The organism is Burkholderia pulmonis, from assembly GCF_984667975.1.
Map to the genome: position 1 here is coordinate 1,702,467 of NZ_OZ480187.1, position 113,174 is coordinate 1,815,640.

Here is a 113,174-nt window from a genome sequence, read left to right on the forward strand (position 1 = left end):
CATCACGCGCATTCTAAACGGGTTTGGCCGCGGTCGCGCGGAACACCGGCCCTCGGCACGGGCATTGCGCCGAGGGTGACACGACCGTGACAGTCACACGTCCGTGCGATGCGCGAGCCGGGCGACGTGTTCCGCGTAAGCGGGAAACGCGGCGGCCAGCGCGGCGGCATCGGCGAGCTCGAATTCCGCGAACTCGAACCCCGGCGCAACCGTGCAGCCGACGAGCGAGACGTGCTCCGGCGACGCGCAGCGCGCGCCGAACCAGCTGCCGGCCGGCACGACCGCCTGGAACACGGTGCCCGGATGCGTGAGCGGGTTGCCGAGCCGGTGGATCGTCAGCCCGTCGCGCGCGTCGAGCACCCACACTTCGATCGGGTCGCCCGCATAGAAATGCCAGACCTCGTCGGAACGGATCCGGTGCCACGACGAATAGGCACCGTCGCACAGCAGGTAGTAGATCGCGGTCGACGCGGCACGGGGCGCACCGTCGGCCGGACGCACGACCGAGTCGGTCGCACGGTAGGTTTCGCGGAAATAGCCGCCTTCGGGATGCGGCTGCAGGTCGAACTGGCGAATCAGGTCGGTGGCGGAAATCGGCATGGCGGATGACGTCGGTAAGGTAGGAAACCGGCATCCGGCGACCGGCCGGGTTCATCACCCATGCGACCGGTTCCAGCCGGATGCCCCTGCGTCGATCGCCGCGGCCATGCGCGCGGCGAACAAGCGAACACCGGTCGATGCTGCCAGAACTGCGTGTCGGGATGCAACCGTGTGCGTGCAATCGCGACCATGCAGGTACGTTCGGGGCACCCTTTTCCAGCTGGCTGCGACTGCAGCGACAGGCGTGCTTGCGCGCGATGCGCCGATCAGCGCATCGCGCGTGTGATCCGGCAGACTTCCGGCGGATGCAGCGCGGCGCCCGCGGATGCGGTTGCGCCGCATCGCGGGCGCTACGCCGCCGCCGTCGCGCCCGGTTCGCCGTGCCGCACCAGCAGCACCGGCCGGTCGGCCGCACGCAGCAGCGATTCCGCGACACTGCCGAGCAACAGCCTGCGCAGGCCGTGCCGACCGCTCGTGCCCATCACGATCAGGTCGGCGTCGGCTTCGGCCGCCGTGCGCATCAGTACCGTCGCGATGTCCTCGCCGTATGCGTCGAGCGCGCGCACGGTGCCCTGCACGTGCTGCTGCGCGAGTACCGCTTTCGCGTCGTCGAGCACCGGCGTCGCGGCATCGGTCGCGGCCGCATCGCCGTCGCGCTCGGCCGCGAAACCCGCGTCGACATCGACGAGTTGCGGCCGATGCTCGACGACATACGCGCAGGTCACTTCACCGCCGGACGCCGCCGCGATCCGGATCGCCTCGTTCAGCGCGAGACGCGCGCTCGGGCTACCGTCGAGCCCGACGAAAATCCGCTTGTACATGGTCCGTCCCTCCGACCGGGCACGCGTCGCGCACTGCGCAACGGCGGCCCGTCACCGCGAGCCGGCCCGGTGCCGGCTCGCCTGCCGAACAGTCTGCCCCACGTGCCGACGCGCCCGTTGACGCGCGTCAAGCGCGGCCCGCGCGCCCGTTGCTACGCGCCGTTTGCCGCAATTTCAGCTGACCCCATTACAAAAAACGTGTAAAACGCGCACAATTTCATCTTGAAAATAGTCGTTGCACGCAGCCGGTGCGAGTTTTCCCCGGTTTTGCCGTGCTGCCCGAGTGCCCCGGGCAGCCCGAACTACAGAATGGCCATCGAATGACCGCCAGTGGAACCCCGACGCGTGACGCCCGAGGGCCCACGCACCTTCAGACCATGTTACGCCAGCCGCTCGCGGCCGGCGTCGTTGCGCTGTGCGCCGGCGCGGTGCTGTCGCTCGGCGTCGCGCTGCTGGTGCGCGAGCAGTGGCAAGCCGCCGTTCATACGCGTTTCGAACGCCGCACGACGCACGTGACCGCGATGCTGCGCCACGAGTTGCAGACCGGCGTCGCCGTGCTCGAAGGCGCGCGCGGCGCGTTCGGTCTCGTCCCGGACATGACGCCCGAGCAATGGCGCCGCTATGCCGAAACGCTCGATCTCGACAGCGCCCGCTCGCCGGTCCGGCAGATCGGCTATGCCCCGCTGACGCCCGCCGCACGCAGCGCCCTCGCCGGCGCCAGACCGCTGCCGCCCGGCCCGCTCGCGGCCGCGACGCTCAGTGCCCCCGCGTCGAATTCGCCGGTCGTGCGCTTCGGCGCGTCCGATGCCGCGCCGCTCGCGCGCGCGCTGCAGACCGGCGACATCGCGCTCGGCGTGCACCCGGCCGACGACGATACGTCCCGCGACGCCCGCACGCTGACGCTGTTCCTGCCCGCGACGTCCTCGCCGCTGGCAGCCGCCCGACCGTCTGGCCCGCGCGACGCCCGCGCCGATGGCCTGCTGTTCGCGGCGCTGAGTCCGCGGCGGCTGGTCGAGCGCGCGCTCGACGCGGAACGCGGGATCGACCTGTGGATGACCGCCGGCGGCGATCCGCGCGCGATTGCCAGCGTCGAGACGACGACCGACGAAGCCTCTGCGTCGCCCGACCTGATGCGACGCACCGACGAGCTGAATTTCGGCGGCACCGTGCTGACGCTCGCCTATTCCGCCGACGGCCGGCCGGGCTCGACCGGCGCGCAGCGCGCGGCCGGCACGGTGCTCACGGCCGGGCTGATCGCGTCGTTCGCGTTCGCGGCCCTCGTCCATGCCCTGCTGCGCGGCCGCGCCGGCGCCGCGGTCGATGCCGGCGCCAGCAGCCGCGGCATCCTCAACGAGGCGCGGATGATGGGCATCATCCGTTCGTCGATGGAAGCGATCATCACGATCGACGAGAAGCAGACGGTCGTGATCTTCAATCCGATGGCCGAGCAGGTGTTCGGCGTATCCGCGATGGAAGCGATCGGCGCGCCGCTGTCGCGCTTCATCCCCGAGCGGTTCCGCGCCGCGCACGCGAAGCACGTCGACCAGTTCGGCGTGACGGGCGTGTCCGAGCGGCAGATGGGCCGCCAGCGCGTGCTGTTCGGGCTGCGCGCGAACGGCGAGGAGTTTCCGATCGAGGCATCGATCTCGCAGATCCGCGACGCGTCGGGCAAGCTCTATACGGTGATGCTGCGCGACATCACGGAGCGGCTGCGTGCCGAGAACGCGCTGAAGCAGTCGCGCGAGGAGCTGCGCGAACTGTCGGCGAACCTGCAGAACGTGCGCGAAGAGGAAAAGACGCGCATCGCACGCGAATTGCACGACGATCTCGGGCAGCAGCTCACCGCACTGAAGATGGACCTGTCGGTCGTCGAGCAGCAATTGCGCACGCCCGGCCGCACGCAGCCCGACGCAGGCGTGCAGTCGCACCTGCAGGGCATGCGGCGGCTGATCGACGCGACGGTCGCATCGGTGCGGCGCATCGCGGCCGACCTGCGGCCGGTGATGCTCGACGATCTCGGCCTCGTGCCCGCGATCGAATGGCTCGCGAACGATTTCACGAACCGCTACGGAATCGATGTCGAACGCCACATCGAAACCAACGGCCTGTCGTTCACCAGTGCGGGGGCGACCACGCTGTTCCGCATCGTCCAGGAAGCGCTGACGAACGTCGCGCGCCATGCGGATGCGACGCGCGTGGCGCTGCGGCTCGACATCGAGGAAGGTTTTTGCGTGCTGCGCGTCGCGGACAACGGCCGCGGCGCGGCGCCCGGCGGTCCGGCCCACGAGGACAAATCGTTCGGCCTGATCGGCATTCGCGAACGCGCACACATGCTGGGCGGCAACGTGACCATCGATACCGCGCTCGCGCGCGGCTTTTCGATTACCGTCTCGTTTCCGCTCAGCACCGTTCAACAGGAAACGCTCATCACATGATCAAGGTGCTCATCGCCGACGACCATACGCTCGTACGCGACGGTCTGCGGCACATCCTCCAGAACGCCACCGGATTCGAGGTGGCCGGCGAAGCCTGCGACGGCCCGTCGACGATCGCGCTCGTGCGCTCGACGCCCGCCCAGGTGCTCGTGCTCGACCTGTCGATGCCGGGCCGCAACGGCGTCGAACTGATCAAGCAGATCAAGGACGAAAAGCCGGCGCTGCGCGTGCTCGTGCTGACGATGCACGCGGAACAGCAATACGCGGTGCGTGCGTTCCGCGCAGGCGCGTCCGGCTATCTGACGAAGGAAAGCGCGAGCGCCGAGCTGGTCGGCGCGGTCACGAAGGTCGCATCGGGCGGCGTCTACGTGAGCCTCGCGATGGCCGAACAGTTCGCGCAGAGCCTGAACGAGCCGGCCGAAACGCTGCCGCACCAGCGGCTGTCCGACCGCGAATTCGACGTGTTCCGGCGGATCGCCGCCGGCCAGACGCTGACCGAGATCGCGAATGCGCTGTGCGTGAGCGCGAAGACGGTCAGCACCTACAAGACACGGATCCTGGAAAAGATGCAGATGCCGCACGAAGCGGCACTCGTGCGCTACGCGATGCGGCACAAGCTGCTCGACGAAACGGACGACGTCTAGCCGGCGTATCGCGGGCCCGGCCGGGCCCGCGCACGCTCTTTACTTCGCGGGCACCGGGCACGCGAGGTCGCCTTCCTCACACGAAAGATAGCCCTTCAGCGTTTCGGTGCGCGCTTTCGTCAGATCGTCGAGACAGGTCGATACGACCATCGGGTACGCACTGCCGCCCTCGGCATTCGCGCTCGAGAAATTGCATTCGGCATCGCGGTACGCAATCCACGCACGCTGCGCATTCACGAGCTTGTCGGCGAGCGGCCGCGCCTCGTGCAGGCGCGCGGTGACGGCCTGGTAGGTCCGGTTCAACTCCCCGTCGGATTTCTTGTACGCACGATCGGCGCAGGCCGTCATCGTCGCCTGATCCGTCGCGTCCGCACAATTCGCCTGCGCATGGGCGAGGTTCGCCGCGAGCGCCAGCAAGCACAGCAGACCGGTCGAGACACGCATGGATGCTCCTTGTTGTTCGTTGAAGTATGGAACCCGGTGCCGGGCCGGCAGCGCTGCCGCGCCTCGGTGCGCGGCAGCACCGTCCGCGATGCTAGCGCACGCGCGAACGGTTGTCAGCCAGCGCCTTGCATATCGGTTCCGCACGCCTAAACTGGAAAATCGATACGCCGTTTCAGGCCGCGCTATCGCACCCATCCCGTCTTCGCTTCCATCGCATTCCTCAGCGCATTTCGCGTTCGCGACGTCGAACGGGCGTGACGTTTCGTCAGCCGGTTTCCTCCGCCCAGCACAACGCGCAAGCGCCGTCGCTCACCTGGAGGAAATCATGAGCTATCACCTGGAAGGCCGTCTGCTCGAGGTCTGCAACTGTCGCGTACTGTGCCCGTGCTGGATCGGCGAGGATCCGGATTTCGGCGTCTGCGACACCATCGTCGCGTGGCATGTCGACAAGGGCACCATCGACGGCGTCGACGTCGGCGGCAACACGATCGCCGCGGTGTGCCGCGTGCCGGGCAACATCCTGCAAGGCAACTGGACGGCCGCGATCTATGTCAGCGACTCCGCCTCCGAGGCGCAGGAACAGGCGCTCCTGAAAGTCTATACAGGCCAGGCCGGCGGCCCGATCGCCGAGCTCGCGAAACTGATCGGCAAGGTCGTGTCGGTCGAACGCGCGCCCATCACGTTCGATGTCGTCGGCGCCCGCGGCACGCTGTCGATCGGCACCGACTACCACGCGGAACTCGAACCGTATCTCGGCCCGAGCGGCGCGCAGACCACACTGACCGACACCGTGTTCTCGACGGTGCCCGGCGCCCCCGTATTCGTCGGCAAGGCGCCCGTCTACCGGTCGAAGAACGCGGCGATCGGCATCGACGTCGATCTGAAGAATCACAACGCGCTGCAGAGCACGTTCCTGTTCGACGCATGAATCGCGATCGCACGTAAACGATCATGGCCGCGCGGCTGCACCGGCGCCTGTTTCCGGTCGTGCTCGCGAGTCTCGTCGGGTTCGCGTGGGTCACGCTGTGGGCGTGGACGCGCAGCCCGTACGGGCGTTACCTCGCGCATGGCGACGACACGTCGTCCGTGCCGTTCGGCACGCTGTGCCGCGCGCTGCCGGGCGGTGCGCTGTGGCTGCCGGCCGCGTTCGACGCGGCGGCCTGGACGCTGATGATCCTCGCGATGATGCTGCCGACGACGCTGTCGCTGTTCGACGCGTTCGCGCGCGTCGTGTCGGGTCGCCCCGACCGCGGGTGGCTGCTCGCACTCGTCGGCCTCGGCTACGTGGCCGCATGGAGCGGCTTCGGCCTCGTCGCCCACGGCCTGCACACGCTGCTGCTGACGGGCGTCGCGCGCGTGCCGGCGCTGGCGTGGCGCGGCTGGCTGATCGGCGCGGCCGTATTCGCACTCGCCGGCGCGTTTCAGTTCAGCGGGTTGAAGGCGCGCTGTCTCGACCGGTGCCGCACGCCGCTCGGTTTCGTGATCGGCCGATGGCGCGGCCGCACGCCGTTGCGGCACGCGTTTGCGCTGGGTGCGAGTCACGGGCTCTTCTGCGTCGGGTGCTGCTGGGCGCTGATGCTGCTGATGTTCGTCGTCGGCGCCGGCAGCCTCGGCTGGATGCTGGCGCTTGCCGCGCTGATGGCCATCGAGAAGAACGCCGTGTGGGGGCGGCAACTCACCGCGCCGCTCGGCGTCGCGCTGTTCGGTGCGGCGGTGCTGATCGTCGCCGGCCACGTGTGAGGCCCCCGATGCGCCCGCCCGCCTTCGCATTCGCGTTGCATATGCGGCCCGGCGTACGCGTCGTCGCGCTGACGTCGGTCGCGATGCTCGCCTTCGCGTCGAATTCGCTGCTGTGCCGGCTCGCGCTGCAGGCCGGACGCATCGACGCGGCCAGTTTCGGCAGCGTGCGCCTCGTGTCGGGCGCGCTGATGCTCGCGATCGTCGCGCGCGCGGGTGCACGGCGGCCCGCTCCGCCTGCGGACTGGCCTGCGGCGACGATGCTGTTCGCGTATGTCGCGTGCTTCTCGTTCGCGTACCTGACCGTCAGCGCCGCCACCGGCGCGTTGATCCTGTTCGGCGCGGTGCAACTGACGATGTTCGCGGCAGGATGGCGTGCCGGCGAACGGTTCGCTCCCCTGGGCTGGGCCGGATTTGGCGCGGCGCTGGCCGGGCTGCTGTATCTCGTCTCGCCGGGGCTGGCCGCGCCGACTCCGAGCGGCGCCGCGCTGATGACGGTCGCCGGTATTGCGTGGGGCATCTATTCGATACGCGGCCGTCGGACAACCGATCCTGTCGCGGCGACTGCCGGCAATTTCACGCGGGCCGCGCCGCTGGCGCTCGCATTGAGCGTCGTGCTCGCCGCCCGCATTCACCTGACGCCGGCCGGCGTCTTGCTCGCCGTGCTGTCCGGCGCACTGACTTCCGGGATCGGCTACGTGATCTGGTACGCCGCCTTGCGGTACCTGACCGCGATGCGCGCCGCGGCGGTCCAGCTGTCGGTGCCGCCGATCGCCGCGTTCGGCGCCGTGCTGTTATTGTCGGAACAGCCGACCTGGCGGCTCGCGCTCGCGTCGGCCGCGATCCTCGGCGGCGTCGCCGCCGTGCTCGCGAGCCGGGCCCGCCGGGCGGGCGTCACGCCGCCGTGACGCGAATCGGCCGCCGTACTGCGGCCGCCCTGTCCGCGATGCCAGCGCGCGCGGCGGATTGTCAGCCGGCGCATCGTTCATGCGCGCCGCAGGATGTCCGCGACCGATTCGGCCGACGGCAATTCGTAGGTCCGCCAGATCAGCATGCCGCGCCGGTCGATCACCTGGACCTGGGTACTGTGATTGTCCAGTCCCGTGAGCCCCCCGCCGAACAGCGCCTGCAATGCGTCGACATCCCGCAACTCCGGTGCGGCCGCGATCCAGCCCGGCCGCGCGTGGAAGCGCGCGAGCCACGCACGCATCCGCGCGGGCGTGTCCTCGAGCGGGCTGATGCTGAGCGACAGCAGTTGCACGTCGCCCTGCCTGCTCGAACCGAGCAACCCTTGCACGCGCTGGAACACGGCGCCCTGGATCGGACAGGTCGACGAGCAGCCGGTGAAGAACAGCTGCAATGCAGTCACCCGGCCGTTCAGCAAAGCGTGCAAGCGGGTCGTGCGGCCGTCTGCGGTGCGCACCGGCACGTCCGGCACCGGTACCGACGGCGTGACACGCCCGCCGTGATAGCCGACGATCGGCACGGCGCACGCCGAGCCGGGCCGCAGCGCCGCCAGTGCGAGCGTCGCGGCCAGCCACGTGCGCCGTTGCCGGGCGCGCTCGTCGAGTGTGCTCACGTCACGCCTCCATTCAGATATCGCCACAACGCGGTGCAGTCGCGCTCGTTGAGCGTGTAGCGCGGCATCGCGACGTTGATGAGGACATAGGCCGGATCGAGCCCGGTGCGCAGCAGCGCGCAGAAGGCGTCGCGATCGTAGCGCGTCGGCGGGCCGCCCCGCCGGCCGCGCAGCGCGGTCAGCCCGTCGGGCGTGAGACGCGGCGCAAGCGAGTTAGGCACGGCCGGCCCTGCACCCGCCGCATGACAGTTCGCGCAGCGCACCACCTGCGGCGGCAGGCCGTCCGGATGCGTCGACAGCCGCCCTTGCAGCGGCGCCGCGCCGCCGAAAAGCGCGCGGCCGCGTGTGACATCGTCCGCCGCGGCAGCGCGCCCGCCGGACATGGCCGTGACGATGCCGGCGGCCGCCAGGCAAGCCGCGATGCGCCACCCGAATCGCGACGGGGGCGTCACGAGATCTGCAGCGACGTCGATACGCTCGGCACGCCGTTCGCATCGAGTGCGAACAGCATGTAATAGCCGGGCAGCACGACGCCGGCGTCCGACGGGATCGCGAGCCGGTACGACGTTCCGGTCACTGCCGCAATCGACAGCGGAATGCGGCGCTGATCGTTGTTCGTCGTATGCGTCACCGACGACAGGCGCATCAGCACGAACGACGCGACCGGGCCGCGCGTCGCGACATCGATCGACGCGCCGCGAGTCGCCGCCGCAGGCGCGCTCGCGATCGCGGGCCGCGCGGCCGGCGAGCCGTCCGCATTGAGCAGGTAGGGCGGCGTGAGGATTTCGGCGTTCAGGTGATTGGTCGCGCAGCCGCTGCCGCACTGCCCTCCGCCGCCTGCGAACACACGGCCGTCCGGCAGCAGAATCGCGGTGCTGTGATAGGTGCGCGGCGTCTGCATCGGCTTCAGCAGGTTGAAGCGCCGGGTCTTCGGGCTCCAGATCTCCGGCACCATGATCGCCGTGGTGTCGGTGAAGGGCATCGGCAAGCTCTGCCCGCCGATCATCACGATGCTGCCGTCGGGCAGGATCACGCTGTTCGCGAACGCGCGCTGGTAGGTCATCCCGTTCAGCCGTTGCACCGCCACCGGCTGGTTCGGCCCGCGCGTGATGTCGATCTCGTAGACTGCGTTCGACGCATAAGTCGACGCGCTGCCGTTCTGCTGGTACGACTTCGCGCCGCCAGCCTTCAGGATCTTGCCGATGTCGTACAACGACGCGGTGCCGTTGATGCTGTACGGGTCGGTCCCGCGCGTGCCGGCGGACTGGATTGCGCCGCTGCCGGTGGTCGAGATCCAGTTCATCTGCGCACTCGGGCCGGCGTGGAACACGCTGCCGTTGCCCTGCGCAAACAGCCACAGGTGGTTGTCGCCCCGGTAGATGCCCTGCGGATCCGGGCCAACGATGCTGGTTTCCGGTACGCCGGGCAACACCGTCCAGCTGCCGCCGTTCCAGATCTCCGCGCTCTTGCCGCCCTGGCCACCGCTCCACGAGCCGCCGAGCGTCAGCACCGAGCCATTCGACAGCAGCGTGTCGCCCTGATAGCCGCGCGGAATGTTCATCGTCGCCGACGCACTCCACGTGTTGCTGTTCCAGTCGTACAGCGTCGTCTTCGGGCTGCTGTCGCCGCCGTTGACGAGCAACCTGCCGTCGGACAGCATCGCGGTGCCCGGGCAGAACATGTCCGAGCCTGCGGATGTCTCCAGGAACTGCGTCGCCCGGTTCGTCGCCGGATCGAACAGCGCGGTCTGCGTCTGCGTAGCCTTGTTGCCGACGTCATTCTGGAAGCTGAACGTCTGGTCCGCCGACCACATCACGAGCTTGCCGTTCGGCACGTTCGCAATCCCGATCGGATTGACCGGCAACGGAATGACGGCGCTCCACGCGGACGGCAGCGTGACCGGGAAACTTTGCGGCAAGCCAAGCGTGAACTGGTCGTTCAGCGCACCGGCACCCTGACACGGGTACTGGATCAGCGCGGCGCCGTCCGACAGCGCACCGCCGCTCACGTTAAGGCACATACCGCTCGCCACCGACATGAGCCGGTAGTACGAGCCCGACGCGGCTACGATGGTCCACTGGTCGTTCGTCTGGGCGTCGCCCTGGCACGGATACTGGATCACCGGCGTCCCGCTCCCGCCGACGCCGCCCGCCACGTTCAGGCATTGCCCGGTGCGCTGGGACACGACGTGGTAGCCGCTGCCGGCCGGCAGCAACGACCACCCCGCATTGCTCTGGGTCGAGCACGCGCCTTGCACGATCGCCGCGCCCGCCCCGGTCGAGTTGCCGCTGGCCGTCAGGCAACGGCCGCTGCCCGCGGACACGATGTTGGAGAATGCGGCGACGGGTAGATACAGGTTGAACTGATCGTTCAGCGCGCTGGCGCCCTGGCACGGATACTGGATCAACTGCGCGCCCGATGCGCGCGAGCCGCCATTGACGTTCACGCACATGCCGCTCGAGACCGACACGATCCGGTAGCTGGCTCCGACGGCCGTGATGGTCCATTGGTCGTTGGTCAGGCTGTCGCCCTGACACGGATACTGGATAAGCGGCGTGCCGCTCGTGCGCGAGTCGCCCGGCACGTTCAGGCACAGGCCGCTGCCTTGCAACACGATGTGATAGTTCGCGCCAACCGGCACGAACGACCATGTGGTGTTGCCTTGTCCCGCACACGAGACCTGCACGACACCCGCGCCGGATGCGCCCGAGTTGCCCGCGATCGCGACGCACTGCCCGCTGTCTGCCGACACGAGGTCCGAATAGGCGGCCGTGACTGCCGCTGCGGCGCTCGATGGCAACCATGCCGCGAAAAACGACACGCATACCCACAAGAACGCCTGTTTCCAGGCAAGCCCAGACACTCGCATGATCCCCCCGTCGCTCGGTATTAATTTCCGGCCGTATTAAAACGTCGAAACCCGGGATCGGGATGTGCGTTGGGCCACTCAATGAAGGCGACGCAAAAAAGCCCGCACGCGACAGCGTGCGGGCTTTTTCGATACGGCCTCCGGCTACGACGCCGAAGGCGGCGATGCAGCGATCTGCTTAGTGGCCGAAGTACACCGACGAACGATCGGCTGCAGCCGGCACGACCACGCGCTGGCCCGATTGCGACGTCGCGACCGGGTTCGAGCCGTAGCCCGTTGCGTCGGCTTGCGCGCCGGTGTTCTGCGCGGCGGCGATCTTGGCCTGGGCGGCCTGGATGTTTTCCGGATAGTTCATCCAGTCGTTCGGGTTGTAACCGGCCTTTTCGAGCTGGACCAGTTCGGCGCGCACTTGCGCGCGCGTCAGCGGCTGCTGGTTCGATTGAGCGAACGAGACGACCGGTGCGGCCACCAGAGCGGCCAGTGCAACTGCCTTGATCAGCGATTTCATGATGCGTTACCTCCAGGATTGTTTTGTCAGGCGCTTCGGACTCGTGGTCGTTGCGCATGAGTAGAAGTCTAGGAGTCTCGGCTATCAGGGTAAATACTTAAATCGCAAATTCACTGTTGACGGAAACCGTACAATCCCGCGGGAATAAGTCAATTCATCAGATGATTGCCGGTGTTTTCGCACCGAATACGGAGATACGTTTTAACCGGCACGTGTCCGCCGCCCGTCAGCGCAGAGAATCGGTATCCGCCAGCGCCATCAGCCTGTCGAACAGCAGTGCCTTGAGGCGAACCCGGTCATCGGCGGCGATTGCGCCGAATGCCATGTGATGCAGCGTCAGCCCAGGCAGCGCCGGGTCGGCATGGACGGCCCGCACCGTACCGTCGAGCGCCAGCTGCTCGATGGCGCCGCCCGTCTCGTACGGCAGCAGCACGCGCAACGGCTCGCCGGTTGCCGCGATCGGCCGGTCGACTGCAATCGACAGCCCGCTCAGGCTGATGTCGTGCACCATCCCGATGCCTTGCGCCCCTTCCGCTCCGCCGCTGCAGCAGGCCCCAACCCGCACCGGCACGCGCGGCTCCGCGCGCGTGCGCAACCGGTCGACGAAGCCGGGCGGCGACAGGATCATGAACGGCGCGGCGCCCGATGCCTGCACCGCCTCGACCGTCGCGCCGAAACGGAACACCGCGGCGCGGCCGATCGCCACCGCTTCGACGTCGTCGCCGCGCGCGAATTCGAGCACGGCCGCCGGCTGCGGTTCGACGAACAGCGCACCCGACGCAGCGACGCCGATCAGCCGGCAGCGCTGCAATGCGCGGGTCGTGCCGACCCGGCGGCGGAAGCCGATCGCGGCGCCCGCCGACAGGCCCATGCGCGTGGCCGGTGCCGTCGCGCCAGGCTCGCGCGGATCGCCATCGGTCTCTTCGCGCCGGCGTACCGGGTGGAAATGGTCGAACAGGAAAGCATGCTGCGCGGCATCGCGCAGTGTCGTGCCGGCCGGCAGCAACGCGGCGCCGTCGGCATCGTAGAGATCGAAGCCGAGCGGAACGCCGGCGGAAAGGTCGTCGCGCACGAGCGCGACGTAGTCGGAGGGAAACCGCATCGGAAAGGCGCGGAGCGACCGCGCGAGCTGTCGTGACATCTTGATTACGGCAGCATCGCGCGGAACCTGAACGGCTTCTTACTGTGAAGCGCCTGTCGTGTCGGGTGCGGCCGGCGCCGGCGGCTGTGCCGGTGCGGCCGGAGGGGCAGTGCCGCCGATGCCGGCGCTGCTTCCGCCCGCGGTACTGGCCCCCATCGGCGGCGGCGCAGGCTGCAATTGCGGTTGCGGTTGCGGTAGCTGTTGCGATGCGCCAGCCGACAAGGCCGCGGCCGATGCGGCCACTTCGGACGCCGGCACCCATTCCTCGACGATGCCGCCGGAAGCCGCGTCGGGCGCCGATGCGGCGGAAGCCGCCGACGCCGCGCCCGCGTCAGCCTCGGCCGGCCGCTCGATACGCTGCGTCCTCACCGGCGCGGGCGCCTTCTTCTGCTCGGGCGGGAACCACGCGTCGTACAGGTCGGTCACGCGCTCGCGCAGCGACGCGAACCAGCCGGGTGACAGCTCGGTATCGAATTTCGCCTTCGTGTCGACGATCCGGGCGCGCTGCGCGCGCTGGAAGAAATCGCCGACGATCGGCAGCGCACTGTGTGCGCCTTGCCCCCAGTAATCGCTGCGCAGCGTCACGCGGCCGTCGTCGAAGCCGACCCACGCGCCGGCGACGAGGCCCGGCTGCATCAGGATGAACCAGCCGTCCGCGTTGTCCTGCGTCGTGCCCGTCTTGCCGGCCACGTCGCCGCGGATCCCGAAGCGCGTGCGGATGCTGCCGCCCGTGCCGCGCGTCACGACATCGCGCATCACGCTCAGCAGCGTCTTGTCGGTTTCCGCGTCGAGCGCACGCTCGGGCGGTGCCGGTGCGTACTCGGCGAGCACCTCGCCCTGCCGGTTCTCGATGCGCGTGACCATCTGCGGCTCGACGTACAGCCCGCCGTTCGCGATCGTCGCGTACGACGCGACCATCTCCTTCAGCGTGACGGGGCTCGTGCCGAGCGCGAGCGACGGCACGCGTTCGAGCGGGCTTTCGCGCACGCCCATGTCGCGCGCGAGCCGTGCGACGGCGGCCGGGCCGACCTTCTCCATCACCTGCGCGGTGATCCGGTTGCGCGACAGCGCGACGGCGTCGCGCAGCGTCATCGGCTTGCCGGTCGGCGGCACGTCGTCGTTCGGCCGCCAGATCTCGCCGCCCTTCAACGGGATCTCGACCGGCTGGTCGATGAACGTGTCGTCCGGTTTCATCCCGTTCGCGAACGCGACGCCATAGACGAACGGCTTGAACGTCGAGCCCGGCTGGCGCCGCGCCTGCGCGACGTGGTCGAACGGCTCGTTGGTGAAGTCGCGGCTGCCGACCCACGCGCGGATCTGCCCGTTGCGCGGATCGATCGCGAGGAAACCGGCCTGCACGTCGGTCTTCGTCTTGCACAGCGCGCGCATGAAGCCGCGGTCGGCCGCGAGCTGCTTCATCGCGACCGCGTCGTCCTTGCCGGCGTCCTGTGCGGCCTTGTACTCGGGCGATTCGCGCATGAAGGTGCGGAACACCTCGTTGTCGGTGCCGCAGCCGTCACGCCCGCTCCACGCGTTGTTCGCGATGCCCTGCAGCTGATTGCCCTGCAGCGTGAGCGCCTGCGTCGCCATCTGCTGCAGCCGCGAGTCGATCGTCGTGCGTACGATCAGCCCGTCCGAGTAGATGTTGTAGTCGTTGCGGTCGGCCCACGCGATCAGCCATTTGCGCAACTGCTGCGCGAAATGCGGCGCCGGCCCCGGCGGCTCCTTCTGGCGCTCGAAATCGACGCGCAGCGGCCGGCGCTGCAACTGCGCGAACTGTGCGGGCGACAGCTTGCCGTACTTCACCATCTGGCCGAGCACCGTGTTGCGCCGCTGCAGCGCGCGCTCGGGGTTCAGCACCGGGTTGTAGTAGCTGTTGCCCTTCAGCATCCCGACGAGCGTCGCGCTGTCGAGCACGTCGAGCTCGTCGGCCGACTTGTCGAAATAGGTGCGCGCGGCCATCTCGACGCCGTACGCGTTGTACAGGAACGGCACCGTGTTCAGGTAGGTCTCGAGGATCTGGTCCTTGCTGTAGACCGCCTCGATCTTCAGCGCGGTGATCGCCTCCTTCACCTTGCGCGTGAGCGTCGGCGCGCGGCCGATCTCGTCCGGATACAGGTTGCGCGCGAGCTGTTGCGTGATCGTCGAGCCGCCCTGGCGGCTGCCCGAGAACGTATGGAGCGCGGCCGACGCCGTGCGCTTCCAGTCGAGGCCGTGGTGCTCGTAGAAGCGGTGATCCTCGGTCGCGATCAGTGCGTCGACCATGTGCGGCGAGATCTGCTTGAGCGGCACCCATTCGCGGTTCGACGGCTTGAATTCGGCCAGCAGCTTGCCGTCGGCGGACAGCACCTGCGCGGGCTGGTCGACGCGCGCCTTGCGGATATCGCCGATGCCCGGCGTGAACGGGATCAGCACGACCACGTACAGCGCGAACAGCGCCGGCACGGCGGCAGCCGTGAGCAGCACGCCGCGACGCGTCGGGTGACGGACATGGTGCCACGCGGTGGCGGCGAGAGGCTTGACCCGCGCGACGGCGGCAGCCGCGACGGGCTGGGCGCGCGCGACCCATCTGGCACAGAAGGCACGCACTGACGACACGTTTCGGCGATTCACGCGGGTGGAGCTCGGCTGAAAAGGGTGCATCGTACCAAACTCGCGCGGCCCGCCGGCCAGCGGCGGCGTTGCGCCGGCACCATCCGCGCGGGTTCGCGACGACGCGCACGCAAAAAAGGCGCGTGTCCCTCAACGGGAACGACGCGCCAAACCTGGTACTGCAACCGGGAAGCCGCCCGAGGGCGGCCGCTCGGCGCTGCGACTCAGCGCACGAGGAATCCGTAAGTGAGCGGATCGCGCTCGTCGACGATCCAGTTCGCGAACCCGCAGATATGCGCGCTGCCCTCCACTTCCGGGATCACGGCCGGCATGTCGCCGACCGTCGTTTCGCGCAGCACGCGCCCCTTGAAGACCGTACCGACGATCGATTCGTTGACGAGCGTGTCGCCGGCCGCGAGCAGCCCGCGCTGGTAGAGCTGCGCGACACGGCCGCCGGTGCCGGAGCCCGTCGGCGAGCGGTCGACCTCGCGATCCGCGAACACGCAGCAGTTCGCCTGCGTCGAGCCGGGATAGCGCGGCGCATTCGCGATGATCGTGCCGTAGATATGGTTGATTTCCGGAATCTCCGGATGCACGACCGGATATTTCGCGTTCGCGGCGGCCTTCACTTCCGCGCCGAAACGAATCAGTTTCTCGACGGCCGATTCGCGCACCGGCAGGTCGAACGGCGCACCGTCGACATAGAAATAGAACGCGCCGCCATACGCGATGTCGCCGGTCACGGTGCCGAACGACGGCGTGTCGACCGACACGTCGCGCCGCCAGATGAACGACGGCACGTTGACGACGCGCACGGACCCCGCATGCTCGCCGTCCCATTTGACGAACGCCTCGATGAAGCCGCACGGCGCGTCGATGCCGACCCGCGTTTCCGGCACCGTGCGCTGTACCCAGCCGAGCTCGACCGCCGCGGTCGACAGTGCGATCACGCCGTGCCCGCAATGGTCGCTGTAGCCTTCGTTGTGCACGAAGATCACGCCGAAATCGGCGTTCGGCGAGACCGGCTCGGTCAAATAGCCGCCGTACATGTCGGCGTGGCCGCGCGGTTCGAACATCAGCGCTTTGCGGATCTCGTCGGCGTTCTCCTTGAGCCACGCGCGGCGCTGGACGATCGTGTCGCCGGGCAGGCGCGGCAGCCCGCTCGTGACGATGCGGAACGCTTCGCCGCCCGTATGGACTTCGACGGTGGAAAGGGATCGGGAAATTTTCATGACGACTCGGATGCGTTGAAACGAAGGACGGCGGGCCGGCCGCCGTCCGGTGACAGGCGTGCGGCACTTACTTCGCGTACGGCTCCGGCAGGCCGTTGCGGATCACGTAGACGGTGGTCGGCGCACCCTTCAGGTCGCCGTTCGCGTCGAACGAATAGGTGCCCGCGACGCCCGCATAGTTCGACTTCGCGAGCTGCGCGATCAGCTTCGCCTTGTCGGTGGTCGTGCCGGCCTTGACCATCGCGTCGGCGAGCAGCTTCATGCCGTCGTAGTAGTTGACGCCGTACACCTGCGTATCGGTGTGATAGGTGTCGTGGTACTTCTTCAGGAATTCGCGGCCGGCCGCCGTCTTCTCGAGCGCGACACCGCCCTGCGCGCAGTAGACGATCGACGCCGCGTCGCCCGCGACCTTGCCCATGTCGGCCGAGCAGATGCCGTCGCCGCCGAGCAGCTTCGCGCGCAGCCCGCGCTGCTTCATCTGCTTGGCCATCGGCGCGCCCTGCGCCGCATAGCCGCCGAGGAAGATCACGTCGGGGTTGCTGGCCTTGATCTTGGTGAGAATGCCGAGGAAATCGGTGGCCGACGAGTTCGTGTATTCCTGGTCGACGATCTTGATCCCGTTCGCCTTCGCGACGTTCATGAACTGCTCGGCGACGCCCTGCCCGTACGCGGTGCGATCGTCGATCACGGCCGCGGTTTTCGCGTTCAGCGTCTTCGCGGCGAATGTGGCCATCGTGCCGCCGAGCTGCTCGTCGCTCGCGCCGATCCGGAAGATGTTCTTGAAGCCCTGCTTGGTCAGCGCCGGATTCGACGCGACCGGCAGCATCGGCACGCCGGCAGTCGAGTACACGCGCGACGCGGGAATCGCGACCCCCGAGTTGTACGGCCCGAGCACCGCGACGACGCCCTTGTCGACGAGGTTCTGCGCGACCTGCACGCCCGCCTTCGGGTCGGCCTGGTCGTCTTCGGAAACCAGTTTGAACGTGACGGTCTTGCCGGCGACCTTGATGCCGGCCTTGTTGAGCTCGTCGACCGCGAGCCGCGCACCGTTTTCATTGTCCTTGCCGTTCGCGGCCTGCGGGCCCGTCAGCGGCGCCGAATGGCCGATCATCACGACTTCCTGCGCGTGCGCGGAAGTCAGCGCGCCGGCGGCAACGGCCACCGAGAGCGCGGTAACGAGGTGTCGCATGATGTCTCCTGATTGGTTTTGAGTGAAACCAATGTAGGACACGCGTGGTCACGCCGCAAGCGATTTCAAAATAAATTTCGGCATTTTGGTCATATTTAAGACCAAAACCAATTTTCGTGGATTCGTCCTACTTCGGCGCGATGTCGCGCCGCACGCGGAGAATGTGCTGTTCGACGTAGAACGCGGCCGCATCGGCATCGCCCGACACGATCGCCTCGTAGATCAGCCGGTGTTCGGACACGTAGAGCCGGATCCGGCCCGCATCGTAGATGCCGTCGTCCTTCAGGCGCTTCCACAGCGGCTGGTCCATCGTCTTCGCGACTTCGTCCGCGATCTTCACGATCAGCGCGTCGCCGGTCATCAGCGCGAGCTGCCGGTGGAACAGCCGGTCGCTCTCGTTCCAGAGCGCGCGCTGGTGCGGATCGTCGACGTCGGTGATGGTTTCCATCTGCGCGAGGTAGCGCTCGGCGCCCGGATCGGCGCGGCCATGGGCGGCCGCGAGGCGCGCGATCGCGGGCTCGAGGATCAGCCGTACGTCGAGCGTGGACGTCGGGCTGAAGTCGGCCTCGGACACCGCGTGCATGTCGCCGCGCTGCGCGAGCACGTCGAGCGGCAACGCGACGACGTAGGTGCCGGAGTTGCGCTTCGTGAACACGAGCCCTTCGTTCTGCAGCGCGCCGAGCGCCTCGCGCACGGCCGGCCGGCCGACCTGGAACAGCGCGGCCAGCTCGCGCTCGGACGGCAGCCGCGACTCGGCCGCGTAGCGCCCCGCGCGGATCTCGTCGCGGATCTTTTCCGCCACCTGCTCGTAGATCTGCAGCGGCCGGAAACCGCCTTCGAGTGATTCGGGACGCGCGGACATCATCGATTGGCTCCTGCCCGTTCGCGGGCGTGGATCTGGAATGGGTTCGCACTATACCGGAGCGGCGCCGACCACGCGCCACAGCGGCCTTTCTGGACAGATATTAGAACCAAAACCGGCGATGCGCTTTATTTTCTGGGTTGCAGGTGCGCCAGAAAGTGGTATAGATTCGATCCACACTGCCCTGTGTCACGGTATCCGGCAGCCCTGTGGCGGGCGCGGCATGCGTCCGCCGTCCACGCTCACCGACGCATGCGACGTACACGATGACCGCCTTTTCCCCGATTCCCGTTTTCGATGCGGCCGATACGGCCGCGCTGCTCGACTACCCGGCGCTGCTCGCCACGCTCAGGCAAGCTGTCGCCGAATACGCGGCGGGCGAAATCGTCAGCCCCGAACGCATGGTCGTTCCGCTGCAGGGCGGCGGCGTGATGCTGTCGATGCCGTCGAGCGCGCGCGACCTGGCGAGCCACAAGCTCGTGAACGTATGCCCCGCCAACGGCGCACGCGGGCTGCCGACGATCCTCGGCCAGGTGACCGCGTACGACGCGACCACGGGCGAGATGCGCTTCGCGCTCGACGGCCCGACGGTCACCGGCCGCCGCACGGCCGCCATCACCGCGCTGGGCATCCAGGCGCTGCATGGCGCCGCCCCGCGCGACATCCTGCTGATCGGCACCGGCAAGCAGGCGGCCAATCACGCGGAAGCGCTCGCGGCGATCTTTCCGGAAGCACGCCTCCATGTGCGCGGCACGAACGCCGACAGCGCGGCCGCGTTCTGCGCCGCACACCGCGCGCAGGCCCCGCGGCTCGCGCCGCTCGACGGCGATACGATTCCCGACGCGATCGACGTGGTCGTCACACTGACGACGAGCCGCACGCCCGTCTACCGCGAAGCCGCGCGCGAAGGCCGGCTCGTGGTCGGCGTCGGCGCGTTCACCGCGGATGCGGCCGAGATCGATGCGGGCACGGTGCGGGGCAGCCGGCTCGTCGTCGACGATCCGGCGGGCGCACGCCACGAAGCCGGCGACCTGATCGTCGCGCAGGTCGACTGGCAGCAGGTCGCATCGCTCGCCGGCGTGCTGGACGGTACCTTCGCGCGTGGCGGCCCGCTGCTGTTCAAGAGCGTCGGCTGCGCCGCGTGGGATCTGGCCGCGTGCCGCACCGCACGCGATGCGCTGGACGCGCGCAAGGCCAGCTGACCCGGCGCCGAAGCCCGCCAGCCGCTCGCGCGGTGTCGCATCGAGTGCGCTCCGGCGGTTTCCCGTACGCGTTGTAGGAAACGCCCTACAACGCGTCGAAGCGGCCTACACGAACTTCCAATTCGGCCGATTTCATTTTCGGCGGCGCAACACGATACTGCCGGCATGAATGCCAGCCTGTCACCCGCCGCGCTCAGGGTGTTCCTCGTCGATCACGCCGTTGCCGTCCGGCAGCGGATCGCGCTGCTCGTCGGCGCGATCCGCGGCGTCGTCGTCGTGGGCGAAGCGGAGGACGGCCAGGACGCGTGGACGCACATCCGCAGCAGCCATGCGGATGTGGTGATCGTCGACCTGCGACTCGCGGACGGCAGCGGTCTCGACCTGATCGGGATGCTGTCGAAGGCCACGCCGCGGGTCGTCACGATCGTGCTGACGAACCACTCGGCGCCGGCATTCAGAGAGGCATGCGCAGCGGCCGGAGCCGACTACTTCTTCGACAAGACCGTCGAATTCGACGCCGCATGCCGTTTGATCGAATCCCTGGTGCACGCTCGCGTGCCCCGCCCCTGACGAGCCGGAGCGACTCATGTCCACCGCCACCGCCTTCGCCGCCGACGTATCCGTCGTACCCCGGCCAACGATTCCGCTGCGCACGGTCGCGCGCGCCGACGCCGCCAAACATCCGGCCGCCCGCTGCTCGGTCTGCGCGATGCGCTCGATGTGCCTGCCGCCGCACCTGACGGCCGCCGAGTACGGCCGCCTCGACGCGATCATCTGCACGACGCGGCAGGTTCGCCAGGGCGACGCGCTGTTCCGCACCGACGATGCGTTCCAGAGCATCTACGCGGTGCGCGCAGGCTCGTTCAAGACGGTGATGATGCATCGCGACGGCCGCGAGCACGTGACGGGCTTCCAGATCGCCGGCGAAACGCTCGGGATGGACGGCATCGGCGGCGGCCAGCACTGCTGCGACGCGATCGCGCTGGAAGACAGCGTCGTGTGCATCATCCCGTTCGGCGCGCTCGAAGCGGCATGCCGCGAGATGAAGCCGATGCAGCACTTCCTCTACCAGATGCTGAGCAGCGAGATCGTCCGCGAATCGAGCCAGATGCTGCTGCTCGGCACGATGTCGGCCGAACAGCGCGTCGCGCATTTCCTGCTGAACCTGTCGTCGCGGTTCGAGGCGCGCGGCTATTCGGCAACCGAATTCAACCTGCGGATGACGCGCGAGGAAATCGGCTGTTATCTCGGCATGAAGCTCGAAACCGTCAGCCGGATGTTCTCGCGGTTCCATCGCGACGCGCTGGTCGAAACGCGCGGCAAGCGCGTGCGCATCATCGACGCACAAGCGCTCGCGCGGGTCTGACGCGCGACGCAGGATCGCCCGCGCGGGGTCATTGCACTGCGTCGCCCGTCGCTGCGTCGCGCAGCACTGTCGTCGCGCCGGCTGCCCGCCACGCGATCAGCGCCTGTTCGGCCTGCGCGAATGCGCGGCGCAACGCGTCGTCGACGTCGTTGCCCACGCACGGCGGCAGCGGCCTGAGCGCCGCGTCGTGCATCGCCAGGTCGAGCTGCACGTGATACTGGCGCGCGCCATCGGCCGCCGCGCGCGATTCGATCGCGAGATGGCAGCCGCCGATCAGCGCGCGAAACCGTTCGAGCCGCACCAGCTGCGCGCCGGCTTCGGCCTCCACCGCAGCGGACCCCGTGAATCCGAGGCAGGCGATCTGCATGCCCACACCCATGTCCGACTCTCCTGACGGGGCCGCCCGCTCGTCGACCGCCTTGCCTGCGCCGCCCGTGTCCGGATACGGCGGCACGCGTTTCCCGTGGCGCGGCGCGATGCTTCGATCGCTGCCCGGCCGATAGTCCGCCCGCGCCGTGCCGGGCGCGGGGCCATTCATACGTTGAAGACCTGCGACGTCTTCATCTCGATCCATGTCATGCCGGCCCGCAGCCCTTCGATCATCGCTTCGCGCTCGGTCGGATACGCATGACTGTGCTCGAACGTATGATGAAACCGCGCGGTGCCGACACCGTGCTCGACGGACACGCGGCAGCGGAACTCGCCCGATTCGCACGGGCGCGTCTCGACTTCGACCGACCAGTCGCGTTCGTGAATATTGCCCTGCAGTGTCATGCGCCCTCCTGCGGTATCAGTCTTCGAGCCGGAAGTGACCGCTGTGCAGCAGTACCGGCCGGCCGCCGATTTCTTCCAGCATCCGTCGCGCCATTGCGTCGATCGCCGACCGATGCGCGTCGAATGCGGCGAGCAGGTCGCGCTCCAGCAGCGACCGCGCGCCGAAATGCCCCTCCAGCGCCTCCGCCGTGACCGCGCACTGCACGAAACGCCCGTCGACCAGCGCAGAAAACGCGACGACCAGGTCGCGCGCGCAATATTCGGGCGGCTCGGGCGGAAAGGTAATGTGCATCTGTCGGCCTGTCATCGTCGTGATGGCTCCATGACGAGAGCATAGTGGCGCGCGCGGCCGCGCGCTTGACCCACGTCAACCGGTTCGCTGCACCGCACGATCCTGGTGCAGCCGCCCGACGCCGGCTCAGCCCGCGTCGGGCTCGATCGCCGCGCCGCGCTCCGCGAGCAGCTCGCGCAGCACGCTGCGGTGGCAATGGCGTTCGTCGTCGCAATAGCAGCCGATCGAGAACGCGGTGGTCGCCGACAGCGCGGCCAGCAGGTCCAGCACCTTCGCCGGATCGCCGTGCGCCATCTCCGCGCGGAAGTGGCGCTTGAACGCGTTCCATTCGGCGTCGGTTCCGGCGGCCTGTGCCTGGGCGACGAGTTCGGCGCTCGGCGACAACGTCGGCAACCATACATCATAGTAGTTGCGCGACGCGAATTCCGCCTTCGGTACGCCGCGCGGCGGCCGCCGCACCGTGCCGATCCGCAGGCCCTCGCCGGCCGCGCGCGGCGTACCGAGCTGGATGATCCGGATACCCATGTCGCTCCTTTCGTGTTGCGTCCGATGCCGCGATCGTACCGCCGCCGGCGCGCGCGCGTCTGTCGGCCAGCGCACGGTGCCGCCGCACAAGAAAAAACCGGCTGTTTCCGCGACGGGAACAGCCGGTTCGTCCAGCATCGGTCGTTGCGCGCCCGGGCGCGCCCCGATCAGACGCCGCTCTTCAGCACCTTGCCGATCGCGTCCGCGACGATGCCGACGTTCGAATCGTTCAGGCCCGCCACGCACATCCGGCCCGAACGCAGGACGTACACGCCGTGCACTTCGCGCAGCGCGTCGACCTGCGATTCGGTCAGGCCCGTGTACGTGAACATCCCGCGCTGCTTCACGTAGCGCGTGAGCGCTTCACCGGTGACGTGGTCGCGCAGGCCGTCGTGGATCGACTGGCGCATCCGCGCGATGCGGCGGCACATCGCCGACAGTTCCTCTTCCCACTGCTTGCGCAGCGCCGGCGTACCGAGCACGGCCGCGACGACCTTTGCACCGTAGGTCTGCGGGTTGCTGTAGTTCGCGCGCACGGCGCCGGCCAGCTGGCCGAGCACACGGTCGGCCGCGGCCGCATCCTCGCAGACGACGCTCAGGCCGCCCACGCGCTCGCCGTACAGCGAGAAGTTCTTCGAGAACGAATTCGCGACGAGCGTCGGCACGCCGCGGCGGGCCAGCTCGCGCACCGCGAACGCGTCCGCGTCGAGGCCCGCGCCGAAGCCCTGGTACGCCATGTCGACGAACGGCAGCAGCCCGCGCGTCTCGATCACGTCGATCAGCTTCTGCCACTGGCCTTCGTCGAGGTCGACGCCGGTCGGGTTATGGCAGCACGCATGCAGCAGCACGATGCTGCGCGCCGGCAGCGCGTCGATCGCCGCGAGCATCGCGTCGAACTTCAGGCCGCCCGTCGCTTCGTCGTAGTACGGATACGTGTTCACCGTGAAGCCGGCGCGCTCGAAGATGAAGCGGTGGTTTTCCCAGCTCGGATCGCTGAGCCACACCTGCGAATCCGGGAAATAACGCTTCAGGAAATCGGCGCCGACCTTCAGCGCGCCCGAGCCGCCGAGCGTCTGCAGCGTCGCGATGCGGCCGGCCGCGCGGGCCGGGTGATCGGCGCCGAACACGAGCGATTGCACGGCATCGCGGTACGCGGCCAGGCCGATCATCGGCAAGTACGGCTTCGGGCCGCTGTCGCGCTGCAGCGCGGTTTCAGCCTCGCGCACGGCGCCCATCACCGGAATCCGGCCTTCGGCATCGAAATAGATCCCGATGCTCAGGTTGACCTTCTGGTCGCGCGGATCTTTCTGGAAATTCTCGTTCAGCGTCAGGATCGGATCGCCCGGGTACGCGTCGATGTGTTCGAACATGGCTATGTCGGTCTCGTTTGGAAGAATGATCGGTCGTGCCCTGCGTCAGCGTGCGGATGCGCCGTCTTGCACCGCATAGCCTGCATTCTTCTGACGGAAGCGATACCCGACCGCGAGCACCGCGAGCCATACCGGGATCAGGTACACCGACAGGCGGAGATCCGGCGTCAGGTACATCACGACGAGAATGCCGGCCATGAATGCCAGGCACAGGTAATTCGTGAAAGGATAGCCCAGACTGCGGAAGGAAGTCTCCTCCCCGGCTGCGCGCTTGGCCTGGCGGAACTTCAGGTGGATCAGGCTGATCATCGCCCAGTTGATGATCAGGGCCGACACGACGAGGCCCATCAGCACCTCGAACGCCTTGCCCGGCATGAAGTAGTTGACCAGCACGCACACGCCGGTCGCGAGCGCCGACGCGCCGAGCGCGGCGAGCGGAATGCCGCGCTTGTTCACCGAGCACAGCACCTTCGGCGCGTTGCCCTGCTGCGCGAGGCCGAACAGCATCCGGCTGTTGCAGTACACGCCGCTGTTGTAGACCGACAGCGCGGCCGTCAGCACGACGACGTTCAGCACGTTCGCGACCAGGTTGCTGCTCATCGCGTGGAAGATCAGCACGAACGGGCTGCCGCCGCTGACGACCTTTTCCCACGGATACAGCGACAGCAGCACGGCGAGCGCGCCGATGTAGAAAATCAGGATACGGTAGATGACCTGGTTGGTCGCGCGCGGGATGCTGCGCTTCGGATCGTCGGCCTCGGCCGCCGTGATGCCGACGAGCTCGAGCCCGCCGAACGAGAACATGATCGCGGCCATCGACATCACGAGGCCCGACACGCCGTTCGGGAAGAAGCCGCCGTGCTGCCACAGGTTCCTGACGGTGGCTTCCGGCCCTGCGTGGCCGCTCGCGAGCAGCCAGCCGCCGAAGCCGATCATCCCGACGATCGCGGCCACCTTGATGATCGAGAACCAGAACTCCGTCTCGCCGTACGACTTCACGCTGGTCAGGTTGATCAGGTTGATGACGACGAAGAACACGAGCGCCGACACCCAGGTCGGTACGCCCGGCCACCAGTACTGCACGTAGATCCCGACGGCCGACAGCTCGGCCATGCTGACGAGGATGTACAGCACCCAGTAGTTCCAGCCGGACAGGAAGCCCGTGAAGTGGCCGAAGTACTTGTTCGCGAAATAGCTGAACGACCCCGCGACGGGCTCGTCGACGACCATCTCGCCGAGCTGGCGCATGATGAAGAACGCAACGATGCCCGCCACGCCATAGCCGAGCAGCACGGACGGGCCGGCCATCTTGATCGTCTGCGCGATGCCGAGGAACAGCCCCGTGCCGAGCGCGCCGCCGAGCGCAATCAGCTGGATGTGACGGTTCTTCAGCCCGCGCTTCAGGCCGTCGCTCTCGTTTCCAGAAACCATGTCTTCTCCACTCTGTCCGCCTCCGCCTGCAGCGGGGTGCGGCGCGCCTCGGTGTGCCGGGCGCTGTTTTGCTGTGCCGGCGGCCGTTCGTGGAGCCACCGGGTTGGGGACTGCAATCTTCGCGTGGCGGCGCCCGAATCGTGTCGGCGAGCCCGCCAGATCGGCCGCCGACCTCGCCGCATCCGCATTGCTGCGGCCGCACACGAAAATCCGGCGTCAGTTTAGCGTCGCGACGACGAAATCGGGTTTCGTAACTCGTTCATGCAAACCCTACATTATGAGATAAGATTGCATCCAGGAGACAAACGAGGAAACAAAAATGCATGAACCGGTTCTCGACCGCCTCGATCGCCACTTGCTTTCGATCCTGCAGGAAAACGGCCGCGCGTCGAACCTCGATCTGGCGAAGGCCGTCGGCCTGTCGCCCGCGCAGACGCTGCGGCGCCACCGGCGGCTGGAGGAGATCGGCGCGATCCGCCGCTATGAAACCCGCTTGTGCCCCGACACGCTCGGTTTCGGCGTCACCGCGTTCGTGCATGTGACGATGGAGCGCGGGCATATCCGCGACCTGTCGAAGTTCCAGAAACTGGTGTCGGAGCTCGCGCAAATCCAGGAGTGTTTCTCCGTGACGGGCGACATCGACTACGTGCTGAAGGTCGTCGCGCACGACCTGAAGGGCTTGTCGCGGTTCCTGCTCGAGACGCTGATGCGGATTCCCGGCGTGAACGGCGTGCATTCGAGCGTGTGCCTCGACGAGATCAAGTGCACGAGTGCGATGCCGGTGGAAAGCTGATGCGGCGGGTTGCGCACCCGACACATCGGGCTGACGCGTTCACCGCACCGCCTCGAACGCACTGATCAGCAGCGCCCCGGAAGCAATCACCAGACACCCCGCCGCCCGGCGCGGCGTCAGCCGTTCGCCGAGATACACCCGCGCGATCAGCGCCGCGAACACCACGCTCGTCTCCCGCAGCGCCGACACGGGGCCCATCGGCGCGCGATCCATCGCCCAGATCACGATACCGTACGCGAGCGCCGCGAATACGCCGCCGCACGCGGCCTTCGCCGTTTCGCCGACATCCTGCGTCAGCCGCAACGGCCCCGCCCGCAGCCGGTAGTACGCGGCCATCATCGCCCCCGTCAGCACGAACATCCACGCGGTATAGCCGACCGTGTTGCCGCTTTCGCGCACGCCGATCCCGTCGACCACGCTGTACGCCGCGATCGACACGCCGGTCGCGAATGCGGTCGGCAGCACCTGCATCATCCGGTGCTTCGCGCCGCGCCCGCGCTCCAGCCCGATCGCCAGGATGCCCGCGCAGATCAGCACGAGCCCGCATTGCGCGCCGGCGTTCAGGTGCTCGCCCGCGAACGCCGCCGCACCGAGCGTGACGAGCAGCGGCGCGGTGCCGCGCGCGACCGGGTACGCGACGGTCAGGTCGCCGTGTTCGTACGCGCGCACGAGCAGCAGCGTGTAGACGACGTGGATCACGGCCGAGGCGATCACGTATGGCCAGCTTGCAGGCGTGATCGGCGCCGCGGCCGGCAGGAACAACAGCGCGAACAGCCCGATCGCGATCTGCAACACCGTGGCCGACCGCAGCCGGTCGCCACTGCTGCGGACGAGCGCATTCCATGACGCGTGCAGGAACGCCGCGCACAGAACGGCAAACAGAACGGGGATCGGCACGCTGAAACCTCCCTGACAGTCAAAAAATCGCACGATGCGCGCGGCAGGCGTCCATCGTAGGAATGCGTAACCGTATTGTCAAAAAGCGCTACGCGGTGCCGTACCCGTAAATCGTCCGGCCGCGCCGCTTGGCCCGCCCCGCAAGGCTTTGGCAGCAACGGCCCGCGCGCTGCCGAATGTGACGCGAAGGTGGCAGGCGGTCTGCCCCTTTCCATTCTCTTTCGTGTTGTGCCGCGTCGTAATGAAATCGATACCGCAGCGCAATCCTCACGAAAACACTCCGTCCCCATATCTTCATACACGACTGTTTCAATGCGCGTGCTCTCTCACGAGCTCCGCGCCGAACCGACACGGCGACGGGGCCGTTCTCCACCATCGAAGACCTTACCTGGAGTTTCCCGATGTTCCGTCAAGCCTTGCTTGTCACCGCCTGCGCTGCTGCGGCGCTTGCGCTGTTCGCCTGCGGCGGCAGCGATCCGACGTCGACGCCCGCGTCGACGTCGACGCCGCCGGCACCCGTCGTGTCGTCGCAGGATGCGCTGCAGACCGCCACGCCGATCAAGCACGTGGTCGTGATCTACGGCGAAAACATCTCGTTCGACCACTACTTCGGCACCTACCCGAACGCGACGAACCCGTCGGGCGAACCGGGATTCACCGCCCAGGCCGGCACGCCGACGCCCAACGGGCTGACGGGCACGCTGCTCACCGCGAACCCGAACTTCACGAACACGGCCAACGGCACCGATGCGGCGAACCCGTTCCGCCTCGATCGCACGCAGGCCGCGACCGCCGACCAGAACCACGCGTACACGGCCGAGCAGCAGGCGGAAGACCTCGGTGCGGCCGACCTGTTCCCGAAATACACCGGCAAGGGCTCGTCCGGCGGCGCCGGCGCGTTCGGCACGAAGGGCCAGGTGATGGGCTACTTCGACGGCAACACCGTGACCGCGCTGTGGAACTACGCGCAGCGCTTCGCGATGAGCGACAACATGTACACGACGTCGTACGGCCCGTCGACGCCGGGCGCGCTGAACGTGGTGTCGGGGCAGACCAACGGGATGCAGATCGTCAAGACGTCCGCGCAGCCGTCGACGCTCGCGAAGAGCTCGTACTACATCAATGACGGCCAGAGCGGCTACACGATGATCAACGACGTCGACCCTGGCTACGACGTGTGCTCGAGCACGACCGACCAGGCGATGATGTCCGGCAAGAACATCGGCGACCTGCTGAACGGCGCGAAGATCACGTGGGGCGGCTTCATGGGCGGCTTCAACCTGTCGACGACGAACGGCAACGGCACGACGGGCTGCACCCGCAGCACGGTCGCCACCGCCGTGAACGCCGCGACGTCGGACTACATCCCGCACCACAACTGGTTCCAGTACTACGCGTCGACGTCGAACCCGCAGCACACGCGCCCGAGCTCGGTCGCGGCGATCGGGTCGAGCCTCCAGACCGACGGCAAGACCGCGGAACCCGCGAACCACCAGTACGACACGGACGACTTCTTCGCCGCCGTGAAGGCCGGCAACTTCCCGTCGGTCAGCTACCTGAAGGCCCCGGCCGCGCAGGACGCGCACGCAGGCTATTCGGATCCGCTCGACGAGCAGGCGTTCGTGACGAAGGTCGTCAACTTCCTGCAGCAGCAGCCGGACTGGCAGAACACGGCCGTGATCGTCACCTATGACGATTCGGACGGCTGGTACGACCACGTGTACACGCCGCCGACCCGCGGCTCGTCGGACCCGGTCGACCAGGTGAGCGGCAACGGCAAGTGCGCCACGGGCGGCACGACCGGCGTAAGCGGCGCCACCGTCAACGGCCGTTGCGGCCCGGGTGTGCGCATTCCGCTGATCGTGATCTCGCCGTATGCGAAGCAGAACTACGTCGACCACACGATGATCGACCAGTCGTCCGTCGTGCGCTTCATCGAGGACAACTGGCTCGGCGGCCAGCGCATCGGCGGCGGCTCGTTCGATGCGTCTGCCGGCGACCTGCGCAGCCTGTTCGACTTCACGTCGAAGCCGAACACGACGCCGCTGTACCTCGACCCGACGCTCGGCACCGCCCTGAGCGCGGCACCGTCGATCTGACCGTCACTGCATGACCGCAAGGCCGGCGCATCACGCGCCGGCCGTTTCCATTTAACGCGCCGCATCCGGCGGCGCCCGATTTCCGACCGACAGCATGACAGCTCGCCCCGCGTTTCCGTCTCCCGACACCTCCGGCACGCCCGCGCCCCGCGCCCCTTCCCGCCTGCTGCGCCGCGCGGCATTCGTGCTCGGCGCCGCCGTGCTCGGCTATGGCGGGTTCGCGATCGCGTTTCCCGCACAGGTGCCTGCGGCGATCGGCACCGTCGTCGCCGACTGGACCGGCGCGAACCTGCATCCGGTCGTGCTGCAGCGGCCCGCCGCGCAACCGCTGTCGGCGGTCGCGCAGCTCGGGCGCTCGCTGTTCAACGATCCGTCGCTGTCCGCATCGGGCAAGCAGTCGTGCGCGTCGTGCCACAGCCCCGATCACGCGTACGGGCCGCCGAATGCGCTCGACGTCCAGCCGGGCGGCCTCGCGATGACGCAGCAGGGCTATCGTCCGCCGCCGTCGCTGATGTATCTGTACCGCCAGCCGAACTTCAGCATCGGCCCCGACGCCGGCGAGAACGATGCCGCGCCGAGCGTCGCGCAACAGGCCGCGTCGGCGGCCGGGGTCGTCAAGGCGCAGAAGGTGGCCGGCACGTCGGCCGCACCGCAGCTCGTGCCGCAAGGCGGGATGTTCTGGGACGGTCGCGCCGATACGCTGCAGCAGCAGGCGTTCGGCCCGCTGCTGAATCCGGTCGAGATGGCGAACGCGAGCGTCGACGACGTCGCGCACAAGCTCGCGCAGTCGTCGCACCGCAAGCAACTGGAGCAGCTGTTCGGCGCACGCGTGTTCGACAGCCCGCAGCTCGCGGTGTCGGAGGCGATGTTCGCGATCGCGCGCTATCAGGTCGAGGATCCGTCGTTCCACCCGTACAACAGCAAGTACGACCGCTGGCTCGAAGGCCGCGCGCGCCTCACGCAGGCCGAGCTGCGCGGGCTGCACCTGTTCAACGATCCGGACAAGGCGAATTGCGCGGGCTGTCACCTGTCGAAACCCGGCAAGGACGGGCTGCCGCCGATGTTTACCGATTACCAGTACGAGGCGCTCGGCGCGCCGCGCAACAAGGAACTCGCACAGAACCGCAACCCGGCGTTCTACGATCTCGGCGTGTGCGGGCCGTTCCGCGACGACCTGAAGGACCAGACGCAGTATTGCGCGATGTTCCTGACGCCGACGCTGCGCAACTCGGCGACGCGCCACGTGTTCTTCCACAACGGCGTGTTCCATACGCTCGACCAGGTGATGGCGTTCTACAACGAGCGCAGCATCTCGCCGCAGAAGTTCTATTCGCGCGGTGCAGACGGCAAGGTCGACGAGTACGACGACATTCCGCCGAAATATCGCGCGAACGTCGACGTGACCGACGCGCCGTTCGATCGCAAGGCGGGCGACAAGCCGGCGATGACGGCGCAGGACATCAAGGATATCGAGGCGTTCCTCGGCACGCTGAACGACGAACCGGCGCAGCACTGAGCGCCGGCGGGCCGCCGCGCCGCATCAGCGGCGCGCGCGGATGCACAGGAAGGCCGGCGCCAGCGACAGCTCCGCGTGGAGCCGTTCGGACACGGCCTTCATTTCCGGCAGCGGCTTCGGTTCGACGAACCGGTCGAGCCGCCAGCCGCTTTCCGCTACCGCATTCAGGATGTCGGCGAGCGGACGCCGCCACGCTTCGACGTACGGCCTCGGCTCGCCGAACCCCGCCCAGTGGATGCCGAAGCGCGACGTGTCGAAGTACGTGCCGTCGCCGTGCGTGCGTTCGTCCATCCAGTCGCGCATCGGATGCGCCATCGAGAACACGAGTGCAGCATCCGGGCGCGCAACGCGGCGGAATTCCCGCAGCGTCGACGCGAGATCGCGCACGTAGTCGAGCGCGAGCGAGCACATCACCCTGTCGACCGACTCGTCGGGCAGCCAGGCGAGTGGCGCCTCCAGGTCGCCTTCCACGATATCGACCGCCAGCCCCGTACAGCGCGTGCGTGCGAGCGCGACCATCTCCGGCGTGACGTCGAACGCATGCACGGTCGCACCGTGGCGGGCGAGATGCGCGCTGCAGATGCCGGGCCCGCAGCCGGCGTCGAGCACCGTCAGGCCGGCGACGTCGCCGAGCAGCGCCATGGTCGCCGGACGTTCGTAGAGCGCGTTGTGCGCCTTCGTCGGCGCAATGTCCGCGTAGCGTTGCGCGAAGCTCGCGTAAGCACGGCGGCCGGGGGGATCGTTCGGTTCGGTCATGCGCCATCCGTCGGTAGAGTCGGGCATGTCGATTCTGCCCGATCGGACGACGGATGGCGACCTGCCCTCGTGCCGGCGTCAGGACAGGCTGTCGAGCAACCGGTACCAGGCGACCCCGGCCGCGATATAGAAGCGCTGCAGCCCGTGAAACGGAATCGGCCGGATCGGCGTGACCCGAAACGGCAGCGGCAGTTGCGCATCGCCGGCCAGGTGTGCGGCCAGATGCTTGCCGAGCGTCGTTGCCATCGCGATGCCGCGTCCGTTGTAGCCGAGCGCGATCGTCACGCCCGGCGCGGGTTCGTGCACGTGCGGCAGGAAATCCGCGGTGATCGCGACGCGCCCTGCCCAGCGGTATTCGAACCGCACGCCCTTCAGTTGCGGATACAGCAGCGTCGTCGCGCGCTCGAGATGGCGCCAGTCGCTCGTCGCACGCGGCTCCGCGAACGGGCCGCGGCCGCCCATCAGCAGGCGGCCTGCCGCATCGCGACGGAAATACAGCAGCAGGCGCCGTGCATCCGATGCGACCTCGCCGCCGGCGAGGATGTCGCGGCCGAGATCCGGCGGGAGCGGTTGCGTCGCGACGATGAAACTGTTCGCGGCGATCACCGACTGGCGCAAGCCGGGCCATAGCCCGTCCGTGTAGCCGTTGGTCGCGATCACGACGCGCTCCGCCGACAGCGTCGCGCCGCCCGACGTCGCGATCTGCCAGCGGCCGTCGGCGCGCGTCAGCCCGACGGCGCGCGTCAGCCCGTGCACAACCGCCCCGCTAGCCTGGGCAGCGCGCACGAGGCCGCGCGTGTAGCCGAGCGGCTGCACGCTGCCCGCGCGGCGATCGATCCAGCCGCCCGCATACGCTTGCGTGCCGAGCCGCCGCGCGACGTCGTCGCGGCCGAGCACCTCGACCGGCGCGCCGCGCGCGGCCCATTGCTGCGCGCGCCGCGCGACCGTATCGAGCATCGCGGCGCTCGGCGCCGGCTGGATCCAGCCGTGGCGACGCGCATCGCAATCGATCGCGTGCCGCGCGATCAGGTCGAACACCGTGTCGGCCGCGCCGCCGACGATGCCGGCAAGCTGCTCGCCCGCTTCGTCGCCGAACCGGCGCACCAGTTCATCGGGGTCGTATTTCAGCCCGGGGATCACCTGCCCGCCGTTGCGGCCCGACGCGCCCCAGCCCGGCTGCGCACCGTCGATCACGCGCACGTTCACGCCGCGCTCGGCCAGGTGGAGTGCGGTCGACAGACCGGTGAAGCCGGCGCCGATGATCGCCACGTCGCACGACACGGATGCGTCGAGCGCGGGCGTATCGGGCGCCGGCGCGGCGGTCGCCGCCCACAGCGAATCCGGCCACTGGGAGTCGGGCCATCCGGGTACCGCGTTCCTTGCGCTCATGTTCGATCCGGGTTGTCGGTGCCGTCCGATGCCAGCAGACGACGCAGGAATTCCTGCGTGCGGGGATGCGTCGGCTGCGTGAGCACGTCACGCGCCGGCCCGCTTTCGCAGATGGTGCCGTCGTGCAGGAAGCACACGCGATCGGCCACCTCGCGCGCGAACGCCATTTCGTGCGTGACGACCACCATGGTCATCCCGTCGCGGGCGAGCCCGCGCATCACGCCGAGCACTTCGCCGACGAGTTCGGGATCGAGCGCCGACGTCGGTTCGTCGAACAGGATCGCCTGCGGCTCCATCGCGAGCGCGCGTGCGATCGCGACGCGCTGCTGCTGCCCGCCCGACAGCTCGGACGGGTACGCATTCATCCGGTGCGCGAGCCCGACCTTGTCGAGCAGCGCCCGGGCCTGCTCGCGCGCTTGCGCGGCCGGCACGCGCCGCACATGGACAGGCCCTTCCATCACGTTCTCGAGCGCCGTGCGATGCGAGAACAGGTTGAAACGCTGGAACACCATGCCGACCCGCATCCGCAGCTCGTGGATCCGCTTCGAATGCGCATCGACCTTCACGCCGTCGATCGTGATCGAGCCTTCGTCGTAGGTCTCGAAACCGTTGATACAGCGCAGGACGGTCGACTTGCCGGAGCCGGACGGCCCGATCAGGCACACGACCTCGCCCGGCTGCACGTCGAGGCTCACGCCCTTCAGCACCGCGTGCTGCTGGAACCGCTTGTGTATCGAATCGATCCGGATCATGCGCCTCTCCTCAGCGCGAGCCGCTTGCCCAGCCGGTTCACGCCGAACATCAGCGGCAGGCCGAGCGCGAGATACAGCAGCGCGACGAGCGTATACACGCTCATGTTCTGGAACGTCGACGACGCGATCAGCTGGCCGGCGCGCGTGATCTCGGCGACCGTGATCGTCGACGCGACCGACGAATCCTTCAGTAGCATCACGAGCGTGTTGCCGTACGGCGGCAGCGCGATGCGGAACGCCTGCGGCAGCACCACGCGCCGCATGATCATCGGGCCGCGCATGCCGATCGCGTGCGCGGCCTCGATCTGGCCGCGGTCGATCGCCTCGATGCCCGCGCGGAAGTTCTCGGCCTGGTACGCCGAATACGCGATACCGAGACCGAGCACGCCGGCCTGGAACGCCGACAGTTGCACGCCGAGATCGGGCAGTACGAAGTACATGTAGAACAGCTGCACGATGATCGGCAGGCCGCGGATCACGTTGACGATCGTGCTGCCGATCGTCGCCACGGCACAATTGCGCGACACCTTCAGCAACGCGAGGGCCAGCCCGAGCACCGAGCTGAGCACGAACGCGCATGCGGTGATCTCGATCGTGACCACCGCGCCCTTCAGCAGGATCGGCAGGAAATCGATCGCATTCTGAAAAAACATGAGGTCTCCTATGCGATGCCGGAATAGCGCATCGCAGCGAGTGCCCGCGCGATGCGGGCGAAATCATTCAGGAATCCGGGCCGGGCGCTCAGCTCATGTGCCACTTCTGCAGGATCTGCTGCAGCGTGCCGTCGCCCTTCATCTTGCGGATCGCGCCGTTGAGCTGCTCGAGCGTCGCGGTGTCGCCCTTGCGGACGATGAAGCAGACCTGCCCCTTCACGACGCTCTGGTATTCAGGCACGAGCCGCACCTGGCGGTTGACGCCGTGCTCGATCTGGTACGCGACGATCGGCTGGTCGGCGAAGCCGGCCTTGATGCGCCCGAGTGCGACGTCGCGCATGATGTCGGCGATCGAATCGTAGGTCCGGACTTCCTTGAAGATGCCCTTCTTGTTGAGTGCATCGACGAATGCCGTGCCGACCTGCGCGCCGACCACCTGCCCCTTGAAATCGTCCATCGACGTGTAGCGGCCCGGGTCGTCGGCCTTCACGATCAGGCCTTCGCCGAACGTATAGACCGTATCGGAGAAATCGACGACCTGCTGGCGCACGGGCGTCTTCAGCATCGCGGCCGAGATGATGTCGATCTTCTGCGTGGTGAGCGACGGGATCAGCGCCGAAAACACGGTCTGCTGCACGTCGACGCGAAACCCGGCCGATTTCCCGGCCGCGGTGATCGCATCGACCATCATCCCCTGGATCGAATTGCTCTTGACGTCGAGAAACGTGAACGGCACGCCGGTGGCCGTCGCGCCGACCTTCAGCGTGGGCTCGGCCGCAACGGCGCCTGCCGAAGCGGCGGAAAGGACGATACAGGTGGCGAAACCGGCGGCCAGTGCGCCGAACCGCTTGATGAACGGAACCATGGTGTCTCCTTCTCGAATAATTCGGTGCGCCGGCCGGCCGCTGATCGACACTGCGACGATGACTCGATCTTAAAACGAATCAAAAACATCGCAAAAAGATTTTTGAGTATCGATATTCGATACGCTATGATTTCATATCGAATCGATCCAGCCCCCTGCCATGGAAACGTCGCCTGATCAGTCAAACGACCTGCTGTTCAACCAGTCGCTGGAAAAAGGGCTGAACGTGCTGCGCGCGTTCAGCGCGAAGCGGCGCACGATGACGCTGGCGGAGGTGGCCGACGCGGCGGGGATGACGAAAAGCTCGGCGCAGCGGATGGTCTATACGCTCGAGAAGCTCGGCTACATCCGCAAGCATCCGGTCACGCGGCGTTACCAGCTCACGCCGCACGTGATGCGGATCGGCTTCAACTACCTCGCGGCCGATACGCTGATCGACGTCGCGAATCCGTTTCTGTCCGAGCTCACGAACGTGACCGGCGAAACCACCAACCTCACCGAGCCGGACGACGACGAGATGGTGTACGTCGCGCGTTTCGTGTCGACGAAGTTCGTGCCGATCCACATGCCGATCGGCAGCCGCATCCCGATGTACTGCACCGGCTGCGGCCGCGCGTTCCTGAGCGCACTGCCGCCGGCCGATGCGCGCGCGCAGCTCGACGGCATGATGCGCACGCCGCACACGCCGCGCACCGTTACGGCGCTCGACGAACTCGTCGCGCTGCTCGACGGCGCGCGGCGCGAGGGTTACGCCACCAACCAGGAAGAACTGTTCATCGGCGACATGTCGATCGCGGCGCCCGTGATGGGCAGCCAGGGGCAGCCGGTCGCGGCCGTGCACGTGGTCGCGCCGACGAGCCGCTGGACGTTCGACGACGCGCGCCGCAAGCTCGCTCCGGCCGTGATCGACTGCGCACGCGGCATCAGCAATTCGATCCGGACGCTTGAATAGCGCTTGGGAAGTTGCAGGCGGTGCGCTGCGGCGTTTGATCGTTACTGCGACTTCCGCGAGTTCTCGGTCCGGTAGGTCCGGCTCACACCCGGCTCCTGCTTGTAAGCGGTAGCCAGGCACTGTGCCAGCACCATGTCCTTGAAGTTCTGGATGTCAGTCCGCGAGCTGGCCCCCGGCGATGCTTGTGCTGCGTCCTTTGCTGCAACCGCTGCGGGTTGAAGCACGACGCAAATCAGCACACCCGTGATCCAGATTCCCCTCATGACAGACTCCAAAAGTTTGCGCGATCGCTACGATACCGCACGCCCGTTGAACCGCATGGCGTGCCCCTGCGCACCACGCTGACACTTCGAACGGGATGACATCCTGTCGGCGTGCCAACTGCGCCGCACGTCTCTCCCTCTCGTTTTCCCCAATCCCGTTCGACTTGACTCGCGTCCGGTGATCGTCAACACTTCGCACACCACAAGTGTGATCACAGATCGCAGATCAAACCCAGGAGAACCCCGTCTTGGCGCCACGTATCGTTCCGCCCGCACTGAAAGCCATCGAACAGGAAACGATGGCCGACAAGGTCTACCAGCAACTGCGCGAAGCGCTGATGAGCGGCCGTTTCGCGCCCGGCCAGGCGTTGAGCCTGCGCAGCGTCGCGGAGGCGGTGGGCTCGTCGACGATGCCGGTGCGCGCCGCCCTCACACGGCTGCACGCCGAGCGCGCGCTGGTCGATGGCCCGAACCGCGCGCTCGTCGTGCCGCCGATGACACTCGACATGCTCAACGAACTGCGCGACGTGCGGATCGCTCTCGAAGGCTGCATCGCCGAACGCGCGTGCGACCGGATGACCGACGCGCAGATCGCGGCCGTACGCAAGACCTGCGAGACGATGCAGGCGCACGTCGAGGCAGGCCGCTCGCGCGCTTACCTGCAAAGCAATTTCACGTTCCATAGCGCGATCTACGCGCATGGCGCAAGCGAAAGCACGCTCGCGATCGTCGAGAACCTGTGGATGCGCGTCGGGCCCTTCCTCAACATGGTCGCGCTCGATATTCCGCACATGCGGCGCTCGATGGATGCGCACCGCTCAATCGTCGATGCGCTCGAACGGCGTGACGGCACCGGCGTACGGGCAGGCATCGCGCTCGACATCGGCGGCGCCGCCCACGATCTCGCCGAGACGCTGCGCGCCGAACAGACGCCACGGAGCGTGAACGCGAAGCCGTAGCGGCATCGGTCGCCAACGGCTGCAATCCCACGACATCAACGATGGAGACAACCTGGCATGACAGCTTCCGACCTGCTGAAACCCTATGACGGCCTGCGCGTCCTCGTGACCGGCGGCGCATCGGGCATCGGCCTCGAAATCGCCGACGCGTTCGCCGAATGCGGTGCGCGCGTGCATGTGTGCGACGCGTCGCAAGCCGCGATTGCCGCGCTCGCCGACCGGCCGCCGCGCCCCCCCGCCGGCGCGATCAGCACGACGCTGGCCGATGTATCCGATCCGGCCGCCGTCGAGCGCGTGTTCGCCGACGTCTCGGCCAGGCTCGGCGGCCTCGACGTGCTGGTCAACAACGCGGGGATCGCCGGTCCGACCGGCGGAATCGACGAAATCGACCCCGTGCAGTGGGAGCAAACCGTCGCAATCAACCTGAACGCGCAATTCCAGTTCGCGCGCCACGCGGTACCGCTGCTCCGCGACGCGAAACACGGCGGCGCGATCATCGCCCTGTCGTCGGTCGCAGGCCGGCTCGGCTACGCGTTCCGTACACCGTATGCGGCAACGAAATGGGCCGCGGTCGGCCTCGTGAAGAGCCTCGCGATCGAACTCGGCCCGCTCGGCATCCGCGTGAACGCGATTCAACCCGGCATCGTGCGCGGCCCGCGGATGCGCCGCGTGATCGACGCGCGTGCACAACAGCTCGGCATCGGTTACGACGAAATGGAGAAGCGCTATCTCGAGAAGATCTCGCTGCGGCGCATGACCGATCCGGCCGAAATCGCCGCAACTGCACTGTTCCTGTGCTCGCCCGGCGGGCACGGGATCACCGGACAGGCAATCTCCGTCTGCGGCAACGTCGAAGTGCTGTGACGCCTCCTGCCTCGCTCACCGAAAGGAATCCATTCGTGGCAAACGCTCGCAAAGTCATCATCACCTGTGCACCGACCGGCGCGATCCATACGCCGTCGATGTCGCCGTACCTGCCCGTGACACCGCACGAGATCGAAACGGCGGCTGTCGCGGCTGCGCAGGCCGGCGCAGCGATCCTGCACCTTCACGCACGCAACCCGTCCGATGGCAAACCAACGCAGGATCCCGCCGTATTCGCCGAATTCCTGCCGCGCATCAAGGCGCAAACCAACGCGGTAATCAACCTCACGTCGGGCGGCAGTCCGCACATGACGGTCGACGAACGGTTGCAGCCCGCGTTGCATTTCCAGCCCGAAGTCGCATCGTTGAACATGGGCTCGATGAACTTCGGGCTGTACCCGATGCTCGAGCGCTTTCGCGAACTGAAGCATCCATGGGAACGCGAACACCTCGAGAAGAGCCGCGATCTCGTTTTCAAGAACACGTTCGCCGACATCGAAACGATCCTCACGCGTTGCGGGGCGAACGGCACGCGTTTCGAATTCGAGTGCTACGACATCTCGCATCTGTACAACCTCGCTCATTTTGTCGACCGCGGGCTCGCGAAACCGCCGTTCTTCGTACAAAGCGTGTTCGGCCTGCTCGGCGGGATCGGTGCGCACCCGGACGACCTGATGCACATGCGCCGCACGGCCGACCGCCTGTTCGGCAGCGATTACGTATGGTCGATCCTCGGCGCCGGCCGCAACCAGATTCCGCTCGCGACGATCGGCGCCGCGCAAGGCGCAAACGTGCGTGTCGGGCTCGAGGATTCACTGTGGATCGCGCCGGGCAAGCTCGCGGAATCGAGCGCCGCGCAGGTCCTGAAAATGCGCCAGGTGCTCGAAGGCCTGTCGCTGGAGATCGCGACGCCGGCTGAGGCGCGCGCGATGCTCGCACTCAAGGGCGGCGACGCGGTGAATTTCTGATCGCCGGGTAGTCCCCCAACACCAGAATCCGCAAGCGCAGTGACAAGGCGCCGGCCCGAGCCGGCCGGCGCCAGGATGCCCCTCATCGCCCCGCTCCGTTCGAGCGCCGCCGGCACGGCTCCGTCGTCTGCCCATCCGCTGCATGCACCGCAGCGGCATTTGCCGAACGCGGCGCGCCGTGCTTGCGGTGCGCGCCGGTTCGCTCTTACCGGAGTCGTCCGCATGTCCACTCATCACGCCCAGGCACTGTCCTCCGCCGCCGGCGACGCAAACGCGTCGCTGAACCGGCTGCTGTTCCGCAAACTCATGCCGCTGCTGATCGCCGCCTATGTGATCAGCTTTCTGGACCGCACCAACATCGCGTTCGCCAAACATTCGATGGGTGTCGATCTCGGTATTTCATCGGCCGCGTACGGACTCGGCGCCGGGCTGTTCTTCCTGACCTATGCGCTCTTCGAGATCCCGAGCAATCTCGTCATGCATCGTGTCGGCGCACGCTTCTGGATCACGCGGATCATGATTACGTGGGGCGCACTGTCGGTCGCGATGGCGTTCGTCAGCGGCGAGACATCGTTCTACGTGATGCGCCTGCTGCTCGGTGCGGCGGAGGCCGGCCTGTTTCCCGGTGTGATGCTGTACCTGACATACTGGTTCGGCCGCGAGGAACGCGCACGTGCAACCGGCTACTTCCTGCTTGGCGTGTGCATTGCGAACATCGTCGGAGGCCCGTTGGCCGGCGCCCTGATCGAACTCGACGGCACGCTTGGTTTACACGGCTGGCAATGGCTGTTCGTCGTCGAGGGGATTCCGGCCATCTTGCTCGCGTTCGTCGTGTGGACTCGATTACCGGATCGTCCGAGCGCCGCCCCGTGGCTTTCCCCGGAGACCGGCCGTGCACTCGAACGTACGCTGGCAGCAGAACAAGACGCGGGCGTTGCCACGCAGGGCAGCCATGCATTCGGCGCCGCACTGCGCGACCCGCAGATCTGGCTCGCGATCTTCGTGTACTTCTGCCACCAGTTGACCATCTACACGGTGATCTTCTTCCTGCCGGGCATCATCGGCGCGTCAGGACGCTTCTCCCCGTTCGCGGTCGGGTTGCTGACTGCACTGCCATGGCTCGCCGCTGCGCTTGGGGCCGGGACGCTGCCGCGCTTCGCACGCGAGTCGCGTCATTCACGCCGGATACTGTGTGCGGGGCTGGTCGTGATGGCCGCCGGGATGGTCGGCGCCGCGTATACGTCGCCAGTCGCAGGGCTCCTCTGCGTGTGCGTGGCCGCGTCCATGTTCTTCGTCGTTCAGTCGATCATCTTCACGTTTCCCGCGTCGCGGCTCTCCGGAAGTGCACTGGCCGGCGGGCTCGGACTCGTGAATACGTGCGGGTTGCTCGGCGGCTTCGTCGGGCCGACCGTCGTCGGCGCGATCGAACAGGCCACCGGCAATGCGAAGAACGGATTGACGCTGCTTGCGGCCGCGCTCGTCATCGCGGCGTTCGCCAGTCTCGCATTGCGTCATGGGCACGAGCGGCCCAACATGCGGTCGCGCAACTGAAGGCACGCCGGATTCAAGCCGGTACGATGCGGGCCCGGCCCCCGCCCGCATCGCACCTCGCTCCATCAGAACAGATACATCCCCGCGACAAACACGACGCCCGAGAACAGCAGCGTCGTCACGCAATACCCCATGATGTCGCGCACGCCGAGCCCCGCGATCGCCAGCGCGGGCAGCGCCCAGAACGGCTGCGCCATGTTGGTCCATGCCTCGCCGTAAGCGATCGCCATCGCGGCCTTGCCGAGATCGGCGCCGAGCGCCTGCGCGGCCGGCATCACGAACGGGCCCTGCACGACCCAGTGGCCGCCGCCCGACGGCACCGCGAAATTGATCACGGCCGAGCTCAGGAACGCGAGCAGCGGGAACGTGTGCACGTTCGCGATATCGACGAACCACTTCGTGATCACGCCTGCGAGCCCCGAGTGGTCCATCAGCGCCTGGATACCCGCGTAGAACGGGAACTGGATCATGATCCCGGAGGCGCCGCGCGCCGCGCCTGCCACCGCGCGCGCATAGGCCATCGGCGTCCGGTGCAGCAGGATGCCGGCCGCGAGGAACGCGAGGTTCACCGTGTCGATGTCGAGCGCAAAGCCCTTCTGCACGAAACGCAGCACGAGGAACGCCGCGCACAGCGCCGCGACGAAAATCGACAACACGCGGCTTTCCTCCAGCCGCTCCGCGAACGTCGCGTCGGGTCCGAGCTTGCGCTCGACGCTCGGCGGCTCGGCGAGCAGCGCCGGATCAACGCTGACGACGTCGCCCGGCTTCGGCATCATCATCCGCGCGAGGAACGGCAGCATCACGATCAGCCCGATCGTGATGAACGCGTTGTAGCCGGTGAAGATCGTGTCCGACACCGGAATCAGCCCGATGGTCTTCTCCATCGGATTGCCCTTCGTGGCCGCGACGAGCGGAACCGAACCCGACAGCCCGCCGTGCCAGCTCAGGAAGCCCATGTACGCGGACGCGACGAGCAGCCGGTAGTCGCTGCCGGGCACGCGGCGCGCCACTTCGCGTGCAAGCATCGCGCCGAGCACGAGGCCGAAGCCCCAGTTGATCGCACAGGCAAGCGCGCCGACGAACGCCACGAGCATCACGCCCTGCCCCGGCGTGCGCGCGGTGCTTGCGAGCGCAACGAGCAGGCGCCGCACCGGCGGCGAACTCGCCAGCGCGTGGCCGGTCACGAGAATCATGACCATCTGCATCGAGAACGCGAGCAGGTTCCAGAAACCCGAACCCCACATCGTCGTGAGTTGCACGGGCGTATTCGGCGTGAGGCTGAACGCAAGCGCGAACGTGACGATCGTCAGCAGGATCGCGAAAATCAACGGGTCGGGCAACACGCGGTGAACCACCTGCGTGAAGAAGCGGGAAATGCGCTGGATCAACTTGAGCTCCTCGTTTCCTGATAGGGACATCCGCGCGTGTCGTTGTTGGTTGATGCGCGGAAACGCGCGGATTCTTGCACAGAACCGTATAGTTTGCTTTGATGCCCGTGCCGATCATTGCGTTAGCCGATATCGGGCCGTCGGATTCGCCACCTGGCCGCCGCCGGGTCATGACACCGGGCAGCAGGTCGATGAACTTCGACGGAACGAGGAGCGAACGCAAAAACGCCCGACTGACTGCAAATCAGACGGGCGTTTCGAAAAACGATATTCCTCTAGTCGCGTGTGTCGCGATTCTCGATGAAGTGGCGAATCAAGGTTCCCAGCGTCCTCGCTCCATCGCCGCCTCCATCATTCCCAGTGCCAGCGACCGACCACCCAACGTCTCGCTCGCCTCGGTGCTGAATGGCGATTTGACCACCGTTGCGAGAAACGACCCGATGCCGAGTTTCCCGGACGGGTAGTAATAGTGGATGTCAAACGCGGACAGATCGACGCAGAACGTCTCGGCCCATTGCCTGACGATTCTGTCGATGTCATTCGGCTCCAGGTCGAGATCGTGATGAAGATCCGTGTCTCTCGACAGTTCGATGCGATCGACCCGCAGCTTTGCGATATCGGTCGCGATGAATGCTTCGAGACGTTTCCATGTGTCAGCCATACAGGCGATCCTCGGGCTTCACCATGCTGTTGTATGCGCCAACCGTGCGATAAGTGATCAGTGAGACATCCGTAGCCAGGATCACCCAACCGACTCCAGGCGTCGCCCGCCCGTCAACGCCCCGCCATCGCTGGCGTACTTGCGGTCGCAACCGCACTCGCCCGCCGCTCGGCCAGCCGCTGCGCGAACCGGTAGGCGACGAGCGAACCGGCCACGGCCAGCAGCATCGGCACGAGGCTGTCGTGATTCGCGCGCGTGAATTCGAGCAGCAGCACGACGGCCGTGATAGGCATCTGCATCGACGCGGCCAGGAACGCCGTCGCGCCGATCAGCGCACAGCCGCCGATCGACGCACCCGGCCACACGAGGCTCCACAGCCCGCCGAGCACGACGCCGATCAGCGCGCCGTTCGCGAGGCCCGGCGTCAGCAGCCCGCCTTCCGCACCGGCCCGCAGGCTGCCGGCCTCGATCAGCACCTTCAGCACCAGCAGCGCCGCGGCGAGGCCGATCGTCAGCGTGCCGTCGAAGCCCAGCGATGCCGGGCCCTTGCCGTTGCCGAGCAGTTGCGGAAACCACATCGCGAGCACGCCGATCACCGCGAAATTGACCAGCGCGAACACGGGCAGGCGCCAGTCCTTCGGCGCGTTCGCCCGCGCGCGGGTCGTGAGCCGCACGAAGCCGTACGCGGCGAAGCCGAACAGCGGCCCGCAGACGATCGACCATGCGACGAGCGGCGTGCTCAGCGCGAACGCCGGTATCGTGTACTGGTGCTCGTTGCCGAGGCCGATCCATGCGACGGCCGCCGCGATCGCCGACGTCACGACCGCCACGACCAGCGCACGCAGCTCGAACGTGCCGAGCAGCACCTCGAGCACGAAGATCGCGCCGCCGAGCGGCACGTTGTAGACGGCTGCGAGCCCCGCGCCGGCACCGCACGCGACCATCAGCCGGCAGTCGTCGGCCGTGAGCCCCGCGGCATGGGCAAGCCGCCCGGCCAGCAGCGAGCCGATCTCGCGCGGCGCGACCTCGCGGCCGAGCGGCGAACCGAGCGCGACGGTCACGATCTGCAGCAGCGCGTGAACGGTCGTGCTGACGAACGGCATCCGCGGGTCGGCCGCGCGCACCGCGCGACGAATGCTGACGAGCGGCCGGCCATACCGGTAAAGCGCCCACCAGCCCCCGCCGGCCACGATCCCGCAGGCGATCAGCACGGCAAGCCGGCGCAGCGGATCGGCGGCAGTCACGCCGCTGAGAAAACTCTCGGACCCGATCACGTGCGCGACGCTGTAGCCGTATGCGATGTGCTGGATCGCGTGCAGCAGCAACGCGAGCAGCATGCCGCCGAGGCCCGCGCCGATGCCGGTCAGGACCGTGACGACGGCCATCCGTGCGAACGGGCTGGCGGGCGGCGAGGAGGATGCGGGAGCGGACGGAAGATCGAGGCGCATGAGGTCGGCGAACGGAGATCGAAAGAACGGCGCGCATCACGCGCACCGTCGTCAGGACCGCATCGTAGGCCGGCGCCTCTCATGAGACAAACGTATTTTTCGAATCGACTCATGCATTTTGTGAATACATGATGGCCGACGGGCCGTGACGGCCCGTCTTCCGCATCAATCCGGATAGGTGATGCGCTCCGGTTCGCGCCGCATGATCACCTTTCCATGACGGATCGACAGCGTGGCCTTCGTCTGCCGGCGTACGGCCTCGTAGTCGCTGTCCGCGTCGAGCACGACGAGATTCGCCGGCCGCCCGACCGCGATCCCGTAGCCGTCGCCGAGGTGCATCGCGGCCGCGCTGTGATCGGTCACGAAGTCGAGACAGCGCTGCAGGTCCTCGTAACCCATCATGTGGCAGATGTGGAGGCCCGCATCGAGCACGCGCAGGATGTTGCCGTTGCCGAGCGGATACCACGGATCCTTGATCGAATCCTGCCCGAAGCACACGTTGAGGCCCGCACGGTCGAGTTCCGCCACGCGCGTTACGCCGCGCCGCTTCGGAAACGTGTCGAAGCGACCCTGCAGATGGATGCTCTCGGTCGGACACGAGATGAAGTTCAGCCCCGCGCGCTTCAGCAGCCGGAACAGCTTCGAGCAGTACGCGTTGTCGTAGGAACCCATCGCGGTCGTATGGCTCGCCGTGACGCGCACCCCCATCCCGCGCACGCGGGCTTCTTCCGCCAGCACCTCCAGAAAGCGCGAATGCGGATCGTCGGTTTCGTCGCAATGCACGTCGACAAGGCAGCCGGTGCGTTCCGCGAGGTCCATCAGGAAGCGGATCGAGCTGACGCCCTGCTCGCGCGTGTTCTCGAAATGCGGAATCCCGCCGACGACATCCGCGCCGAGGTCGATCGCCTGCTCCATCAGCGCGCGGCCGCCGTCGAACGATTCGATGCCCTCCTGCGGGAACGCGACGATCTGCAGGTCGATCAGCCCGCGCGCCTCGTCCTTCACTTCCAGCATCGCCTTCAGCGCGGCGAGCGTCGGGTCGGTCACGTCGACGTGCGTGCGCACGTGCTGGATCCCGTGGTCGCGCAGCATGCCGATCGCCGCATGCGCGCGCGTCTTCGTGTCCTCGTGCGTGATCGCCGCCTTGCGTTCGGCCCAGCGCTCGATGCCCTCGAACAGCGTGCCGCTCATGTTCCATGCGGGCTCGCCGGCCGTCAGCACGGCATCGAGGTGGATATGCGGTTCGACGAGCGGCGGAATCGCGAGACGGCCGCCCCCGTCGACATCGTCGGGGCTCGTCGGCGCGATCGGCGCCGATTGCGCGTCGACCCGCGCGATCGCGCCGTCGTCGATGCCGATCGTGAACAGGCCGTCGCGGCCACGCAGGCGTACGTTGAACAGATTCATGTGGGTCCGGTCGTCAGGCGGCCCGGGCGGGCCGCATGTTGTGGGGGAAATGGAATACGGGCGACGCGCGCCGCAATTTACCGGAAATCGTCGATTTTCAGGCCGGTCGCCGCGCTCATCTCGTCGTTCGTCACATCGCGCACGTGCTTGCCGAAGGTCCACACATGCCGGCCGGGATCGCGCGCCCGATACACGCGCTCGCCGTAGAACTGGTCGGCCGGCGCCTGCAGGATCTCCGCGCCGGCGGCACGCGCACGTTCGCAATGCGCGTCGATGTCGGCATCGTCGGGAAGATGCACGTGGACGTTCTGCGTGTTGCGATCGCCGGTGTCTTCGGGCGACGCGACAAAATCGGCCCACGCGCCGCCGATCATCACAATGCCGTCGCCGAACTTCATCTCGGCATGCGCGATGTCGCCTTCAGGCGTGGTGACGATGATGAAGCGCTCGAAGCCGAAGGCGCGCTCGAGCCATTCCAGCGCAGCTTTCGGATCGCGGTAGCACAGGGCGGAGCTGAAGGACGGACGGCGGGATGTGGCCATGGGTTGTCTCCGGATCTCGGCATCGGAGTGCCCATTCTCCGCGTCCGGCGCGCGGCGATCAACTCCCGCCTTGGCCGCCCGCGTGTTGTCGATGTGCGACAGGCATCGCGCGGCCCGCGCACGCGCCGCGGCGCGCAGCCGGAGAAAACGCCCGGCGTGCGGCGCTCGCGTCGCTTTGTGAATGCGGTGTGACGGACTCTTGCGCAGCCCGCAAAGGAGCGCTCGCGCGCCGGTGCCCCGGAACCGGACGATCGCGCCCCTACACTTGCGCCGAACTTTTGTTTCCAGTCCCACACGCAGGAGCCACACCATGAAAAAAACCCTGATCGCCGGCGCATGCGCCGCCGCACTGTTCGCACCGCTCGCCCATGCGCAAAGCTCGGTCACGCTGTACGGCCTGATCGACGCCGGCATCGCGTACACCAACAACGCGAACGGCGCATCCCTGTGGCGCATGACCACCGGCACGATCAACGGCAGCCGCTTCGGCGTACGCGGCACCGAGGATCTCGGCGGCGGCGTGAAAGCGTTGTTCGTGCTGGAGAACGGCTTCAACGCGAACAACGGCGGGCTCGGTCAGGATGGCAAACTGTTCGGCCGCTTCGCCTATGTCGGCCTGGGCCGCGCCGGCTACGGCACGCTGACGCTCGGCCGCCAGTACGACACGATGGTCGATTTCGTCGCGCCGCTGTCCGCGACGTCCGGCGACTTCGGCGATACGGGCTTCGCGCATCCGTTCGACAACGACAACCTGAATCACTCGCTGCGCATCAACAACGCGATCAAGTACACGAGCGAATCGCTCGCGGGCTTCAAAGTCGGCGCGATGTACGCGTTCTCGAACTCGGCGAACTTCAGCGCCAACCGCGCGTACAGCGTCGCGGCGAGCTACACGAACGGCCCGCTGAAGCTCGCCGGCGCATACCTGCAGATGAACGGCACGAAAGGCTCGACGAGTGCGAGCCCCGGCGCGGTCGATTCGGTCGAAGCGAAAAGCCTGAACCAGGGCGGCTGGTCGATCGGCTCGGACCGCATGCGCACGTACGGCGGCGGTGTCGGCTACGTGTTCGGCCCGGCGACCGTCGGCTTCGTCTATACGCGCTCGCAGTACGACAACACGGGCTCGTTCGGCTCCACCGGCCAGATCGCATTCAACAACTACGACGTGAACGTGCGCTACGCCGTCACGCCGGCCGTCAGCCTCGGCGCGGCATACGTGTACACGGACGCCAGCGTGTCGAATCCCGACAGCAAGCACGGCACCGATCCGAAGTGGCACCAGGTCGACCTGCAGGCCGTGTACAAGCTGTCGCGCCGCACCGACCTGTACGCGGAAGCGATGTTTCAGCATGCGTCCGGCCGCGGCTACCAGGCGTTCATCAACGCGTCGGGCGGCGCGTCGAGCACGGCGAACCAGGTCGTCGGCACGATCGGCATGCGCACGCGGTTCTGATCGGCATCGCGCTTGTCGCCCGCCTGCAATGAATCCGCGTTCGCACACGGGTTCGTTCGCGGCGGGCGACAGCCGCCAATGTTGTGCCATCTGGAAGGCAGCCTGCCTGGAATCGGGGTTTTTGTGCGTGCAGCCGCTACGTAGACTGGCATCGAAGGCTCGGGGCATGCGTCGCATGTCGATCCGGCCACCTACCCCGTATTCAGGAGAACCTCGTGAAATCGCTCGTCGTTACCGCCGCCGCTGCCGTCCTGCTTGCCGCACCAGCCCTGTCGTTCGCCCAGCAGGCGCCGTCGCCCGTCACGCGCGCGCAGGTGCTGCAGGAACTGATCGATCTCGAGTCGGTCGGCTTCAACCCGGCGCGCGGTGAAGTCGGCAACTATCCGGAGGACATCATGGCCGCGCAGGAACGACTGCAGGCGAAGCGTCTCGCGGAGCACAAGGCCGCACAGGCCGCGTACGGCCCGGCCGGCGAGCCGGCAACCGAATCGGGTGCGGCGGCGACGCCCGCGCTGTGACCACGTGACGAAGCGCTCCGCCCGCGCGAAGAATCAACTGCGGGCGAAGCGCGTGTCGCGCTTGCAGGAACACACCGGCAACGCGCGGATGCTCACCTTGCGGTCAGGCGGCCTGCGGTTCGCGGTCGATCGCGTTCAGCATCTCGACGTCGCGCGCGATCATCCCCGGCACCTGGGCGCGCAGCATCTCGACCCAGGTCCGCACCTTCGCATCGACGAAACGGCGCGACGGGTACAGCGCATAGACGTTCATCTTCTGCAGGATGTGCGCGGGCAGTACGCGCACGAGCGAGCCGTCGCGCAATGCATCGATCGCCGAGTACAGCGGCAACATGCCGATTCCGATGCCGTCGCGGATCGCGAGGGCGAGCGATTCGGCCGTATTGGTCTGTACCGGTCCCGTCACATGGATCTGCTCGACGCCTTCGGGGCCTTCGAGCACCCATTCGTGCGTCGGGAACGCGGGCGTGCAGAGCGTCAGGCATGCGTGCGCGGCGAGATCCTGCGGACGGGCCGGCACGCCGTGCCGTTTCACGTAGTCGGGCGACGCGCACAGGATGCTGAACGTCGAGCCGAGCAGGTGCGAGACGAGTTCCGAGTCGGGCAGCGACGATGCCGTGACGACGGCCATGTCGCTCGTGCCGTCGAACAGGTCGGGCATGCGCTGCGACAGCGACAGTTCGATCGACACGTCGGGGAACTGCGCGTAATAGCGCGTCAGCGCCGGCAACACGTAGTGATGGCCGACGCTCGCGAAGCTGTGCATGCGCAGCACGCCGGCCGGACGCTCGTGCGCGCAGCTCGCCTCTTCCTCCGCGCGATCCACGTCGGCGAGGATCTGGCGGCAACGCCGTAGATAGCTTTCGCCGGCCGACGTGAGCGCGAGACGGCGCGTCGAGCGATTCATCAGACGGGTGCGCAGCCGCGCCTCGAGCTCCGACACCGCGCGCGACATCGCGCCCGTCGTCGAATTCAGCGATTGCGCGGCGGCGGTGAAGCTGCCCGTCTCGACGACGCGCGAAAACACCCGCATGTTTTGTAGGGTATCCATTCCTGTGAGCAACCTGTAGCGGAACCGCTATTTTCCTCCACCGGATGCGACAGATTGTTACTCCGGCTGCAACTATCGTTTCCCCGCAACTGCGTTAATGCACGGACGCCGCGCTCCTACAATCGGCGCCTCATCCGTCGAACGGACCGTTCGGACGCGCCGCGGCATCGTGCCCGGCCCCGCACCGGCCCCCTCTTTTCATGAAGCCACAATCTGCGATCGAGCGACCTTCCATCGAACCGGCACGATGGAGGGCATGGCTCGATCCGCTCGGCGACGCGGCGCGCGACTGGGCCGCCAGCGACGGGCTGATCTGGCTGCACCTCGCGAAAACCGTGTTCGCGGCGCTGCTGGCGATGGGCATCGCGATGCGTTTCGAGATGTCGCAGCCGCGCACGGCGATGACGACCGTGTTCGTGCTGATGCAGCCGCTGTCGGGCATGGTGTTCGCGAAAAGCTTCTACCGCGTGCTCGGCACGGCGGCCGGCCTCGTCGCCGCGCTCGCGCTCGGCGGGCTGTTCGCGCAGCAGCCGGAGCTGTACATGGCCGGCATCACGCTATGGATCGGCGGCTGCATCGCGCTCGCGGTGCGCAACCGCCATTTCCGCTGGTACGGCTTCGTGCTCGCCGGCTACACGGCTGCGCTGATCGGCCTGCCGGCCGTGATGACGCCGCAGACGCTGTTCCTGTCCGCACTCACACGCGCCGCGGAAGTTGCGCTCGGCATCGCATGCTCGGGCGCGGTCAGCGCGCTGATCCTGCCGCTGAGTTCGGCAAAGGCGTTGATGCGCTCACTGAGCGCGCGCCACGCGACGTTCGCGGCGTTCACGGCCGGCGCGCTCGCGGGCGACGTCGCACGCGGCGATTTCGAGCGACGCTTCGCCGATTTCGTCGACGACATCGTCGGTTTCGAAGCCAACCGCGCGTTCGCGTCGTTCGAGGATCCGCGCATCCGTGCGCGCAGCCGCCGGCTCGCACGGCTGAACAGCGAGTTCATGAATGCATGCACACGGCTGCATGCGCTGCACCAGCTCGTCAAACGCATGCGCGCGAATCACGCGGACGCGGTGCTCGACGCGCTCGCACCGCACGTCGACGCACTCGCGCTGCGGTTCGCCGCGTTGCGCGACGAACGCCAGCGCGGTATCGCGCCGGCCACCGGCGCGCTGCTCGAACTGCGCCGCTTCCACACTGCATTGCCGAAAGCCGCCCGTGCGTCGCGACGATCCGTCGAAGACCATGCGGCTGGCGGCCTGCTCGACTTCGATACCGCGATCGAACTGCTGTACCGCTTCATCGGCGAATATCTCGGCTACGCCGATACCTACGCGTCGCTCGACCAGGACGATCACGCGTTCGAGCGCTCCGTCACGCATTACGCGGTGAAGACCAATGGGTTCTTCGTCGGCTTCGCGTTGCTGCGCACGGTCGTCGCGGTCGGCGCGATGAGCGCGTTCTGGCTCGCGTCCGAATGGCCGAGCGGCCCGCTGGCCGTGATCGCCACCGCGATCGCGTGCGCGCTCAGCTCGACCTCGCCGCGCGCGCCGAAGTTCGTCGCACAAATGAGCGTCGGCGCGGCATTCGCGACTGCCGTCGGCTACCTGTTCCTGTGCTACGTGTATCCCAACATCGACGGCTTCCCGCTGCTCTGCGCAACGCTCGCACCCGTGCTCGGCCTCGGCGCGTTTCTCGCGATGCGGCCGGGCCTGTCCGGCTATGGAATCGGCTTCGCGGTGTTCTTCTGCCTGCTCGCGGGGCCCGACAACGCGATCGCGTATACGCCCGAGGTGCTGATCAACAACGGGCTGGCGATCGTCGTCGCGATGCTCGTGTGCTCGCTCGTGTTCGCGGTCGTGTTCCCCACCCACATGCCATGGCTCACCGGCCGTATCGCGCACGACCTGCGCCGCCAGGTCACGCTTGCCTGCGAAGGTGCTCCGGACGGGCTCGCGCAGCGCTTCCAGTCGAGCACCCATGACCTGATGGCGCAACTGCGTACGCTGCTCGTCCGGCGCACGCGGCAGCACCGCGACGCGATGCGCTGGATGCTGTCGACGCTCGAGGTCGGCCACGCGGTGATCGACCTGCGCGACGAACTGCACGCGTTCTGCGCATCGAAACCACCGCAGACGCTGCGCTGGACCGGTTCGATCGATGCGGTACTGCACGAGCTGCCGCGCTTTTTCGACGATCCGACGCCCGGCCATCACGCGCGCACGCTGAAATCGGTGAATCTCGCGATCCGCGCGGCGCAGCACACGCTGCAGGCCTGGTACGCGGTACCCGACGCGCGCCGACGCATGCAGCGGATCGTCGGCTGCCTGCACTTCATGCGCAGCGCGCTGCTCGACAAGGATGCGCCGTTCAACCGGCACCGCGATTGAAAACGGGTGCGCATGCAACGGGATCCTTGTTCCGGATGGAAATAAGCTCTACAGCCACGGTGATTAATCTTTAAGCAGTGCGAGCCTATAGTTTCCTCACTGCCAGCGAGACTGGCACTCACCCAGGAGAAACTCAAATGAAGCCGCTGCACCTCGCCCTCGTTGCCCTGTCGCTCACCGCCGCTGTCGCTCACGCACAGCCGGCACCGGCAGACGTCGCACAGCAACAGGCGAACCGCGCCGAAGCCGTCCAGGCCGCCGGCCGCGTCAATCATGCGCAAACGAAGCAGGAAGACCCGAACGCCTGTGTCGGCCCCGTCAGCTTCTGCAACATCTACTTCGGCAGCTGAACGTGACGCCGCGTCGTCACGGCCAGGCCCGCATCGTTCGCGCCGCGCACCTCGCATGCGCGGGCGAGCGGCGGTCCGGCCGCTCGCCGCACCGCCGCCCCTCTTCACGCCGCTTCGATTGAAGCGGCGCTTGCCGTTTCAGGCGCCGCGCCCCGGCCGCCAGCCCACTTCGCGCAACGCGTCCAGCAAGCGCGCCTGCCCGAGCCCTTCGACCCGCGCCCCGCGCGATTCGACGTCGCTGCCCGCCACCAGCGCATTCACGATGGCTTCCTCCACCGCTTCCGCCGCCGCGGTGAACAACGCGGAAATATGGTCGTTGTTGACCATCTTCACGGCAGTGGTCGGCGCACCCTTGCTGCCGTAGTTCGCGGCAGGCAGGCCGTCGTTGCCCGTGGCGAACGCCAGGAAGATGTCGCCGCTCGAATCCTCGGTGCCGCCGCCGACGCGGGCGAGCCCGACGCTCGCACGCTGCGCGAGTCGCGTGCATTGATGCGGTAACAACGGCGCGTCCGTCGCGATCGTCACGACGATCGACCCCATGCCCGGCTCGCCCTTGGCTTCCGGTTCGCGGAACGGCGAATGCACGTGCCGCAGCACGTCGCCGACCGGGTAGCCGGCAACACGCAGCATCTCGCGCACGCCGTAGTTCGCCTGCACGAGCGCGCCGACGGTCCAGCCGCCCGCATCGTCCGCCAGCACGCGCGACGCGCTGCCGATGCCGCCCTTGAACTCGTGGCAGATCATGCCCGTGCCGCCGCCCACGCCGCCCTCGGCGACCGGCCCCGACTCCGCGGCAGCCAGCGCGCGCTGTACGTGCGCGGCGCTCACGTGCTGCCCCCAGATGTCGTTCAGCAGTCCGTCGTAGGTTTCCATCACGACCGGCATGCACCAGTACACGCGGCCGGCCGCCGCTTCGCGCTCGTTCGCGACGAGTGCGTCGCGCACCGCGCCGACGCTGTGCGTGTTCGTATAGGCGATCGGCGTCGTCAGCAGGCCGGCCTCGCGGATCCATTCAAGCCCGGTCGCGTCGCCGTTGCCGTTCAGCACGTGTACGCCCGCGAAGCACGGCGAATCGTGCGCGGCGCCTGCGCGCGGCTCGATGACGGTGACGCCGGTGCGGATCGACGCGTCGCCGTTCTCGACGTTCAGCGTACAGTGTCCGACCCGCACGCCCGGTACGTCCGTGATCGCGTTGAAGCGGCCCGGCGTGCCGAGTCCGATGCGGATGCCGAGATCCCTCGTGCGCATGATGCAATTCCTCCAGTCTTTCAATGGTTCGATGTTTCGGTGTTGCAAGGTGTCGATCCGGCGCTCAGAGCGTGCGGAACGCTTCGCTGTGGCGTGCCCACACCACATACATCACGAGTGCGGCGACCAGCAGCCCGCCGATGATGATCAGGTCGGTCGGCTTCGTCGCCGTCGCCAGCGTCGTGTAGAGCGTGTACGCGGCGCCCGCCACCGCGACGAGCGGCGTCACGGGCCACAGCGGCATCCGGTAATGATGCTCGACGTCGCGGCGCACGAACCGGCTCGCGAGCGCGGCCAGCCCGACGACCAGGTAGATCAGCAGCAGCAGGTCGACGGTGAACGCGGTCAGCTCGTCGAGGCTCGACACGAACACGAGCCCGGCCGACGGCACCGCCAGCGCGATCGTCGCGAGCCACGGCGATTCGAGGCGCGGGTGGATCGTCGAGAATGCGCGGTTGCAGGTGCGCGACCAGAGCGCGTGCCGACCGCTGCTGTACAGCAGGCGGCCCATCGTGATCACGATCGCGATGATCGCGTTGAACACCGACAGGAAGATCCCGCCGCTGACCACGCGCGACACGGCCGGGTTGCTCAGCGAACGCACGACATAGCCGATCGGGTCGGCGCTCTTCGTCATCTCGGTGAGCGACGGTGCACCGAGCACGATCGCCGTGAGCGGCACCAGTTCGACGACGAGGATCACGAGCAGCGAATAGATTACCGCTTTCGCAACATTGCGATTGCCGCCGCGCAGGTCTTCCGCGAGATACGCGGCCGAGCCGAAGCCGTTGTAGCAGAAGATCGCGGTGCCGATCGCGGGAACGATGGCGGCGAGCGTCGCCGGCACGAGCGCATTGCCGCTCGCGACGACCGGCGCGATCAGCACGTCGGCGCCGCGATGCGGCGACCCGAAGCCGAGGCCCGCGATCAGCATCAGCACGCCGATCTCGACGACGAGAAACGCGCCGGTGATCCACGCGTTCGTCTTGATGTTCAGCATGCCGAGCAGATAGCTGAGCAGCACGATCGTCAGTGCGACCGACTGGTTGCTGAAGTGCGTGCCGAGCGCATTGTTCAGGTACGGCGCGGCGCCGCTCGCGAGCACGGCCGGGATGAACACGCTGACGGACAGCACCGTGATGAAGGTCAGGTAGCCCGGCAGCGTGCCGAACACCCGCTTGGCCATCACGTACTCGCCGCCCGCGCTGCGGTGCGCGGCGGCAAGCTCCGCATAGCAGAGCGCGAACGCCAGCGCGAGCACGCCGCCGAGCAGGAACGACAGCACGGCGCCGCTACCGGCCTGCTGGATCGCGAACGGCGCGATCACGAAGATCGAGCTTGCCGGCGTCACGCCCGATACGGTGATCATCACCGCATCGCGCACGCTGAGCGTCTGCGACAACGCGCGCGGCGCGTCCTCCATTGCAGGTGCCGCTTGCACGGTGCCCGTCGATTCCGACATCATCGCCATTTCGTTCTCCTGTGCTCCTATGCTGCTCTTTTTTGAACGCCCATACTCGGGCCCGATTGATTGCGTGGCAGTCTAGGAAACCAATTTCAGGACCGCTATTCCCCCTTCGTGTTACGCCCTTCCGGTGGTGGTATGGATCGTCTCTTTTCCGAAATCGCGATGCACCAGGCGCTTGGCCGCACAATCGATCATCTCGGCCAGCCGCGCTTCTGGCGGTTCCTGGTGCTGCTGCTCAATGAAATGGTGCCGTTCGACAATGCGCTCGCAACCGCGGTCGGCCGCGACGGCGTGCCGCTCGTGCTCGACGAATACGACGCGGGCGGCACCGACAGCGCATCGCCCGTGCCGCTCTACCTGAACGGCGTCTATCTGCTCGATCCGTTCCTGCAGGCCGCGCACGACGGGCTCGCCGACGGCTGCTACCGGCTCGAGGAAGTCGCGCCCGACCTGTTCCGGCAAAGCGAGTATTTCCTGAGCTACTTCCGCGATGCGGTCGGCGATGACGAGATCCAGATCCTCGTACGTCCGACTGCCGATACGCTGCTGTCGCTGTCGCTCGGCGCCGCGGCACGCTTCGACGTCGAGCCGCTCGGCAAGCTGACGGCCGCGATGCCGTGGGTGCTCGCGGCGATGCGGCAACACTGGCGGCTGGTGGGCGATGCCGCACGCGTAGCGCCCGACGCCGATCTCGGCGCGCGCGTCGAACAGGCGCTCGCGCGCTTCGGCGCAGGCGTGCTGACCGACCGCGAGATGTCGATCGCACGCATGGTGCTGCGCGGCAATTCGTCGAAGGCGATCGCCGAGCGGCTGACGATATCCCCCGAAACGGTCAAGGTGCATCGACGCCACCTGTACGCGAAGCTCGGGATTTCGTCGCAGCCCGAGCTGTTTTCGCGGTTCATCCAGGCGTTGGGGGAAGATGCGGCCGGATGAGCGCATCGATCAGGACGGATGGCAACGGGCGCGGAATCGGGCACTATCGGTCATGCGCCGCATGCCGTGGTCATCCGGTGACGCCGATGCGGATGCTCCGTCGACAACACGATTGCCCGAAAACAGGAATTCCGACGCATGTCACTCATTCCGCTCATGGGAATCGGCTGGCTGATTCTGTGCGCAATCAGCGCCGCATCGCTCGTACTCGTGCCGCCCGTGGTGCTGGTCGCCTGCCTGATGGGCAAGGACGTCTGGTCGATCCTGACGCGCGGCCGGTTGCAGTTCGCGTTCCTGGCCTACCTGGGCTCCGCGCCGGTACCGGCGGTCTTCACGTTTCTGCTGGAAGCCGGCGCCACGGCCGGAAACGCAGGCGGCGTGGCGTCCGACAGCCTGACGACGTGGAACGAGCGGTGTTTCTTCGTCTTCCTCGGCGGGGCTGCGCTGAGCGGGTTGCTGTTGCTGCTGCGGCCGAAGGACAGGCAAGCGGCAAACGTCGAGCCCTCGCAGTCTGCGCGATAGCCCGCACGCGAACGCCGCGCCACGCCGCCCGCCCGGTTTCCGGGCAGGGGCATGGCCATGCGCGGCCTCCTGCTACTTCCATTTCGCGCCGAGTTGCGCGAGCCCGGCATTGCGGAGATCATCCGGCAGCATCACGATACGGAACTCGCAGTCCGCATTCAGCATCAGGAACCACGGCTCCGCGAGTGCCGGAACCTGCGACGGGTCATCCAGATTGACGATCACGACCGCCCCGCGCGCGCCGCTCTGCTCCGTGAAATACACGGCCTCCGGCTTGACCGCCTCGAGTATTCGCGAGATCACGTCGCCGGCGCTGCCGTCGCGCACCAGCGTGTTGAACGGCTCGTGAGGGATTCGTATGTTGAGAAGCATGCGCATGACCGTCCTCCTTGGGCTCCGCCCGACCTGGGCCCTTCAAGCATAGGTGCTGTGCGATGCCGCGCCAGGGGCGCCGAAAGCAGTGGCGGGCACGCATGCCTACTCAGACGATTCGATGACGGCCCATCGCGCGAGCGGCAATCACCCGCGCGAATCAGGCCGGGTCGAATCGACCGCGCATGCCGCCATCGTGAAAAGGTGCATCCGCCGTCAGCCTCGTCGGCGCGATCGCCGGATGCAACGCCTGCGCCGGCCGCAACGTCACGTTCGGCACCGGTCGCGGCGCCACCATGCGCAGTCAGTTCGCGAGAAGTCGCGCGCCGACGTAATCGACCACCCGTTGCTGCGCATCGGCCCGCGCCGCCGGCTCCGTTCCTTCGATCGGTATCACACCGGCCTTCGTCGTGAACGCAGGCGTCGCATGCACGGGCATGTTCGGCCAGTCGAAGTCATGGTACGCGCCGGGATATGCATGAAACGTCGCCTCGGTGCCGGGCGCAACCGACTCGAACAACGTCTTGCACGGCGCGAACGGGGTCCACACGTCCTGCTCGCCGATCAGCACCAGCAGCGGCACCGGGCTTTGCCACACGGCACCCTGTCGTTTCACGTCGCAGCTTGCCGGATAAAACGCGACCGCCGCTCGAAAATCGCCGGCCGGCAACGATGCGGGGCGCGCCGGACTCGACGTGCGGATCGCGTTCAACAGCGTCCCGCCGCCTTGCGACCAGCCGACGACACCGATGCGACCGGGCTGTACGGTATCGAGCGACTGCAGATACTTCAGTGCGCCATAGGCATCGAAAGGCCGCGCACGATAGATGTCGCCGACGAAATGCGCGGGCGCGCACATCTCGCCGTGATGGCGCGGATTGAAGCTGTCGACTTCGAGCACGGTGATGCCGGCCGCGTTGAAACGGGAAGCCCAGTCGCGCTCGCGCGAATAGATCTTGCCGGATTTCGCGAACATGCCCGAGCAGCCATGCAGGAACACGAGTGCGGGATGGCGGCCGGTGCCGGGTGCGGGAAAGAGGTAGCCGTCGAGCATCGTCGCCGGCGGGCCGTCCGTCGACGGGAAATGAACGACCGTCTGCGCAGCGGCGATCGCGGACAGGCACCCCAGCACCACGGACAACATCAGCTTGCGCATCGGAGGCTCCTGCCTGGTCGGATGGAACGACAACGCGATCGCGCGGATGGCGGTTGACATGCGCCGACCGGCGGCACTCGCCGCCTCGCCGGCGACAGTGAATCGTCAGCTTCGCAGGCCGCTCCACCCGTTCGCGACAACCGGGACCACGCCCGCCATCGCTCCGGCTGCATCACGCCGCGCCCCTCGCCTCCCCGATGTCCGCAGCCAACCCCGTCGGGGCGATCGCCAGATGCAACGCCTGCGCCGGCCGCAACGTCACGTTCAGCACCGGTCGCGGCGGCGGCGCGCCCGGCGGTACCGCCAGCACGTACCGCTGCAGGATCATCGCGGCCACCACCGTCATCTCCGTCATCGCGAGATGCTGCCCGAGGCAGACACGCGGCCCCGTGCCGAACGGCATGTACGCCCCGCGCGGCAGCGCCGGCGCATCGTCGGCGAAGCGCTCGGGCCGAAACGCATGCGGCTCCGGAAACCAGCGTTCGTCGAGATGCATGAGTTGCAGCGGCAGCATGAACAGCGTCCGCGCGGGAAACTGCCACGCGCCCAGCGCGACCGGCCGCGACGCGCGACGGCTGATCAGGATCGGTGCGGCCGGGTACAGCCGCATCGTTTCCTCGAGCGTCTGCGTCAGGTAGCGCAATGCGGGGCGCGTGTCGACCGTCGGCGCGCGGCCGTCCAGCACGCGCGCGACCTCGTCCCGCGCGGCGGCCTGCACGGCCGGATTCGCGGCCATGCTCCATGCCCACCAGGTCAGCGTGGCCGCGGCCGTCTCGTGGCCGGCCAGGAACGCCGTCATGCATTCGTCGTGCACGGCCTGCAGCGGCCACGCGCGAGCATCCGCACGATATAGCCGCAGCAGGCGCGACAGCAGGTCGTCGGGCCAGCTGTGCCCGGGTCGGTCGAGGCGCGCATGCAGCTGACGGTCGATCAGCCCGTTCAGCACCGACAGCGCCCGTGCCTTGCCGCGCTTCCACGGCATCCAGTCCGGGGCGCTCGCCGGCTGGTAGAACTCGGCGTTGGACACGGCGCTCACCGTGCGGACGGCCGCCTCGGCCACGCGCGCTTCCTCGCCGATCGCGTCGGAGAACATCGTGCGCATGATCACGTCCATCGCGAGCGACGTCAGCGCGCTTTCGACCGGCCAGTGCGCGTCATGCGCGGGCCACTGCGCGAGCGCATGGCCGGCCGTCGCGGCAATCGACGGAACGAATGCCTGTACCGGCTTCGGCATGAAATTGGGTTGCAACGCGTGCCGTTTGCCGCGCCACGCGTCGCCTTCGGCGACCAGCACGCTGTGCCCGTGCACCTGCGAGAACACGCGAATGCCGCGCTCCCAGCGCACGAACGCGTCGTGATGCGTGACCAGCAGGTCGCGCACGAGCGCCGGATCGGTCACGGCCACCACGTGCTCGGGCCACATGCGCAGGTGCACGACGTCGCCGTGCGCGCGCTGCCAGCCCGCAAGCGTGCCGAGCAGGTCGCGCGACATCGCGCGCAGCAACGACCACCCCGTCAGGCCGCCGCGCGGCCCCGGCGGCCATACGCCGGGCGGGTGAAGCGCGGGCGCCGGTGCTGCGATGCCCGCGTGGAATGGACAGGGGGAGGAGGTTCGCGTGTTCATGTGGCGGATTGTCCGCAGCCGAACGTCGACGGTCTTGAACGCAAACGACATCGACACGCGTGAGGCCCGTCCCTATACTCCGGCGTCATGTGCTCCGGTCCATCCCTCCTGCCGCCGTGCCCCGATCCGCTTGCGCGCGCACCGCGCGTGCTGAGCGGCGCTCGCACGCCGCATGCACGGCTGTATCCGGCGCCGGCCGCGTTGCAGGGCGCCGTGGTCGCGATCATCTGCCGCGACACGCGCGGCTTCGCGCTGGACGAAGCGCAGCGGCTGACGCACTTCCCGGCGTCGCCGCTCGTCTGTCTCGCGTGGTATCGCGATCTCGACGCCGGGCTCGTCGAGCCCACGCCCGACGGCCCGCGCTGGCGCGCGTTCGGCGCGTCGGCGACGCTGTCCGGCAGCCAGTCGACGCCGACCGTCAGTTGGGCGCCGACGACCGGACAAGGCGGCATCGTCTGCTTCCACGCCGACGCGGCCCGCGCGCTGTTCGGGATCGGGCTGCCCGGGATTCACGATCGCTTCGTCGATGCACGGAGCACGCTTGACGACGGCTGGCGGCCACTGCTCGACGCGTTGGCCGACGCGGACGACGACCACGCGGCGCTGGCCGCGCTCGACCGCCATCTGGCGCCGCGCTGGCGCGCGCTGCGCGGCGGCACGACACCGCTGTCGTCGTTGCGCGACGCCGGGCGCAGCTGGGCGGAACGGCTCGCGCTGCAGGCACGGGAATGGCGGCATACGCACAGCGCGCGTCAGGTCGAACGGCGCATCAAGTCGTTCAGCGGGCGTTCGTTGCGCGACTGGCAAACGCTGGTGCGCAGCGAAGGCGCGTTCTTTGCCGCGCGGGCGCGGCAGGAAGCCGGCGAGCCGGTCGACTGGGCCGCGCTGGCGCTGGACGAAGGCTTCGCGGACCAGGCGCACCTGAGCCGCGCGACGCGACGCATCACGGGCTTTGCACCGACCGAATTCGTGCGGCGCTTCGCCGACGACGAATCGTTCTGGATGTACCGGCTGTGGGTATGACGCCCGCAGTCCGCGGGCGCCGGTCGCGCCCGTGCGCGCATACATTCCAATAGTAGAATGTTAGCCATTCACCGGCGCGATGCCGGCCTGCCCCCTTTCCGGAGTCCCTGATTGAATCCGTCGCCGAACCCCGAGCGCAAAGGCGTCGCGCTCTATGCGCAGATCGCCAGCCTGCTGCGCGGACGGATCCATCAGGGCGAGTGGAAGCGCGGCGACCAGTTGCCGCCGATTCCCGATCTGTGCGCGTTCTATCGCGTCGGCACGATCACCGTGCGTCAGGCGCTGGCCGAGCTGAACGCCGAAGGCCTCGTGAACAGCGCGCGCGGACGCGGCACGTTCGTCACGGCCGACGTCGTATCGCCGGCGGACAACCCGGCACTGCGCGCCGCGATCAACGATCCGCTGCAGCTCGCGCCCGGCCAGACGCTGCGCGTGTTGCTGCGCGAAGCGGCGACCGGGTTGCCCGCCGCGTTGCAGACGGGCCAGCCCGCGCGCTCGGCATACATGCGGATCCGCACGCTTCATCTGCACGACGGCGCACCGTACGGCGTAATGGACAGCTACGTCGCGCGCGAAACCTACGACCGCTTTCCGAAAGGCAGCGACGCGCGACACAAGGTCGGCTACCTCGTCCGTCAATACAACCGGTTGCCGCTCGCGCAGGCCCGCCAGGAAATCACGGCCGCCTATGCCGATCAGGAAACGGCCGGCCTGCTCGCATCGGACGGCGCGGACTGCAGCATGGCCGACATGCTGATCCGCATGCGCCGCTGGTGGACCGACGGCGACGGCTGCATCGTTCACGCCGGGCTCTACCTGTATCGCGCCGACCGGTTCGTGCTCGACATCACGCACGACCTCGACGGCGACGACCGCAGCGCCGACCTGATCCCGTCGCCGCGTACCGCCGCGAGGAACACCGCGCGCAAATAGGCGGCCTGACATCCGCACCGGCTCACACGGGCCGCTCGCCGCCGTCGTCGCACATCGCGCCGTAGACCCAATGCCGCAGGTCCCGGCGGACGCGGTACGTCGTCGACGGCAGCAGTTGCGTCATGAACACGACGGCCAGTTCCTCGGCCGGATCGATCCAGAACGCCGTGCTCGCACCGCCGCCCCAGAAGTAGTCGCCGACGCTGCCCGGCTGCATCGTCGCGGCCAGATCCTGCGTCACCGCGAAACCGAGCCCGAAGCCGAGCCCCGGATACACGGCCTCGCTGAACGTGGAGCGCGACATCTGGTCGAGCGTCTTGCCGCCCGGCAGATGATTCATCGTCATCAGTTCGACGGTCTTCGGGCTCAGGATCCGGTGGCCGTCGATCGCCCCGCCGTTCAGCAGCATCCGGCAGAAGCGCAGGTAATCGCCGGCCGTCGACACGAGCCCGCTGCCGCCCGACGCCAGCGCCGGCGGCCGGAGAAAGGGGCTGGTCGCCGGATCGTCGTGCAGCGCGAGGCCGCCCTCGGCATCGGGCCGATAGCACGCGCACAGACGATCGGCGTTGCCGTCCGGCACGAAGAAGCCCGTGTCGGGCATGCCGACCGGATCGAACAGCGCGTGCTTCAGGTAATCGGCGAACGGCCGGCCCGAGATCGCCTCGACGAGATAGCCGAGCACGTGCGTGGCAACCGAGTAGTTCCATTCGTCGCCCGGCGAGTAGTCGAGCGGCAGCCGGGCCAGATCCGCGATCATCCCGTCGAGGCCGCCCGGATTGGTCGGCTCGCCGAGCGCGAGTTCGCGGTAGGCGGCATCGACGTTCGTACGCCCCTGGAAGAAGTACGACAGCCCGGCCGTATGGCGCAGCAGATCGACCATCCGCATCTCGCGCGCCACGGGCCGGGTCTGGAATCCACCGAGGCTGCGTGCGCCGGCCACGGCCACGCCGAGATCCTTCCAGGCCGGAATCACGCTCGACACGGGATCGTCGAGTGCGACCAGCCCCTGCTCGACCAGCGTCATGAACGCGACGCTCGTGATCGGCTTGGTCATCGAATAGATGCGGAAGATCGCATCCTCGCGCATCGGTTTCGCGCGCCCGACGTCCATCGATCCGACGACGTTCACGTGTGCCAGCTCGCCCCGGTGATGAATCATCGTCACCGCACCCGGCAAGCGCCCGGACGCCACGTACCGTTCGTTCAGCCGCGCGTCGAACGCCTTCAGCCGCTGCGACGACCACCCCGGATGTCCCACCTTCGTCATGCCCATGCTCCTCTTTACGCTTCGATCCCGACTCGTCTGGAGACGCGTTGCCTTGCTTCAGCCAACGCCTTTGCCCGCTCAAACATTCTAAAAATAGAACTATATCATTTTAAGAAAGATTCAAGCCATCGATGCTCGCCGACTTCATGCGTCGCTCCCGGTGCCGCCCGGTTGCCCGTTTCGACACGCGCGGACATGATGTCGCGAACCCTGACGGCTGCCGCGCGAGCCGCTTTGCGAACCGGGCCGTCGCCGCACGCCGGCCGGACCATGTATCTCACGCGCCTGCCGCTACCCACACCGTCCGCTCATGTCACTCCGCGCATTCAGAACGCTGGTCGCCATCGCCCGATACCGGACCTTCGCGCGCGCCGGCGAAGCCATCGGGCTCACGCAGTCGGCGGTGAGCCTGCAGATCAAGACGCTCGAAAGCGAATACAACGTGCAGTTGTTCGACCGCTCGCGCCGGCAGCCCGTGCTCACCGAAGCCGGCAACATCCTGCTCGCGCAGGCCGAGCAGGTGCTCGCGATGGTCGACCGGATTCCCGATGCGCTCAGCGACGAGAAGAAGCTCGTCGGCCGCCTGCGGATCGGCGCGATCCAGACCGCGTTGTCCGGCCCGCTGCCCGACGCGCTGCTCGCGTTGCGTGCAGCGCATCCGTCGTTGCGCGTGCACGTGTCGGCCGGCATGTCGGTGGAACTGGCGAACCGCGTCGCGGCCGGCGAACTCGACGCGGCGATCACGACGCGCCCGGTGCGCCCGCATCCGGCGGAACTGACGTGGACCACGCTGTACGAGGACCGCTTCTGGCTGCTCGCGCCGCCCGACCATGCGGAACGCGACGCGGGCGCGCTGCTCGATGCATTGCCGTTCATCCGTTTCGACGCCCAGGCATGGGCCGGCCGGATGATCGCCGCCGAGCTGCGCCGCATCGGCGTGCGCGTCCGCGAGGAGATGGTGCTGGACAGCGCGGAAACGATCGCGCGGATGGTCGCGCGCGGGCTCGGTGCGGCGATCGTCGCGCTTCCCGATGCGACGCTCGCACGCCTGCCGCCCGTCACGCGCTTGCCGTTCGGCCAGCCGCAGATGGGACGCGCGGTCGTGCTGCTCGAACACCAGTCGCGTCCGGCCGAACGTTTCGCACGTGCGCTGGCCGCCGAAGTGACTGCCTCATCAATGAGAATTTCTCATTGAACACCCGATAATTAACAATTATTCCTGTTGCTTTCGCGTGTTAACTTCGCGGCATCGTCACTCTTTCGATTGCGTGCCGCCATGTTGCCCGCCGGTTGGATTCCCGCTTCCCAGTGCTGCTTTTCCCCCGCAGCCCGCGTGAAGGTACGCCGATGATCGGCCCGATCCTGCTCGCGCTGGCACCGGTCGCGCTGCTGGTCGCATTCGGCCACGGCCTGCGGCGCACGGGTTTCATCGGCGAAGCGTTCTGGCCGCATGCCGAGCGGCTCTGCTACTACGTGCTGCTGCCCGCGCTGTTCGCGGACGGCCTCGCGACTGCGCGGCTGCAATCGTTGCCCGTTTTACCGCTCGCGGCGGCGCTGGTCGGTTCGACCGCACTCGCCGCGGCGCTTCTTCTGCTGGTCCGCCCGTTCGTCCGGGTCGACGGCGCCGGCTTCACGTCGGTGTTCCAGGGCGCCGTGCGCTTCAACAACTACGTCGGCACCGCGCTGGCCGCCGGGCTGTTCGGCGCGAAGGGCATCGCGCTCGCAGCCGTGTGCGTCGCGGCGATCGTCCCGACCGTCAACCTGATGTGCGTGCTGGTCTTCGCGCGCTACGGCGACACGCGGCTCGGTGCGGCGGCGCTCGCGCGCCAGATCCTGTCGAATCCGCTCGTCGTCGCCTGCGCGCTCGGGATCGCGATGCAGGCCGGCGGCGTGGCATTCCCGGCCGCCGTCGAGCCGGCCGTGCGCGCGCTCGGCGCCGCGTCGATGCCGCTCGGCCTGCTGTGCGTGGGTGCCGCGCTGAAATTCGATGCCGCGCGTGCGTGGCTGCAGCCGGTGTGCATCGCGTCGGCGTTCAAGTTCATGGCGATGCCGCTCATCACGCTCGCGGCCGGCCACGTGTTCGGGCTCGGCGACGCGGCACTGACGGTCGCACTGCTGTTCCAGGCGCTGCCGACGTCGTCGGCGTCGTACATCATGGCGCGCCAGCTCGGTGGCGATGCGCCGCTGATGGCCGGCATCACCGCATTCCAGACGATCGCCGCGGCGCTCGCGATGCCGGTCGTGCTGACCGCGCTCGCGTCGGCGCCCGCCTTTCGCTGACGGCGCCGCTGCCGCCGTCACTCCCCGAATCAGCCTGAAGGCCGGCCGTCGCGCGCGCCGGCCTCGTCGGCCTGCGCGGTCGCGCACGCATCGCCGCACGCGCTTTCCTTTCGAGAATCCACGTACATGAACGCTCCCGCCCCGCCCGCCAGCCTCGTCACCGCCCGGCCGCACGCGGCCATCTACGTGAAGCTCACGCTCGTCGCGCTGTTCTGGGGCGGCACTTTCATCGCGGGCCGGATCCTCGCCGCGACGATGTCCGCGACCTCGGCCGCCACCGGGCGCTTCGCGATCGCCGCGCTGCTGCTGGTCGTGCTGACGTGGAAGATCGAAGGCGGGCTGCCGAAGCTGAGCGGCCGCCAGGTCGTGACGACCTTCGGCCTCGGCGCGACCGGCATCTTCCTGTACAACGTGTGCTTTTTCGCGGCGCTCGCGCGGATGCCGGCCGGACGCACCGCGCTGTTCGTCGCGCTGAATCCGGTGGCCACGGCCGTGCTGCTGTCGGTCGTCGCGCGAGAACGCCTGTCGCTGTCGCGCTGGGCCGGGATCGCCGTCGCACTGCTCGGTGCGCTGATCGTGATCAGCCGCGGCGACCTGCTGCGCGTACTGACCGACCTCGGCAACACGTTCGGCGCCGGTGAGCGCTTCATGCTGTGCGCGGTGCTGAGCTGGGCTGCCTACACGGTGATCGGCCGGCGCGCGCTCGACGGGCTGTCGCCGCTCGCGGCCACGACGTACGCGGCGCTGTGGGGCCTCGCGTTGCTGCTCGTGACTCACTTGTTCGACTCGCCGGCGGCCGGCGGCACGGCGCTGACGTGGCAGGCCGTCGCATCGATGATCTATCTCGGCGTAATCGGTACGGTGGTCGCATTCGTCTGGTATTCGCAGGGCATTCGCACGCTCGGGGCCGCCCGCGCGGCCGTATTCACCAACCTGGTGCCGGTGTTCGGCGTGCTGCTGTCGGTCGCGCTGCTCGGCGAGCCGCTGTCGCCGTCGATGCTGGCCGGCGGCGCACTCGTGATCGCGGGCGTCGCGCTGACCAATCGCGCGAAACGCTGACGCAACGGCGCACACCCCGCGTTCGGGGACGGACGCCGAATACCGGCCCGGCGGCAATCGCGATGCCGTTGTGTGTCGCATACGCTTCCGCCGATACGCCCCCCGATCTTCTCGCAGCCCCGCCAAAAACCGCCTATCGTGAATGAGACGCCCCGTTTGCCGCCATTCGACCCTGCGTCGCTCGCACCGGCGGCAACGGCATCGCGTTCCGGCACCATTCATCGCGATCGTCGCGCACGCTTGCCCGTGCCTGCGATCGCGGCCGCCCACCGGACAACCAGGAGGCACACATGAAAGCCGTGCTGCTCGTCAGCTCCGCTCTGCTCGCCATCGCATCCGCTTCGGCTACGGCCCAGGGTTCCATCACGAAGGAAGAAAACGGTGCGCTCGTCGCCGCAAACGGAATGACCATCTACACGTTCGACAAGGACAAACCCAATGCCGGCACCAGCGCCTGCACGGGCCAGTGCGAATCCTTCTGGCCGCCATACAAGGCCAGTGCGACCGACGTCCCGGTCGGCCCGTACTCGATCGTCAAGCGCGAAGACGGCAGCCCGCAATGGGCGTACAAGGGCAAGCCGCTGTATTTCTTCTCGAAGGACATGAAACAGGGCGACCGCAACGGCGACAACTTCAAGGACATGTGGCACGTGGTCGCGCCGTAAGCATTCTTCCGCCGCCTCGCGCCCCCTCCGCGCAGACGTAAAAAAGCCCGCCCCGATCGTCGACCGGAGCGGGCCTTGGCGCGTCTCGCCGGCTGCACGCAGCCGGCTCGCGCGTCAGCGGTTCGACGGGAAGCTGAACACCGTCCCTTCGCGCACGCCGGCCGACGGCCAGCGCTGCGTGATCGTCTTGCGCTTCGTGTAGAACCGCACGGCGTCCGGGCCGTATGCGTGCAGATCGCCGAACAGCGAACGCTTCCAGCCGCCGAACGAGTGGTACGCGACCGGCACCGGCAGCGGCACGTTGATCCCGACCATGCCGATCTGGATGTTGTCGCCGAAGTAGCGTGCGGCCTCGCCGTCGCGCGTGAACAGGCACGTGCCGTTGCCGTATTCGTGCGCGTCGATCAGTGCCATCGCCTCGTCGAGCGACTTCAGGCGGATCACGCCGAGCACGGGCCCGAAGATCTCGTGCTGATAGATCGGCATGCCGGGCTTCACGTTGTCGAACAGGCACGGGCCGAGGTAGTAGCCGCCGTCGTGGCCGTCGACCTTCACGCTGCGGCCGTCGACGACGAGCGTCGCGCCGGCTTCCACGCCGGCTTCGACGAAACCCGTCACCTTCTCGAAATGCTGCTTCGTGACGAGCGGGCCCATGTCGACGCCCGCGCCGTTGCCCGGGCCGACCTTCATCTTCTCGATCTCGGCCTTTAGCCCCGCGACGACCTTGTCGCCCGTTTCGTCGCCGATCGCGACGACCAGCGGAATCGCCATGCAGCGCTCGCCGCACGAACCGTAAGCGGCGCCCATCAGCGCATTGACCGCGTTGCCGATGTCGGCGTCCGGCATCACGACCGCGAAGTTCTTCGCGCCGCCGAGCGCCTGCACGCGCTTGCCGTGCGCGCAGCCGGTCGAATAGATGTATTCGGCGATCGGCGTCGAGCCGACGAAGCTCACGGCCTTCACGCGCGGGTCGGTCAGGATCGTGTCGACCGCTTCCTTGTCGCCGTTCACGACGTTCAGCACGCCCGCCGGCAAGCCGGCCTCGAGCGCGAGTTCGGCCATGCGCAGCGTCGACGACGGCGTGCGCTCGGACGGCTTCAGCACGAACGTGTTGCCGCAGGCGACGGCCATCGGCCACATCCACAGCGGCACCATCACCGGGAAGTTGAACGGCGTGATGCCGGAGACGACGCCGAGCGCCTGGAACTCGCTCCACGAATCGATCGCCGGGCCGACGTTCTTGCTGTGCTCGCCCTTCAGCAACTCGGGCACGTAGGTCGCGTATTCGACGTTCTCGATGCCGCGCTGCAGTTCGCCCATCGCATCGGCGAGCACCTTGCCGTGCTCGGCCGTGATCAGCGCGCACAGCTCGTCGGCGTGCTCTTCCAGCAGCGTCTTGAAGCGACTCATCACGCGGGCGCGCTTCAGCGGCGGCGTGTTGCGCCACGCCGGGAACGCGGCCTGTGCGGACGCGATCGCGGCTTCGACGGTCAGCTTGTCGGCAAGCGCGACGCTCTTGTCCGATTCGCCGGTGGCCGGGTCGAACACCGGCTGGACGCGGCTGCCGCCGTCGACGCGCTTGCCGTCGATCAGGTGGCCGATGGTGGAGGTCACATTGCTGTCGTGTTTCATCGTGAGACTCTTTCGTGAATTCGGTTGTCGCGGGAGACGAGCCTTGGCTCAGTCCACTTCGTTCAGTGCGTCGGACAGCGCGTTGACGAGGTTGTCGATCTCGCGCTTCTCCGAGATGAACGGCGGCGCGAGCTGGATCGTGTCGCCGCCGTAGCGCACGTAGAAGCCCTTCGCCCAGCAGCGCATCGCGATCTCGTACGGGCGCCGTGCCGGTTCGCCCGGCAGCGCCGCGATCGTCAGGCCGGCAGCCAGCCCGTAGTTGCGGATGTCCGCGATATGACGCTGGCCCTTCAGCCCGTGCACGGCCGCCTCGAAATGCGGCGCGAGATCGCGCACGCGCGCCACCGCGTCTTCCTTCACGAGCAGGTCGAGCGCCGCGACACCGGCCGCGCACGCGACCGGGTGCGCCGAATACGTGTAGCCGTGCGGGAACTCGAGCATGTATTCGGGGCCGCCTGCCGCCATGAACGTGTCGTAGATTTCCTTCGTCGCGATCACGCCGCCGAGCGGCTGCACGCCGTTCGTCACCTGCTTCGCGAAATTCATGATGTCCGGCACCACGCCGAACGCGTCGGCGCCCGTCATCGCGCCGGCACGGCCGAAAGCCGTGATGACCTCGTCGAAAATCAGCAGGATGTCGTGCGCGGTACAGATGTCGCGCAGGCGCTTCAGGTAGCCCTTCGGCGGCACGACCACGCCCGCCGAACCGGAGAACGGCTCGACGATCACGGCCGCGATGTTCGACGCGTCGTGCAGCGCGATCAGCTCGAGCAGGCGATCGGCCAGCTCGGCGCCGTGCTCCGGCATCCCGCGCGAGAACTTGTTCTCCGCGAGTTGCGTATGCGGCAGGAAATCGGCGTCGAGGCCCTGCCCGAACAGCTTGCGGTTCGGTCCGATCCCGCCGACCGAAATGCCGCCGAAGTTCACGCCGTGGTAGCCCTTCTCGCGACCGATCAGGCGCGTTTTCGTGCCCTTGCCCTTCGCACGCCAGTACGCGCGGGCCAGTTTCAGCGACGTGTCGGCCGCCTCCGAGCCCGAGCCCGTGAAGAACACGTAGTCGAGGCCGGCCGGCGTCAGTTCCTTGATCTTGTTCGCCAGTTCGAACGATTTCGGATGGCCGAACTGAAAAGCCGGCGCGTAGTCGAGCTGCGCGACCTGGCGGCTCACGGCCTCGACGATTTCCGTGCGGCCGTGACCGAGGCCCGTGCACCAGAGGCCCGACAGACCGTCGAAGATCTTGCGGCCTTCGCCGTCCGTGTAATACGCGCCCTTGCCCGACACGATCATGCGCGGATCGGCCTTGAACTGGCGGTTGGCCGTGAACGGCATCCAGTGCGCGTCGAGCCACGCGGCGTCGGTGCGGAGGTTCGTGTCGTCGTGCTGGGCGGTGGTGATGTCGGTCATGTCGGTCGGCGCGGCGCGCCCCTCCTCCTTGTGTTGATGTTGCGCATTGTCGGCAGCCCAATTAGTCTTTTGAATATCGCAATATCAATGTTCACTTGCGCAATTATGCAAGCAAAGAAACCGAAGAGCCGCGCGCTGCTCGGGCAGCTCAGCGACATGGATCTCCGCCTGCTGCGGGTCTTCAAGGGCGTCGTGCAGTGCGGCGGGATGGCGGCAGCCGAACTGGAACTGAATATCGGCATCTCGACGATCAGCCGGCACGTGAAGGATCTGGAAACGCGCCTCGGCCTCGTGCTGTGCCGGCGCGGCCGCGCGGGCTTCACGCTGACGCCCGAGGGGCAGACGGTGTACGAGGAGACGCTGCGGCTGCTCGCGTCGATGGAAGCATTTCGCAGCAGGATCGACGGCATTCACGACAAGATGGGCGGCGAACTGCACGTCGCCGTGTTCGACAAGACGGCTACCAACGCGCATGCACGCCTGGGCGACGCGATCCGCCAGTTCGCCGACGAGGCACCCGACGTCGCGCTGAACCTGCATGTCGCGTCGATCAACGAGGTCGAGCGCGGGGTCATCGACGGCAGTTACCAGGTCGGGATCATTCCCGCGCACCGCAACTCGGGCAGCCTCGAGTATTCGGAACTGTTCGACGAACGGATGCTGCTCTACTGCGGCCGCCAGCATCCGCTCTTCGATGCGCCGCACGGCAAGCTCACGTGGACGACGATCCGCAATCACGCGTTCGCCGGGCTCGGCTTCCATTCGCCGAACATGGAACTGAGCCATCGCGCGAAGCTCACGCGCAGCGCGACCGCGTCGGACCAGGAATCGATCGCGACGCTGATCCTGTCCGGCCGTTATCTTGGCTTCCTGCCCGACCACTACGCGGAGAGTTTCGAAAACAAGGGGTTGATGCAGCCGATCGCGCCGCACCGGTTCAATTACCGGTGCCGGTTCGTGAGCCTGCTGCGGCGCTCGCCGCGGCCGTCGCGGGCCGCGCTGCTGTTCCAGTCGTGTCTGGAGGCCGCGCATGTGGCGGCCCGCCCGGCGGCCTAGCGCCGGCTTCGGCTTCGGCTTCGGTCACACGCCGTCGTCCGCGCGCGGCTGCGCACGCTTGCGGGTCAGGAAATGCGTCGCGACGAGCGCGGCCGCAAAACCGGACGCCGCGCCGAGGCCGAGCGCCCAGCGCGGGCCCAGATGGTTCGCGACCCAGCCGGCCACCGGCGCGCCGATCGGCGTGCCGCCGAGCGCGACCGCGAGGCGCAGCGCCATCACGCGCCCGCGCATCGCCGGCTCGGTGGACAGCTGCATCAGGCTGTTGGTCGAATTCATGAAGGTGATCGCGGCAACCCCGGTCAGCACCAGCGCGGCGGCGAACAGCCAGTAGCTCGGCGCCAGCGCGGCGAACGTGCAGCCGAGACCGAACAGCGCCGCGCCGATCCACAGATGGCGGAATCGCGGCTGCTCGCGACGCGCGGCGAGCAGCGCGCCCGAGATCGTGCCGACCGCCATCATCGACGACAGGAAGCCGAACCCGCGCGCATCGACGTGAAACACGCTCGCCGCCATCGTCGAAATGAACAGCTGGAAATTGAGCCCGAACGTGCCGATCAGGAACAGCATCACGAGGATCGCCGTCAGGTCGGCGCGATGCCACACGTAGCGGAACCCGTCGAGCAGGCTGCTGCGCGAGCGGTTCGCCCGCACGTTCGCGCGCAGTTCGTCTTCCCTGAGCAGCAACAGCGACGCCAGCACCGCGAAGAAGCTGAGCCCGTTGGCGAGGAACGCCCAGCCGGTGCCGACCGACGCGATCAGAAAGCCGGCCGCCGCCGGGCCGACCATCCGTGCGGCGTTGAACGACGTCGAATTGAGCGCGACCGCGTTCGCGAGCTCGCGATCGCCGACCAGCTCCGCGACGAAGGTTTGCCGCACCGGTGCGTCGAATGCCGACGCGCAGCCGAACAGGAACGCAAACAGGTACACGTGCCAGAGCTGTGCGACGCCCGTGACCGTCAACACGCCGAGCACCAGCGCCAGCACGCCCATCAGCGCCTGCGTAGTCATCAGCAGCTTGCGCTGGTCGAAGCGATCGGCGGCGTAGCCGGTCCATGGCAAAAACAGCAACTGCGGCCCGAACTGCAGCGCCATCACGGTGCCGACGGCCGACGCATCGTGATGCGTGAGCTGCGTGAGGACGAGCCAGTCCTGCGCGGTGCGCTGGATCCACGTGCCGATGTTCGACACCAGCGAGCCGATCGCCCACACGCGATAGTTGAAGCTGCGAAGCGAGCGGAACACGCCCGCCGCCGGCACGCTCATGGCCGCTCCCGGTCAGGCTCGTTGCCGCCGTGCAGCTCGCCGAAGCGCCGTGCGAGGAACAGGCCAAGCGCGAGGATGCCGAGACCGAACGCCGTCGCGTCAGCCGTGACCCGGAGGTCGAAATCGCCGACCCGGCACACCAGCACATAGGCAATCACGAGGTTCGCGACGCCCCACAGGACATTCACGGTGGACGACGACAAGCCGCGCCCGGGCGGATTCGCAAACGGAGTCTGGAACGGCTCGCCGCGCAGCCCGCTGGCGAGATGCGGCACGACGTTCGCGAGAAACGCGCCGCCGAAGAAGTACGACAGGAGATGCGGGAAGTTCACGTTCGGGTTGTCCTTTCGGCAAGCGGGGCGATGCGGTTTACGGACGCGGCGGTTCCTGGAATTCGGCGAGCCGCTGCAGCAGCTTCACGGCCGATGCGAGCTCGGCCTGCTCGCGCTCCGACAGTTGCGCGTGCAGCGCGCGGAACAACCAGTCGTCCTTGGCTGCGCGGTTGGCCTGCAGCACCTTGCGGAAACCGGGCGTGAGCGCGATCAGCGTCTGCCGGCCGTCGGAGGGATCGGGCTCGCCGCTGACGGCGCCGAGCGTCTCGAGTGTCGCGACCGTCACACGCATCGATTGCGGCCGCACGCTTTCGGCGCGCGCGAGCGCCGACACGGTCGCGGGGCCGTCGCGGTCGAGCCGCAACAACACCGACTTCTGCGACGACGTGAGGTCGTTCGGGTGGATCTGCTCCCGCATGCGCCGCATCAGCTTGCCGACCGAGATACGAAGTTCGCCGGCAAGGCCGGCCACGGGGAGCGCTTCGGAGGGAGGCATTGGCGTGTTCATGAATTCAAGATAGCAGATATGCAGTCAAACTGTACAGTTTAACTGCATATTTCAAGCTGTAAGGATTGCCTCGTCGCATGCGCTCGAAAGCCAGCGCAAAACGTCCCGTTCGGTCGCGCGACCCGGCTCTGCGATAATGCGGGCTCCCCATTTCCGCTCCGCCCCCCGCCATGACGCAGCCGTCCGCCCCGCTCTCCACCGACCTGCCGCCGATCTCGTGCCTGCCCGGCGACGCGCTGCCGTGGCTGCCGATGAGCGCCGACCTGCCGGGGCTCGCGATCAAGTACCTGCACATCAATGCGGCCGAGGACACGCTCACCGCGCTGCTGAAGATGCCGGCCGGCGGCACGCTGCCGCGCCACCGTCACGACGGCGAGGTGTTCGTCCATACGCTGCAGGGTGCGTGGCGCTACCGGGAGTACGACTGGATCGCGTACGCCGGCTCCACCGTGCTCGAGCCGGCCGGCTCCGTGCATACGCCGGAGACGCTCGGCGCGCCGGGCGAGGACGTGATCACGCTGAACGTGATGCGCGGCGATCTCGTGCTGCTCGACGACGATGGCCGTGAAACGGCGCGCGAGAATTGCCGCGTCGCGCTGCTGCGCCAGCGCAAGCATGCGCGTACCGCGCCGGACGACGCCGCGCCGTTCGTCACGCGGTAACGCAGGCGTCGTCGTCTCGTCGAGGTTCGCGTCGTGCGGGCGCGCCCTGTCGCTGTGATGGCCGACGGTGCACGTCGGCCGCTTCGCGCGCCGACCCGCTCGTTACCGAAAGCGCCGGAAAAAACGCCGAATGTCGTCTGCCAGCAGATCCGGCTCTTCCAGAGCCGCGAAATGGCCGCCGCTCGGCATGTCGGTCCATTGCGCGACGTCGAACACGCGTTCGAGCAAGCTGCGCGGCGGGCGGCTGATTTCCTTCGGAAAGCGCGCGAACGCGACGGGTACGGCCACGCGTTGCCCGGCCGCGAAGCGTATCGGCTGCAGCCGGTTTTCCCAATACATCTGCATTGAAGAACCGATGCAGCCGGTGAACCAGTAGAGCGAGATGCCGGTCAGCAGCGTGTCGTGCGAAAACCGCCGTGCAACATCGCCGTCGCAATCGCTCCACGCGCGGAATTTCTCGGCGATCCATGCGGCCAGCCCGGCCGGCGAATCGTTGAGCGCGACGGCCAGCGTCTGCGGCTTCGTCATGTGCACATGCGCGTATCCGCCTTCCAGCGCGGCCCACTCGCTGCGCTGCGTCACGAAGGCCCGTTCGTCCTCGATCAGCGGCGAGGCCGCGTCGACCGGAGGCTCGAAACTGCCGGGCAGATAATTCAGATGGACACCGTCCACCCTGTCGGCATGTCGCGCACCGAGCGCGATCGACACGCCTGCGCCGAGATCGCCGCCTTGCGCGCCGAAGCGTCGATAGCCGAGGCCGGACATCAACGCCGCCCAGCAGTCGGCGACCTGCAAGGCCGACATGCCCGGTGCCGCGGGCGCAGGCGAAAACAGGAAGCCGGGCAATGACGGCACGACGACGTCGAACGCATCGCCAGGATCGCCGCCGAATGCCGCTGGATCGCACAGGCGATCGACCAGCGCGTCGAATTCGAACACCGAGCCCGGCCAGCCGTGCGTGATGACAAGCGGATAAGGGTTCGGTCCCGTCCCGCGCCGATGGATGAAATGCACACGCTGCCCGTCTACGTCCGCAACGAACTGCGGCAACCGGTTCAGCGAACGCTCCACCGCACGCCAGTCGAATCGCTCCGCCCAGTACGCCACCAGTTCGCGCAGCCACGCGCCGTCCACCCCCTGCTGCCACGGCTCGGCGGGTGTCAGCATCGGCGGGCGACTGTCGCGCAAGCGCCGACGCAGGTCGTCAAGTGAGTGATCGGGTATCGCAATGTCGAACGGCGCAGCGTGCATGGTGTCTCCTCGCGAAGGATGCCGAGGATTCTGCGCGATTTTTCAGACCCGCGCTGGCGTCCCGCGCCTGCGGGCGTCAGCCCGGTTTCCGTTCGTCCACCCGCGCGTCGCGCCGCATCGCCTGCGGCGGCACGCCGAACCCGCGCACGAACGCCTCGCGCAGGTGGCGGCGATCGCGAAAGCCGTTCTCCTTCGCGATCACGTCGAGCGGATGGCGGCTCTGTTCGATCATCAGCCGCGCCGATTCGAGCCGCAGCCGTTCGATCGCTTTCGCGGGCGATTGCCCCGTCTCGAGCGTAAACACGCGGCTGAACTGGCGCGGGCTCAGGTGGACGGCGTCGGCCAGATCCTCGACGGTCAGCGTGCGGCCGAGATGCTGCCGCGCGTAATTCAGTGCGTTCTGGATCCGGTCCGATTTCGGCGCGAGATCGAGCATTTCCGAATGCTGCGACTGGCCCCCGGCGCGCCGCTGGTGCATCACGAGCTTGTGCGCGACCGAGCGCGCGGCATCGGCACCGAGGTCCTTTTCCACCATCGCGAGCGCGAGGTCGAGCCCGGCCGTCATCCCGGCCGACGTCCAGACCGGCCCGTCGACGATGTAGATCCGGTCTTCCTCGACGCGAATCTCCGGGTAATGCCGCTGCATGTCGCGGCCATATGCCCAGTGCGTGGTCGCACGACGCTGCGCGAGCAGCCCGGCCTCGGCCAGCACGAACGCGCCCGTGCAGATGCCCGCGATCCGCCGCGCGCGCGCTTTCGCACGGCGCAGGTAGGCGACGACCCCGGCCGGCGCCGACACGGCGAGCGGATCGTTGACGCCCGCGACGATCCACGTATCGACGCCGATCCGCCCGCGCAGCGCGCGCGTGGCGACCGACAGCCCGAGCGACGAGCGCACGTCGCCGCCATCGACCGAATAGTTGTCCATCGCGTAGAACGGCTCGTCCATGCCCATGTTCGCGTACTCGAACACCGACTGCGCGGCGAGCGCCATGATCTGGAAGCCGTCGCTGATCAGAAAGCCGATTCGGTGCATGCGCGTTCTCCGGTCCCGGGCGCGGAAAATCGGCCCGATGTCCTGAATCATACCCATCTACGTCATTTGTGTCGCAGCGCTCCGGAGCCAGAATGTGTTCACGCCATCCGGCCATCCCCATCGAAACGGAGCACATCATGACGCAAGCACATCGCGGTACCGCCCTCATCACCGGCGCATCGTCGGGCATCGGCGCCGTCTACGCGGACCGCCTCGCGCGCCGCGGCTACGACCTGATCCTGGTCGCGCGCAACCGCGACCGGCTGGGCGCGCTCGCCGAGCGCATCACGAACGACACGCAACGCAGCGTCGAGATCGTCGACGCGGACCTCAACGACCGCGCGGCACTCGCCGCCGTCGAGGCGAAGCTGAAGCAGGACGCGAGCATCACGCTGCTCGTGAACAACGCGGGCATCGGCACGCACGCGCCGCTGCTCGACAGCGATGTCGACGCGATGACGCGGATGATCGACCTGAACGTGACCGCGCTCACGCGCCTGACCTACGCGGCCGTGCCCGGTTTCGTCGCGCGCGGGCACGGCGCCGTGATCAACATTTCGTCGATCGTCGCGATCTCGCCGGAAACGCTGAACGGCGTGTACGGCGGCAGCAAGGCATTCGTGCTCGCGTTCAGCCAGTCGCTGCACCACGAGCTCGCCGGCAACGGCGTGCGGGTGCAAGCCGTGCTGCCCGGCGCGACGGCCACCGATTTCTGGCAGACGGGCGGCCTGCCGCTCGAGCACCTGCCGAAGGAAATCGTGATGACGGCGCCCGACATGGTCGACGCGGCGCTGGTCGGCTTCGATCGCGGCGAACTCGTGACGATCCCGTCGCTGCATGCGGGCGACGAATGGGATGCGTACGAGGCCGCGCGCCGCGCGATGGCGCCGCACCTGTCGGCCGATACGCCCGCACCGCGTTACGCGACCCCGCATTGACGCCGCGCACCGCATCCTGCGGATCGCGGGCGGCAGGCTCGTCGAGCACCGGGACGTGCTGCAGGACCCAAGCGACGCACGACGAATCGGCGGGCGGGCATCCGATGTTCGGCGACGCGTTTCCGGCCCGGCACTGACCACGCCGGTCACTACCGAACAGTACGGGAGACGGGCTGCCGCCCGTCCGCCGCCCATTCCCTCCTGCCCGGCACCAATACGAGATGCCGCACACCGATTCCGCGCCGCTTGCCACGCATTCCGCGCAACAGTAAGCTCTGCGATTGCAGCCCCCCAAGCAGCCTCGTTCGGCCGGCATTCGTCCGGTCACGAGGGCAACCGTCCGTTGCGAAACTCGACCATGCGGCTCCGTATGTTCATCACCGGGGCCGGCGACGCGCCGGCCGCCGCGCGCGATTCCGCCGACAGTCGGCCGGCATTTCCGCCGCTGCCCGAACTGGAAACCGTCTGCCGCATCGCGCGGGCGCAATTCGGCACGTCCGGCGCGTGCGTTGCGCATGCCGAAGCCGGCAAGCCACGCGTGCTGGCGGCCGATGGAGCACTGCCGGCCCCGCTTCCCGCCGATCTCCTTGCACCGCGCGTCGAGCGGGATTCGTCTGTCGAAAGCCGACACCTCGTGCACGTCCCGCTACGGGACGACGGCACGCTTCACGCGCCGCAGGTTGTCGCGGCCTGCGAGCTGGCGGCCCCCGACGGCATCGCGCCCGGCACGCTGCTGCTGTGCATCGTCAACGACACCCGCCTGATGCTCGACGCCGCGCAACGTGCGCTGCTGCGCGACCTCGCTGCGCTCGCGGAACACGCGCTTGCCCGCGCCTTCACCGAAACCGCGTTGCGGGAACGGCTCGCCGTCGTCGAGGAACACGGCACGCTGACGACGCTCGCGCTGACCGAAAGCGGTACCGGCGTGTGGGACCGCAACGTCGAAACCGGCGAGATTCGTTATTCGCCGGCGTGGAAGGCGATGCTCGGCTACGCGCCGCACGAGCTGAGCGACCGGATCGAGGAGGCGTACGAACGGCTGCATCCGGACGACGTCGACCACGTGAAGGCTGCGATGCTCGCGCACTTCGAGAACCGGACCGACAGCTATGAAGTCGAGCACCGGATCCGCTGCAAGGACGACACCTACAAATGGATTCGCAGCCGCGGCAAGGTGATCGCCCGCGACGGCAACGGCCGGGCGTTGCGCATGGTCGGCACGACCACCGACATCACCGCGTTGCGCGAGCTCGCCGAGCGGTTGCGCGATTCTGCCGCGCTCGTCACGGATCTCACCGACCAGGTACCCGGGCTCGTGTTCCAGCTGCGGCAAACGGCCCGCGGGCGCTGCTTCTTTTCCTACGCCAGCGCCGGGGCGAGCGACATCTACGAACTGACGCCCGATCAGCTCGCCCGCAACGCGGAGGTGATCGAAACACGGATTCATCCGGCCGACCTGGTCGCCTATCGGCAGTCGCTGCACGACTCGTCGGTGCAACTGACGCCGTGGCGCCTCGAATATCGCGTGCTGCTGCCCGGCCAGGGCCTGCGCTGGCGCGAAGGCGATGCGCGCCCGCAGCGCATGGCCGACGGCGGCACCGTGTGGCACGGCTTCATCACCGATGCGACCGACCGCAAGCACATCGAAGCCGAGCTGCACCGGATGGCGACGACCGACCACCTCACGCAGCTGTCGAACCGCCATGCGTTCATGCGGCAAAGCGAAGCCGCGCTGCACGGCGTACGCACGACCGGCCTGCCCGCCGCAGTGCTGATGCTCGACCTCGATCACTTCAAGGCGCTGAACGACCGCTGGGGCCATCCGCTCGGCGACCGCGCGCTGCGGCACTTCGCGCGGCTGCTGCTGGCGGAAACCGCGCCGGGCTGCATCGTCGGCCGGGTCGGCGGCGAGGAATTCGCGATCGTGCTGCCGCGAACCGATCCCGATACCGCGCTCGCCTTTGCGCGCCGCGTGCAGCAACGCGCGATGCAGGCGCGGCTCATGCACGAGGACCAGCCGGTCGAGCTGACCGTCAGCATCGGTATCGATGCGATGCGCGAGTCGGATTTCGGCGCGTACCAGTCGCTGTCGCGCGCCGACAAGGCGCTCTATCTCGCGAAGGAGCGCGGCCGCAACCGGATCGAGGTGTATCGCGGGTAGCGGCACCGCGCGCCGCCGCTGCAACCGGGACGACGGCCACGCGCCGTCGCCCGTGCGCCGGACATTGCCGTCAATGCGACGCTTCCGCTCGCGCGCCCGAGTCGCCGCGCCGCACGCCCAGCAGCATCGCGACCGCGCAGGCGGCCAGCAACGCCGCGATCATCAGCATCGCCGGGTCCATGCTGCCGGTTCGCGTGCGGATCAGCCCGACAAGCCACGGCGTGATCATTCCGCTCGACACGCCGATGCTGCTGATCAACGCGATCCCGCCTGCCGCGCCGGCGCCCGAGAAATAGGCGGACGGCACGGCCCAGAACACCGGATGCGCGGCGAAGATCAGCATGGCGGCAATCGACAGCAGCGCCATCATCGCGACGATGCTCGGCAGATGCAGCGTCAGCAGCGCAAGCGCCACCGCCCCGCCGAACGCGCACGCGGCGAAGTGCCGGCGCCGTTCGCGCTTGCGGTCCGAGCGCCGCGCGATCGCGATCAGGCCGGCCGCGCCGATCGCGTTCGGCACGACCGACAGCAGGCTGATCTGCACGACGTCGTGGATGCCGAATTCGCGGATCATCAGCGGCATCCAGAACAGCAGCATCAGCAGCGCGGTCGTCAGCGAAAAATAGATGAACGCGAACAGGTACGTGCGCGGTTCGGCCAGCACCTGCCGCAGCGAATGCGGCGCCTGCGTGCCGGCGCCTGCGTGGTCGGCGGCCAGGTCGGCCGCGAGCTGCCGGCGATCGGCGTCCGACAGCCAGTGTGCGTGCTCCGGCCGATCGCACAGCCAGAACCATGCGATCACGCCGAGCAGGATCGCGGGCGCGCCTTCGATCGCGAACATCCATTGCCAGCCGTGCAGCCCCATCACGCCGGACATCCCGCGCATGAGCCAGCCCGACAGCAGCCCGCCGACCATCCCGGCCACCGCGACGCCCGCATAGAAGATCGACAGCACCGATGCGCGCCGCCGCGCCGGATACCAGTAGGTCAGGTAGAACACCACACCCGGAAAGAACCCGGCCTCGAACAGTCCGAGCAGGAAGCGCAGCACGTAGAAGTGCTTCGCGCTGTCGACGGTGATCATCGCGACCGACACCGCGCCCCACAGGAACATGATCCGTGCGAACGTGCGGCGTGCGCCGAAGCGGCGCAGCAGCGCGTTGCTCGGCACCTCGAACAGCACGTAGCCGACGAAGAACAGCACCGCGCCGAGGCTGTACATCGCGTCGGTCAAGCCGAGATCCTGCCGCATCTGCAACTGCGCGAAGCCGATGTTGCTGCGATCGAGGATCGACACGATGTAGCAGATGAACAGGAACGGCACGATCCGCCTGCCGATACGGCGGTACAGCGCATCGTCGCCGGTCGAGCCGGCACCGGGCGCGACGCCCGGTGCGGCGTGCGCTTGAAGAGGGGCTGACATCGAACGTCTCCTCGATGGATTCGGATGCGGACGGACATGAAGCACCGGTCGCCGCCGCCCGCGGGCGGCACCCGGCCCTGGCGCGCTCAGCCGCGCTGCGCGGCTTCGCCCTTCACGCCGAACATCAGCGCGGCGCCGCTCGCCACCAGCAGCGCGGCCAGCAGGTACACGGCGAGATCCATGCTGCCCGTGCGCGTGCGGATCATCCCGATCACCCACGGGCTGACGATGCCGCTCGTGATCCCGATGCTGCTGATCAGCGCGATCCCGGCCGCTGCCGCGTTGCCCGACAGGTAGCGGGTCGGCACGGCCCAGAAGATCGGCAGTGCGGCGAAGATCAGCGTCGCCGCGATCGACAGGCACGCGAGCATCGCCGCGAAGCTGTGCAGGTGCAGCGTCAGCGCCGCGAGCGCGAGGCCGCCGCCGATCGTGCAGCACGCGAAGTGCTTGCGACGCTCGCCGGTGCGGTCCGAGCGCCGCGCGATCAGCACCAGCCCCACCGCGCCGACCGCGTTCGGCACGACCGTATAGAGGCTCACCGCGACGACGTCGGTCACGCCGAAGTCGCGGATCATCAGCGGCATCCAGAAATTGAGCGTCAGCGACGCGCAGGTCAGCGAGAAATAGATGAACGCGAACAGGTACACGCGCGGATTCGCGAGCGCCGCCATCACGCTGCGTCCGTCGTGCGCATTGCCGTGCGCGCGGCCGTCGGTGCACAGCGCGGCGACGCGCGCCTTTTCGTCGGAGGTGAGCCACGCGGCGTCCTGCGGCCGGTCGACGAGGAACGTGAACGCGGCGAACGCGAGCAGGATCGCCGGCGCGCCTTCGATCACGAACATCCATTGCCAGCCGTACAGCCCCATCACGCCGCTCATGTCGCGCATGATCCAGCCCGACATCAGGCCGCCGAGCACGCCGGCCACCGCGACGCCCGCGAAGAACACCGAGATGGCCGCCGCGCGCCGGTTCGCCGGGAACCAGTAGGTCAGGTACAGCACGATGCCGGGGAAGAAGCCGGCCTCGAACACGCCGAGCAAAAAGCGCAGCACGTAGAAATGCGACGGCTGCGACACGAACATCATCCCGGTCGACGCGAGGCCCCACAGCAGCATGATCCGCGTGAACGTGCGGCGCGCGCCGAAGCGGGCGAGCAGCATGTTGCTCGGCACTTCGCAGAACACGTAGCCGACGTAGAACACCGCCGCGCCGAGCCCGTACATCGCATCGCTGAAACCGAGATCGTGCTTCATCTGCAACTGCGCGAAGCCGATGTTGATGCGGTCGAGAAACGACACGACGTAACAGAGGAACAGGAACGGGACGATCCGCCACGCGATCTTGCGGAACAGCAGCGCGTCGCTGGATTCGGATACGGATGCGGAAGGCGGCGCCGAAGCACTCGCGTGCGCGAGCGTCGCTTCGGCGGGAAGCGATTGGGGCATGTCTCTCTCCAAACGGGCTGCGCGATTCGAGCGCGCAGCAGTCTCCGAGGGCGTGCATGCGCCCTGCTTTCTTGTGAGACCGGATACGGCTGCCGGCGCCGCGGCGCCAGGCCGCCGCGGATACCGCAGCCTTCAGGGAAACGGCGACGCGGTTACTTGAGCACCCCGCCGCCGTGTGCCGCTCAGTCCTGCAGCGCGGCCCACATGTCCTTGTCGCGCTGCGCGGTCCAGATGCGCGGATGCGCGATGCCGCTCGCTTCGTCGAACGCGCGCGACACGTCGAACGGCAAACAGTGCTCGTAGATGAACACGTGGCCGAACTTCGGATCCATCGCTTCGCGCGTGAGCGCCATCGCCGCCTTCAGGTCGAGATTGCGCTCGACGGCCTTGCGGCCCTGCGCAAGCAGCGTCGTGACGAAATCCTTCGTGTAGTCGAGGCCCTTGTCGACCTCGGCCGGATTCAGCAGCGCGGGGCCGCGGCCCGGCACGAGCTTCTCGGCGCCGAGCGCGCGCAGCGCCTCGAGCGTGGCCGGCCACTGTTCGAGCTGCGCGTCGCCGCAGTAGCACGCGGCGTCGTATTCGACGAGGTCGCCCGAGAACAGCACCTTCTGCGACGGCAGCCACACGATCGTGTCGCCCTTCGTGTGGCCCGAGCCGACGTGCATGATCTTCACTTCGAGCTTGCCGAGGAACAGCGTGATCTCGCGTTCGAACACGAGCGTCGGCCAGGTCAGGCCCGGCACCGTCTCGACGCCGGCGAACAGGCGCGGGAACCGCTCGATCTCCGACTTCATGTCGGCCTCGCCGCGCTCGACGATCATCTCGTACGTACCGCGGCTCGCGATCACCTGCTGCGCGCCTTCGTCGAAATACGCCGATGCGCCGAGCACGCGCACCGCGTGGTAATGCGACAGCACCACATGCTTGATCGGCTTGTCGGTCACGCTGCGGATCTTCGCGATCAGGTCCTGCGCCATCGCGGGCGTCGCGGTCGTATCGACGATCAGCACGCTGTCGTCGCCGATGATCACGCCCGAGTTCGGGTCGCCTTCGGCGGTATACGCGTACGCGTTCTCGGACAGCTTCGTCCAGGTGACTTTCTTCTCTTCCAGATCGGCTTGGGAGGCGAATGCTTTGGCCATGTCGTGTTCCGTGGCGGCGAGCCATGTGTTGAGGGGAGTGAGCGGATCATCTGTCCGCACCGAATATTTGTCAATGACAAATATGCTTGCTATTGTTTAATACGGGTATACCTGCGGGCTGGCGCGAAAAATGGCGTCGGATACCATGCGGGGTTTCGTCAACGGAAGATGCATCGCGTGCAGAACCACGAAGTCAGCGCAGACGACGCGCCGCCCAAGGCGCAGCGCGGGATCCAGAGTGTCGAGGTCGGCGGCCGGCTGCTCGACGCGCTCGCGCGCCGGCGCAAGCCGCTCGGGCTGTCCGAGCTGGCCGCGGCGGCCGACCTGTCGACCGCTCAGGCGCATACCTATCTCGTCAGCCTGACGCGGCTCGCGCTCGTGAAGCGCGATGCGCTCACCGGCAACTACGAACCGGGGCCGCTGTCGCTGCGGCTCGGGCTGATGTCGATCGAGCGCCAGCCGGCCTACCGAGCGACGCTGCCGCACGCGGTGCGACTCGCGGAAGCCGTCGGCCTGAGCGTCGCGCTATCGGTGCCGGGCGCGCTCGGCCCGACGATCGTGCGCATCGAGCACGGCGGCTATCCGTTGCACGTGAACCTGCATGTCGGCTCGGTGATGTCGCTCGATACCACGGCCACCGGCCGCGTGTTCCGCGCGTTCGGCGATCCGGCACAGCTCGATGCGATGGCGGCGAGCCAGGCCGGCGCGGGCGATACGCTCGCGGGCGCCGATGGGCCACACGCCGCGCCGGACGCCGACGCGCAACCCGTCGCACTCGACGCGATCCGCGCGCGCGGCCTCGAACGCAGCATCGACCGGCCGAGCCCCGGCGTCAGCGCGATGTGCGTACCGGTATTCGACGCGACCGGGCGCCTGCAGCTCGCGTTGACGGTGATCGGTTCGACCGGGTCGATCGACGTCGACTGGGACGGCCCGATCGCATCGGCATTGCGCGATGCGGCGCGGCAGGCCACCGCATCGCTCGGTGCGGAACGCGCTGAACTGCCGCCCGCGCCTGTGACGGGCACCCCGCGCGTGCCGCCTGCACTCGCCGACGACGCGAAGGCGCAGCGCGGGATCAATGCGCTCGACAGCACCGGCGAGCTGCTGCTCGCGCTGGTGTCGGCGGGCCGCGCGCTGCCGCTGCGGGATCTCGCGACGGCGGCCGGCATGCCGGCCGCGAAGGCGTTTCCGCACCTGGTCAGCCTGCAGAAGATCGGCCTGCTGAGCCGCGACGACGCGGGCTGCTTCGACGGCGGCCCGCTCGCGCAGGCGCTCGGCCTGATCGCGATGCAGCGCGTATCGCCGACCCGCGACGCGGAAGCCGAGATCGTCGCACTGGCCGGTGCGACCGACATGAGCGTGGCGGCCGCGACGCTCGGGCCCCTCGGCCCGACCGTGATCCGCCTCGAAGAATCGGCACGGCCGCAGCACGTGAGCCTGCAGGTCGGCACCGTGATGTCGCTCGTCAATACGGCGATCGGCCGGATCTTCGCGTCCGGCATGTCCGACGACGTGCTGGCCGATCTGCTCGGCAACGAGCCCGTGCGCCTCGCAGGCGCGCACGCCGCGCCGGACGACACCGCCTTCCGCGCGCGGCTTGCGGCAATCCGCGCGGACGAACTCGATTTCGCGTTCGACGCACCCGTGCCCGGCATCGGCACGGTCGCCGCGCCCGTGTTCGATCACACCGGCAGCATCCGGCTCGTGATCGCGATCATCGGGTCGTCGCGCGGCTTCCCGCGCGGGCCGGACAGTGACCTTGCACAAACGCTGCTCGCCGCGACGCGGCGGCTGTCCTGGCGGTTCGGGTGGATCGGGCAATAATCGCGCCCTTTTTCCCCGACGCTCAAATCACCTCTCTTTCTCCCCGCGAGGCCGTGCCGGCACGGCCTCGCGATGCCCGTCCGTCACGCAAACACGGCCGATATCCATGTTGCGTGGCAGCAACATAGATTGTCAGTAATTCTCATATAACGAAATCGCATTTCACAGGACGGTGACGTTTCGCTATGATTAGGGTTATCCCTAACTTGCCACCTATATGGGGCTTCGTCATGCAAACGTCTAATGTCTCCAACCGTTCCACCGAATCCACTGGCTGGCTCGCACGTGTGAGCGAGCTGCTTGCAGAAGCGTGGGCGCTCCACCTCGAGAACTGCGAAGTCATCGCTGAAGCACACGCGCGCCTGCCGCGCTGAGGCGTGCCGATGCGAGGTGCGGCCTGTCGCGTAGCAGAACGGCCGCGCCAGCATCATCGATGAACGCGCCTACTCCGGCTGCGCCGCCAGAAACCGCACGATGATCTGCCCGGTCTCGCGGATATGCGCATCGAGAAATGCGAGCACGTCGGCCGCGTCGCCGACGCGGCAGCGCTTCAGCAATTCGCGGTGATTCAGCTCGGGGCTTGAATCGCGCTCGAGCGCGCGCCATGCGACCCGCGCATACCGGGTCAGGTTCAGGCGCACCGAATCGACGGAAGCGAGGAAGAACGGCTTGCCGGCCTTCGCGTAGAGCCGATGGTGAAACGCCTCGTTGAGCCTGAGCTGTTCCGTGCTGTCCGGATTCGGGCCCAGCGCCTCCGTCTCGCGCAGGATCGCTTCCAGCGCGAGAAAATCGTCGTCGGCCAGCAGCGGCAGCGCCCACGCCATCAGCCGGCCTTCGATCAGCGCCCGGTACTCGACCAGTTCCTCGACCGCCTCGATCCGCAGCTCGGATACCTGGACGCCGCGATTCGGCAGCAGCACGGCCAGCCCCTCGTTCACCAGATGGCGCAGCGCTTCGCGCACGGGAATCTGGCTGACGCCGAAGCGCTGAGCGAGTTCTTCCTGCCTCAACGGCGTGCCCGGTGGAATGTGTGCGCCGGCGATATCCGCCTGCAATATCCGGAAAATCTTCAATGCTGCCGGAATGACCTCGACACGCTGAGTCGACATAGAATCCTGTCATCAAGAATGCGGAAAACGGGCTTGCGCCGAAGCCGCCAACGCTACCATTCAGCGGTCCTCGTGCGCGTGTCGCACGGGCCGGGCCGCGAAATAATGTTTCAGCCAGCTCCCGATCCGGCTCGCGCGCGACACCCGGCGCGGCAACACCAGCAGCACGCGCGCACGGTGCGGTGTCGCGCAGCGGATCGATACCGTTCCGGCCGCGCCATGAGCATAGCGCTCGCCATCGGTCACGCGAACCTGCAGATCGGGAGGCGCCTGTCCCAACCAGTCGATGTCACGCATCGGCGCGGCGAGCCGAACCTCCCCCTCGGCGACAACGACCGCCGCCCCGCGCGGCAGGTACACCGTCCACACCTGGCCCGGCTGCAACAGCGTGCCGAACCCGCCAATACCGTCGTTCTCCATGCTTGCCTCGCTTTCAACCGGCGCCGATGCGTGCGGGATCAGGGCTGACACCCGATCCGGAAGGCGTCGAATCACCGAAGACCCGGGACGACCGGTGATGCCATGACGGATCATTGCCGGCCACTCTGATTAGATATTATATCCAATCATACAAAACGCAAAACACTCCGTGTCCGGTCTCGACCGGCGCCCGCCCCGGCCGCCGGTCGCCTACACCTGAATCGACGGCACGTCCTTCATGCACCGCAGCGCAAACATCGAGCGGCTGTGGCGGATGCTCGAAATCTTGTACAGCTTTTCGCGCAGGAAGCGTTCGTAGCCGGCCGTGCCGTCCACCGCGACCTTGATCCAGTAGTCGTACTCGCCCGACACCAGGTATGCCTCGAGCACCTCGGGCAGTGCCGCCAGTTCCTCGCCGAAGCGGGCGAGCGCGTCGTCTTCGTGGCGATCGAGCGTGACCTCGAGGATCACGATGTCCGCGTAGCCGAGCTTCCGCTGGTTGACGAGCGCGACATAGCCGTCGATATAGCCGTCGACTTCAAGCTGCCGCGTGCGATTCCAGCACGCGGTGGTCGACATGCCGATCTGTTCGGCCAGTTCGGCGTTCGACAGGCGCGCATTTTTCTGCAGTGCCCCGAGGATCTTGCGGTCCTGACTGTCGAGCGTTTTCGGCGTGCGTTCGCGGGTAGCCATGATGAGAAGAATCTTCTACTGAAAAGACGCATTCTATCTGAACGACATTCCGGATTTGCGTCGGTTTGAGTGGAAATCCGGAAGCCTTTTAATCCGGCCCCTTGATATATTTTCCCCATGCCTGCTGCCCGGCACGCTCCCCGCGACAACCCCTTCGCACCGGGACGCACGGCCGCAATCACAAGTTGCGGTGCCGGGCGGCAGGCATGCGATTCCTCGCCGCCCGCACGCCTATCCGACCGCGTGCGGGGCCGGTGCCTGCGGCCCTGTTCCTGCACTTCCGTCATGTCGTTCAAGCTTTATCTGTCGTTCCTCGCCGCTTCCGTCGTCCTGATCTACGCCCCCGGTCCCGTCAACCTGCTCACGATGAACCAGGCGCTGCGCGCCGGCTGGCGCCGCGCGCTGCCGTGCGTATGGGGCGGCACGCTCGCCGTGCTGCTGCAACTCGCGCTAACCGCGCTGTGCCTGAATTCGCTCGTCCACCTCGATGAACATGCGCTGACCGTGCTGCGCTGGGCAGGCGCCGCGTATCTCGTGTGGCTCGGCGCCAGGCAATGGCTGAGCCGCGCACCGGCCGGCGCGCCCGCCACACCGGCCGACGCCGGAACCGGAACGGCGCTCGCCGCGCCGGACACCGACACCGGACGCGCGCTGTTCTGGCGCGGCGTCGCAACCTCCGGCCTGAATCCGAAAACGCTGCTGTTCTTTCCGTCGTTCTTCCCGCAGTTCATCAGCCCGGCTGCCGACTGGAGCCTGAACGTTCAATACCTGCTGCTTGCCGCGACCTTCGCGCTGCTGTTCGCGGGCGGCGTCGCGTCGATGGCGCTGTTCTCGCACCGGCTGAGCCGTGCGTTGCAGCGCCCGGCGCGGATGCGCGCGATGAACCGCGTGACGGGCGGGCTGCTCGTCGGGATGGGCGCGATCATGGTCGGCTGGAACTGAAAGGCGGGGCCCGCCGGCTTCGTCGCGGCTGCCGCCAGGCCCCGCGAAAAAGCAGCCGATCGCCGAATGCTTTAGGGTAGCGGCTGGTTCGTTGGACATGCCCGGCCCGCCGGGCGACTGAATGAAGCACGTCACTACCCGCCTGCGGCGCCTGTTCGCGCCCGTCGGCCTGCACTGGTATCTCGCCCTCCTCCTCGCGCTCGATGCGCTCATGGTGCTGCGCCCCGTCGTCGAGCATGCCAGGCTCGGCCTGCATCACGCGTGGCTCGCCGACGCGCTGAACCTCGTCGACAACGCGGGGCTCGTCGTGCTGCCGCAAGTGGTCGTCGCGGCCGGCCTCGCGACGATGGCCATCGGCATCGTGCTGCGCGCCCGCGTCGCGTGGGTACTGTCGATCGTGCTGCTGGTCGCGGCCGCCGCGATCAGCGTGCTCGGCGGCTATCAAAGCCACGCCGTGTTCGTCTACACAGCCGTGCTGGTCGTCGCGCTGCTCTATTACTGGCGGCACTTCGACCGCGCAAGCGTCGCCGCGAGCAGCCTGTTCGCGTTGCTGAGCATCGTGTCGCTGCTGATCTACGCCACCTTCGGCGTGCTGTATCTCGGCGACGAATTCACGCCGCCCGTCCACGATCTCGCCACCGCCGTCTATTTCTCGATCGTGTCGATGTCGACGGTCGGCTACGGCGACATCGTCCCGCACGCGCCGACCGCACGCCTGTTCACCGCGTCGGTGATCGTGCTCGGCATCACGGTGTTCGCGACGTCGATCAGCGCGGTCGTCGGCCCCGTGATCGGCGGCAATCTGAAACGGATCGTCAAGGGAGGCCTTTCGAACGTGATCCGCAAGCATCATTTCCTGATCGTCGGCGCGACGCCGGTTGCGCACGCGGTACACGACGGGCTGCGCAAGCGCGGCTACGCGGTGACCGTCGTCGTGCCGGCCGGTGTCGAGCACAACTACGCGGCCGCAACCGACCTGATCGTCGGCGATGCGACCGACCACGCGGTGCTGGAAAGCGCCGGCGCCGCGACCGCGCGCGCGGTGCTGGCGCTGCGCTCCGACGACGCCGAAAACGCGTTCATCATCCTCGCGATCCGCGAGATCGCGCCGACGGTGCGTACGGTCGCGCTCGTGAACCAGCAGCGCAACCTCGAACGGCTGCGCCTGCTGAAGCCCGACATGGTGTTCTCGCCGCAGCAGCTCGCCGGCGAATTGCTCGCCAGCACGCTCAACGACGAACCGGTCGACAAGTCCGTGATCTCGCACCTGCTGTTCGGCACGGCCGACGCCACCTAGCGCCCTGCGCCCGTGACCGTATGACCCGGGCCGCCCCGCGCGCGGCCGGTACAATCGCGCGATGTCCGAATTGCTCACTTACGGCGGCCTGTTCGCCGTGTCGATGGTCGCCGCGACCCTGTTTCCGCTCCAGTCCGAAGCCGTGCTCGCCGGCTTGTTGCTCGCCGGGCGCGAACCCGTGTGGGCGCTGGTGCTCGTCGCGAGCATCGGCAATGTTGCCGGCTCGGTGATCAACTGGGCGCTCGGGCGCGGCATCGAGCACTTCCGCGAGCGTCGCTGGTTTCCGGTCAAGCCGGCCATGCTCGCGCGCGCCGAGCGCTGGTATGCGCGCTACGGCCGCTGGTCGCTGCTGCTCAGCTGGGCGCCGGTGATCGGCGATCCGCTGACGATGATCGCAGGCGTGCTGCGCGAGCCGCTGCCGACCTTTCTCGTGATCGTCACGATCGCGAAGGTCGGCCGCTATCTGGTGATTGCGTGGCTCGTGGTGCACTGACTCGCCCTTTCCCGTCGCCCGCCGGCCCGACCAGCACGCCTGCCCGGGCCGCCGTCGACGACGCGCCCTAAAGAAATCGCCGAAGTTGCCGTATTAACGGGACCCAAGCGGTGACGCGTGCGTTCCGCCCCTCTCCCTCCCCACTCAGGATGTTTCATGAGACTGACCCAATTGGGCCGGGTGAGCGTCGGCGCGCGTCTTGCCGCGCTGGCGTGCGCGCTGGTCGCCCTGCTGTTTACCGTGTTCGCGTGGACGCTCGCCCATTTCGCCGGCGAGCAGCTCGCCGAAGAGGCGCATAGCCGGATCGTCGACAAGGAGCAATCGATCCGCGCGATGGTCGACCTGTTCGACAAGGCGCTGACGGCCGAAGCCGACCGCTCGATGTCGCTGTTCGCGAGCTTCCTGCCGACCGATTTCTCGCTCGACCCGACGCATACCGTCGATATCGGCGGCGTCGCCGCACCGACCCTCAACGCGGGCGGCCAGCCGCTCGACCTCGATTACGCGATTCCCGACCAGTTCCTGAAGAAAAGCGGCGCGATCGCGACGATCTTCGCGCGCGACGGCGACGATTTCGTGCGCATCACGACGTCGCTGAAGAAGCAGGACGGCGCGCGCGCGGTCGGCACGAAGCTCGACCGTGCCGGCCCCGCCTACGGGCCGCTCGTCGCGGGGCGCAGCTACACGGGCCTCGCGAAACTGTTCGGCCGGCCGTACATCACGCAATACAAGCCGGTGACCGATGCGACCGGCCGTGTGATCGGCGCGCTGTTCGTCGGCCTCGACATCGGCACCGAACTCAAGCTCGTCGAAGACGGCATCCGTTCGCTGAAGATCGGCGACAACGGCTACTACTTCGTGCTCGATGCGTCGCAGGGCCCGTCGCGCGGTACCTTCGTCGTCCATCCCGATGCGGCCGGCCAGCCTGCCGACGAGGCGCGCGCGCCCTATGCGCAGATGCTCGCCGCCAGCCAGGGCCGACTCGCGTACACGTCGACCGACCCGGCCGCGCACGACGGCCGGCCGACCGCGAAATTCGTGTCGTTCATGACGATTCCGCAGTGGCAATGGCTCGTCGGCGGCATCGCGCTCGACGACGAGCTGCTCGCCACCATGCGCGCCACCCGCAACCGCTTCCTGATGATCGGCGCCGTGCTCGTCGCGGCGTTCGCGACCCTGTTCGTCATCGTCGTGCGCCGCGTCGTGAGCCGGCCGCTCGAGGCAGCCGCACGCGCGTCCGAGCGCTTTGCGGCCGGCGACCTGAGCGTGCGCATCCGCGACGGCGCGGGCGCGCACGGCAACGCAGGCAACGCAGGCAACGACGAGATCGGCCGGCTCGTGCAGGCGGTCGACGGGATCGGCGACGGCCTCGCGCGCATCGTCGCGCAGGTGCGCAACAGCTCGGCCGACATCGAACACGGCACGGTCGATATCGCGGCCGGCAGCGGCAACATCGCCGCGCGGATCGCGACGCAGGCGAGCAGCGTCGAGCAGACGGCCGCGAGCATGGAACAGATCACCGCCGCCGTTCAGCAAAACGCCGAACATGCGGCGCAGGCCAATGCGCTGGTGGCGGACGCGTCGGCCGCCGCGACGAACGGCGACGCCGCGGTGCAGCGCGTGGTGGCGACGATGGACGACATCGGCCGTGCGACGCGCCGGATCGCAGAAATCACCGGCGCGATCGAAGGCATCGCGTTCCAGACCAACATCCTGGCGCTGAACGCGGCCGTCGAGGCTGCCCGCGCGGGCGAACACGGCAAGGGCTTCGCGGTGGTCGCGGCCGAAGTGCGCGCGCTCGCGCAGCGCAGCGCGGCCGCGGTGAAGGAAATCGACGTGCTGAGCACCGAATCGGCGACGACCGTCGAACAGGGTTACCGGATCGCGGACGCCGCGCGCGGCACGATGCGCGACATCGTCGCGCGGGTCGAGCAGGTCCGTACGCTGATCGGCGAGATCAGCGCCGCGTCGCGCGAGCAATCGACCGGCATCGAGCAGGTGAACCTGGCCGTCACGCAGATCGGCGAAGCGACACAGCAGAACGCGATGCTGATCTCGGATGCCGAACGCGCGGCCGTCGCGCTGCGCGACCAGGCCGCGCAGCTGTCGGATGCGGTCAGCGTGTTCCGGCTCGAACGCGACGCGTAACGGGCGACGGACGATCGGCCACGGCCGGGCGCCGCGCTTATTTCTTGTCGCCCGCCAGGTCGATCGCCTTGTCGGAACCGACCGCATTGCGCAACTGGAACTTCTGGATCTTGCCGGTGGACGTCTTCGGCAGCTCGCCGAAACGCACGGCCTTCGGCACCTTGAAGCCCGCGAGCAGTTGCCGGCAGTGCGCGACGATCTCCTCCTCGGTCGCGCTCGCGCCTTCGCGCAGCTCGACGAACGCGCACGGCACTTCGCCCCATTTCGGGTCGGGCATCGCGACGACGGCCGCCACGGCAACGGCCGGATGCCGGTACAGCGCGTCCTCGACCTCGATGCTCGAGATGTTCTCGCCGCCCGAGATGATGATGTCCTTCTTGCGATCCTTGATCCGGATATAGCCGTCCGGCATCAGCACCGCGAGATCGCCGGTATGGAACCAGCCGCCGTGGAACGCGTCGTCGGTCGCCTTCGGGTTCTTCAGGTAGCCCTTCATGCAGATGTTGCCGCGGAACATGATCTCGCCGAGCGTCTCGCCGTCGGCCGGCACCGGCGCCATCGTGTCGGGATCGAGCACCGTCGCACCCGCTTCGAGGTGGTAGCGCACGCCCTGGCGCGCATTGAGCCGCGCGCGGTCTTCGTCGGACAGCGCCTCCCAGTGCGACTGCTTCGCGCAGACGGTGGCCGGGCCGTAGACCTCGGTCAGCCCGTACACGTGCAGCAGGTCGAAGCCGATCTCCTTCATCTTCGCGATCACCGCCGGCGCAGGCGCCGCGCCGGCGACCATCGCGTGCACCGTATGGTCGATCCCTTCGCGGAATTCGGCCGGCGCGTTCGCGATCGCGCTCTGCACGATCGGCGCGCCGCAGTAGTGCGTGATGCGTTCGCGGCGGATCAGCTCGAACACGGTCTTCGCGTCGAACCTGCGCAGGCACACGTTCACGCCCGCGCGCGCCGCGACGGCCCACGGAAAACACCAGCCGTTGCAGTGGAACATCGGCAGCGTCCACAGATACACCGCGTGCTTCGGCATGTCCCATTCGAGGAGGTTGCTGACCGCCGCGAGATACGCGCCGCGATGGTGATAGACGACACCTTTCGGGTCGCCGGTCGTGCCCGACGTGTAGTTCAGCGCGATCGCATCCCATTCGTCGGCCGGCGGCGTCCATGCATAGTCGGCGTCGCCGCCGGCCAGGAACGCTTCATAGTCGGTCGCGCCCGCGAAACGGTCGGGATCGGCCGGCATCGCGTCGGCCACGCTGACGATCTTCAGGCCTGGCACCTCGAGCGCCGCGCGATGCGCGAGCTCCGCGTATTCGGTGTCGACGATCAGCACCTTCGCCTCGCCATGACGCAGCATGAACAGCACCGACGGCACGTCGAGGCGCGTGTTGATCGTGTTGAGCACCGCGCCGGCCATCGGTACGCCGAAGTGCGCCTCGACCATCGCCGGGATGTTCGGCAGCATCGCCGCGACCGTGTCGCCGCGCGCGACGCCGGCCCGCGCGAGCGCGCTCGCCAGCTGCTTCGCGCGCGTGTACGTCTCGCCCCACGTGCGCCGCACGTCGCCGTGCACGATCGCGAGGCGCTCGCCGTAGACTTCGGCGGTCCGGACCAGGAAATCGATCGGGGTGAGCGGCACGTAATTCGCGTCGCGGCGGCCGAGCCCGGCCTCGAACATCTGCGTCATGATCCTGTCTCCCGTGTTCTGCCGACCCGCATGCATGCACCCCGGATCGTTTTGATGTGGTTCAATTGCCGACAGCCTAACGGGCGCTATTGTGAGCCGTCTGTCATCGAAACGACAGAGTGCCTTTCGAGCGCTGCGCGTTATCCCTATCCTCGCAAACCCGCACCCATGCACGACCACCCCGTTGCGCCGCCCGATGCGGCTGCCATCCCTGCTGAGCCGTCGGCCGATACGCCGTTTGAACCGGGCCCGTTGCCGGCGTTGCCAACGCTGTTCGGGCAGTGCGCGTGGTTCCGTGCGCTCGCGCCCGAGCACCAGGCGCTGGTGCTCGCGCAGTCGCGCGCCGAGCAGCGCGAGGCCGGCGACGTGATCGCGCAGCGCCTCGCACCGTCCGAATACTGGATCGGCGTGCATCGGGGGTTGCTGAAGCTCGCGATCTTCAACGCGTCGGGGCGCGGCTGCACGTTTTCCGGCGTGCCGTCGGGCGGCTGGTTCGGCGAAGGCAGCGTGATCAAGCGCGAGCTGCGCAAATATGAAGTCGTCGCGGTCCAGCGCTCGACCGTGCTGTTCGTGCCGGTCGACACGTTCCACGCGCTGCTCGACACGAGCCTGCCGTTCACGCGCTTCGTGATCCACCAGTTGAACAACCGGATGGGCGAATTCATCGCGTCGATCCAGAACAGCCGGCTGCTGGACGTCGACGCGCGCGTCGCGCAGGCGCTCGCGCAGCTCTTCAATCCCGACCTGTACCCGGACACCGGCCCGTCGCTGCCGATCTCCCAGGAGGAGCTGGGCATGCTCGTCGGCGTGTCGCGACAGCGGATCAACCAGGCGCTGCAGCAGCTCGAGAAGCGCGGCGTGCTGCGGCTCGCGTACAACCAGATCGAAGTCGTCGACCTGACCGCGCTGTCGCGCGTCGGGCTGGAACAGCTCTGAGCGGTGCGGGGCGTCCCGACCGCAACGCCGCACCGGGAAGAGGCGCTCAATTTCCAGCGTGGATTGCCGTTAATACCGGGTGATCGTCCTCCCGCCCTCTTTCCACGACCATGCGATTCTTCTACTCCGAGCGCTTCGACTTCGACGGCCTCGACGGGTTTCATCTGCTGCAGGATCACGTCGAGACGTACTATTCGAAGCCGTGGGACGACCACGACTACATCGTGACATTCCAGATCCACCGCGTGAGCGGCGGCAAGCGGCAGAGCTTCGGCATGGCCAAGGTGCTGGCCAGGGGCTCGCAGGACACGTCGAAGTATTTCCTCGAATGCGGCCAAAAGACGGGCAACAGCTACGACATCACCGACGCGCTGAAGCCGTCGATGGTGGTGTCGCTGGCGAGCGACATCGACTACTACCAGCGGCTGCACAAGGCGCTGGGCTCCCGCGACGCAATGCGCTACCTGCGTGGAATCTGCGACGCCAGCTACCTCCACGATCACTTCGCGGTCTACAGCGAGTGGCCTGGCTTCTCGAGTTCGCTGTTCCGCAACGGCTCGGCCGCGAAGACGATCCTCGACAAGGGCAAGCAGATCGCGCTTGGCCGCCACGAACGGGAAAAGACCTTCAGCATCACGCTCAACGACCTGCCGGACACGTTCGACCCGCTCACCTTCCACTTCAGCAACGACGACAACGACCGCCTGCTCGGCGTCAGCAACATCAACCTGCTGATCGGCAGCAACGGCGTCGGCAAGAGCCACGTCCTGCGGCACATCGTCGACGTCATCGCCGGCGTCCAGCCGATCCGCGACAGCTGGCCGTATTTCTACAAGGCCGTCGTCACCGGCTATTCACCGTTCGAAAACTTCGACACGAAGAAGGCGCTGCTCGACCGGCTGCGCGCGCGCGACGCGACGGAAGCGTCGCCTGCGGCCGGGGCCGGCGAATCCGGCGAATCCGGCGGTGCCGGCGATTCCGACGAGCCGGTGCAGCTGCATATCAACGAATACGCATACATCGGCTTCCGGAACGACGAGAACGCGTTCTCGCTGACCTGGCCGATGTCGCACAGCGCGCGCTCGATTCTGAAGATCCTGCAGTACGACCGCGAGAACTTCTGGTGGACGAAGGAGAGCCGCTTCGCCCACCTGTTCGATACGCTGAAGCTGTCGATCGACTTCGACACGCTCGCGCTGACGATGCGCGACGGCACGCCGATCATGCTCGCGCGGGACGACGGTCCGACCCGCAAGGACATCGACACGCGCGAATTCCCGATCGACGTCGAACGCGGCTTCTCGTTCGTGAAGGACGGGCGAACCCTCGAACTGAGTTCGGGCCAGCGCATGTATTCGTACATGCTGCCGTGCCTGGCCGCCGAGGTCGAGGACGAAAGCCTGCTGATCATCGACGAGCCCGAGCTGTACCTGCATCCGACGATGGAGGTGAACCTGATCAACATGCTGAAGCACCTGCTGGCCGCGCGGAAGTCCTACGCGATCATCGCGACGCACTCGTCGGTCATGGCGCGGGAGATCCGGCACGATGCGGTGACGATCCTGCGGCAAGAACATGGCCACACACATGCATCGCCGCCCGGATTCGAAACGTTCGGCGAATCGGTCGACAAGATCATCGGCCGCGCATTCGACGATTACCGGATCAGGAAACCCTACGAGGAAACGCTCGACCGGGCCATCGAAACCTACGATTCGATCGACCAGGCGCTCGAGGCGATCGCGCCGCGGGTCGGCAACGAGGCGCTGGCTTACGTGGCGGCAAGCTTTGCGAAGCACGACGAAATCCGGATCGAGGTGCGCGAATGAAGCATCTCTCGCACATGCGCACGCCCGGCGACGACGGCTGGATGGGGCTCGCGCTCACCTGCGACAAGGACGACGTCGACACGCTGCGCACGTACGCGTGGCACCTGGTCCAGCGCTACCCGGATTACGACGGACACATCGCCAGCCCGGCCACGCGCCCGGCCGCCAGTGCCTTCGCGCACCTGAAGGACCTGATGACGGCGTACTACCACAGCGCGCCGGCGGAACTCAAAAGGCGCCTGCTGGCGCGCCGGCACGATCATGGCCTGCTGGAGTGTCCGTATTGCGGCTCCCCCGGCAAACCGGATACGCTGGATCACTTCATGCCGGAGAGCGAATGGCCGGAATTCGCGATCCATCCGAACAATCTCGTGCCGCAATGCGGCGAATGCGCCCCTATCAAGGGAAAACGCTACTACTGCGACACCCGGAACGACGCACTCTTCCTGCACCCGATCTACCACGACATGCTGGCGCAGCTGGCCTTCGGGATCGACATCGCGATGAAACGGGACATGCCGGATTTCACGATCACCTTTACCGTGCTGAAATCGCTCGACGCCGCCGCCAAAAAGCGACTGGGCACGCATATCGAAACGCTCCGGCTACGGGAACGGATCGTGCTGTTCTGCCATCGGGAATGCGGCGAATGGAAAAACCAGATTGCCGACAACCGTTTCGACATCGAAAAGACGCTGCGTGCCCGTCTCGCCGTCTATCCTGCGTTCAACACCGGCGCCGCGCCCAACTGGCAGGCGGCGTTCTACCAGGCCGCGCTGGCCAATCGCGCATTTCTCACGCATCTGGAACGCTTCGCACCGCCGACGGCCCCCGCACCCGTGTCTGCCGCCGAGACGCTGGCCTGCTGAAACCGATGCGTGCGACCACAACCGACCGGGAATACCCTCGATCGCCCCAACCTGACAATTCCGCCAGTTTCGCGACAGTAACCCGTTCCACGCCGACGCCTATCATTCGGGTTCCCATCATCTACGCCTGATCACCGCCTGTCCCGCTGCCTCCATGTGGATCGTCAATCTCGCGCTCAAGCGCCCCTACACGTTCATCGTCATGGCCATCATGATCGTGCTGGCCACGCCGCTTGCGCTGATGCGCACGCCGGTCGACGTGCTGCCCGCGATCAACATCCCCGTGATCAGCGTGATCTGGAATTACAACGGCTTCTCCGCGTCGGAGATGACCAACCGGATCACGTCCGTCCATGAACGGATCCTGACCACGACCGTCAACAACATCCAGCACGTCGAATCGACGTCGCTGCCCGGCATCGCGGTCGTGAAGGTGTTCCTGCAGCCGGGCGCGAACGTGCAGACGGCGATCGCGCAGACGGTCTCGTCCGCGCAGGCGATCGTACGGCAGATGCCCCAGGGCGCGACGCCGCCGCTCGTGATCACCTATTCGGCGTCGAGCATCCCGGTGATCCAGCTCGGGCTGTCCAGCAAGACGCTCAGCGAACAGTCGCTCGCCGACATCGCGCTCAACTTCCTGCGTCCGCAGCTGATCACGGTTCCGGGCGTGCAGATCCCGTTCCCGTACGGCGGCCGCACGCGCGTGGTCGCGATCGACCTCGATCCGCAGGCGCTGCTCGCGAAGGGCCTCACGCCGGCCGACATCGTCAACTCGATCAACGCGCAGAACCTCGTGCTGCCCACCGGCACCGCGAAGATGGGCCAGACCGAATACCGGATCGACACGAACGCGTCGGCCGATACGATCGCCGACATCAAGGACCTGCCGATCCAGACCGTCAACGGCGCGACGACCTACCTGCGCGAGGTGGCGTCGGTACGCGACGGCTTCGCGCCGCAGACCAACGTCGTGCGCCAGAACGGCCAGCGCGGCGTGCTCATCTCGATCCTGAAAAGCGGCGACGCGTCGACGCTCAAGGTCGTGTCCGACCTGAAGGCGCTGCTGCCGAAGGTGATCCCGACGCTGCCCGAAGGGCTCACGATCACGCCGTTGTTCGACCAGTCGGTATTCGTCGACGCGGCCGTCCAGGGCGTGATCCACGAAGCGCTGATCGCGGCCGTGCTGACCGCGATGATGATCCTGCTGTTCCTCGGCAACTGGCGCAGCACGCTGATCATCGCGATCTCGATCCCGCTGTCGATCTTCACGTCGCTGATCGCGCTGTCCGCGCTCGGCGAAACCATCAACATCATGACGCTCGGCGGGCTCGCGCTCGCGGTCGGGATCCTGGTGGACGATGCGACCGTGACGATCGAGAACATCGAGCGGCACCTGCATCTCGGCACGAACCTGCACGACGCGATCCTCGACGGCGCCGGCGAGATCGCGGTGCCCGCGTTCGTGTCGACGCTGTGCATCTGTATCGTGTTCGTGCCGATGTTCTTCCTGACGGGCGTCGCACGCTTCCTGTTCGTGCCGCTCGCGGAAGCCGTCGTGTTCGCGATGCTCGCATCGTACGTGCTGTCGCGCACGCTGGTGCCGACGCTCGCGATGCTGCTGTTCCGCCCGCAACAGGCAAGCACCGGGCCCGACCATTCGACGTCGCGTTTCGCGCGCATTCATCACGCGTTCAACGACGCGTTCGAGCGGCTGCGCGCGTGGTACATCGTGCTGCTCAGCATCCTGCTCGTGCGCCGCCGCTTCTACGCGATGTGCTTCCTCGGCTTCTGCGTGCTGTCGACGGGCCTGGTATTCGTGCTCGGCCGCGACTTCTTCCCGAACGCCGATTCCGGCAACATCCGGCTGCACATGCGCGCACCGACCGGCTACCGGATCGAGGAAACCGCGCGCCTCGCCGACCAGGTCGAGCGCGTGATCCGCGAAACCGTGCCGCCCGACGAGCTCGGCGCGATCGTCGACAACCTCGGCCTGCCGGTGAGCGGCATCAACCTGTCGTACAGCAACGCCGGCACGATCGGCTCGCTCGACGGCGAGCTGCTGATCGCGCTGAAGCCCGGCCACCGCGCGACCCAGCATTACGTGCAGACGCTGCGCGCGCTGCTGCCGCAGCGCTTCCCGGGCATCGAATTCTTCTTCCAGCCGTCGGACATCATCACGCAGATCCTCAACTTCGGCCAACCGGCGGCCATCGACGTGCAGGTGCTCGGCAACGATCTCGCGAGTAACATGACTATCGCGAGCAGCCTGATGAAAAAGTTCAGGCAAATCCCCGGCGCCGTCGACGTGCACGTGCTGCAACGCAACGACGAGCCGACCCTGCTGGCCGACATGGACCGTACGCGCATGCAGCAGCTCAATCTCTCGGCGCAGAACGTCGCGCAGAACATGCTGATCTCGCTGTCCGGCAGTTCGCAGACGACGCCGTCGTTCTGGATCAACCCGCGCACCGGCGTGCAGTACCCGCTGCAGATCCAGACCCCGCAATACAACATCTCGTCGGTCGACGACCTGCTCGGCACGCCGATCTCGGCCAGCGGCCGCACGGGCACGCCGCTACAGCTGCTCGGCAACCTGGTGCAGATGCGCAGCGTCTCCAGCCCGGCCGTGATCACGCACTACAACATCCGCCCGGCGATCGACGTCTATGTGAGCGTCGAGGGGCGCGACCTCGGCGCGGTCGCGGGCGAAATCGACCGCATCGTGTCCGACGCGCGCGCGACGCTGCCGCGCGGCACCGACCTGACGATGCGCGGCCAGATCGAGACGATGCGCACGTCGTATATCGGCCTCGGCGCGGGTGTCGCCATGGCGATCGTGCTCGTCTACCTGCTGATCGTCGTCAATTTCCAGTCGTGGCTCGACCCGCTGATCATCATCAGCGCGATGCCGGCCGCGCTCGCCGGCATCGTGTGGATGCTGTTCATCACCGGCACGCACCTGAGCGTGCCGGCGCTGACGGGCGCGATCATGACGGTCGGCGTGGCCACCGCGAACAGCATTCTCGTCGTGTCGTTCGCGCGCCAGCGCCTCGCGGCCGGCGCGCCGCCGCTCACGGCCGCGCTGGAAGCCGGCGCGACGCGGATCCGGCCGGTGCTGATGACGGCGCTCGCGATGATCATCGGGATGGTGCCGATGGCGCTTGGTCTCGGCGAAGGCGCCGAGCAGAATGCGCCGCTCGGCCGCGCGGTGATCGGCGGGCTGCTGTTCGCGACCGTTTCGACCTTGCTGTTCGTGCCGCTCGTGTTCGGCGGTGTGCATTCACGGCTGGCCCGCCGGCGCGCGCGCCAGGCCGGACACTGACTTTCGTCCCACTACCCGGTTGAATTGGTTGAATTCATGGAAGAGAAACATCACAGCTCCGTCGGCATCCAGGTGGACGAACGCGGCATGCACCTGCCGACGCGTACGTCGGTATCGCGACGCGGACGCATCGTCCTGATCGTGATCGGCGTGCTGCTGGCCGCCGGCGCCGCACGCACGGTCGTCGTCAACGTGCTGAACCGCAACCGGCTCGACGCGGTCGCCGAGCAGAACACGCGCCAGTACGTGAACGTCGTGCATCCGGTCGACGCGGCCACCGGCGGCAAGCTGACGCTGCCCGGTACGCTGCGCGGCTTCGTCGAGGCGCCGATCTACGCGCGGGCGAGCGGCTACGTGCTGCGCTGGCAGGCGGACATCGGCGCGCACGTGAAGCAGGGGCAGACGCTCGCCGAGCTCGACACGCCCGAGCTGAACCAGGAGCTCGCGCAGGCCACTGCCCAGCGTCAGCAGGCACAGGCCGCGCTCGCGCTCGCGAAGACGTCGTTCGACCGCGCGCAGCAGCTGCGCCAGCGCGATGCCGTGTCGCAGCAGGAACTCGACGACCGGCAAGGCGCGTTCAACCAGGGCACCGCGAACCTCGCCGCGGCCGATGCGAACATGCGCCGGCTGACCGAGCTGAAGGGCTTTCAGCGAATCGTCGCGCCCATCGACGGGATCGTCACGCAGCGCAACGTCGACGTCGGCGATCTCGTCAATTCGGGCAACGCGGGCCGCTCGCTGTTCACGGTCGTGCAGGCCGACCGGCTGCGCCTCTACGTGCAGGTGCCGCAGGCGTACGCGCAGCAGGTGAAGGTCGGCCAGCACGTCAGCATCGCGCAGGCCGAACTGGCGGGCCGGACCTTCGACGGGACGATCACCCGGACATCCGAGGCGATCGACGTCGCGACGCGCTCGCTGCAGATCGAGATCACGCTGCCGAACCCGGACGGCAAGCTGCTGCCCGGCGCGTACGTGCAGGCAACGCTGCCGATGACGCCGATCGGCCGCCTGCAGGTGCCGGCCAGTACGCTGCTGTTCCGCGCCGAAGGCCCGACGGTCGCGACCGTCGATGCGAACGGCCAGGTTCACCTGAAGCAGGTGACGGTCGTGCGCACGATCGGCCAGACGCTCGAAGTCGACGGGCCGATCACGCCGAACGACCGCCTCGTCGAGAATCCGAGCGATGCGCTCGCGAACGGCGACCAGGTCGTCGTGCAGGCGCCGGCACCGCAACCGGCCTCTTCCGCCGCGGGAGCGAAGTCGTGATCGCGATGTACGCCCGCATGCGGCCTGTAACCGTTGCCGCCGTCGTCGCGGCAGCGGCCCTCGCCGGCTGCACCGTCGGCCCGGACTACCGGCGTCCGGCCGTCGATACGCCGGCCGCGTGGCGGCTCGACCCGGCCGATGCGTACTGGCACCCGGCCGAGCCGGCCCGTGCACCGCTCGATCCGGCCTGGTGGACGGCATTCGGCGACGCGCAGCTCGACGCGCTGGAAACCGACGCACTGCGCAACAACCAGAACCTGAAGGCGGTAGCTGCACGCTACGACCAGGCAAAGGCGACGCTCGCGTCGGTCGCATCCGCACAATATCCAGCCGTCGGCCTGAACGCGAGCGGCCAGCGCTTCAAGATTTCCGCCGACCGGCCGCAGACCAACTACGCGACGTTGAATGCGTCGACCGTGCAGAACGACGTTCAGGTCGGCGCCGCCGTCAGCTACGAGCTCGACCTGTTCGGCCGCGTGCGGCGCAGCGTCGAATCCGCGCAGGCAACCACCGAGCAGGCGCACGACGATTTCGCGAACGCGCGCCTCGTGCTGACCGCCGATCTCGCATCGAGCTATTTCGCGCTGCGCGAGCTCGACAGCGAAATCGACGTCGTCAATCGCTCGATCGACCTGCAGCAGAAGGCGCTCGATTACGTGAGCGCGCGCCACGATCTCGGCGCGGTGTCGGGCCTCGATCTGCTGCAGCAGCGCTCGCAGCTCGACGCGACACGCACGCAGGCGCAGTTGCTGATCCAGCAGCGCGCGCAGGTCGAAACCGCGATCGCGACGCTGGTCGGCACGCCGGCCCCCACCTTCTCGCTGCCGCCGCGCGTGGTGCCGATCAATGCGCCCACGCTGCCGACCGGCATGCCGAGCGACCTGCTGCAGCGCCGCCCCGACGTCGCGTCGGCCGAGCGCGCGATGGCCGCCGCGAACGCGCAGATCGGCGTCGCGCGAGCCGCGTATTTCCCGCGCATCATGCTGTCGCCGGACATCGGCTGGGACGCGACGCGCTTCGCAGGCCTGTTCAGCGTGCCGGCGCTGCTGTGGTCGGTCGGCGGGTCGCTCAGCCAGCCGCTGTTCGAAGGCGGCAAGCTGAAGGCCGGCGTCGATTTCGCGCAGGCCGGCTACGTCGCCGCGCAGGCCAGCTACCGGCAGACCGTGCTCACCGCGTTCCAGGAGGTGCAAAATGCGGTGACGGGGCTGTCGGTCCTCGCCGAAGCCGCGCAGCAGGCCTCGGCGGCCGTCGACGACGCGCGCAAGCTCGTCTCGCTCGCGCAGGATCGTTACGCGGGCGGCCTGACGCCGTTCATCGACGTGCTGACGGCCCAGCAGCAACTGCTGACGAGCGAGCGCCAGGCCGTGCAGATCCAGGGCCAGCGCGCGGCGCTCGTCGTGTTTCTCGCGAAGGCGCTCGGCGGCGGCTGGGACGGCAGCGCGACGAACGGCCCCGCGCCGTCCGACGTCGCGGCGGCGGCCCCGCAGCGCACCGCGAGCGTCGGTCCTTAACCCGGTTACGCGGACAACGAACATGAAAGTGCTGATCGTCGAAGACGAACCGAAAGTCGTCGAATACCTGAAGAGCGGCCTGACCGAGGAAGGCTGGGTCGTCGACACCGCGCTCGACGGCGAGGACGGCGCATGGAAGGCCGTCGAATTCGACTACGACGTGGTCGTGCTCGACGTGATGCTGCCGAAGCTCGACGGCTTCGGCGTGCTGCGCGCGTTGCGCGCGCAGAAGCAGACGCCCGTCATCATGCTGACCGCGCGCGACCGCGTCGACGATCGCGTGCGCGGGCTGCGCGGCGGCGCCGACGATTACCTGACCAAGCCCTTCTCGTTCCTCGAACTGATCGAACGGCTGCGTGCGCTCACGCGCCGTGCACGCGTGCAGGAATCGACGCTGATCTCGATCGGCGACCTGCGCGTCGACCTGATCGGCCGCCGCGCGACCCGCGACGGCACGCGGCTCGACCTGACCGCGCAGGAATTCCAGCTGCTCGGCGTACTCGCGCGGCGCAGCGGCGAAGTGCTGTCGAAGACGACGATCGCCGAACTCGTATGGGACGTGAACTTCGACAGCAACGCGAACGTTGTCGAAACGGCGATCAAGCGCCTGCGCGCGAAACTCGACGGCCCGTTCGCGGACAAGCTGCTGCACACGATCCGCGGGATGGGCTACGTGCTCGAGGCGCGCGAGGACGGCGACACGGAGCGGCGGGCATGAAACGCTCGATCATCCTGCGGCTCTCGGCGATGTTCGGCATCGTGTCGCTGCTCGTGTTCACGCTGGTCGGCTGCGGGCTGTTCGTGATGATGGAGCGGCAGCTGTTCGCCGAGCTGCGCGCGACGATCGACACGCGCGCGAAGGTCGCCGAGATGATCGTGTCGCACGCGACCACGGCCGCGCGCGGCCGCCTGATGCAGGAAAAACTCGCCGATCTCGAACCGCCCGACGGCTCGACGCACTACCAGGTCGTCAGCCCCGATGCGAACTTCCGCTTCGGCAGCCCGGTCAACGGCGTACCGGTCGACCCGCCGAACAGCGCATTCCAGCGCTACGCGCTCAACGACAGCAGCTACGACGTGATGACGAAGACCGTCGCCGTGGCCGGCGCCGGCGAGCGGCCGGCGCTGCAACTGGTCGTCGCGACGTCGTGCGAGCGCACGCAGCGGATGCTGCGCCGCTTCGGGTGGACGCTCGCCGCGCTGATCGCGACGGCCACCGTCATCACGCTGCTGTTGAGCCGTGCGGTCGCCCGCTTCGGGCTCGCACCGCTCGACCGGCTGTCGCAGGACGCGGCGAGCGTCAGCGCGACCAACCGCAGCCAGCGGCTGCAGACCGACGCGCTGCCGACCGAGCTGCGCGATCTCGCCACGTCGTTCAACGGTGCGCTCGAACGCATCCAGCAGACCTACGCGCGGCTCGAAGCGTTCAATGCGGACGTCGCGCACGAGTTGCGCACGCCGATCAGCATCCTGATCGGCCAGACCCAGGTCGCGCTGACGAGCCGCGACCGCTCGGTCGACCGGATGCGCCAGACGCTGCAGTCGAACCTCGAGGAATTCGAGCGGCTGCGCGTGATCATCAACGACATGCTGTTCCTGTCGCGCAGCGATCGCGGCGAACGCGCGACCGACCTGAAGGACGTGTCGCTCGCCGACGAGGTGCGACGCATGCTCGACTTCCTCGAAATCCCGCTCGACGAGGCGCAACTGCACGCCGAGCTGCACGGCGATGCGCGCGCGGCCGTCGATCCGTCGCTGTTCCGCCGTGCGATGACGAACCTGCTGATCAACGCGATCCAGCATTCGGCGCCCGGCGCGACGCTGAACGTGACGATCACGCGCCGCGACACGCTCGTCGAGATGGCCGTGTCGAACCCCGGCGAGCCGATCGACCCCGCCCGGCGCTCGCACGTGTTCGAGCGCTTCTACCGGCTCGAGGAGGCGCGCGCGAACAGCAAGGAAAACCACGGGCTCGGCCTGTCGATCGTCAAGGCCGTGGCCGAGATGCACGGCGGCGGCGTGTTCGTCGCGTGCTCGGGCGGCGTCAATACGTTCGGCTTCTCGGTATCGACGCAACCCTGTGCGGGCAGCCCGCTGCGCCCGGCCGACGCAGCCGGCCCGCACGAAGCGCCGGCTCACGCGCCGCGCGCACTGCACTGACGGCGGCCGCGCGCCGCCGAGGGCAGTTTTCTTCAATACGGGCCGAAACGGCTCCCGTAGTCTCGATGCGACTTCCGACATTTCGCATGGAGACTCCTGATGAGCATGCTGGTTTCGATGGCCGCGTTCGCGCTCGCCTCGTCCATTACCCCCGGTCCCGTCAACATCGTCGCGCTCAGCGCGGGCGCCCGCCACGGCCTCGGCGCAAGCCTGCGCTACGCGGCCGGCGCGACGCTCGGCTTCGTCGCGCTCTTTCTGCTGATCGGCCTCGGCCTGCACGCGGCGCTCGCGCGCTGGCCCGTGCTGACGACCGCCACGCAGTGGGCCGGAATCGCATTCCTCCTGTACATGGCGCTGCGGCTCGCGCTCGACGACGGCCGGCTGTCGGCCGATCCGGACGTGGCCGGCCCGTCGGCCGCGGCCGGCGCGGCGATGCAGTGGCTCAATCCGAAGGCGTGGCTCGCGTGCGTGGCCGCAATGGGCGCGTATGCGGCCGATGGCGACCGCGCGCAGGTCTGGCAATTCGCCGGGCTGTATCTGGTGATCTGTTTCGCGTCGATCGCCTGCTGGGCGTATGCGGGCGCGTCGCTGCGGCACCGGCTCGCGAACGCGCGCCGCATGCGTGTATTCAACCGGCTGATGGCGCTGCTGCTCGCGGGCAGCGCGCTGTTCCTGCTCGACGTGTAGCCGCCGCGCAGCTCAGCGCATCGCGCTGCGGTACTGGCCGGGCGTCGCGGCCGCGATCCGCCGGAATGCGCGCTGGAAATGCGCCTGGTCCGCAAAGCCGGCATCGAGTGCGACTTCGGCGATCGGCCGGCCGCGCCGCAGCTCGGTGCGGCCGTACTGTACGCGGCGATCGATCAGGAACGCATGCGGCGTCATTCCGTAACGCGCGTTGAACGCACGGATCAGGTACGACGGCGACAGGTCGGCCGCCGCGCAGATCGCATCGAGCGTCACGCCCTCGCGGCAGTGCGCGGCGATGTAGTCGGCCGCGCGCGCGAGTTTGGCGTTGTCGTCGCCGGGCCTCGGGTCGGGCAACTCGCGATCGAGCGCGCCGTGCAGCGCGGTGAAGAACTCGACCGCCGCGCTTTCCTTTCCAAGCGGATCGACGGCAGGCGACACGAGCGTGCGGTAGAAACCGGCAAATTGCGCGAACAGGTCGCCCCGCTCGGTCAATTTCGGCGAAAACCCGCGAAAATCGGCATTCGGATCGTGGCCCAGCGAATGCTGCAGCCGTGCGAGCCACGGCACGTCGACATAGACCATCCGGTACGCCCATGCATCGGGGCCGTACGGATTGCACGCATGCACCTGCTCCGGATCGATGATCACGAGCACGCCGCGCCCGACATGCTCGTTCGTCGCGCCGTTCACATAGGTGCTCGTGCCGCCTACGATCGCGCCCACCGAGAACGTGTCGTGCGTGTGCTTCGCGTAGCAGATCTCGCGTCCGTCATCGACGGTGCGCGCCTCGATGAACGGCAGCGCGGCATCGCGCCAGAACGGCGACGGGTCGATGGATCGGTTGGCGGTACGGCTCACGCGGCGGGCTCCCGGTTCGGACGGCGAACGCTCACCGTACAAGACTGTGCGCCGCCGCGCAACCGGATCACGGGACCGCCGGACCGCCGGCTTCGACGCCGGATCGCGCCGTTTCGCCTAAGCTTTGAGTTCCGGCCGCCGCGGCACGCGCGGCGGCTCCCGTTCATTCCTCTCCCGTCACGCTCATGCACATCGATCTGAAAGGCAAGACCGCGGTCGTCACCGCCTCCACCGCCGGTATCGGGCTCGCGATCGCCGAAGGGCTCGCGCGCGCCGGCGCACGCGTCGTCGTCAACGGCCGCAGCGACGCGTCGGTGCAGTCCGCGCTCGCGAAACTGCGCGACACCGTGCCCGGCGCAAGCTTCGACGGGGTCGCCGCCGACTTGTCCGATGCAGCCGGCGTCGCGCGCATCACGCAGCACACACCGGATGCCGACATCCTCGTCAACAACGCGGGCATCTACGGCCTGAAGGCGTTCTTCGACATCGACGATGCCGAATGGGAACACTATTTCCAGGTGAACGTGATGTCCGGCGTGCGGCTCGCGCGGCATTACCTGAAAGGGATGATCGAACGCAATGCCGGGCGCATCGTGTTCATTTCGTCGGAATCGGGCCTCAACATCCCGGTCGACATGATTCATTACGGGTTCACGAAAACCGCGCAGCTGTCGATCGCGCGCGGCCTCGCGAAGCTCGCGGCGGGCACGAACGTGACCGTCAACTCGGTGCTGCCGGGGCCGACGATGTCGGAAGGCGTACGTGCGATGCTGAAGGCGCAGGCCGACGAGACCGGCCGCAGCATCGACGACGTCGCGGTGGATTTCGTGCGCACCGAGCGGGCGACCTCGATCATCCAGCGGCCGGCCCTGCCCGAGGAAATCGCGAATCTGGTCGTGTATGTGTGTTCGCCGCTGGCTTCGGCCACGACGGGCGCCGCGCTGCGCGCCGACGGCGGCGTGCTCGACACGATCGCATGACGAACGGACGGCGCGTTGCGCAGGTGCGCCGCGCGCCGCCGCGCTAGCGCGATGCGGCCTTGCCCGGCTGGAGCGTGCCCTTGCGGTCGGCATCCATGCAGGAATCGAAGCCGTATCGCGTGACGACGCCGGCCTTGTCGAACACGACAAAGTAAGCGCGGTGATCGTTACCGTGCTCGATGAAGTAGTTGTAGCAGACGCCGCTGCCGTTGCGGACCATCCAGACGCTGCGCGGGTTGCCGGCGGCGCGGACGACATCGGCACGCGTCGCGCCATGCCGCGCCGCGGCCCGTGCGAGCGGCGTGCGCGAATACGAGAACGGCAGCCACGGGTCGAACCACGCGCAGCCGTGCAACATCAGGCAGCTGGCGGCCAGGGACAGCGTTGCCGCGGGACGGGACATCGGAATCAATCGCATGCTTGGGAAAATCTGCTGCGCCATGCCGGCGTGATCGAAAGCCCCATGCTACTAGACCTTTGGGTTCGGATCGAAAAGAAATGTAGAGATCCGTATACGAATCCATGGATTGCGGGCCACCGCGCAAGCCTGACCGTTACAGCCGGCGCCGGCGTTGCATGCGCATTGCTCGCGCTGCGTCGAACCATCGCATCGACGCAGCGGCACGCATCGTCACGCGATCCACTCGGCCCACAGCATCGTGAGCACCGTCATCAGCGCGGGGCCGACGAACAGCCCGATCAGGCCGAACGTCTCGGCGCCGCCGAGGATGCCGAACAGCACGAGCAGGAACGGCAGCCGCGCGGAACTGCCGATCAGCACCGGCCGCACGAAATGCTCGGCGATGAACACGACGATGAACCCGAGCACCGCCACCGCGACGGCCCACATCGTCGCGCCCTGCACGAACAGCCAGAGCGCCGCGCCACAGAACACGATCGGCGCGCAGAACGGCAGCATCGCGGCCACCGCCGTGACGAGCCCGAGCAGCGCCGCGTGCGGAACGCCCGCGAACGCGTAGGCGATGCCGAGCAGCGCGCCCTCGCCGAGCCCGACGACGACGAGCCCCGTCACCGTGCCGAACACGGCCGCGACCATGCGCTCGATCAGTTCCGCACCGTTGCGCCCGAACGCGCGTCGCGCCCCCTGCAACAATGCGCCCGATAATTTATGGCCGGCGCGCAGGATCACGAACAGCGTGACGAGCATGAACCCGAATTCGAGCAGCCCGTGCGCGAGCTTCGTGCCGAACTGCCGGCCGAACGCGATGAACTTCTCGCTGTTGACGCCGTGCATCGCGCTGGCCGCATGCAGCGGATGGCCGAGATTGGCCTGCCACCATTCGGTAATCTGCGCCGAGCCGTACGGCAAACGGCTGACCACGTCCGGCAACGGAATGCCGTTGTCCTGGATCGTGTGCAGCCACTCGCGCAGGTCATGCGCCTGCGCGATCGCCTGGCTGGCCGCAACGGCCACCGGCAGCACGACGAGCAGTGAAATCCCTGCCGTGATGACGGTCGCGATCAGCGTCGGCCGGTCGCGGAACAGCCGGTGCGATTCGAAGCGCTTCAGCAACGGCCACATCGCGATGGCGATCACGCAGGCCCAGGCAATGGCAGGCAGGAAATCGCGGATCACCCACAGCGCGAGCACCAGCAGCACCGCATACAGCGCGATGCGGGCGATCTGCTGTGCACGCGGCCGCGCGGCGGAATCGTGAGACGACGGGACATGTGCGCCCATGGCACCTCTGTTGAAATGAAAAAATGGCGGTTCGTCCAAGGCAACCTGCCCTGCACGAACCGCCATTCTATCCATCGGCGCCGGATCGGCGGCGCCACGCGCGATGCGCAGGCCGCCCCGGCGCTACGTCGACACACCCGCTCAGGCCACCTTGTCGGCGATCCGGTAGCGCTCGAGCCAGTGCGCGTACGGCGCAGGCAGCGTCCACGACGGACGCTCGACGCCGAGCTGCTTGGCCGCGTAGTACGGCCAGTGCGGATCGGCCAGATGCGCGCGGCCGACCATCACGAGATCGAGCTGTTCTTCGGCAACCACGCGATTCGCCAGTTGCGGCGTGTCGATCCCCCATGCGGACGACACCGGCAGCCCGGCCTCGCGGCGCACGCGCTCGGCGATCGGCGCGAGGAACGCCGGGCCCCACGGAATCTGGGCGGTGGGCGTCGAGAAGCCGACCGACACGCTCAACATGTCGAGCCCGGCCTGTTTCATCCGCTGCGTGAGCGCGATCGATTCCGCGAGCGTTTCTTCGTCGCGGCCGTCGTATTCGATCACGCCGAGACGCGCGGTCAGCGGCAGATGCTCCGGCCAGACCTTGCGGACGGCCGCGAGCGTGTCGACCAGGAAGCGGCCGCGGTTGTCGGCCGAACCGCCGTATTCGTCGGTGCGCTGGTTCGAATGCACGGAGAAGAAGCTCTGGCCGAGATAGCCGTGGGCGAAGTGCAGTTCGAGCCATTCGAAGCCGAGGTCGCGCGCACGCTTCGCCGATGCGACGAAATCGGCCTGCACGCGGGCGATGTCGTCGTGCGTCATTTCACGCGGCACCTTCGGCAGGTGCGCGCCGAACGGCACGGCCGACGGCGCGATGGTCGGCCAGCCGTGCGGATCGCCGTCGGCGATATGGTCGTCGCCTTCCCACGGACGGTTCGCGCTCGCCTTGCGGCCCGCGTGCGCGATCTGGATGCCGGGCACCGAGCCGGCCGCCTTGATCGCCGCGACCGACGGCGCGAACGCTTCGGCCTGCGCATCGTTCCACAACCCGGCGCAGCCGGGCGTGATGCGCCCTTCCGGCGACACGGCCGTCGCCTCGGCGATCACGAGGCCCGCGCCGCCGCGTGCGATGCTCGCCAGATGCACGTGATGCCAGTCGTTGACGACGCCGTCTTCGGCGACGTACTGGCACATCGGCGGCACCGCGATGCGGTTGCGCAGCGTGACATCCTTGAGTTTGAACGGTTCGAACAGGGCAGACATCCACGACTCCTTTGCTTGGTTCTGCAAAACGACTGGAAATGCGCCGCGCGGTGCGCGCGGCACAACGATTCGGGCCGTCGGCGGGTCGGCTGCGCCCGGCGACGGAGAGGAAACGGCGCCGGCCCGGCCGGCGCCATGCGGTTACTGACGGCCGAGCTTCGCGAGCAGCGCCTCGGCGGCAGGCTCGGAGGACGCGGGGTTCTGCCCCGTGATCAGCAGCCCGTCGGTGACGACGTGCGGCGCCCAGTCGGCGCTGCGCTCGAACTCCGCACCGTTGGTCTTCAGCATGTCCTCGACGAGGAACGGCACGATTTCGGTCAGTTCGACGGCCGCTTCCTCGCTGTTGGTGAAGCCCGTCGCGCGCTTGCCGCGCACGACCGACTCGCCGGTCTTCGGGTTCTTCACGTGGCGCAGCACGCCCGGCGCGTGGCAGACGGCCGCGACCGGCTTGCCGGCCGCGAGCGCCCGCTCGATCAGGCCGATCGAATGCAGATCCTCGGCGAGATCCCACAGCGGGCCGTGGCCGCCCGGGTAGAACACCGCGTCGTAGTCGTCCACCGATACGTCGGTCAGCTTGTGCGTCGACGCGAGCTCGGCCTTGGCCGCCGCGTCGGCTTCGAAGCGGCGCGTGGCATCGGTCTGCGCGGCCGGATCGCTGCTTTTCGGGTCGAGCGGCGGCTGGCCGCCCTTCGGCGACGCGAGCGTCAGCTCGACACCCGCATCCTTGAACGTGTAGTACGGCGCGGCCAGTTCCTCGAGCCAGAAGCCGGTCTTCTTGCCGGTGTCGCCGAGCGTGTCGTGCGAGGTCAGGACAACCAGAATCTTCATGATCGGACACTCCTTCGAAATAGGGAACGGGTGGCGCGACGCGCCGCGGCCTGCATCGAGCACGCGGCGTGCCGGATACGGCGCGCCTGCCGGTTAGTCTGCTTGCGCGCGCCGACGTGCCCGGAAATTTTCACCCGTCTATTAGACCAGTCGTCTAGATACCGGGATAAAAAGGACGCGCGTCGGCGTCCCTTCGGTGAACCATCGCCGGCGTACCATCAGCATCCCGGCCGCGTGTGGCAGTTTCGCGTCCGGGTGACGAATGCCGTCGTATTCGTCGGAGCGGATGATATCCCCGGATTAGACCGGTCGTCTAGTAAACGTAAATTCGACCCTGACATCCGCATGGGTTTCGCGGCATGGCTCCGGGGGTCGCGCCTTCACCGACAACGAACGCCGGACTCCGCCACGCCCGGAAGCGCCCTACACCACCGTCGCAGACGCCGGCTTCCGGTATGCTAATCAGCACAAAATCACACCAATCAAGGTAACCACTGCGATGGACATCGCGATCCGCATCGAAGGCCGTCACGACCTGGCGGGGCAAATCTTCCGGCAATTGCGCACCGCGATCGTCGACGGGCGCCTCGCAGGCGGTGCGCGGCTGCCGTCGACGCGTGACCTCGCCAAACAGCTCGGCGTATCGCGCAAGACGACGCTCGACGCGTTCGAGCGCCTCGTCGCCGAGGGTTACCTGAAGACGCGTGCGGGCGACGGCACGTTCGTCGCCGACGGCCTCGCGCGCGTGCCGCACGCCGCGGCAATGTCGGCGCCGTCGATCGTCGAGCACACGCCGCGCATCGACGCGGTCGACGCACGCGCACTGTGGAACGACCTGCCCGACGCGCTCTCGATGCCCGCACCGCAGGACTCGCCCGGCTTCGACTTTCGCGGCGGCGTAACCGACAAGGCGCTGTTCCCGTTCGACGCGTGGCGGCGCTGCCTGCATCACGGGCTGCGCCAGCAGGCGCGCGGCCCCGCCCAGTACCACGATCCGGCCGGCGATCCGCAGTTGCGCGGTGCGATCGCGCGCTATGTCGCGTTCAGTCGTGCGGTCGCCTGCAGCTGGGACGACGTGCTCGTCACGCAAGGCGCGCAACAGGCGCTCGACCTGCTTGCGCGTGTCGTCGTGCGGCCCGGCGACGTCGTCGCGGTCGAGGATCCCGGTTATCCGCCTGCGCGCGCCGTGTTCGCATCGCTCGGCGCGACGGTGATCGGCGTGCCGGTCGACGCGCACGGCATCGTCACCGAACGGCTGCCCGACGATGCGCGCCTCGTCTACGTGACGCCGTCGCACCAGTTCCCGCTCGGCATGCCGATGACGCTCGATCGCCGCGTCGCACTGCTCGAATGGGCGCAGCGCCGCCGCGCGGTGATCATCGAGGACGATTACGACGGCGAATTCCGCTTCGAAGGCCGGCCGGTCGAATCGCTGAAGAGCCTCGACCGCACGGGCCT

Annotated in this window: 105 protein-coding genes and 1 pseudogene (1 of these 106 only partly in view); 49 read left to right on the forward strand and 57 right to left on the reverse strand. The window is 67.8% G+C overall.

Annotation, left to right across the window (positions count from 1 at the left end):
- Positions 1–93: 93 nt before the first annotated feature.
- On the reverse strand, positions 94–600 hold the full coding sequence (locus tag AC5LXK_RS24375) for a cupin domain-containing protein (RefSeq protein ID WP_493391255.1): 507 nt from the start codon (positions 598–600) through the stop codon (positions 94–96).
- 350 nt (positions 601–950) lie between these two features.
- Positions 951–1,421, reverse strand: a complete 471-nt coding sequence (locus tag AC5LXK_RS24380) for a universal stress protein (RefSeq protein WP_174992206.1) — start codon at positions 1,419–1,421, stop codon at positions 951–953.
- A gap of 320 nt (positions 1,422–1,741) precedes the next feature.
- Between AC5LXK_RS24380 and AC5LXK_RS24385 the strand changes: the two genes are divergently transcribed.
- Both AC5LXK_RS24385 and AC5LXK_RS24390 read left to right on the forward strand, forming a co-directional pair.
- On the forward strand, positions 1,742–3,856 hold the full coding sequence (locus AC5LXK_RS24385) for a PAS domain S-box protein (RefSeq protein WP_493391256.1): 2,115 nt from the start codon (positions 1,742–1,744) through the stop codon (positions 3,854–3,856).
- Entirely contained in the window at positions 3,853–4,500 is a 648-nt protein-coding gene (locus AC5LXK_RS24390; protein ID WP_176045354.1) for a response regulator, read from the forward strand. Before AC5LXK_RS24385 ends, AC5LXK_RS24390 begins: the two co-directional genes overlap by 4 nt.
- A 39-nt stretch (positions 4,501–4,539) precedes the next feature.
- Here the strand turns inward: AC5LXK_RS24390 and AC5LXK_RS24395 are convergent, their stop codons facing one another.
- Positions 4,540–4,944 (reverse strand): lysozyme inhibitor LprI family protein, encoded by a 405-nt coding sequence (locus AC5LXK_RS24395; RefSeq protein WP_493391257.1) that lies wholly within the window; start codon positions 4,942–4,944, stop codon positions 4,540–4,542.
- A gap of 325 nt (positions 4,945–5,269) precedes the next feature.
- Between AC5LXK_RS24395 and AC5LXK_RS24400 the strand changes: the two genes are divergently transcribed.
- Genes AC5LXK_RS24400 through AC5LXK_RS24410 form a run of 3 tightly spaced genes read left to right on the forward strand, consistent with a single transcriptional unit; the run spans position 5,270 to position 7,589 of the window.
- Complete coding sequence (locus AC5LXK_RS24400) at positions 5,270–5,872, forward strand: DUF1326 domain-containing protein (RefSeq protein ID WP_493391258.1); 603 nt, start codon at positions 5,270–5,272, stop codon at positions 5,870–5,872.
- A gap of 23 nt (positions 5,873–5,895) precedes the next feature.
- The gene (locus AC5LXK_RS24405) at positions 5,896–6,684 is read left to right on the forward strand and encodes a DUF2182 domain-containing protein (RefSeq protein ID WP_493391259.1); all 789 of its coding nucleotides are present in this window, start codon (positions 5,896–5,898) and stop codon (positions 6,682–6,684) included.
- Positions 6,685–6,692: 8 nt separating this feature from the next.
- Entirely contained in the window at positions 6,693–7,589 is an 897-nt protein-coding gene (locus tag AC5LXK_RS24410; protein ID WP_493391260.1) for a DMT family transporter, read from the forward strand.
- Positions 7,590–7,666: 77 nt separating this feature from the next.
- Here AC5LXK_RS24410 and AC5LXK_RS24415 read toward each other — a convergent pair whose 3' ends face one another.
- The 9 genes from AC5LXK_RS24415 to AC5LXK_RS24455 form a co-directional block, all read right to left on the reverse strand.
- Positions 7,667–8,260, reverse strand: coding sequence for an SCO family protein (locus AC5LXK_RS24415; RefSeq protein WP_493391261.1), 594 nt, complete (start codon positions 8,258–8,260; stop codon positions 7,667–7,669).
- Positions 8,257–8,682, reverse strand: coding sequence for a hypothetical protein (locus AC5LXK_RS24420; protein WP_493394045.1), 426 nt, complete (start codon positions 8,680–8,682; stop codon positions 8,257–8,259). Before AC5LXK_RS24420 ends, AC5LXK_RS24415 begins: the two co-directional genes overlap by 4 nt.
- A gap of 26 nt (positions 8,683–8,708) precedes the next feature.
- Positions 8,709–11,093 (reverse strand): RICIN domain-containing protein, encoded by a 2,385-nt coding sequence (locus AC5LXK_RS24425; protein ID WP_493394046.1) that lies wholly within the window; start codon positions 11,091–11,093, stop codon positions 8,709–8,711.
- A 214-nt stretch (positions 11,094–11,307) separates the two neighbouring features.
- Positions 11,308–11,637, reverse strand: coding sequence for a DUF4148 domain-containing protein (locus tag AC5LXK_RS24430; RefSeq protein ID WP_493391262.1), 330 nt, complete (start codon positions 11,635–11,637; stop codon positions 11,308–11,310).
- 226 nt (positions 11,638–11,863) lie between these two features.
- On the reverse strand, positions 11,864–12,739 hold the full coding sequence (locus AC5LXK_RS24435) for a PilZ domain-containing protein (protein ID WP_493391263.1): 876 nt from the start codon (positions 12,737–12,739) through the stop codon (positions 11,864–11,866).
- Positions 12,740–12,817: 78 nt separating this feature from the next.
- Entirely contained in the window at positions 12,818–15,421 is a 2,604-nt protein-coding gene (locus AC5LXK_RS24440; protein ID WP_493391264.1) for a penicillin-binding protein 1A, read from the reverse strand.
- A 173-nt stretch (positions 15,422–15,594) separates the two neighbouring features.
- Positions 15,595–16,602 carry a trans-3-hydroxy-L-proline dehydratase gene (lhpH, locus tag AC5LXK_RS24445; RefSeq protein ID WP_493391265.1) on the reverse strand — a complete coding sequence of 336 codons (1,008 nt, stop codon included), beginning with the start codon at positions 16,600–16,602 and terminating at the stop codon, positions 15,595–15,597.
- Between the two features lie 67 nt (positions 16,603–16,669).
- Positions 16,670–17,791, reverse strand: coding sequence for a branched-chain amino acid ABC transporter substrate-binding protein (locus tag AC5LXK_RS24450; RefSeq protein ID WP_493391266.1), 1,122 nt, complete (start codon positions 17,789–17,791; stop codon positions 16,670–16,672).
- Positions 17,792–17,918: 127 nt separating this feature from the next.
- Positions 17,919–18,656 carry a FadR/GntR family transcriptional regulator gene (locus AC5LXK_RS24455; protein WP_493391267.1) on the reverse strand — a complete coding sequence of 246 codons (738 nt, stop codon included), beginning with the start codon at positions 18,654–18,656 and terminating at the stop codon, positions 17,919–17,921.
- Positions 18,657–18,919: 263 nt separating this feature from the next.
- Between AC5LXK_RS24455 and lhpI the strand changes: the two genes are divergently transcribed.
- The 3 genes from lhpI to AC5LXK_RS24470 all read left to right on the forward strand — a co-directional run bounded on the left by lhpI (position 18,920) and on the right by AC5LXK_RS24470 (position 21,221).
- Positions 18,920–19,855 (forward strand): bifunctional Delta(1)-pyrroline-2-carboxylate/Delta(1)-piperideine-2-carboxylate reductase, encoded by a 936-nt coding sequence (gene lhpI / locus AC5LXK_RS24460; RefSeq protein ID WP_493391268.1) that lies wholly within the window; start codon positions 18,920–18,922, stop codon positions 19,853–19,855.
- A 165-nt stretch (positions 19,856–20,020) separates the two neighbouring features.
- On the forward strand, positions 20,021–20,425 hold the full coding sequence (locus tag AC5LXK_RS24465; protein WP_493391269.1) for a response regulator transcription factor: 405 nt from the start codon (positions 20,021–20,023) through the stop codon (positions 20,423–20,425).
- 16 nt (positions 20,426–20,441) lie between these two features.
- The gene (locus AC5LXK_RS24470; RefSeq protein ID WP_493391270.1) at positions 20,442–21,221 is read left to right on the forward strand and encodes a helix-turn-helix domain-containing protein; all 780 of its coding nucleotides are present in this window, start codon (positions 20,442–20,444) and stop codon (positions 21,219–21,221) included.
- A 28-nt stretch (positions 21,222–21,249) separates the two neighbouring features.
- On the opposite strand, the gene AC5LXK_RS24475 is transcribed toward AC5LXK_RS24470, so the two are convergent.
- The 6 genes from AC5LXK_RS24475 to AC5LXK_RS24500 all read right to left on the reverse strand — a co-directional run bounded on the left by AC5LXK_RS24475 (position 21,250) and on the right by AC5LXK_RS24500 (position 25,613).
- Positions 21,250–21,600 (reverse strand): metal ABC transporter ATPase, encoded by a 351-nt coding sequence (locus AC5LXK_RS24475; RefSeq protein WP_493394047.1) that lies wholly within the window; start codon positions 21,598–21,600, stop codon positions 21,250–21,252.
- A 155-nt stretch (positions 21,601–21,755) separates the two neighbouring features.
- A complete protein-coding gene (locus AC5LXK_RS24480) occupies positions 21,756–21,995 on the reverse strand; it encodes a UDP-glucose 4-epimerase (protein ID WP_493391271.1) in 240 nt (79 codons plus the stop codon).
- Between the two features lie 16 nt (positions 21,996–22,011).
- Positions 22,012–22,302 (reverse strand): DUF1488 family protein, encoded by a 291-nt coding sequence (locus AC5LXK_RS24485; protein ID WP_493391272.1) that lies wholly within the window; start codon positions 22,300–22,302, stop codon positions 22,012–22,014.
- A gap of 111 nt (positions 22,303–22,413) precedes the next feature.
- On the reverse strand, positions 22,414–22,812 hold the full coding sequence (locus AC5LXK_RS24490) for a DUF488 domain-containing protein (protein ID WP_493391273.1): 399 nt from the start codon (positions 22,810–22,812) through the stop codon (positions 22,414–22,416).
- 167 nt (positions 22,813–22,979) lie between these two features.
- Positions 22,980–24,182, reverse strand: coding sequence for an amino acid aminotransferase (locus AC5LXK_RS24495; RefSeq protein WP_493391274.1), 1,203 nt, complete (start codon positions 24,180–24,182; stop codon positions 22,980–22,982).
- Between the two features lie 45 nt (positions 24,183–24,227).
- Positions 24,228–25,613: an amino acid permease gene (locus AC5LXK_RS24500; RefSeq protein WP_493391275.1), complete on the reverse strand. Its 1,386-nt coding sequence runs from the start codon at positions 25,611–25,613 to the stop codon at positions 24,228–24,230.
- Positions 25,614–25,932: 319 nt separating this feature from the next.
- Here AC5LXK_RS24500 and AC5LXK_RS24505 point away from each other — a divergent pair, with 319 nt between their 5' ends.
- A complete protein-coding gene (locus AC5LXK_RS24505; RefSeq protein WP_493391276.1) occupies positions 25,933–26,406 on the forward strand; it encodes an Lrp/AsnC family transcriptional regulator in 474 nt (157 codons plus the stop codon).
- A 39-nt stretch (positions 26,407–26,445) separates the two neighbouring features.
- Here AC5LXK_RS24505 and AC5LXK_RS24510 read toward each other — a convergent pair whose 3' ends face one another.
- Positions 26,446–27,303 carry an EamA family transporter gene (locus tag AC5LXK_RS24510; RefSeq protein ID WP_493391277.1) on the reverse strand — a complete coding sequence of 286 codons (858 nt, stop codon included), beginning with the start codon at positions 27,301–27,303 and terminating at the stop codon, positions 26,446–26,448.
- 401 nt (positions 27,304–27,704) lie between these two features.
- Here AC5LXK_RS24510 and AC5LXK_RS24515 point away from each other — a divergent pair, with 401 nt between their 5' ends.
- Together AC5LXK_RS24515 and AC5LXK_RS24520 are read left to right on the forward strand one after the other, a co-directional pair.
- On the forward strand, positions 27,705–29,402 hold the full coding sequence (locus tag AC5LXK_RS24515; protein ID WP_493391278.1) for a phospholipase C: 1,698 nt from the start codon (positions 27,705–27,707) through the stop codon (positions 29,400–29,402).
- Positions 29,403–29,496: 94 nt separating this feature from the next.
- Positions 29,497–30,918, forward strand: coding sequence for a cytochrome-c peroxidase (locus tag AC5LXK_RS24520; protein ID WP_493391279.1), 1,422 nt, complete (start codon positions 29,497–29,499; stop codon positions 30,916–30,918).
- Between the two features lie 24 nt (positions 30,919–30,942).
- Here the strand turns inward: AC5LXK_RS24520 and AC5LXK_RS24525 are convergent, their stop codons facing one another.
- From AC5LXK_RS24525 to AC5LXK_RS24545, 5 genes are all read right to left on the reverse strand, one after another.
- A complete protein-coding gene (locus AC5LXK_RS24525) occupies positions 30,943–31,674 on the reverse strand; it encodes a class I SAM-dependent methyltransferase (RefSeq protein ID WP_493391280.1) in 732 nt (243 codons plus the stop codon).
- Positions 31,675–31,752: 78 nt separating this feature from the next.
- A complete protein-coding gene (locus AC5LXK_RS24530) occupies positions 31,753–33,063 on the reverse strand; it encodes an NAD(P)/FAD-dependent oxidoreductase (RefSeq protein WP_493391281.1) in 1,311 nt (436 codons plus the stop codon).
- Entirely contained in the window at positions 33,060–33,815 is a 756-nt protein-coding gene (locus tag AC5LXK_RS24535; protein ID WP_493391282.1) for an amino acid ABC transporter ATP-binding protein, read from the reverse strand. The genes AC5LXK_RS24530 and AC5LXK_RS24535 overlap by 4 nt, the downstream gene beginning before the upstream one ends.
- Positions 33,812–34,468 carry an amino acid ABC transporter permease gene (locus AC5LXK_RS24540; RefSeq protein WP_493391283.1) on the reverse strand — a complete coding sequence of 219 codons (657 nt, stop codon included), beginning with the start codon at positions 34,466–34,468 and terminating at the stop codon, positions 33,812–33,814. The genes AC5LXK_RS24535 and AC5LXK_RS24540 overlap by 4 nt, the downstream gene beginning before the upstream one ends.
- 88 nt (positions 34,469–34,556) lie before the next feature.
- Positions 34,557–35,333: an ABC transporter substrate-binding protein gene (locus AC5LXK_RS24545; RefSeq protein ID WP_493391284.1), complete on the reverse strand. Its 777-nt coding sequence runs from the start codon at positions 35,331–35,333 to the stop codon at positions 34,557–34,559.
- Between the two features lie 160 nt (positions 35,334–35,493).
- Here AC5LXK_RS24545 and AC5LXK_RS24550 point away from each other — a divergent pair, with 160 nt between their 5' ends.
- Positions 35,494–36,285: an IclR family transcriptional regulator gene (locus tag AC5LXK_RS24550; protein ID WP_493391285.1), complete on the forward strand. Its 792-nt coding sequence runs from the start codon at positions 35,494–35,496 to the stop codon at positions 36,283–36,285.
- Between the two features lie 41 nt (positions 36,286–36,326).
- Here AC5LXK_RS24550 and AC5LXK_RS24555 read toward each other — a convergent pair whose 3' ends face one another.
- A complete protein-coding gene (locus AC5LXK_RS24555) occupies positions 36,327–36,548 on the reverse strand; it encodes a hypothetical protein (protein WP_493391286.1) in 222 nt (73 codons plus the stop codon).
- 248 nt (positions 36,549–36,796) lie between these two features.
- On the opposite strand from AC5LXK_RS24555, the gene AC5LXK_RS24560 reads away from it, so the two are divergent.
- From AC5LXK_RS24560 to AC5LXK_RS24575, 4 genes are all read left to right on the forward strand, one after another.
- Complete coding sequence (locus AC5LXK_RS24560; protein WP_493391287.1) at positions 36,797–37,507, forward strand: GntR family transcriptional regulator; 711 nt, start codon at positions 36,797–36,799, stop codon at positions 37,505–37,507.
- A gap of 57 nt (positions 37,508–37,564) precedes the next feature.
- Positions 37,565–38,371, forward strand: a complete 807-nt coding sequence (locus AC5LXK_RS24565; protein ID WP_493391288.1) for an SDR family oxidoreductase — start codon at positions 37,565–37,567, stop codon at positions 38,369–38,371.
- Positions 38,372–38,406: 35 nt separating this feature from the next.
- Positions 38,407–39,339: a 3,5-dioxohexanoate:acetyl-CoA acetone transferase gene (gene kce / locus AC5LXK_RS24570; protein WP_493391289.1), complete on the forward strand. Its 933-nt coding sequence runs from the start codon at positions 38,407–38,409 to the stop codon at positions 39,337–39,339.
- A gap of 222 nt (positions 39,340–39,561) precedes the next feature.
- On the forward strand, positions 39,562–40,890 hold the full coding sequence (locus AC5LXK_RS24575) for an MFS transporter (RefSeq protein ID WP_493391290.1): 1,329 nt from the start codon (positions 39,562–39,564) through the stop codon (positions 40,888–40,890).
- Between the two features lie 65 nt (positions 40,891–40,955).
- Here the strand turns inward: AC5LXK_RS24575 and AC5LXK_RS24580 are convergent, their stop codons facing one another.
- From AC5LXK_RS24580 to AC5LXK_RS24605, 6 genes and pseudogenes are all read right to left on the reverse strand, one after another.
- A complete protein-coding gene (locus AC5LXK_RS24580; RefSeq protein ID WP_493394048.1) occupies positions 40,956–42,278 on the reverse strand; it encodes a TIGR00366 family protein in 1,323 nt (440 codons plus the stop codon).
- 313 nt (positions 42,279–42,591) lie between these two features.
- Complete coding sequence (locus tag AC5LXK_RS24585) at positions 42,592–42,939, reverse strand: DUF1493 family protein (RefSeq protein ID WP_493391291.1); 348 nt, start codon at positions 42,937–42,939, stop codon at positions 42,592–42,594.
- Positions 42,932–43,051 (reverse strand): annotated as a pseudogene (locus AC5LXK_RS24590) (STM2901 family protein); the annotation flags it as partial. The gene AC5LXK_RS24585 and the pseudogene AC5LXK_RS24590, both read right to left, overlap by 8 nt.
- 1 nt (position 43,052) lies before the next feature.
- Entirely contained in the window at positions 43,053–44,387 is a 1,335-nt protein-coding gene (locus AC5LXK_RS24595; RefSeq protein ID WP_493391292.1) for a chloride channel protein, read from the reverse strand.
- Positions 44,388–44,552: 165 nt separating this feature from the next.
- The gene (codA, locus tag AC5LXK_RS24600) at positions 44,553–45,794 is read right to left on the reverse strand and encodes a cytosine deaminase (RefSeq protein ID WP_493391293.1); all 1,242 of its coding nucleotides are present in this window, start codon (positions 45,792–45,794) and stop codon (positions 44,553–44,555) included.
- Positions 45,795–45,871: 77 nt separating this feature from the next.
- Positions 45,872–46,336: a VOC family protein gene (locus AC5LXK_RS24605; protein ID WP_493394049.1), complete on the reverse strand. Its 465-nt coding sequence runs from the start codon at positions 46,334–46,336 to the stop codon at positions 45,872–45,874.
- Between the two features lie 310 nt (positions 46,337–46,646).
- Here AC5LXK_RS24605 and AC5LXK_RS24610 point away from each other — a divergent pair, with 310 nt between their 5' ends.
- Both AC5LXK_RS24610 and AC5LXK_RS24615 read left to right on the forward strand, forming a co-directional pair.
- Positions 46,647–47,789 carry a porin gene (locus AC5LXK_RS24610; protein ID WP_493391294.1) on the forward strand — a complete coding sequence of 381 codons (1,143 nt, stop codon included), beginning with the start codon at positions 46,647–46,649 and terminating at the stop codon, positions 47,787–47,789.
- 215 nt (positions 47,790–48,004) lie between these two features.
- Positions 48,005–48,307: a DUF4148 domain-containing protein gene (locus tag AC5LXK_RS24615; protein ID WP_493391295.1), complete on the forward strand. Its 303-nt coding sequence runs from the start codon at positions 48,005–48,007 to the stop codon at positions 48,305–48,307.
- A gap of 103 nt (positions 48,308–48,410) precedes the next feature.
- Here the strand turns inward: AC5LXK_RS24615 and AC5LXK_RS24620 are convergent, their stop codons facing one another.
- Positions 48,411–49,358: a LysR family transcriptional regulator gene (locus AC5LXK_RS24620; RefSeq protein WP_493391296.1), complete on the reverse strand. Its 948-nt coding sequence runs from the start codon at positions 49,356–49,358 to the stop codon at positions 48,411–48,413.
- A 200-nt stretch (positions 49,359–49,558) separates the two neighbouring features.
- Here AC5LXK_RS24620 and AC5LXK_RS24625 point away from each other — a divergent pair, with 200 nt between their 5' ends.
- Both AC5LXK_RS24625 and AC5LXK_RS24630 read left to right on the forward strand, forming a co-directional pair.
- The gene (locus AC5LXK_RS24625) at positions 49,559–51,742 is read left to right on the forward strand and encodes an FUSC family protein (protein WP_493391297.1); all 2,184 of its coding nucleotides are present in this window, start codon (positions 49,559–49,561) and stop codon (positions 51,740–51,742) included.
- A 137-nt stretch (positions 51,743–51,879) separates the two neighbouring features.
- Positions 51,880–52,092: a hypothetical protein gene (locus AC5LXK_RS24630; RefSeq protein WP_493391298.1), complete on the forward strand. Its 213-nt coding sequence runs from the start codon at positions 51,880–51,882 to the stop codon at positions 52,090–52,092.
- 138 nt (positions 52,093–52,230) lie between these two features.
- Here the strand turns inward: AC5LXK_RS24630 and AC5LXK_RS24635 are convergent, their stop codons facing one another.
- Positions 52,231–53,340 (reverse strand): DmpA family aminopeptidase, encoded by a 1,110-nt coding sequence (locus AC5LXK_RS24635; protein WP_493391299.1) that lies wholly within the window; start codon positions 53,338–53,340, stop codon positions 52,231–52,233.
- Between the two features lie 64 nt (positions 53,341–53,404).
- Positions 53,405–54,811, reverse strand: a complete 1,407-nt coding sequence (locus AC5LXK_RS24640; protein ID WP_493391300.1) for an APC family permease — start codon at positions 54,809–54,811, stop codon at positions 53,405–53,407.
- A 132-nt stretch (positions 54,812–54,943) separates the two neighbouring features.
- Between AC5LXK_RS24640 and AC5LXK_RS24645 the strand changes: the two genes are divergently transcribed.
- Both AC5LXK_RS24645 and AC5LXK_RS24650 read left to right on the forward strand, forming a co-directional pair.
- A complete protein-coding gene (locus AC5LXK_RS24645) occupies positions 54,944–55,744 on the forward strand; it encodes a helix-turn-helix transcriptional regulator (RefSeq protein ID WP_493391301.1) in 801 nt (266 codons plus the stop codon).
- A gap of 138 nt (positions 55,745–55,882) precedes the next feature.
- The gene (locus AC5LXK_RS24650) at positions 55,883–56,266 is read left to right on the forward strand and encodes a hypothetical protein (protein ID WP_493391302.1); all 384 of its coding nucleotides are present in this window, start codon (positions 55,883–55,885) and stop codon (positions 56,264–56,266) included.
- Between the two features lie 72 nt (positions 56,267–56,338).
- Here the strand turns inward: AC5LXK_RS24650 and AC5LXK_RS24655 are convergent, their stop codons facing one another.
- The 3 genes from AC5LXK_RS24655 to AC5LXK_RS24665 form a co-directional block, all read right to left on the reverse strand.
- A complete protein-coding gene (locus tag AC5LXK_RS24655; protein ID WP_493391303.1) occupies positions 56,339–56,644 on the reverse strand; it encodes a panthothenate synthetase in 306 nt (101 codons plus the stop codon).
- 298 nt (positions 56,645–56,942) lie between these two features.
- Positions 56,943–57,794 carry a dienelactone hydrolase family protein gene (locus AC5LXK_RS24660; RefSeq protein ID WP_493391304.1) on the reverse strand — a complete coding sequence of 284 codons (852 nt, stop codon included), beginning with the start codon at positions 57,792–57,794 and terminating at the stop codon, positions 56,943–56,945.
- A gap of 172 nt (positions 57,795–57,966) precedes the next feature.
- Positions 57,967–59,418: a cytochrome P450 gene (locus AC5LXK_RS24665; protein ID WP_493391305.1), complete on the reverse strand. Its 1,452-nt coding sequence runs from the start codon at positions 59,416–59,418 to the stop codon at positions 57,967–57,969.
- An 87-nt stretch (positions 59,419–59,505) separates the two neighbouring features.
- Between AC5LXK_RS24665 and AC5LXK_RS24670 the strand changes: the two genes are divergently transcribed.
- Positions 59,506–60,441: a helix-turn-helix domain-containing protein gene (locus AC5LXK_RS24670; RefSeq protein ID WP_493391306.1), complete on the forward strand. Its 936-nt coding sequence runs from the start codon at positions 59,506–59,508 to the stop codon at positions 60,439–60,441.
- A 111-nt stretch (positions 60,442–60,552) separates the two neighbouring features.
- Positions 60,553–61,374 carry a GntR family transcriptional regulator gene (locus AC5LXK_RS24675; RefSeq protein WP_493391307.1) on the forward strand — a complete coding sequence of 274 codons (822 nt, stop codon included), beginning with the start codon at positions 60,553–60,555 and terminating at the stop codon, positions 61,372–61,374.
- 22 nt (positions 61,375–61,396) lie between these two features.
- Here AC5LXK_RS24675 and AC5LXK_RS24680 read toward each other — a convergent pair whose 3' ends face one another.
- Positions 61,397–62,641, reverse strand: a complete 1,245-nt coding sequence (locus AC5LXK_RS24680) for a serine hydrolase domain-containing protein (RefSeq protein ID WP_493391308.1) — start codon at positions 62,639–62,641, stop codon at positions 61,397–61,399.
- A gap of 310 nt (positions 62,642–62,951) precedes the next feature.
- Here AC5LXK_RS24680 and AC5LXK_RS24685 point away from each other — a divergent pair, with 310 nt between their 5' ends.
- From AC5LXK_RS24685 to AC5LXK_RS24700, 4 genes are all read left to right on the forward strand, one after another.
- On the forward strand, positions 62,952–63,836 hold the full coding sequence (locus tag AC5LXK_RS24685; RefSeq protein ID WP_493391309.1) for a LysR family transcriptional regulator: 885 nt from the start codon (positions 62,952–62,954) through the stop codon (positions 63,834–63,836).
- Positions 63,837–63,988: 152 nt separating this feature from the next.
- Complete coding sequence (locus AC5LXK_RS24690) at positions 63,989–64,921, forward strand: AEC family transporter (RefSeq protein ID WP_493391310.1); 933 nt, start codon at positions 63,989–63,991, stop codon at positions 64,919–64,921.
- A gap of 126 nt (positions 64,922–65,047) precedes the next feature.
- Positions 65,048–65,980, forward strand: a complete 933-nt coding sequence (locus tag AC5LXK_RS24695) for a DMT family transporter (RefSeq protein WP_493391311.1) — start codon at positions 65,048–65,050, stop codon at positions 65,978–65,980.
- A 290-nt stretch (positions 65,981–66,270) separates the two neighbouring features.
- Complete coding sequence (locus AC5LXK_RS24700) at positions 66,271–66,645, forward strand: COG4315 family predicted lipoprotein (RefSeq protein WP_493391312.1); 375 nt, start codon at positions 66,271–66,273, stop codon at positions 66,643–66,645.
- 114 nt (positions 66,646–66,759) lie between these two features.
- Here AC5LXK_RS24700 and AC5LXK_RS24705 read toward each other — a convergent pair whose 3' ends face one another.
- Together AC5LXK_RS24705 and aptA are read right to left on the reverse strand one after the other, a co-directional pair.
- Positions 66,760–68,277, reverse strand: coding sequence for a CoA-acylating methylmalonate-semialdehyde dehydrogenase (locus tag AC5LXK_RS24705; RefSeq protein ID WP_493391313.1), 1,518 nt, complete (start codon positions 68,275–68,277; stop codon positions 66,760–66,762).
- 48 nt (positions 68,278–68,325) lie between these two features.
- Positions 68,326–69,681: an omega-aminotransferase AptA gene (gene aptA / locus AC5LXK_RS24710; RefSeq protein WP_493391314.1), complete on the reverse strand. Its 1,356-nt coding sequence runs from the start codon at positions 69,679–69,681 to the stop codon at positions 68,326–68,328.
- 105 nt (positions 69,682–69,786) lie between these two features.
- Here aptA and AC5LXK_RS24715 point away from each other — a divergent pair, with 105 nt between their 5' ends.
- Positions 69,787–70,737 carry a LysR family transcriptional regulator gene (locus AC5LXK_RS24715; RefSeq protein WP_493391315.1) on the forward strand — a complete coding sequence of 317 codons (951 nt, stop codon included), beginning with the start codon at positions 69,787–69,789 and terminating at the stop codon, positions 70,735–70,737.
- Between the two features lie 24 nt (positions 70,738–70,761).
- On the opposite strand, the gene AC5LXK_RS24720 is transcribed toward AC5LXK_RS24715, so the two are convergent.
- From AC5LXK_RS24720 to AC5LXK_RS24730, 3 genes are read right to left on the reverse strand one after another with little or no spacing between them, the layout of a single operon-like run.
- Complete coding sequence (locus AC5LXK_RS24720; protein ID WP_493391316.1) at positions 70,762–72,000, reverse strand: MFS transporter; 1,239 nt, start codon at positions 71,998–72,000, stop codon at positions 70,762–70,764.
- Complete coding sequence (locus AC5LXK_RS24725; protein ID WP_493391317.1) at positions 71,997–72,332, reverse strand: hypothetical protein; 336 nt, start codon at positions 72,330–72,332, stop codon at positions 71,997–71,999. The genes AC5LXK_RS24720 and AC5LXK_RS24725 overlap by 4 nt, the downstream gene beginning before the upstream one ends.
- 37 nt (positions 72,333–72,369) lie before the next feature.
- Positions 72,370–72,840: a MarR family winged helix-turn-helix transcriptional regulator gene (locus tag AC5LXK_RS24730; protein ID WP_493391318.1), complete on the reverse strand. Its 471-nt coding sequence runs from the start codon at positions 72,838–72,840 to the stop codon at positions 72,370–72,372.
- A gap of 170 nt (positions 72,841–73,010) precedes the next feature.
- Here AC5LXK_RS24730 and AC5LXK_RS24735 point away from each other — a divergent pair, with 170 nt between their 5' ends.
- Positions 73,011–73,502, forward strand: coding sequence for a 2,4'-dihydroxyacetophenone dioxygenase family protein (locus AC5LXK_RS24735; RefSeq protein ID WP_493391319.1), 492 nt, complete (start codon positions 73,011–73,013; stop codon positions 73,500–73,502).
- 102 nt (positions 73,503–73,604) lie between these two features.
- Here AC5LXK_RS24735 and AC5LXK_RS24740 read toward each other — a convergent pair whose 3' ends face one another.
- Positions 73,605–74,753 (reverse strand): epoxide hydrolase family protein, encoded by a 1,149-nt coding sequence (locus AC5LXK_RS24740; RefSeq protein WP_493391320.1) that lies wholly within the window; start codon positions 74,751–74,753, stop codon positions 73,605–73,607.
- A gap of 76 nt (positions 74,754–74,829) precedes the next feature.
- Entirely contained in the window at positions 74,830–75,789 is a 960-nt protein-coding gene (locus AC5LXK_RS24745) for a GlxA family transcriptional regulator (protein ID WP_493391321.1), read from the reverse strand.
- A gap of 137 nt (positions 75,790–75,926) precedes the next feature.
- Between AC5LXK_RS24745 and AC5LXK_RS24750 the strand changes: the two genes are divergently transcribed.
- Positions 75,927–76,727 carry an SDR family NAD(P)-dependent oxidoreductase gene (locus AC5LXK_RS24750; protein ID WP_493391322.1) on the forward strand — a complete coding sequence of 267 codons (801 nt, stop codon included), beginning with the start codon at positions 75,927–75,929 and terminating at the stop codon, positions 76,725–76,727.
- Between the two features lie 358 nt (positions 76,728–77,085).
- Positions 77,086–78,888, forward strand: coding sequence for a sensor domain-containing diguanylate cyclase (locus AC5LXK_RS24755; RefSeq protein ID WP_493391323.1), 1,803 nt, complete (start codon positions 77,086–77,088; stop codon positions 78,886–78,888).
- A 70-nt stretch (positions 78,889–78,958) separates the two neighbouring features.
- Here the strand turns inward: AC5LXK_RS24755 and AC5LXK_RS24760 are convergent, their stop codons facing one another.
- From AC5LXK_RS24760 to AC5LXK_RS24770, 3 genes are all read right to left on the reverse strand, one after another.
- A complete protein-coding gene (locus AC5LXK_RS24760) occupies positions 78,959–80,311 on the reverse strand; it encodes an MFS transporter (RefSeq protein ID WP_493391324.1) in 1,353 nt (450 codons plus the stop codon).
- 86 nt (positions 80,312–80,397) lie between these two features.
- The gene (locus tag AC5LXK_RS24765) at positions 80,398–81,756 is read right to left on the reverse strand and encodes an MFS transporter (RefSeq protein ID WP_493391325.1); all 1,359 of its coding nucleotides are present in this window, start codon (positions 81,754–81,756) and stop codon (positions 80,398–80,400) included.
- A 182-nt stretch (positions 81,757–81,938) separates the two neighbouring features.
- Positions 81,939–82,898 (reverse strand): MBL fold metallo-hydrolase, encoded by a 960-nt coding sequence (locus tag AC5LXK_RS24770; protein WP_174992242.1) that lies wholly within the window; start codon positions 82,896–82,898, stop codon positions 81,939–81,941.
- A 177-nt stretch (positions 82,899–83,075) separates the two neighbouring features.
- Here AC5LXK_RS24770 and AC5LXK_RS24775 point away from each other — a divergent pair, with 177 nt between their 5' ends.
- Together AC5LXK_RS24775 and AC5LXK_RS24780 are read left to right on the forward strand one after the other, a co-directional pair.
- The gene (locus tag AC5LXK_RS24775) at positions 83,076–84,725 is read left to right on the forward strand and encodes an IclR family transcriptional regulator (RefSeq protein ID WP_493391326.1); all 1,650 of its coding nucleotides are present in this window, start codon (positions 83,076–83,078) and stop codon (positions 84,723–84,725) included.
- 230 nt (positions 84,726–84,955) lie between these two features.
- The gene (locus AC5LXK_RS24780; RefSeq protein WP_176045293.1) at positions 84,956–85,099 is read left to right on the forward strand and encodes a hypothetical protein; all 144 of its coding nucleotides are present in this window, start codon (positions 84,956–84,958) and stop codon (positions 85,097–85,099) included.
- A 69-nt stretch (positions 85,100–85,168) separates the two neighbouring features.
- Here AC5LXK_RS24780 and AC5LXK_RS24785 read toward each other — a convergent pair whose 3' ends face one another.
- The 3 genes from AC5LXK_RS24785 to AC5LXK_RS24795 all read right to left on the reverse strand — a co-directional run bounded on the left by AC5LXK_RS24785 (position 85,169) and on the right by AC5LXK_RS24795 (position 86,947).
- Positions 85,169–85,834, reverse strand: coding sequence for a GntR family transcriptional regulator (locus AC5LXK_RS24785; protein WP_493391327.1), 666 nt, complete (start codon positions 85,832–85,834; stop codon positions 85,169–85,171).
- A gap of 60 nt (positions 85,835–85,894) precedes the next feature.
- A complete protein-coding gene (locus AC5LXK_RS24790; RefSeq protein ID WP_493391328.1) occupies positions 85,895–86,368 on the reverse strand; it encodes a hypothetical protein in 474 nt (157 codons plus the stop codon).
- A 96-nt stretch (positions 86,369–86,464) separates the two neighbouring features.
- A complete protein-coding gene (locus AC5LXK_RS24795) occupies positions 86,465–86,947 on the reverse strand; it encodes an Lrp/AsnC family transcriptional regulator (protein ID WP_493391329.1) in 483 nt (160 codons plus the stop codon).
- A 285-nt stretch (positions 86,948–87,232) separates the two neighbouring features.
- Between AC5LXK_RS24795 and AC5LXK_RS24800 the strand changes: the two genes are divergently transcribed.
- From AC5LXK_RS24800 to AC5LXK_RS24815, 4 genes are all read left to right on the forward strand, one after another.
- A complete protein-coding gene (locus AC5LXK_RS24800) occupies positions 87,233–87,889 on the forward strand; it encodes a LysE family translocator (protein ID WP_493391330.1) in 657 nt (218 codons plus the stop codon).
- A gap of 121 nt (positions 87,890–88,010) precedes the next feature.
- Complete coding sequence (gene kch / locus AC5LXK_RS24805; protein ID WP_493391331.1) at positions 88,011–89,186, forward strand: voltage-gated potassium channel protein; 1,176 nt, start codon at positions 88,011–88,013, stop codon at positions 89,184–89,186.
- A 61-nt stretch (positions 89,187–89,247) separates the two neighbouring features.
- A complete protein-coding gene (locus tag AC5LXK_RS24810; RefSeq protein ID WP_493391332.1) occupies positions 89,248–89,679 on the forward strand; it encodes a YqaA family protein in 432 nt (143 codons plus the stop codon).
- Positions 89,680–89,835: 156 nt separating this feature from the next.
- The gene (locus AC5LXK_RS24815; protein ID WP_493391333.1) at positions 89,836–91,827 is read left to right on the forward strand and encodes a methyl-accepting chemotaxis protein; all 1,992 of its coding nucleotides are present in this window, start codon (positions 89,836–89,838) and stop codon (positions 91,825–91,827) included.
- A gap of 37 nt (positions 91,828–91,864) precedes the next feature.
- On the opposite strand, the gene AC5LXK_RS24820 is transcribed toward AC5LXK_RS24815, so the two are convergent.
- Complete coding sequence (locus AC5LXK_RS24820) at positions 91,865–93,517, reverse strand: acyl-CoA synthetase (protein ID WP_493391334.1); 1,653 nt, start codon at positions 93,515–93,517, stop codon at positions 91,865–91,867.
- Between the two features lie 168 nt (positions 93,518–93,685).
- Here AC5LXK_RS24820 and AC5LXK_RS24825 point away from each other — a divergent pair, with 168 nt between their 5' ends.
- From AC5LXK_RS24825 to AC5LXK_RS24865, 9 genes are all read left to right on the forward strand, one after another.
- Positions 93,686–94,453 (forward strand): Crp/Fnr family transcriptional regulator, encoded by a 768-nt coding sequence (locus tag AC5LXK_RS24825; RefSeq protein WP_493391335.1) that lies wholly within the window; start codon positions 93,686–93,688, stop codon positions 94,451–94,453.
- Positions 94,454–94,563: 110 nt separating this feature from the next.
- Positions 94,564–96,282 (forward strand): AAA family ATPase, encoded by a 1,719-nt coding sequence (locus tag AC5LXK_RS24830; RefSeq protein ID WP_493391336.1) that lies wholly within the window; start codon positions 94,564–94,566, stop codon positions 96,280–96,282.
- Complete coding sequence (locus tag AC5LXK_RS24835; RefSeq protein WP_493391337.1) at positions 96,279–97,151, forward strand: HNH endonuclease; 873 nt, start codon at positions 96,279–96,281, stop codon at positions 97,149–97,151. The genes AC5LXK_RS24830 and AC5LXK_RS24835 overlap by 4 nt, the downstream gene beginning before the upstream one ends.
- 154 nt (positions 97,152–97,305) lie before the next feature.
- Entirely contained in the window at positions 97,306–100,473 is a 3,168-nt protein-coding gene (locus AC5LXK_RS24840; protein WP_493391338.1) for an efflux RND transporter permease subunit, read from the forward strand.
- A 36-nt stretch (positions 100,474–100,509) separates the two neighbouring features.
- Positions 100,510–101,739 (forward strand): efflux RND transporter periplasmic adaptor subunit, encoded by a 1,230-nt coding sequence (locus tag AC5LXK_RS24845; protein ID WP_493391339.1) that lies wholly within the window; start codon positions 100,510–100,512, stop codon positions 101,737–101,739.
- A gap of 5 nt (positions 101,740–101,744) precedes the next feature.
- Positions 101,745–103,250, forward strand: coding sequence for an efflux transporter outer membrane subunit (locus AC5LXK_RS24850; protein ID WP_493394050.1), 1,506 nt, complete (start codon positions 101,745–101,747; stop codon positions 103,248–103,250).
- Positions 103,251–103,272: 22 nt separating this feature from the next.
- Positions 103,273–103,968: a heavy metal response regulator transcription factor gene (locus tag AC5LXK_RS24855; RefSeq protein ID WP_009688307.1), complete on the forward strand. Its 696-nt coding sequence runs from the start codon at positions 103,273–103,275 to the stop codon at positions 103,966–103,968.
- Positions 103,965–105,410: a heavy metal sensor histidine kinase gene (locus AC5LXK_RS24860; protein ID WP_493391340.1), complete on the forward strand. Its 1,446-nt coding sequence runs from the start codon at positions 103,965–103,967 to the stop codon at positions 105,408–105,410. Before AC5LXK_RS24855 ends, AC5LXK_RS24860 begins: the two co-directional genes overlap by 4 nt.
- Positions 105,411–105,509: 99 nt before the next feature.
- Positions 105,510–106,097: a LysE family translocator gene (locus AC5LXK_RS24865; RefSeq protein WP_493391341.1), complete on the forward strand. Its 588-nt coding sequence runs from the start codon at positions 105,510–105,512 to the stop codon at positions 106,095–106,097.
- Between the two features lie 12 nt (positions 106,098–106,109).
- Here the strand turns inward: AC5LXK_RS24865 and AC5LXK_RS24870 are convergent, their stop codons facing one another.
- Positions 106,110–106,955 (reverse strand): AraC family transcriptional regulator, encoded by an 846-nt coding sequence (locus AC5LXK_RS24870; RefSeq protein WP_493391342.1) that lies wholly within the window; start codon positions 106,953–106,955, stop codon positions 106,110–106,112.
- A 185-nt stretch (positions 106,956–107,140) separates the two neighbouring features.
- On the opposite strand from AC5LXK_RS24870, the gene AC5LXK_RS24875 reads away from it, so the two are divergent.
- Entirely contained in the window at positions 107,141–107,935 is a 795-nt protein-coding gene (locus AC5LXK_RS24875) for an SDR family NAD(P)-dependent oxidoreductase (protein WP_493391343.1), read from the forward strand.
- Between the two features lie 43 nt (positions 107,936–107,978).
- On the opposite strand, the gene AC5LXK_RS24880 is transcribed toward AC5LXK_RS24875, so the two are convergent.
- The 4 genes from AC5LXK_RS24880 to AC5LXK_RS24895 form a co-directional block, all read right to left on the reverse strand.
- Positions 107,979–108,353, reverse strand: coding sequence for a hypothetical protein (locus AC5LXK_RS24880; protein ID WP_493391344.1), 375 nt, complete (start codon positions 108,351–108,353; stop codon positions 107,979–107,981).
- Positions 108,354–108,566: 213 nt separating this feature from the next.
- The gene (locus AC5LXK_RS24885) at positions 108,567–109,637 is read right to left on the reverse strand and encodes an AI-2E family transporter (RefSeq protein WP_493391345.1); all 1,071 of its coding nucleotides are present in this window, start codon (positions 109,635–109,637) and stop codon (positions 108,567–108,569) included.
- A 141-nt stretch (positions 109,638–109,778) separates the two neighbouring features.
- Entirely contained in the window at positions 109,779–110,888 is a 1,110-nt protein-coding gene (locus tag AC5LXK_RS24890; RefSeq protein ID WP_493391346.1) for an NADH:flavin oxidoreductase/NADH oxidase, read from the reverse strand.
- A gap of 141 nt (positions 110,889–111,029) precedes the next feature.
- The gene (locus AC5LXK_RS24895; RefSeq protein ID WP_493391347.1) at positions 111,030–111,716 is read right to left on the reverse strand and encodes a type 1 glutamine amidotransferase domain-containing protein; all 687 of its coding nucleotides are present in this window, start codon (positions 111,714–111,716) and stop codon (positions 111,030–111,032) included.
- Between the two features lie 499 nt (positions 111,717–112,215).
- Between AC5LXK_RS24895 and pdxR the strand changes: the two genes are divergently transcribed.
- Positions 112,216–113,174: the 5' portion of a MocR-like pyridoxine biosynthesis transcription factor PdxR gene (gene pdxR / locus AC5LXK_RS24900; RefSeq protein WP_493391348.1), read on the forward strand. Its footprint extends 526 nt past the window's final position; the window shows 959 of its 1,485 coding nt (coding positions 1–959); it begins with the start codon at positions 112,216–112,218; the stop codon falls past the right edge of the window.

Coding starts and splice junctions, on each gene's coding strand:
- AC5LXK_RS24375 (WP_493391255.1), bottom strand. CDS start 600: ATGCCGATTTCCGCCACCGACCTGATTCGCCAGTTCGACCTGCAGCCG.
- AC5LXK_RS24380 (WP_174992206.1), bottom strand. CDS start 1,421: ATGTACAAGCGGATTTTCGTCGGGCTCGACGGTAGCCCGAGCGCGCGT.
- AC5LXK_RS24385 (WP_493391256.1), top strand. CDS start 1,742: ATGACCGCCAGTGGAACCCCGACGCGTGACGCCCGAGGGCCCACGCAC.
- AC5LXK_RS24390 (WP_176045354.1), top strand. CDS start 3,853: ATGATCAAGGTGCTCATCGCCGACGACCATACGCTCGTACGCGACGGT.
- AC5LXK_RS24395 (WP_493391257.1), bottom strand. CDS start 4,944: ATGCGTGTCTCGACCGGTCTGCTGTGCTTGCTGGCGCTCGCGGCGAAC.
- AC5LXK_RS24400 (WP_493391258.1), top strand. CDS start 5,270: ATGAGCTATCACCTGGAAGGCCGTCTGCTCGAGGTCTGCAACTGTCGC.
- AC5LXK_RS24405 (WP_493391259.1), top strand. CDS start 5,896: ATGGCCGCGCGGCTGCACCGGCGCCTGTTTCCGGTCGTGCTCGCGAGT.
- AC5LXK_RS24410 (WP_493391260.1), top strand. CDS start 6,693: ATGCGCCCGCCCGCCTTCGCATTCGCGTTGCATATGCGGCCCGGCGTA.
- AC5LXK_RS24430 (WP_493391262.1), bottom strand. CDS start 11,637: ATGAAATCGCTGATCAAGGCAGTTGCACTGGCCGCTCTGGTGGCCGCA.
- AC5LXK_RS24435 (WP_493391263.1), bottom strand. CDS start 12,739: ATGCGGTTTCCCTCCGACTACGTCGCGCTCGTGCGCGACGACCTTTCC.
- AC5LXK_RS24440 (WP_493391264.1), bottom strand. CDS start 15,421: ATGCACCCTTTTCAGCCGAGCTCCACCCGCGTGAATCGCCGAAACGTG.
- lhpH (WP_493391265.1), bottom strand. CDS start 16,602: ATGAAAATTTCCCGATCCCTTTCCACCGTCGAAGTCCATACGGGCGGC.
- AC5LXK_RS24450 (WP_493391266.1), bottom strand. CDS start 17,791: ATGCGACACCTCGTTACCGCGCTCTCGGTGGCCGTTGCCGCCGGCGCG.
- AC5LXK_RS24455 (WP_493391267.1), bottom strand. CDS start 18,656: ATGATGTCCGCGCGTCCCGAATCACTCGAAGGCGGTTTCCGGCCGCTG.
- lhpI (WP_493391268.1), top strand. CDS start 18,920: ATGACCGCCTTTTCCCCGATTCCCGTTTTCGATGCGGCCGATACGGCC.
- AC5LXK_RS24465 (WP_493391269.1), top strand. CDS start 20,021: ATGAATGCCAGCCTGTCACCCGCCGCGCTCAGGGTGTTCCTCGTCGAT.
- AC5LXK_RS24470 (WP_493391270.1), top strand. CDS start 20,442: ATGTCCACCGCCACCGCCTTCGCCGCCGACGTATCCGTCGTACCCCGG.
- AC5LXK_RS24475 (WP_493394047.1), bottom strand. CDS start 21,600: ATGGGTGTGGGCATGCAGATCGCCTGCCTCGGATTCACGGGGTCCGCT.
- AC5LXK_RS24480 (WP_493391271.1), bottom strand. CDS start 21,995: ATGACACTGCAGGGCAATATTCACGAACGCGACTGGTCGGTCGAAGTC.
- AC5LXK_RS24485 (WP_493391272.1), bottom strand. CDS start 22,302: ATGACAGGCCGACAGATGCACATTACCTTTCCGCCCGAGCCGCCCGAA.
- AC5LXK_RS24490 (WP_493391273.1), bottom strand. CDS start 22,812: ATGGGTATCCGGATCATCCAGCTCGGTACGCCGCGCGCGGCCGGCGAG.
- AC5LXK_RS24495 (WP_493391274.1), bottom strand. CDS start 24,182: ATGTTCGAACACATCGACGCGTACCCGGGCGATCCGATCCTGACGCTG.
- AC5LXK_RS24500 (WP_493391275.1), bottom strand. CDS start 25,613: ATGGTTTCTGGAAACGAGAGCGACGGCCTGAAGCGCGGGCTGAAGAAC.
- AC5LXK_RS24505 (WP_493391276.1), top strand. CDS start 25,933: ATGCATGAACCGGTTCTCGACCGCCTCGATCGCCACTTGCTTTCGATC.
- AC5LXK_RS24515 (WP_493391278.1), top strand. CDS start 27,705: ATGTTCCGTCAAGCCTTGCTTGTCACCGCCTGCGCTGCTGCGGCGCTT.
- AC5LXK_RS24520 (WP_493391279.1), top strand. CDS start 29,497: ATGACAGCTCGCCCCGCGTTTCCGTCTCCCGACACCTCCGGCACGCCC.
- AC5LXK_RS24525 (WP_493391280.1), bottom strand. CDS start 31,674: ATGACCGAACCGAACGATCCCCCCGGCCGCCGTGCTTACGCGAGCTTC.
- AC5LXK_RS24530 (WP_493391281.1), bottom strand. CDS start 33,063: ATGAGCGCAAGGAACGCGGTACCCGGATGGCCCGACTCCCAGTGGCCG.
- AC5LXK_RS24535 (WP_493391282.1), bottom strand. CDS start 33,815: ATGATCCGGATCGATTCGATACACAAGCGGTTCCAGCAGCACGCGGTG.
- AC5LXK_RS24540 (WP_493391283.1), bottom strand. CDS start 34,468: ATGTTTTTTCAGAATGCGATCGATTTCCTGCCGATCCTGCTGAAGGGC.
- AC5LXK_RS24545 (WP_493391284.1), bottom strand. CDS start 35,333: ATGGTTCCGTTCATCAAGCGGTTCGGCGCACTGGCCGCCGGTTTCGCC.
- AC5LXK_RS24550 (WP_493391285.1), top strand. CDS start 35,494: ATGGAAACGTCGCCTGATCAGTCAAACGACCTGCTGTTCAACCAGTCG.
- AC5LXK_RS24555 (WP_493391286.1), bottom strand. CDS start 36,548: ATGAGGGGAATCTGGATCACGGGTGTGCTGATTTGCGTCGTGCTTCAA.
- AC5LXK_RS24565 (WP_493391288.1), top strand. CDS start 37,565: ATGACAGCTTCCGACCTGCTGAAACCCTATGACGGCCTGCGCGTCCTC.
- AC5LXK_RS24575 (WP_493391290.1), top strand. CDS start 39,562: ATGTCCACTCATCACGCCCAGGCACTGTCCTCCGCCGCCGGCGACGCA.
- AC5LXK_RS24585 (WP_493391291.1), bottom strand. CDS start 42,939: ATGGCTGACACATGGAAACGTCTCGAAGCATTCATCGCGACCGATATC.
- AC5LXK_RS24595 (WP_493391292.1), bottom strand. CDS start 44,387: ATGCGCCTCGATCTTCCGTCCGCTCCCGCATCCTCCTCGCCGCCCGCC.
- codA (WP_493391293.1), bottom strand. CDS start 45,794: ATGAATCTGTTCAACGTACGCCTGCGTGGCCGCGACGGCCTGTTCACG.
- AC5LXK_RS24605 (WP_493394049.1), bottom strand. CDS start 46,336: ATGGCCACATCCCGCCGTCCGTCCTTCAGCTCCGCCCTGTGCTACCGC.
- AC5LXK_RS24610 (WP_493391294.1), top strand. CDS start 46,647: ATGAAAAAAACCCTGATCGCCGGCGCATGCGCCGCCGCACTGTTCGCA.
- AC5LXK_RS24620 (WP_493391296.1), bottom strand. CDS start 49,358: ATGGATACCCTACAAAACATGCGGGTGTTTTCGCGCGTCGTCGAGACG.
- AC5LXK_RS24625 (WP_493391297.1), top strand. CDS start 49,559: ATGAAGCCACAATCTGCGATCGAGCGACCTTCCATCGAACCGGCACGA.
- AC5LXK_RS24630 (WP_493391298.1), top strand. CDS start 51,880: ATGAAGCCGCTGCACCTCGCCCTCGTTGCCCTGTCGCTCACCGCCGCT.
- AC5LXK_RS24635 (WP_493391299.1), bottom strand. CDS start 53,340: ATGCGCACGAGGGATCTCGGCATCCGCATCGGACTCGGCACGCCGGGC.
- AC5LXK_RS24640 (WP_493391300.1), bottom strand. CDS start 54,811: ATGGCGATGATGTCGGAATCGACGGGCACCGTGCAAGCGGCACCTGCA.
- AC5LXK_RS24645 (WP_493391301.1), top strand. CDS start 54,944: ATGGATCGTCTCTTTTCCGAAATCGCGATGCACCAGGCGCTTGGCCGC.
- AC5LXK_RS24650 (WP_493391302.1), top strand. CDS start 55,883: ATGTCACTCATTCCGCTCATGGGAATCGGCTGGCTGATTCTGTGCGCA.
- AC5LXK_RS24655 (WP_493391303.1), bottom strand. CDS start 56,644: ATGCGCATGCTTCTCAACATACGAATCCCTCACGAGCCGTTCAACACG.
- AC5LXK_RS24660 (WP_493391304.1), bottom strand. CDS start 57,794: ATGCGCAAGCTGATGTTGTCCGTGGTGCTGGGGTGCCTGTCCGCGATC.
- AC5LXK_RS24665 (WP_493391305.1), bottom strand. CDS start 59,418: ATGAACACGCGAACCTCCTCCCCCTGTCCATTCCACGCGGGCATCGCA.
- AC5LXK_RS24670 (WP_493391306.1), top strand. CDS start 59,506: ATGTGCTCCGGTCCATCCCTCCTGCCGCCGTGCCCCGATCCGCTTGCG.
- AC5LXK_RS24680 (WP_493391308.1), bottom strand. CDS start 62,641: ATGACGAAGGTGGGACATCCGGGGTGGTCGTCGCAGCGGCTGAAGGCG.
- AC5LXK_RS24685 (WP_493391309.1), top strand. CDS start 62,952: ATGTCACTCCGCGCATTCAGAACGCTGGTCGCCATCGCCCGATACCGG.
- AC5LXK_RS24690 (WP_493391310.1), top strand. CDS start 63,989: ATGATCGGCCCGATCCTGCTCGCGCTGGCACCGGTCGCGCTGCTGGTC.
- AC5LXK_RS24695 (WP_493391311.1), top strand. CDS start 65,048: ATGAACGCTCCCGCCCCGCCCGCCAGCCTCGTCACCGCCCGGCCGCAC.
- AC5LXK_RS24700 (WP_493391312.1), top strand. CDS start 66,271: ATGAAAGCCGTGCTGCTCGTCAGCTCCGCTCTGCTCGCCATCGCATCC.
- AC5LXK_RS24705 (WP_493391313.1), bottom strand. CDS start 68,277: ATGAAACACGACAGCAATGTGACCTCCACCATCGGCCACCTGATCGAC.
- aptA (WP_493391314.1), bottom strand. CDS start 69,681: ATGACCGACATCACCACCGCCCAGCACGACGACACGAACCTCCGCACC.
- AC5LXK_RS24715 (WP_493391315.1), top strand. CDS start 69,787: ATGCAAGCAAAGAAACCGAAGAGCCGCGCGCTGCTCGGGCAGCTCAGC.
- AC5LXK_RS24720 (WP_493391316.1), bottom strand. CDS start 72,000: ATGAGCGTGCCGGCGGCGGGCGTGTTCCGCTCGCTTCGCAGCTTCAAC.
- AC5LXK_RS24730 (WP_493391318.1), bottom strand. CDS start 72,840: ATGAACACGCCAATGCCTCCCTCCGAAGCGCTCCCCGTGGCCGGCCTT.
- AC5LXK_RS24735 (WP_493391319.1), top strand. CDS start 73,011: ATGACGCAGCCGTCCGCCCCGCTCTCCACCGACCTGCCGCCGATCTCG.
- AC5LXK_RS24740 (WP_493391320.1), bottom strand. CDS start 74,753: ATGCACGCTGCGCCGTTCGACATTGCGATACCCGATCACTCACTTGAC.
- AC5LXK_RS24745 (WP_493391321.1), bottom strand. CDS start 75,789: ATGCACCGAATCGGCTTTCTGATCAGCGACGGCTTCCAGATCATGGCG.
- AC5LXK_RS24750 (WP_493391322.1), top strand. CDS start 75,927: ATGACGCAAGCACATCGCGGTACCGCCCTCATCACCGGCGCATCGTCG.
- AC5LXK_RS24755 (WP_493391323.1), top strand. CDS start 77,086: ATGCGGCTCCGTATGTTCATCACCGGGGCCGGCGACGCGCCGGCCGCC.
- AC5LXK_RS24760 (WP_493391324.1), bottom strand. CDS start 80,311: ATGTCAGCCCCTCTTCAAGCGCACGCCGCACCGGGCGTCGCGCCCGGT.
- AC5LXK_RS24765 (WP_493391325.1), bottom strand. CDS start 81,756: ATGCCCCAATCGCTTCCCGCCGAAGCGACGCTCGCGCACGCGAGTGCT.
- AC5LXK_RS24770 (WP_174992242.1), bottom strand. CDS start 82,898: ATGGCCAAAGCATTCGCCTCCCAAGCCGATCTGGAAGAGAAGAAAGTC.
- AC5LXK_RS24780 (WP_176045293.1), top strand. CDS start 84,956: ATGCAAACGTCTAATGTCTCCAACCGTTCCACCGAATCCACTGGCTGG.
- AC5LXK_RS24785 (WP_493391327.1), bottom strand. CDS start 85,834: ATGTCGACTCAGCGTGTCGAGGTCATTCCGGCAGCATTGAAGATTTTC.
- AC5LXK_RS24790 (WP_493391328.1), bottom strand. CDS start 86,368: ATGATCCGTCATGGCATCACCGGTCGTCCCGGGTCTTCGGTGATTCGA.
- AC5LXK_RS24795 (WP_493391329.1), bottom strand. CDS start 86,947: ATGGCTACCCGCGAACGCACGCCGAAAACGCTCGACAGTCAGGACCGC.
- AC5LXK_RS24800 (WP_493391330.1), top strand. CDS start 87,233: ATGTCGTTCAAGCTTTATCTGTCGTTCCTCGCCGCTTCCGTCGTCCTG.
- kch (WP_493391331.1), top strand. CDS start 88,011: ATGAAGCACGTCACTACCCGCCTGCGGCGCCTGTTCGCGCCCGTCGGC.
- AC5LXK_RS24810 (WP_493391332.1), top strand. CDS start 89,248: ATGTCCGAATTGCTCACTTACGGCGGCCTGTTCGCCGTGTCGATGGTC.
- AC5LXK_RS24815 (WP_493391333.1), top strand. CDS start 89,836: ATGAGACTGACCCAATTGGGCCGGGTGAGCGTCGGCGCGCGTCTTGCC.
- AC5LXK_RS24820 (WP_493391334.1), bottom strand. CDS start 93,517: ATGACGCAGATGTTCGAGGCCGGGCTCGGCCGCCGCGACGCGAATTAC.
- AC5LXK_RS24825 (WP_493391335.1), top strand. CDS start 93,686: ATGCACGACCACCCCGTTGCGCCGCCCGATGCGGCTGCCATCCCTGCT.
- AC5LXK_RS24830 (WP_493391336.1), top strand. CDS start 94,564: ATGCGATTCTTCTACTCCGAGCGCTTCGACTTCGACGGCCTCGACGGG.
- AC5LXK_RS24835 (WP_493391337.1), top strand. CDS start 96,279: ATGAAGCATCTCTCGCACATGCGCACGCCCGGCGACGACGGCTGGATG.
- AC5LXK_RS24840 (WP_493391338.1), top strand. CDS start 97,306: ATGTGGATCGTCAATCTCGCGCTCAAGCGCCCCTACACGTTCATCGTC.
- AC5LXK_RS24845 (WP_493391339.1), top strand. CDS start 100,510: ATGGAAGAGAAACATCACAGCTCCGTCGGCATCCAGGTGGACGAACGC.
- AC5LXK_RS24850 (WP_493394050.1), top strand. CDS start 101,745: ATGTACGCCCGCATGCGGCCTGTAACCGTTGCCGCCGTCGTCGCGGCA.
- AC5LXK_RS24855 (WP_009688307.1), top strand. CDS start 103,273: ATGAAAGTGCTGATCGTCGAAGACGAACCGAAAGTCGTCGAATACCTG.
- AC5LXK_RS24860 (WP_493391340.1), top strand. CDS start 103,965: ATGAAACGCTCGATCATCCTGCGGCTCTCGGCGATGTTCGGCATCGTG.
- AC5LXK_RS24865 (WP_493391341.1), top strand. CDS start 105,510: ATGAGCATGCTGGTTTCGATGGCCGCGTTCGCGCTCGCCTCGTCCATT.
- AC5LXK_RS24875 (WP_493391343.1), top strand. CDS start 107,141: ATGCACATCGATCTGAAAGGCAAGACCGCGGTCGTCACCGCCTCCACC.
- AC5LXK_RS24880 (WP_493391344.1), bottom strand. CDS start 108,353: ATGCGATTGATTCCGATGTCCCGTCCCGCGGCAACGCTGTCCCTGGCC.
- AC5LXK_RS24885 (WP_493391345.1), bottom strand. CDS start 109,637: ATGGGCGCACATGTCCCGTCGTCTCACGATTCCGCCGCGCGGCCGCGT.
- AC5LXK_RS24890 (WP_493391346.1), bottom strand. CDS start 110,888: ATGTCTGCCCTGTTCGAACCGTTCAAACTCAAGGATGTCACGCTGCGC.
- AC5LXK_RS24895 (WP_493391347.1), bottom strand. CDS start 111,716: ATGAAGATTCTGGTTGTCCTGACCTCGCACGACACGCTCGGCGACACC.